Origin of the sequence: Streptomyces sp. NPDC101160 (genome assembly GCF_044768205.1) — a bacterium.
Taxonomy (GTDB): domain Bacteria; phylum Actinomycetota; class Actinomycetes; order Streptomycetales; family Streptomycetaceae; genus Streptomyces.
Map to the genome: position 1 here is coordinate 1 of NZ_JBIWPJ010000003.1, position 111397 is coordinate 111397.

Sequence of the window (111397 nt, forward strand, 5' to 3'; positions counted from 1 at the left end):
GCGACCAGCTTCGACGCGGTCGGCTCCGGAACCCAGGCGCCGTCGATGTCACCGGACTTGTAGGCGTCCGGCGTCACCTTGTTGTCGGTGCGCACCACCGAGACGTCGCCCTTGCCGGACTGCGAGTCGACCTTCCAGCCCTTGTCCGCGACCCAGTTGAGGAAGGCCACGTCCTGGGTGTTGCCGAGCTGCGGCGTGGCGATCCGCTTGCCCTTCACATCGTCCAGGGTCTTGACCTTCGCCGGATTGACCACCAGCTTCACACCGCCCGAGGCCGCGCCGGCGATGATGCGCAGGTTGCTGCCCTTGGACTTGGTGTAGCCGTTGATGGACGGCGAGGGACCGATGAAGCCGATGTCGATCGAACCGGCGTTCAACGCCTCGATCTCCGACGGGCCCGCGTTGAAAGTCGACACCTTCAGCGCCGTGCCACCCAGCTCCTTCTGGAAGATGCCCTCGTTGTCACCGACCAGCGCCGTGGCATGCGTCAGATTGGGGAAGTACCCGAGCCGCACCTCGCCGGCGGAGAGCTTCTTGCCATCGGCCGCGACCTTGGGCTGCTCGTCGTCGGCTGCCTGGGAGCCGTAGCCGCAGGCGGTGAGCAGGAAAGGAAGGGTCGCTATGGCGGCGATGGTGCGCAGAGAGGTGAGCGGTCTTGCGGCAGACACGGAGGTGTCCTTTCGGGCAAAGGGTTTCGGCAAGGAGCGGAGATACGTGACGAGATGCCCCCGGCAACCACTCGCGGCCTTCGTCGCCGGGTCGCGCCTCAAAGGGTTGACGCGGGTTCGGGCAGGGTGCGGCGGTGTTCTGCGGGTTGGGGGGTGGGAGAGCGGTCGGCTGAGCGGCCTCAGAAGGGCGGACAGATTGCGCTGGACACGAGGCCCAGGTCGACGTGCCGGCGGGAAGTGAGAAGGGGGAGCGAGTCGCCTGCCTGCTTCAGCGTGCGCACGGTTACCACCTTCCGGAATCCCCAGTTTTCCCACCTGGCTGATAGGCATAGTGGCAGAGGCGGGTTTCGGCCCCAAGAGGCATTTCGCATAATGGACGATCTCGTCTCGCTGTCCGAGACGTTGCAGGTCAGGGGCGTGTGATCGCCCGGGCGGTCGCCCGGCCCTGGCCGCTGAGGTAGTGGTCGCCGATGGCGCGAAGCCGGTGGGCGGCCGGGTGGTGAGCTGTCAGAGTGCGGGCGTTGCGCCAGAAGCGGTCCAGGCCGACGGCGTCCCCCAGCTCCAGGACTCGGGTCGTGATGTGAAGGGCCGCCCGCGCCGTGACGGTCTCGGCCGTGGCGACGAGGACGTCCACGGCCGCCGGGTCCTCGGGATCGAGCTCCGCTCCGGTGCTCAGGGCGAGCGCCATCGCGTCCGTCGCCCTCTCGACCACGGCGGCGGCCGTCTGCGTCGCCGAGGCGAGTTCGCCGTAGGTGAGGAGCAGGTCGGGGTCGTCGCCGGCCGGTCCGGCGAAGCGGGCGCTGCTGCCCAGGTCGCGGGCTTCGGCGAGAGCGCCCTCGGCGATGCCCAGGCCGACGTGACACAGGGCGAGGCGCAGTGCGGGCTCGGCGAGCGCGGTGAACGGCGCGGTCGACTCCTCGTCCTGCGGCCGGTGCCCCACGACCTGCCGGGAGGTGACGACGACGCCGTCCATGACGACAGCGCCCGCGCCCGCGACGCGCTGGCCGAGACGGTCGTCGGCCGGTTCGGCGATCACTCCCGGAGCGCCGGCAGGGATCCGTATGACGAGTACGTCACCTGTCACGGCGCATACGGCGTCCACCAGGAACTGGTCGGCGACGGTCACTGCGGTGTCCACGAGGCGGCGCCCGTTCAGCACGTAGCCCGTGTCGAGCGGCGTCAGGGTGAGGTCCGGTCCGCCGGCCTCGTGTGCCGGGCCGGGGGTGCGGACGGCCCCGGCCCACAGCCACTGCTCGCGCACCGTCGCCTCTTCGAGGTCGGACGCACCGTGGTGCCATGTGTAGAAGCGGCCGCTCCAGGTGAGCGTGTAGTGGCGGGCGAGGACCTCGCCGAGGGAGCTGTCCGCCGCGGCGACCTCCCGGATGACGGCGCACGCGGTGCGCCAGTCCGTCCCGCCGCCCGGCAGGGGCGGGGTGAGGGCGGCGAGCAGGCCGGCCTCGCGGAGCCGTGCCGCCTCGTCGACGGGCGGCCTGCCCGCCTGGTCGCGGACGATCGCGTCCGTGGCGAGGTCCTCCGCCACGTCGCGGGCGGTGCGCAGGAGCGTGCGCCGCCGTTCGTGAGTGGACACGGGGAGGGCTGTGGTCGGTGTCGTCGGCATGGTGCTCACCGGCGGGCCGAGGTGCGGGAGTGCGGCCCGGGGGCCGGTGGGGTGGCGGTGCTGTGGCGGTGGGCGGTGGTGGTCATATGCCCTGCTCCCGAAGCGTCTTGAGGGTGCCGGGTCGCTCATCGCGCCGCACCCGAGATCACATTCCTAGTATTCCCATCGAGTTAATAGGGATACTGTGCGGGGAGTGCCTGCCTGGCAAGAGGGTGACCGAACGGTGGACGGCTTCGTTTCAGGGATTGGTCCAGGCAGCCGGGTCCTGTGCCAGGGAGCGCACGGCGCCCGGGAGTTCGCCGGCGGCGATGTCCGCCAGTGAGACGCCTTCCAGGATCTGACGGACGTTCGCGCGCAGGGCGACCCACAGCGGCAGCAGCGCCTCTGCGGGGCCGGTGTATTCGAGCTCCGGCGGGCGCACGCCGCGCACGGAGACGAGTGGGCCCTCGACCGCCCGCACCACATCGGCGACGGAGATGTCCGTGGCGGCCTTGGCCAGTCGGTAGCCGCCGCCGGCCCCGCGCTGGCTGACCACCAGCCCGCCGCGGCGCATGTCGTTGAGGATGCCTTCGAGAAACTTGTGCGGGATCTCCTGCGCCTCGGCCATGGCCTCCGCCTTCAGGGGGCCGCCTTCGGGGGTGCCGGCGAGGAGGAGGGCGGCCCGTACCGCGTAGTCCGCCTTGGCTGAGATCCGCATGAGGGGATTATCCCGCACGCCCCTCACGCTGATCACTGCGAGGGGGCGGGGCGGGACCTGCCGGGATCAGTCACGGTGGGGCCCCGGTCCGGATCGCGGGCCGGGGCCGTCGGCCGGCGTGTGCGGGGCCGGTCAGGCCGCCACGGGCGTGTAATGGGCGGCGTCGTCGCCTTCGACGACGTAGCTGTGCGCGCCGTCGACCCCGACGGGGGCGTCCCCGGCGACCGTGACGCGGTGCAGCAGCCTCGGCTGGTCGCCGTAGTCGTCCGGGGCGTAGTGCTGGGTGATCCGGTTGTCGAACAGCACCAGGTCCCCGGCGTTCCAGGAGATCCGCACCAGGTTCTCGGGCCGGGTGACGTACGACTGGAGGAGCCCCAGCAGGGCCCGCGACTCCGCGGGACCGAACCCGACCAGGCTCTGTGCGAACCCGCCGATGAACAGCCCCCGCTCACCGCTCTCGGGATGGACGCGCACCACCGGGTGGGCGGTGCGGTAGCGACGTGAGACGAACTGCTTCCGGTGTTCGGCGGCCTTCTCGTTCTTCGGTTCGGCGTAGTCGTACGCGTTGGTGTGCACCGCCCACAGCCGGTCGGCGAGCTCACGCAGCGGCTCCGGCAGGTCCTGGTACGCGGCGGCCGCGTTGGCGATCAGAGTGTTGCCGCCGTACGCCGGTACGACGAGGGCGCGCAGTGTGGACGCCTTGGGCGGTGTACGGACGAAGGTGACGTCCGTGTGCCAGTGGTTGGCGCGGATGCCCTCGTCGCCGTCCACCGGCAGGATCTGCGGTCGTCCGTCGACGGCCGGCACGGTGGGGTGGGCACTCGTCAGCTCGCCGAAGAGGGAGGCGAAGCGGAGCTGCCCGTCGTCGTCGAGGTTCTGGTCGCGGAAGACGAGGGCCTTGTGCTCCAGCAGCGCGCCGCCCAGCGCCGCGACGGTCTCCGAGGTGAGATCGCCCGCCAGGTCCAGGCCGTGGATCTCGGCGCCGATACGGCCGCCGATCCGGCGGATCCCGAAGCCGGTGGTTCCGGTCGGTCCGGTCGGTCCGGTCGACGCGGTGGGCGCGGTGGGCGCGCCTGATGTGAGGGATGCGTTGGTCATGCCAGGTCGTCCTCTCGGAAGGTCTTGATCAGGGTCGTGAACGTCGGTGATGAGGTCGAGCGGTCTCCGGTCAGGCCGTCGGCCTCGGCAGCCCGTAGTGCTCGCGCAGGGTGCGGCCGGTGTACTCCGTACGGAACAGGCCACGCGCCTGGAGGATCGGGACCACCTGGTCGACGAAGTGGTCGAGCCCGCCCGGCAGGTACGGCGGCATGATGTTGAACCCGTCGGCCGCGCCCTGGGTGAACCACTCCTGGAGTTGGTCGGCGATCTGCTCGGCGGTGCCGGCGACGACCCGGTGGCCGCGTCCGCCGCCGAGCCGGGCGATCAGCTCACGCAGCGTGAGCCCGTCCCGCCGGGCGAGTTCGGCGACGAGCGTGAAGCGGCTCTTGTTGCCGTTGATGTCGTGCTCGGCCGGCAGCTCGGGGAGCGGGCCGTCCAACGGGTGGCCGGTCAGGTCGGTGCCGAGCATCCCGGAGAGCTGCGCCAGGCCGTACTCGGGCACCTGGAGGTCGGTGAGTTCCTGCTCCAGGGCCCGGGCCTCCGCCTCCGTCGAGCCGATGACCGGGCAGATGCCGGGCAGGATCCTCACCTCGTCCTCCGCGCGCCCCTGGCGGACCACCCTGCTCTTGAGGTCCTTGTAGAACGCCTGGGCGTCGGACAGGGTCTGCTGCGCGGTGAACACCGCCTCCGCGTACCGCGCCGCGAACTCCTTGCCGTCCTCAGACGAGCCCGCCTGCACCAGCAGCGGACGCCCCTGCGGCGAGCGGGGCACGTTCAGAGGGCCGCGCACCCGGAAGTGCGTCCCCCGGTGGTCGATGGGCCGGACCTTGTCGGTGTCCGCGTAGACGCCGCTCTCGCGGTCGAGGACGATGGCGTCGTCGGCCCAGCTGTCCCACAGCTTGATGGCGACGTCGACGAACTCCCGGGCCCGCTCGTAGCGCAGGCCGTGCTCCAGGTGTTCGTCCCGGCCGAAGTTGCGGGCCTCGTCGACGCTTCCGGAGGTCACGATGTTCCAGCCCGCGCGGCCGCCGCTGAGGTGGTCGAGGGAGGCGAACGCGCGGGCCGTGGTGAACGGTTCGTTGTAGGTGGTGGAGACGGTGGCGACGAGTCCGATGTGGCGCGTGGCGGTGGCCAGCGCCGACAGGAGGGTCAGCGGCTCGAAGCCGCCCAGTGCGTTGTACCGGGCGTTGCCCCACAGGGCGAGCCCGTCGGCGAGGAACACGGAGTCGAGCAGCCCGCGCTCTGCTGTCCGGGCCAGCTCCTGGAAGTACGTCGGATCGGTGACGCGCTCCGGCGTGGTCCGAGGATGCCGCCAGGCGGCGTCATGGTGGCCGGCGTTCATCAGGAAGGCGTTCAGGTGCAGCTGACGGCGGGGCGGTGGTGCGGCCATGGCGATGTCCTAGGTGGATGAGCGGGTACGGGGAGGGAACGGGGCGGCGGCGAGGCGTGGTTCAGCCGTTCGCGGGGACCCGCCAGGAGCTGAGCCGCCGCTCCAGAGCGACGAGCAGCTGGTTGAAGACCACGCCGACCGCCGAGATCGTGATGATCCCGGCGTACATCTGCGGGATGGCGAAGTTGTACTGCGAGGCATTGACCAGATAGCCGAGCCCCGCCTTGGCCCCGATCATCTCGGCGGCGACCAGGACCAGGATGGACATGGACCCCGCGAGCCGGACGCCCGTGAACACCGCCGGCACCGACGCCGGGAGGATGACCTTCTGGAACAGCCGTACGGCGGGCAGGTCGAGCGACCGGGCCAGCCGGAGCAGGGTGGGGTCCACGGTCCGTACGGCGCTGATGGTGCTGAGCAGGACCGGCCAGGCGCAGGCGTACACCACGATCGAGATCTTGGACGTCTCGCCGATGCCGAGCAGCAGCACGAACACGGGCAGCAGGGCGAGGGCGGCGGTGTTCCGGAAGACTTCGAGCAGCGGCCCGAGCAGATCCGCCACCGGCCGGTACCAGCCGATCAGCAGACCGAGGGGCACGGCGAGCGCCACCGCGATCCCGAAACCGCTGAGCGAGCGGGTGAGGCTGGCCCGCGCGTTGTCGGCGAGCTGCCCGTCGGCGGCGAGTTCCCACCACGCCCGGGCGACCTCGCTGAACGGGGGAAGGAACGTACGGTCGACGATGCCGAGCCGGGGTGCGGTCTCCCACAGCAGGAGCAGGGCCACGACGGCCGCCGACCCGGTGCCGGCCCTGACGAGCCCGTACGCCAGCCGACGCCCTGCCCTCAGGAACCGCCCGGGACGTGCCGGGGCGGCGGCGGTCTTCGGGGGTTCCCCGGGACGGGTGGCGAGGCCGGTACCGGCCTCGGTGGTGACGGTACTCATACGGTGGCTCCTTCCCTTTCCTCCTGCTGCGCCCTCGACACCTCGTCGCGGAGCAGGGACCAGATGTGGTGCCGGTGCCTCGCGAACTCCGGGCTGGAGCGCGGGTCGTCGCCGTCCGCCGGGACGGGCAGGTCGATCGGCACGACCTCCTTGATCCGGCCGGGCCGGGAGGTCATCACGGCCACCCGCTGCCCCAGGCGGACGGCCTCGTCGATGCCGTGCGTGATGAAGACGACCGTCTTGCCGGTGGTCTGCCAGATGCGCCGCAGTTCGTCCTGGAGCGACTCCCGCGTCTGGGCGTCCAGCGCCGCGAACGGTTCGTCCATCAGCAGCACGTCCGGGTCGTACGCCAGGCTGCGCGCGATGGCGACCCGCTGCCGCATCCCGCCCGACAGCTCGTGCGGATGCCGACCCTCGAAGCCGCCGAGTCCCACCAGGTGCAGGAACTCCCGTGCCCGCGCGGCCCGTTGGCGTCGCGGGACGCCGATGGCCTCAAGCCCGAACTCGACGTTTCCCTGGGCGGTGCGCCACGGCAGCAGCGCGTACTGCTGGAACACGATGCCCCGGTCGACGCCCGGCCCGGTCACGGGGGAGCCGTCCAGCAGGATGCGGCCCGACGTGGGCCGGGACAGGCCACCGAGGAGGTCGAGGAGGGACGACTTGCCGCAGCCGCTGGGCCCCACCACGACGAGGAACTCACCGGCGCCGACGGTCAGGTCGACACCGTCGAGCGCGGTGACGGCTGAGCGTGCGCCGTCCTTGCCCTTGACGGGGAACTCCTTGCGCACCCGGTCGAAGACGATCTTCGCGGTATGCGTGGTGGTCACGAGGTCACCTCCCGTTGCGGTTGAAGTCGTTGGTGTAGAGGGATTCGAGGTGGACCCGGCCGCGATCGACGTCCCCGCGCTCGGCCAGCCAGTCGATCCAGAGCTGGAGCTCCTTGTCCGTGATGCGCCCGCCGGGCTCCGCCACGCCGTACGACTTCCAGTAGCGCAGGGCGCCGACGTCCTCGTTCCGCTTCCGCTTGCCGACGATCTCCGTCATCCGGGCGACGACCTCGTGGCGCGGGGTGGCGCGCGACCAGTCGAGTGCCCGGCCGACGCCGGTGACGAAGGTCCGTACCGTGTCGGGGTTCTGCTTGATGAAGCGTTCGGTCATGACGTACGTCCCGGCGCTGAAGGAGCCCAGGAGATGGTGGTCGGTGAACAGCGGCCGCAGCCCTCCGTGGGCGAGGGCCTTGTCCCGCAGCACCCCGCTGAGCACGGCGACGTCGATCTGCTTCTGCCGCAGGGACTGTTCGGTGTTCACGGGAGGTACGACGAGGGGCTCGACCTTGTCGGCGTCCGCGGCGGACAGGCCGCCCCGCTGGAGGTAGATGTCGAGCATGGCCTCGGAGTGCGCGCCGAGGGTGTTCATGCCGACCTTCTTGCCGACGAGGTCGCGGGCGGAGCGAATGGGGCTGCCGGCGAGGACGTAGTAGCCGCTGTAGGAGTCCTTGTCGGAGCCGTAGTAGCTGATGACGGCCTTGATCGGCGCGCCGCTCGCGGCCAGCTTGACCACCGCGCCGTTGAACGCGCCGCCGAAGTCGGTCTGGCCGGTGGCCGCCGACTGGATGTCCTGCGGGCCGCTGATGGTGTTGCCGACCCATTCCAGCTTCACGTCCTCCAGATAGCCGAGGTCCTCGGCGAGTTCGGCGGGGGTGACCTGGCCGGTCCAGCCCTGGTAGCGGAGTGTCCTGGTGGCGCCCTTGGCGGAGCCGCCGCTGCCCGCGGCCGTGCCGCAGCCGACCGCGACGGCCGAGAGGCCGAGCAGGGTGAGGAACTGGCGTCGGTTCGTCGGGGACAACGTGCTCATCGGAACGTCCTGTTCAGAGGGGACGAGAGGCGGTGGCGAGCGCGCACGGACCCGTCCTCGGCGTGGCGGAATGCGACGGATTCGCGGCAGGGATGACGGCCGCCGAATTCCGGAGAATGAATTCCGGAGAATGTCAGAGACAGCGGAATGGGCGGCGAAAGGCGGGGGACGACGGGGGCAGCGGCCTGTGACGTGCCGCCGACGGTCCTCTAACAGGCGCAGCAGAACGCACAGAGTGCGCCGGAGTGCGGCCGGAGACCGAGGTGCAGCCGCGTGCTGGAGTTCGCTGACTGGCTCACGCCGACGAGGCTGGCAGCGGGAATCGGCCACGTCAATGCAAGAAACGGTCCCGTCTCATATTCCGAATTCTCGACATACGCTCGAAGCGTGCCGTTCATATCCGCCTCGCGCGGGGTGGCCGTTCGACAGGGGACGGGCGTCCACCATTCGCCGGGGCCGGGAGCGGCCCAACGCCGGTCCGGTGTCCGGGGCCTGGTTGACGAGCAGCACGTTGTCATGCTCAATTGGGCGCATGAACGCCGAGCAGCGCCTGGTCACGCGCGACCACATCGACTTCGGTCGGGTGTGGTCCGCGGCGTGTTGCGCCTGACGCCGCAGCGGGCCGTCTGACCGGCCCTTCCCTCCCTCGGTGACCCCGTCGCGGAACGAGTTCCTTCATCCGTGACGCCGTCCTGCGTGGCGCGCGCCCGGCACACGCCGACCTGCCCCTGCCTCTGCCCCGGCGTCGCCACACCTGCACACCTCCGATTCCCCACCCCTCAGGCGCCGTCGCACCGGCCGCGCCGAGGGCTGCCCTGCTCCGCCGTGCCCGGCTCGTGCCACCGCACCCCGGCGCGGACAAAGGACTTGAGGAAAGGCCATCTCCCATGCCCGTGGAGTTCCTTGGCATTGCCGCCACCAACGACGGTTCCGAAACCACCCCGCGCTCCGGCGCCGCCTTCGACAAGGAGTACACGCTCCGACTCGCCCGGGCGCACGAGGACCACGGCTGGGACCGGGTGCTGTTCGCCTACCACTCCGGAGCGCCCGACCCCGCCCCGGCCGCCGCCTACATCGCGAGCCGGCTGGAGAACCTCCAGATCCTGCTCGCCCACCGGCCCAACGTCTCGTACCCCACCTTCGCCGCGAAGACCTTCGCCACCCTTGACCAGATCAGCGAGGGCCGGCTGACCGTGCACTTCATCACCGGCGGCAGCGACCACGAGCAGGGCCGCGAGGGCGACACGCTCACCAAGGACGAGCGCTACGCCCGCACCCGCGAATACATCCGGATCGTCAAGAAGATCTGGACCACCCACGAGCCCTTCGATCACGAGGGCGAGCACTACCGCTTCCACGACTTCGTCAGCGACGTCTTCCCGGTCCAGCAGCCCCGCCCCGGCGTGTCGTTCGGCGGATCGTCCCCCGCCGCGTACGCCGCCGGCGGCGCCGAGGCCGACATCTACTGCCTGTGGGGCGAACCCCTGGCCAGGACCGCCGAGCAGATCGAGGCCGTGAAGGCCGCCGCGAAGGCGGCGGGCCGCACCGAGGCACCCCGCATCCAGGTGGCGTTCCGGCCGATCATCGCCCCGACCGAGGAGCTGGCCTGGGAGAAGGCCCACCGCACCCTCGGTGCCATCCGGGAGCAGGACGCGGCAAGGCTCAAGCGGCGCCACCGCACCGGCGCCCCGGAGAACGCCGGCTCGCAGCGACTGCTCGCCATCGCCGGGGCGGGGGAGCGCTACGACCGCGCGCTGTGGACCCCGACCGCGGCCGCCACCGGCGGGGCGGGCAACTCCAACGCCCTGGTCGGCACACCGGAGACCGTCGCCCAGGCGCTCCTCGACTACTACGACCTCGGCGTCGACATCCTCTCCGCCCGCGGCTACGACCTCCTGGGCGACGCCGTCGACTTCGGCCGGTACGTGATCCCGATCGTCCGCGAGGAGGTCGCCAAGCGCGACGCCGAGCGGGCGACGCGCGGCACCCTCGCGGCGGTGAGGTGATGACACGCGCCCCGGAACTGACGGTGATTCATGTTCCCGTCTCCGACCCCCGAGTGCGGCCTCTGCTGAGAGAACTCGGCGACGAGTACTCCCGGCGCTACGGCAGGGACGCACACGCCGAGATGTCCCGCTACTCCGACGAGGAGTTCACCGTCCCGCACGGCGGCGTCCTGCTCCTGCTCCTCGAACAAGGCGAGCCGGTCGCGGGCGGCGCCTTCCGCCGCTACGACGCGACCACAGCCGAACTGAAACGGATCTGGACGCACTCCGCCCACCGGCGGCGGGGCCTCGCCCGCCGCGTCGTCGCCGAACTGGAGCACGAGGCGAGTACCCGTGGCTACCGGCGGATCTACTTGACCACCGGCCCCCGCCAGCCCGAGGCCCGCGGCCTGTACCTGGCCACCGGCTACGCCCCGCTGTTCGACGTGGAGGCAGACCCGGAGACCATCGGCGCGCTGCCCTTCGAAAAACACCTGCCGGCAACCGCAACACCCCAAGGAAGGGCAGCACATCTGTGAGCGCCGGCGCAGCCCGGTGCCGCCGGCGAGGCCAGCCGGGTCATCGACGGCATCACGGTCTTCGGCAGCATCGGCGTCCCGAACGACGGCGGACGGGTCGCACAGCAGGGCGACAGCGGCGGCCCCGTGATCACCACCCCAACCCCGTGATATTCAAGTACGACTGACGGAAGATCACGAACGGGGCGAGCGATGCTTCACAAGACGCGCGGTGCGGTTGCGGGACTCACACTGGTGCTGGCGCTGGCCGGCTGTTCGGGCGGAAGCGGCGGCGAGGGCGGCGGCGGAAAGGACGGGGGCGGCGGCCTGGCCGACGCGCCGTTCAACCCGTCCCAGGTGGCCCAGGCCATCCCCAGCAAGCTTGCCGCCCCCAAGGGCTGGCTCGCCCAGGAGCCGCGCGTCCTCGACGGAAGCACCGCCCGGGAGCAGTGCGAGACGCAGGGCCAGTGGAGCTGTGCCGGGCTGACGGCTCAGGCGACGACCCGGCACTCCGACGAGAACACGAACGGAGACAAGGAGGTGAACGTTCAGTTCACGCTCCTCGCCTACGACTCCGTCGACAACGCCAAGGCGGCCATGAAGGCGGCGGTCGCCGAGAACCACAAGGACGAGAAGACCAAGCCGAAGCGGCTGACCATCGACACGGCCGCCGACGAGACCGACGCCTTCGCGGAGGAGGACCAGGGGGAGACGTACCAGACCGCGGAGCTGCGCGTCGGCTCCGTGGTGGCCGTGATGTTCGGCCGGAACCTGCCCAAGGACCACGAGCTGCCGTCCTTCGTGAAGATGCAGGTCGACCGCATCACCACCTCCGCCACGGGCAAGAACCCGGACGCGTAGGCGCGTCTCCGGCCCTGCCGCCAGTCGCGGGAGCTGCCGGCCATCTCCATGCGGCAATGAATGCGGTGCGTGGAACGCAAGGACGGGACAGCATGTCCTGACTTGCGATCAGGATCGGGGAGTGCTGGTCTGGAAGAGGTGGGGGACAAACGGCACTCACCCGCCTGAATACGTGGCGTCAGCAGGGCGAGGGGGCCGACGGTCTCGGCCGGACGCCGAAGCGAGGCCTCCGTCGAAGTCATCCGCAGATCCGGTCCGGTGCGATCACCGGTCGCCCCGTGCTGCCTCGCCACGGGGAGGTTCGCCATGTCACACGCCTCTGCTGTCGGCCGCCCCCTGCGCCAGATCATGGCGCTGCTCGTGACGGCCGCCCTGACGCTTTCTCTGGCGGCCGTGATCACGGTCACCTCGGCGAAAGACGCAGCCGCCCTGTGCGTTGCCAACCGGTTCGACGGAAAATGGCGCTCGTCCGACCCGAGGCTCAAGCGCATCGACGTATGGCAGGGAGAGGACTGTCACCTTTACGCCAGGGCCTGGTCCGTCTGCGACTACGACAAGACGCTCATCTGCAGTTGGGGAAACCGGAGGATGGGCGACAGCCCCGATCCCAACTTCCAGTTCTTCTCTTACAACTGGAGCAACGCCAACGAGGTGCTGCAGCTTCGGATGAAGGACGCGTCCCACATCTCGGTATGGGACCACACCGACTTCAACGACGGCACGAAGCAGACCATCTCGGTGACGATGTACAAGAGCGGCTGAGCACCTGGGTGAGCCGGCGGGAGGAGAGCGGGCGGGATGCCTGATCACTCCGCATGCCTGATCACTCCGCCGCGGGCTGGTCGGCGGCCTGGGCGAGGCTCTTGTACAGGGGCAGCGAGTCGCTCAGCCCCTTGGCCTCCAACAGGCGCGTGAACGAGGGCTTCCGGCTCACGAGCCGGAGCCCGCCGGACCGCTGCCCGGCCTGACGGTTCGCGGCGACGAGTACGGCGAGACCGGCGTCGTCACAGAATTCCAGGCCGTTCAGGTGGACGATCACATGCGCCGGGTTGTGGGTGCTGATGACCTTGTGCAGACGCTTTCCCAGTTGCTCACGGGTCTCGAAGTCGAGTTCGCCCGAGACCTCGATGACTGGAAAGGCGTCGTAGTGGTAGGAGGAGACAGAAAGGTAGTCCATGGGGCCCGCCTCCCTCTGCCCGCGGCCACCTTGCCGCTTTTCCGAGGGGGAAATCATGGTAGGTCCTCGACCGGGGCGCCGCCCGCTAGAAGCCGATGCGGACGGGCCCCACCTCGAGCCATGGATCACGGTGCTCCGGCGTCGACACCGGGCCGACAACAACGACGTACGCGGCCTGTGCGGACGGTCGTGCAGGGCGCCCGGTGTGCCGCACCGGCACCGCGGCCGCAGGCATCGCCGCTCCGTGGGGAAACCCGGCCGTGCGGTGCCTGTCGTACTCAGCCCGTTTCCGGGCGTCACGCAGCGTGGCGTAGGCGGTCATCACCTCGTCGAGCTCTTCCGGCTGAGCCCGCTGCTCCGGGTGGGCGTCCGGATGCAGAGCGCGGACCAGCGTGCGGTAGGCACTCGTGATCTGCTTGACCGAGGCGGTCGGATCGACGCCGAGCACCGCGTAAAAGTCCGGTCGCCTGGGTGCCGTCACATTTCTCACCTCCCTGCGAACCGGCCGAGGCCAGAGAGGCCTACAAGGCCTACAAGGCCTACAACACGTTCATAGGCCGCCGTCGGCGCAGATTCAAGAGGTACCGGGCCGTTGTTCCCGGCCCGCCTCCTTCCCGTAGAGCCATTCGAGGTCAGCCATGAACCTTTGCCGTGTTTTGTCGACATAATTGCTTGAAGGGGGAGAAGGTCGTGGCCCGTGTCGGACCGATCCGGGGAAAGAGGTGAGAGAGATGATCACCGAACTCGCACTCGAGCGGGTCCAGTTCTCCTGTGGGTACTGCTGGCGCGAGTGGAGCACCGATTACGACGTCCAGCAGTACCGGGACGATCAAGGTGGCGACTGGGAGTACTTCTCGCTCGACGGTGTGGCCGTGCCCTCGCCGTACACCCCTGCCGGTGCCGTCCCGTGCCCGAGGTGCGGTCGCAGGTGGGTGGGCCGCATCCTCGCCCGCAGGTCTATTCCGGCAGCCCCCGGCCCCGCTGACACGCCGCGCGAGAGCATCGTCGATGCGCCCGGCCACCGCCCCGAGCGGCATGGCGCTCCGCTGCTCGGCGCGTCCGCCCACAGCCAGCCGCAGCAGTTCGGGCCGCCCGTGGAGCGCGCCGGCGCGGCGGCGACCGGCTGAGCACACCGGCGTCGTACGTCGCCTCGATGTTCTCCGTGTCCAGCGTCTCCCCGAGGAACAGCCGGCGACTGAACGTGCCGGTGGGTCGCTCGGAGATCACCGTTTCCGCGCCTTCCTTGATCTCCGGCTTCCGCTCGGCCCGGACGGTCAGCACGTCCTTCTCGACGTCCAGGTCCAGGGACTCGGCGTCCACGCCGGGCCCTCCGGATCGCGCCGCCCGGCGGCGCCACCGCGGCGGCCGAGGACGCGGGGCCGGTGGTGTTGCATCCGGGGGCCCGGGCACCGGCCGGGCGCTGGCTCCTGGCCGTGAGCTTCTGCGGATCCTGACGGCCTCCCGCCCCCGCGGGCCCCGGCGATCGCCGGGACCCGCCAGGAGCGACTCCTGGGGTTCGGCTTCTAGGCGTCCGCGCTCGGCACCTCCAGCGGGCCCTCGGGCGCGTTGTGCCGCTCCTCGGCCATCCGCTCGCCCAGCGCGACCAGCTGCTTGCGGCCCATGGCCTTGCGCACCTCCGGGAACCAGTCGCGCTCCTCCTCCTCGACGTGGTGGCGGACGTTCTCCGTGAGCACCGTCATCTTGGCGTCGAAGCGCTCGTCGGCCGGGTCGAGCCCGGCGAGTTCCGACAGCATCCACAGCACGGCGTGGTGCTCCTCGACGCTCTCCAGGACGTGGTCCTTGGTGTCGGGCGCCGCCTTGCGCGCCGCCGGGTAGAACACCTGCTCCTCGATCCAGGCGTGCGCGGTGAGCTCGCGGATGACCTCGTCCACGATCTTCCGCTTGCGCTCCTGCGCGTCGTCGCCCGCCCGCTCGAACTCCTTGAACAGCTTCTCCACGGCCTTGTGGTCTTCGCGGAGCAGCACGATGCCGTCCATGAGGCACTCCTCCTCATCGGGTACGCGGCCGCCGTACGACGCCCGCCCGACGGCGTCCGGCCGCCGGTGCGCCCCGGCGAGTGCCCCGTCCGCGACCGCTCAGCCGTCGCCGTCCGGGCGCCGGTGCGAGAATGAAACCGCCCGGACCGGTCACACGCCTGGTCGCACGACAGGAGGCGCCGGGGTACGCGCCCGGCAGGCCGCCGGCCGGTCGTGCAGGAGGTGACCGTCATGACGACACCGCGCAACCCCGACCCCGATCCGCGCCGCGTCACGGGCCTCGAACCGGGCGGCCTCGTACCGCCGGGCGAGACACCGCCCGCCGAAGCCGGCACGGGCACGGAAACCGGGCCGCACCGCCCGCCGAAGCGGGGCTGGGCGACGGGTCCGCTCGCCGTCGTGCCGCTGACAGTGCTGCTCGTCGCCGCCTTCTTCCTCGTGTACGCGATCGTCCTGGCCGCGGGCTGACCGGCCGACGAGGCAGGGCGGGACGGGCGATGCGCACCACCGGAGTCGAGGAGGAGCTGCTGCTGGTCGACGCGCGCACGGGCGCACCGCTGGCCGTGTCCGCCGCGGTCATCGCCGCGGCCGCCCTCCGGGACACCGGAGCGGACGTCTTCACCAGGGAACTGAACCAGGAGCAGCTGGAGTTCGCCACCCGTCCGCTGCGGGACATGGCGGAGCTGCGGGAGGAGATCGTCCGGTGGCGCGGCGAGGCGCGCAGCCGCGCCGAGCCGGCCGGCGCCCTCGTCGCGGCTCTGGCGACCTCGCCGCTCCCGGTGGAGCCCTCGGTCAACGCGGGACCCCGCTACCGGTGGATGACCGAGCAGTACGCGCTCACCTCCCGGGAGCAGCTGACCTGCGGCTGCCACGTCCATGTGTCCGTGGAGTCCGACGCGGAGGGAGTCGGCGTCCTCGACCGGATCCGGCCCTGGCTGGCGCTCCTGAACGCGCTCAGCGGGAACTCGCCGTTCTGGCAGGGCCTGGACACCGGATACAGCAGCTACCGCAGCCAGGTGTGGAACCGCTGGCCGTCGGCCGGACCGTACGAGCCGTTCGGCGGCCCGGCGCAGTACCACCGGCGGGTCGAGGACATGCTGGCGACGGGCGTGCTGCGCGACCCGGGCATGGTCTACTTCGACGCCCGCCTCTCGCACAGCTACCCCACCGTCGAGATCAGGGTCGCCGACGTCTGCCTGGAGCCCGACACCACCGTGCTCGTCGCCACCCTCGCCCGCGCCCTGGTGGAGACCGCCGCCCGCGACTGGCATCACGGCGAGCCGACGCCCGAGGTCTCCACCGTGCTGCTGCGGCTCGCCTCCTGGCGCGGCGCACGCTCCGGGCTGCGCGGCCCGCTGATCGACCCGGTCTCGATGCGGCCCGCCTCGCCCGAGGCGGCGTTCGCCGCGCTGCTCCGGCACACCGAGGACGCGCTGCGGGCCTCGGGCGACCTCGAACGCGCCCGCCAGGGCGTCGCCGCGCACCTGGAGCGCGGCAACGGCGCGGACCGCCAGCGCGCCCTGCACGCCGAGGGGCGTTCCCTGGCCGAGGTCGTCCGCGCCTGCGCCCGCATCACGACGGCCGAGGCGGCCTAGGGCCGGTCCGGGCTCGGGCGAGCTCCGCTGCCGGGCCGCCGCGGCGGATCGGACGGATCGGGTGGCCCCCGGACCCGGACCGCTCGCGGGCCCGCGAGCGGTCCGGGTCCGCCCGGCGTCCGTTGGCGCGGTCGGAACCGGGCCGCCGCGGCCCCGCAGGGGCGCTCAGCTCCGCATGGCGTCCTTGGCGCGGTCGAGGAGTGCGGCGAAGGGGCCCACCGTCCACTGGGCGGCCGTCGAACCGGCGGCCGCGGGGTGCGGGTGGGTGGGGGCCATGCGCTCGGCGGCGCGGAGCCTGCGGCCCATCGAACGGCGCTCGTCGATGTCGCACGCCGCGCGGATCTGCGGGAACTCCTCCCGCTCCTCGTGCTGCGCGTGGTGCTCGACGGCCCGCTGGAACTGCGCCAGCTTCGCGTCGAACTCGGCGCTGTGCACGTCGAGGTCCTCCAGCGCGGCCAGCTCCTTGTTGGCCTGGGACTCCTCCTCGTTGCGGGCGTCCGCCTCGTACTTCCCGGCGACCCGCTTGGCCACGGGCCGCAGGATCATCTCCTCGGCGGTCTCGTGCACGGCGAGCAGTCCGCGCAGCTCGTCGAAGCACTGCTTCTTGGCCTCACCGTCGGATTCCATCGTCTCGGCGAAGAGCTGCCGGATCCGGTCGTGCTGCTCCAGCAGCTGTTCGAGAATGTCGTCCTCCTGCTCGGCCGCGTGCTGCGGGCCGGTCGTCATGCTGCTCATGACGTCTCCTCCGGATTGGGCGATGACGCGATTACGTACCGAGTGCGTACTCGTCTCCGTCTCCGCGTCTCGCCCACGACGGCGGCGCTAAACCCCCCGCCGCCCGTATTCCAGGACGCCACGAACGAAGGAGCGTGCCGTGCGCCGCACCTCACGTGGGTACGGCGGGGCCGAAGCCGAAGAGCTCGACCGAACCCGTGATCTCCAGCAGCCGCACCATCTGGTGGCTGGGGGCGGCGAGCGTGATCCCGTGGCCCGATTCCAGCGCCCGCTCTCTCGCGGCCAGCAGGACATTGAGACCGGTGGAGTCGCAGAACGAGGAATTCTGCAGGTCGAAGACTATTTCCGTGCCGCGCGGCGCCTCCGCGACCGCGGTGAGGAACGAGGACCGCAACGCGTCCGAGTGGTCCAGGTCCATGTTGCCGCTCACCCTCAGGACGTACGTGTCGGGGCCACGCCGCCCGGCCTCGTCGTGGGATGTGCGCTCCTCGTCGGATGTCATGACGCGCCTCCTCACCCCGGGGGCGGCTTCCCCCCGCGCCCCCTGCCAGCCTACGGCGCACCTCGCGCGGGCCGGCCAGGCCACGCCCGGCACCGGATCGCTCACAGGGTGCGCAGGGCCGGTAGCAGCGTGGTCTCGGCCCAGCGGAGGAAGGGGAGTTGGTGCTCGCCGCCGATCTGGACGAGGGCGAGATCTGTGAAGCCCGCCTTCGCGTACTCACGCACGGCTTCCACGACGGCGTCGACGTCGTCGCCGCAGGGGATCTCCCGGGCCACGTCCTCGGGCCGCAGCGAGGCGGACGCCTGCGCGAAGCCGGCCGGCAGCGGCAGTTCGGCGTTGACGTGCCAGCCACCGAGGGACCAGCGGAACTGTTCGTGGGCCCGGTCCACCGCCGCCGCCCGGTCGGTGTCGTAACTGACCGGAAGCTGTCCGATGCGCGGTTTTCCCGCTCCGCCGTGGGCGTCGAAGGCATCCAGCAGCTCACGCTCGGGCTCGGTGGCGATCAGCAGGTCCGCGTGGTGCCCCGCGACCTCGCAGGAGCGGGGGCCCGACACGGCGATCCCCACCGGCGGCGGCGTCTCCGGGACGTCCCACAGGCGCGCGTCGTCCACCTGGAAGTGGGTGCCGTGGTGCGTCACGTACGCGCCGGTGAACAGCGCGCGGATGATCCCCACGGCCTCCTCCAGCATGTCGAGGCGCACCCACGCCGAGGGCCAGCCCGTGCCGACGATGTGCTCGTTGAGGTTCTCCCCCGACCCGAGACCGAGCCGGAAGCGGCCCTCGGAGAGCAGCTGGAGGGTCGCCGCCTTCTGCGCGATCACGGCGGGGTGATAACGGAAGGTCGGGCAGGTCACGAACGTCATCAACGGGATCCGCGAAGTCGCCTGGGCGGCCGCTCCCAGCACGCTCCACGCGTACGGAGCGTGACCCTGCTCCTTCAGCCAGGGGAAGGAGTGGTCCGACATGACGGAGAAGTCGAAACCGATCCGCTCCGCCTCGACCACGTGATCGACCAGCTCACGCGGCCCCGCCTGTTCGGTCATCATCGTGTAGCCGATGTGCATCATGTGCGGCGGCTTGCCGCGAAGGCCGCTCCGTAAACGGGAGGGCACGGAGCTTACGGAGGTTACTGAGGTTACGGCGGGGAGTGCCGGGTAGCCGCCTGGCGAGCCGGGAGCGTCCGCCCCCTCGACGTTCCCGGGAAGCTTCGCGAGAACACGGCCAAGGAGCTGATTCGGGTGGCTGGAGGCAAGAGGATCCGCGGCAAGGCCCAGGAACAGATGGGCAAGGCCGAGCAGAAGGCCGGACGGGTGACGGGCAAGGACGATCTGCGCGTGAAGGGCGCCGCCGACCGGATGGAGGGCAAGGCCAAGCAAGCCGTCGGCGACGTGGAGAGGAAGACGAAGGGCACCGCGGAGGAGGCCAAGGGCAAGCTGCGCCGTCACACCTGACGGCGCGCGCCGATCAAGAGACCGGGGCCCGGGCGGCGATCACCGCCCGGGCCCCGGTCCGTCCCTCGACCGACACCGACACCCGGCGTCCGACGCCCCTCCCGACGGCCGTCAGCCGGCACACGCGTACGTGAAGGCGGCCTCGGCTTCGAGCGGGGTGGCGTGCGGGCGCAGGACCTCGAGGCGCGCGGTGCCGTGGAAGCGGCCCGGGCCGCGTACGGTCCAGCGGAGGTGCACCGTCACCTCGTGCTCGCCGCCCCGGGCCGTACGGGTCAGGAGGTCGGACCGCTGACCGTCGCTGCGCAGCCAGCGGTACGTGACCGGGCCCGCGTGGCCGTCCGTGGACACCACACCGGTCACCTCGGCCGTCCCGCCGCACGGCAGCTGCCGCGACGGGGCCGTGACCCGGACCGCCGTCACCGCCGGGCCTCCCGTCGGACGCAGCAGCAGCCACAGCACGACCGCCACCGCCGCGACCGCCGCCACCGCTGCGGTGGTGGCGAGCCGGCCGGCCGGCCGCCGCCGTCGGCGTACGGGCGTGGCCGCCGGTGCGGGGGTGGTGGCCCACAGCGCACGCAGGGCCTCCTCCTCGGAGCGCGGGACGCCCGGGCCGAAGCGCAGCACGATCTCGCCGTCGTCCTCGTCCCCGCCACCGCCGGGAGTAAGAGGAGTGGCGGGGATGCCCCGGTGGCGCTTGCCGAGAACGGTGTCCTGCTGCTCCGGAGGCCGGACCTGAGCGACGCCGGCAGCGGCGGACGCCGCCACCGACACCACCGAAGCCGCCGCCGACTCCGGTGCCGATTCCGCCGCCGGGGGCGCCGGAGCGGTCAGTTCCGCCAGGGCGGCGGCCGCCGCCGTCCGCAGCGCCGTCCTGTGCAGGAAGTCCCGGGGCAGCGCCGCGCGCCCCGAGGTGAGCGTCGTACGGGCGGCGGCGAGGCCGTCGGACTCGGCCGTGGCGGAGCAGCGGGCGAAGAGTGTGGCCGCCGGGGTGCCGGGCGCCGCCCAGGCGGTGCCGAGGGTACGGGCGAGGGTGGCCCACGCCGTGATGTCGGCGTCCTGGAGGGAGGCCGTGGACGCGGCGCTTTCGTCCTCGGCCAGGGCGGTGGCCAGCGACGTCTCCGTGAGCAGTGCGGTGCCGTCCGGGGCGAGGACCACGTGGTCGGCGGTGAGCGCACCGTGGGCGAGGCCGGCCGCGTGGAGGGCGAGCAGCGTCTGCGCGGTCTCGTTGAGCACGCTCGCCGCGCTGCCCTCGTCGAGCCCGGGTGCGCCGGCGGCGAGCAGGTCGGCGACGGTACGGGCCGGCGGGCGCGCGACGACCAGCCACACGTCCCCCGCCTCCTGGAGCAGGTCGACGGTGGCCGGTACGCCCGGCAGCCGCAGTTTCGCCACGGAGCGCACCGCGCCCGTGAGCCGCTCGCGCGCGCCGCTCGGCGCGAGCAGGGCGCGATGGATCCGCAGGACGCCGAGCGGCGGTTCGTCCGCGTCGCGGCTCTCGGCGGGCGCGAGCGCGTACCAGGTGCCGAACCGGCCGTTCCGCGACCAGTCCGCCAGGGCACGCCCGGCGACCGTGGCGGGTGCCGGGGGTGTCGGCGGCGTCAGCGGTGTCCTCATCCTGCCTGGTTCTCCTCGGTGGTGGCTCAGCACGGCGGTGCGTCGGCGGAGGCCGTCCGCGTTCCGTCGGGGGACTGCGGGCTGCTGCTGACGGCGACGGTCCAGGTGCCCCGGCACGGGTGGTTGGAGAAGTCGCCCACGAACGTCACGGAGTAGTGGGTGCCGCCCTCCAGCCGGCGCGACTGCGAGCCGTACGACTCCGCGGGCGAGTCCACGTAGTAGTCGGCGGTGAGCGTCAGGGGGCCGGTGCCGGTGGTGTCGACGGTCACGTCGGCGATCAGCGTGCTGCCCGCCCCACGGCGCAGGGGGCCGATGACGATCGTGACCGTGCCCGGCGTCGCCGGGGTCGTCGCCGTCGGGTCCGGGGTTGCGGCCGTGGTGCCCGGCCCGCCGGGTGCGGTCGTGGTGGGCGTGCCGTCGGCGGCCGGTGCCGTCGTCGTGTCGCTCGGCGTCGGTCCGGTCGAGGCGCTGCCGGACGGAGATCCGCTCGGCGTCGGAGAGTCCGAGGGCGGGAGGGACGACGAGGACGGGGCCGGGGCGCCGGATGCGGGGGTTCCGGAAGGGACGGAGCTCGCCACGGTCGTCGTCGTGTCGTCGGCCGCTCCGGCTGTCGCCACCGCCGCCGCACCGCCCGCGACCACGGCGAGCACGGCCGCCCCGACCAGCGTCCTTCCGAGGACGCCCTTGAGGCGGCCCAGGACCGTCAGCGCCGGTGTCGCCTCGTACACCGCTCCCGTCGTCGCGAACGGGAACAACAGCGCGAGCAGGGCGGCGAGCCGTCCGAGCCCGCGGCGTCCGCGTTCCTCCCAGTCGGCGCCGTAGCCGTCCGTGGCGGCGCGTTCGAGTCCGGCGAGGAAGGCGTCGATGCCGGGCCGGTCCGCCGGGTCCTTCGCCAGACCCGTCCGCACCAGGTCGCGCACCGGCTCGGGCACGTCGGCCACCTCGACGGGCGCCCGCATGTGCTGGAGCCGCAGCGCGATCAGGTCGTCGGTGACGAACGGCTGCCGGCCGGTGAGGCACTCGTAGAACACGGCCGTCGCCGCGTACACGTCGCCCGCCGGGCCCGCCCGCTCGCCGTCCCACTGCTCGGGCGCCATGTACGCGGGCGTGCCCGCGGCCTCCGCCTCGCGGCCCGCGCGCACGGCGATGCCGAAGTCGGCGAGGGCGCTCGAACCGTCGGCGCGGACCAGCACGTTCTCCGGCTTGTAGTCGCGGTGCACCACCCCGGCCGCATGGGCCGCGCCCAGCCCGAGCAGCGAGCCCTTGAGCAGCACGAGCGCCGCCTCCGGGCCGGTGGCCCCGTGTGCGCGCAGCAGTTCGCGCAGGGTGACCCCGTCGACCGCCTCCATGACGATCGCCGCGCCCCGCCGGGCCTCCACGTACTCGTACAGCCGCACCACGCACGGGTGCCGCAACTCGCCGAGCAGCCGCGCCTCGGCGCGGAACCGGGCCAGGAACTCGCGGTCGCGGTGCAGCCGTTCGCTCAGGTACTTGACGGCCACGGGGACTCCGGTCGCCTCGTGGCGTGCCAGGACGACCCGCCCGCCGGCGCCCCGGCCGAGCGTCCGTACCGCCGCGTAGCCGGGAACCTCCCAACCGGCATCCGTCCTGTGTGCGTCGCTCATGCCGTCCCCTCCAGGGTCGTGCCGTCCACGGCCGCCCCATCCGTCCCGTCCGCCGGGCGCGCCCGGTCCCTGGCCGCCCCGCCCGTCCCGTCCCCGGCCGCCGCCGCGCGACGCCGCTTGACCACCCGCACCAGCCACCGCACCGGCGCCGCCCAGACCGGGAAGGCCACCAGAGCCACGACCACGGCCACGAGCACCGTGTCCCACGGCGCGGGCACCCGCCCCTCCAGCCAGTCACCGAGCCGGGACCGCCAGGCCAGCAGGGCGAGGACCAGGAAGCCGTACGTCCCGACGACCACCGCGAGGCCGTACGCGGCCATGCCGGTCTGCCGCGCCCCCGGCCGGCGGCCCGCCCGCAGGTCCCGCCAGAGCCCCCTACGGAAGTACGCGCTCGCCTCCTCGCGCAGCCGCGGCACCCGCAGCGCATCCGTCAGCGCCTGATAACCGTCCAGCGGCATCAGCGGATTGAAGTTGTACAGGGTGTTCAGATACAGACCGAAGGCCAGGTGGAACAGCACGGCCGACACCGGCCCCACTGGCAGATACGCCGCGCCCACGGCGCACCAGCCCGCCAGCGCGGCCGTCGACACCGGCCCGGACAGCGCCACCACGACCCGCGACCAGCGGGTGCCGAACCACATGTCGCTCGTGTCCACGAACGCGAACGGCATCCCCATCATGAGCATGAAGCCGCCCCGCCTCACCTTGCGGCCGTACGACTTCACCGCCAGGGCGTGCGCGAGTTCGTGCACCACGAGCGCGGAGACGTAGCCGACGGCGAGCGCCACCGGGCCCCAGACGCCGGACCCGCCGAAGTCGAGGAGGTGCTGCCGGTCCTGCGCCACCGCGAAGAACACCACCATGCCGCCGAGCAGCGACAGCCAGACCAGCGCCACTCCGGTACGGGTGAAGAACCGCCAGCCGCCGCCGGCGTACAGCCGCGTCACCGCGCCGTCGAGGCCCGGCACGGACACCTCCAGCCTGAGCAGGGCCCGGTACACCGCCCGCCACAGCCGGCGTACTCCGGTGACGTCCTGCTTCTCCGGCTGCCCGGGCAGGCCGTGGAGGAGACCGGCGCCCGCGAACGTCGCGAGCGCGGCCTCGATCCGCGGCAGCGCCAGCTCGCCGAAGCGGTCCGCGTACGCGAAGAGCAGGTCCCGCACGGTGGCGTCGCCGTCGAGCGCGTTCCACAGGAACACCTCGCGCTCGTCGAGCCGGAGGTACCCGCCGGTCCGCGTGTTGCTCAGCACCCAGTGCGGCTCCGCGCGGCCGCTCGTCGGCACCTGCTTGAGCGCCCATCCGCCGCGGCGGCGCGGCCGCGCGGTGAGCGGGCCGTGCGCCTCCGGCGCCTCCGGCTCGGCGACGGTGCCGGCGGGCAGCTCGGTGAGCCGGGTGCCGACCATGACGGTCCGGGAGCCGATCCGCGCGTCACGCGGCTGCTCGAACACCATCCGCACGTCGCCGACGCACAGTTCGGCGCCGTCGTCCAGACGCGCCGAACCGCCGTGCAGGGGCGCCCCGCCGGCGACGGCCGTGCCGTTGAAGGAGTCCAGGTCCTCGACCCGGAAGCCCGACGCGTCACGGACGACGCGGGCATGGCGGCGCGACACGCTGCCGTCCGCGAGGACGACGTCGTTGTCCGCGCCGCGGCCCAGCGTGGTGACCTCGCCGGTCAGCGAGACGAGCAGGCCGGGGTCGTCGAGGCCGCGCAGCCGGGGCGCGGCGAACGACGTGGCTGCCGCGCCGCGGCGCAGGGTGCCGCAGCGCAGGCAGTACGGGAAGTCGCGCCGGACGTGCACGCGACAGGCATGGCAGAGCATTCCGATGGGCCCGACGCCTCAGGAACCGGTGACGAAGGAACCGCCGGCGGAGCCGCCGAGCGCGTCGTGGCCGGGCCCGGTGGTGCGCAGGTGGCTGTCGCCGAGCCGGTCGAGGCCGGGGCGGATGATCCCGCCTCCGCCGCTGGGCCGGCGTCCGTTCTCGCTGCTGCTTACCTCTCCGCCGCCGCCCTCGCCGCCGCCGGGGTCGCCTCCGCCGCCGGGCCGGCGCCCGTTCTCGCTGCTGCTGCCCTCGCCTCCGCCCCCGCCGTCGCCTCCGCCGTCACCGCCGCCGGGGCCGCCGGGGCCGCCGCCGGGTCGGCGTCCGTTCTCGCTGCTGCTGCCTTCGCCCCCGCCGCCGCCTTCGCCGCCTCCGCCTCCACCGTCACCGCCGCCGGGGCCGCCGCCGGGTCGGCGTCCGTTCTCGCTGCTGCTCCCGTCGCCTCCGCCCCCGCCGTCACCGCCGCCCCCGCCTTCACCACCGCCTCCGCCTTCGCCCCCGCCGGAGCCGCCGCCGGGCCGGCGTCCGTTCTCACTGCTGCTGCCCTCGCCGCCGCCCCCGCCGTCGCCGCCACCCTCACCGCCTCCGCCGCCTTCGCCTCCGCCGCCGGGCCGGCGTCCGTTCTCGCTGCTGCTCCCTTCGCCCCCGCCGCCTTCGCCTCCGCCGCCTTCGCCGCCGCCGTCCTCGCCGCGCTCGGAGATGCCGCCGTGGCCGAAGTCGCCGGCATGGCCGCCCTCCCCGCCGACGCCGCCGCCGAAGCCGTCGCCATGGCCACCGATTCCGCCGAAGCCGTCGCCATGGCCACCGATTCCGCCGAAGCCGTCGGCGCCGAACCCTCCGTCGAATCCGCCGTCCTCGCCGAAGCCGCCCGGCCCGCCACTCCCCAGGTCCCCGGACCCGTGACCGCCGAAGCCGTCGCCGCCGCCGTCCCCGAAGGAGCCGAAGTCACCGAAGCCGCCGGAGTCACCGAAATCGCCGAAACTGCCGAAATCGCCCGAGCTGCCCAGGTCTCCCGAGCCGCCCAGGTCTCCCGGGCCGCCGAGGTCACCCAGGAGGGACCCGCCGTCGTCGAAGGAGGCGTTGCCGAGCGAGTCGCCGAGGAGACCGGCTGCCTCGGTGGGCGCCACGTCGAGCTCGGCCGTCCCGGCGGCGGGCACCACGTCATGTGTCACGGCGTCATGGGCCACCGCGTCATGCGCCACGACGTCGTGCGACGGCGCGTCGAGCGGCACGTCGTGGTGGGCCAGGGCGTGCGCCGCGTTGCCGAAGAAAAGGGACGACTTGGACAGCCGTGCGTCGAGGGTGGTCGGCCCCTCGCTCGTACCGGAGTCCACCCGGAGTCGGCGCAGCTCGTCGACCTGTTCGGGCGTCAGGCCGAGTCTTCGGGCCACCTCGGCGGTGTCGCCGTCGAGTTCCGCGGCGAACGCGGGGTCGGTGGCCAGGCGGGTCATGGCATCGCGAAAGGCGTCGTTGTCGGTCATGGCCTCACGTTCTCCGTCGGTGTGCGTGCGCATGGTGCTTCCGGCGGGAAGTGGAGGGTCCCCCTGGTCGGCGGCATGGATGCCTTTCCGGCCATCCCAACCGATGCCTGCACCGACCCTTATAGAGGGTTTCGACCGCCCTGCGCAAGGGTGCAGGAGGGGGCGAACCGCCTGCCGGGCGGCGATCCGGCAGAAGGGTTTCGGCCAGCCCGGTCCGTCATGGCCTCCGCGGCGGCGGCACCCCCGGCCGTACGCAGATTTTGCCGTCCCGTGGTTGCCGCCCCCACGGCTCCGTCAGACGCTTGGTCACCATGCCCCCGGGCAGCTGGTTTCTGCTGGTCACGGGGGGTGCAGGAGACCCTCCGCCCTGAGCGGGGGACATACATGCACCTCGAGTTCCGGCACCTCCGGGTCCTGCTCACCGTCGCCGAGGCCGGCAGCATCCGCAAGGCCGCCGCGCGGCTGCAGCTCTCCCAGCCGGCCACCAGCGCCCAGCTTAAGCGGATCGAGCAGGAGTTGGGCGGTCCGCTCTTCGTCCGGAGCGCCGAGGGGGTGAAGCCGAACGAGAACGGGCAGTACGTGCTGCGCTGCGCACGCGACCTCGTGGTCGGCTTCGACCGGCTGCGCGAGCACGCGCGGTCGGCCGCCGAGGCGGACCGGGAGGCCGTCGCGCCGCTGCGGGCGGGCGGAACGGCCGGCCCGCTGGTGTCGCTGCTGATCTCCGCCCTCTTCGAACTCGACCCGGAACGCCGGCTCACCATCGACTCCCGCCGCTCCGTGCACACCCTCGTCAAGGCGCTGAGTCAGGCGAAATGCGACATAGCGGCGTTCGGTGAGTTCCCGGGCTTTCCGCTTCCCGTCGGCGATTCGGTCGCGACGCGCACCCTGCTGCGCGAGCCGGTCTTCGTCCTGCTCGCCGAGGACCATCCGCTGGCCCGCCAGGAGAAGGTCGGCCTCCATGAGCTGGCGGGCGAGGAGTGGGCCATGCCGGAGGCCGACGAGAGCGGTGTGCACGCGTACCTCCATCTCACCTGTCAGGCGGCGGGATTCACTCCGCGCATCGCCCATGTGACGCCGGATCTGTCCGTGGCGCAGATCCTGGTGGCCAGCCGCCGCGCCGTGTGCGGTGTCTGGCCGACGGCCGAGGTCCCCACCCAGGGCACCGTGCTGCGGCCGCTGGTGGACGTCCCGTTCCACCGGCGGCTGTTGCTGGCCTGGAACACGGAGTCGGTTCCGCCCGAGCTCGCCGACGCGGCGGCCGAGCGGGTGCTCGCCGCGTATCTGTCGCTGGTGCGGGAGCGGCCGCAGTACCTGGCCTGGTGGCAGGACGGCGGGGAGGAGTTCGCGCTCGGCGCGGAGACGTGACCGGCCGGGTCCGCATCCCGGGCGTGCGTCGCCCCGGCGACGCACCCCGCACCCCTATAGCGCCGCGGTTATATGCCACCTGGGATCACGTCAGGAACATGTCACCTGGTGAACACTTCGCGTCAACGTCCAAGGACGTCGTCACCCCCACGACGAGCGAAGGAACCACCCGTCATGGCCCGTCCCCTTCTTGCCCTTTCCACGATGGTCGCCGCCGGCGTCATCACCGCGGGTGCGATGACCGCACCGGCGTACTCGCAGCCCCTCGAGACGCAGCAGGCGACCTCCGCGCGCTCGGCGCGCGACACGGCCATATCCCGGGCCGAGGCGAACGTGGCCCGGCACGCCGACACCTTCGGCTTCGGCGCCGGCCAGGCGCTCCACGTCAAGGACGTCATCATCGACGCCGACGGCACCCAGCACGTCCGTTTCGAGCGGACCTACCGCGGTCTCCCGGTCGTCGGCGGCGACTTCGTCGTCCACCAGAAGGCCGACGGCTCGCTCAAGGGCTCCAGCAACGCCAAGGCCCACAAGGTGGCGCTCACGTCCGTCACCCCCTCCGCCGACGCCAAGGGCACCGCGGCCGGCGCCATGAAGCGCGCGCAGGGCGTGGTCAGCAACGCCAAGTCCACCCCCGAGCTGATCGTGTGGGCCGCCGACGGCACCCCTCGTCTGGCCTGGCGCACCACGGTCCAGGGTCTGGGCGACAAGGGCCAGCCGCACGGCGAGGTCTTCGTCACCGACGCCACCACCGGCGCCGCGATCGAGAACTACGACGTCGAGCACGAGGCGACCGGCACCGGCCACTCCGAGTACACCGGTGACATCGGCATCGACACCACCCTGCAGGCCAACGGCGCCTTCGCCCTGATCGACCCGGTGCGCGGCCACATCACCAAGGACGCGCACAACGTCTCGGCCTCGTCCCTGAACGCCTCCTCCGGCACGCTGTTCACCGACGCCGACAACATCTGGGGCGACGGGAAGAAGTTCTCCACCGACCGCGCCACCGCCGCCGTCGACGCGCACGCCAACACCGCGATGACGTACGACTACTACAAGGCGACGTTCGGCCGTAACGGCATCAAGAACGACGGCCGCGGCGCCACCGTCTTCGTCCACGTCGGCACCAACTGGGACAACGCCCAGTGGTCGGACTCCTGCTTCTGCATGATGACCGGCGACGGCGACGGCACCACCGACCCCGAGCAGGTCGACCTCGACACCATGGGCCACGAGATGACTCACGGCGTCACCTCGGCCACCGCCAACCTGCGCTACAGCGGTGAGTCCGGCGGCCTGAACGAGGCCACCAGCGACATCCTCGGCACCATGGTCGAGTGGTACGCCAACAACCCGATCGACACCCCCGACTACCTCTTCAGCGACCAGTCCACCCCGCCGTGGCTGCGTCGCTTCGACAAGCCGTCCCTGGACGGGCGCTCCGCCGACTACTGGTCGAAGACCGTGGGCCGGCTCGACGTGCACAACTCCTCGGGCGTCGGCAACCACTGGTTCTACCTCGCCAGCGAGGGCAGCGGCGCCAAGACCATCAACGGCGTCTCCTACAACAGCCCGACGTACAACGGCTCCACCGTCACCGGCATCGGCAACAAGAAGGCGTCCGCCATCTGGTACCGGGCCCTGACCGTCTACATGACCTCCACCACGGACTACAAGGGCGCCCGCACCGCGACCCTGAACGCGGCGAAGGACCTGTACGGCGCCACCAGCCCCGAGTACGCCACCGTGGCCGCCGCCTGGACCGCGGTCAACGTCCTCTGACGCACCCACGCACGGCGTGAGCCGTGACAGCCGGCCCGGACGACGCCGAGGAACCCCTCGGCCGTCGCCCGGGCCCCGGCGCGTTCACGCCCCGGCGGCGGGTGTTCCGGTGACGCGGGGCCGGGCGACGGTGACGAGATAGGCGGCGTACTCGTCGAGGGCGGCGAGCGCGAGGGCGTCGTCGCGGTCGATCAGCCAGGTGAGGGTGAGGCCGTCCAGGACGCCCAGGCCGTGCCGGGCGAGGACGGGCAGCGGGACGGTCCACTCGATGCCGGCCAGCCGGGCCATCGTCTCCAGGGAGGCGACGGTGACCTCCGCGTAGTGCGCGTACTGCCTGCGGGCGAGTTCGGCGAGGCCCGGCTGGCGCAGCGCGTACTGGGTGAGCTCGTACGTGAGGAGGTGCTCGTCCGGGCTGCGCCGGATGCCCTCCCAGTACGTGTGGAGGCCCGCCCGGATCGTCTCCTCGGCGGAGGCGCCCTCGGTGGCCGCCGCGACGGCGGGGGCCGAGGCGCGCACCATGATCCGCTCGATGACGCTCTGCAGCAGCTCCTCCTTGGAGCGGAAGCAGTAGTGGAACGCGCCGAGCGGCAGCCCGGCCTCGGCGACGACCGCGCGGGTGGTCGCCCTGGCCACCCCGTCGCGGATCATGACCCGGATCGCCGCCTCGATCAGCTCCTCGCGGCGCTCGTCGGCCGAACGTCGGGTCATGCGCGGCTCCAGGATGCGGTCGATGGCGTGCGGGTCAGCGGGCTCCGGGCACGCTACCCCACCGACTCGGATCTTCGCGCAGGGATGGAGGGAGGCCCCGGGCAGGGGTGGAGGGATCTGCCCGGGGCCCCACGAACCGGCCGGCCGGCGCCACGGGCGTACGCCGTCGGCCGCTCGTACGGTCGGTGTCGAGGACGCGACATCGTGGCGATTGTCGGCACCGACCGCAGCGGATGGCCCCCCGAACCCCCGGCGTGGGCGGAGCCGGTACGGCGTCGACGCGCCGGCCGGCCGCCCCGCCGGAGCTTCGGCGAGGACGAACAGGGCTGCCCCAACGAGCCGACGTGACGGATCTGGCCGTCCGGCTCGCAAATTGCCCTGCCGTGTTGCAGTGTGGCCGTCCCGCCCCGCTTCCCGGCAGGTCAGACGTCCACACCACCCAGCTTGTCCCGTCGGCCGGGCGATATCTACGCGCAGTTTTTATGAGGAATACCGGCGCCACTAATTCCCTCCCCGGCGGCGCCGGCAGCACCACGTAGGACACACGACGATGGCCTTGAACAAACCCGCGCTGAAGGCGCTGCTCACCGGACGCCGGGCGCTGATCTGCCCGGAGGAACACGGCCTCACCCGTCCGACCGGCCAGGGCCGCCGCGCCCACGGCCTGTCCCAGCAGCAGGTCGACGAGCTGACCGGGCGGGCGCTGCACACGTACAGCCGGCTGGAGACCGGCCGCTACCCCAACCCGCCGATCGGCTACCTCCGACAGATCGCCCGGCTCTTCGGACTGAACGAGCAGGAGTGGGACAGCCTCTGCCGGTACGCCGGCATCGGCGACCCGCCCGGCCCGCTCAGCACGGTCTCCGGACTCGAGGTGCACGGCGCGTGGCAGGAGGCCGTCGACGGGATCGCGCACATGGCGTACGTCACCGACGCCTCCTGGAACCTGCTCGCCTACAACGAGCCCCTGGCCGAGGCGTTTCCGGGCGGCCGGACCCCGGACAACATGATGGACTGGATGCTGCTCGACCCCGACGGCCGCGTCACCCTGATGGACTGGCGGACCGTCTGGGCGCCGCTGGTCCTGCCCCAGCTTCGGGCCGCGCTCGCGCTGCGCCCCGACGACGGGACGCTGCTGCGCATCGCCCGACGGGCGGTCGAGGACCCGGCGCTGCGGCCGCTGTGGGTGGCCGGCGGGGCGCAGGTCCATCCGGACGGCGACGAACGCCCGCTGCGCCATGCCCGCTACGGGCCCGGACACGTCACCATGTGCGCCGCGCAGCCGATGGCCGCCCCGGGCTCGCGGCTGATGATCCTGGTCTTCCACCCGGGCACCGCGAAGGCCCACGCGCGGCTTCCCGTGCTCCGCGCCCCCGTCGGCGCCTGACCCCTCGGCGCCGGACGCCGGACGGCCGCCGGCCCCGGGATGGGACCGGCGGCCGCCGGGTCGTCTCGATTCGCTCGGTTCAGTCCGTCTCAGGCGGCGTCCCGCACCGTCCCGGTGAACTCCGGGCCCTGGACGGGCTCCCACTTCTCGTCGTACGTGAACAGCCGGGCCCGCAGCGACTCGTTCGGCTCCCGGACCGTGTCCTTGGCCGTGGGCACGGTCACGTCGGTGGAGGTCCGGCCGGCCGGGACGGAGAAGCCCAGCGACGAGTCCGGCCCCATCAGCGCGGACAGCGGCACCGCCGGGTCCGGCACGTGGCCGAAGTTCTCCTCCAGCCAGCCCGGGTCGAGGTCCGCCGAGTTCAGCTCCGCGCCGCCGGTCACCGGCAGGAAGGTGATCCCGCCCACCACGTCGGCGTCGGCCGCCGTGGACAGCGTCACGCGCCAGGTCAGTTTGCCGCCCTCGGTGACGTCGGCCGCGACCGGCGTGATCCGGACCTTGGGCATGGGGTCGTCGTTCTTCGCGGTCACACCGCCGTGGTGGGCGCCGACCACCGCGCCGCGCACCGCCTTGACGAAGGCGTCCTGCGACACGTCGTACCCGAAGCGCGTGTTGCCGCGCACCTCGACCTCGACGTCGATGTCCTGGCGACCCGGGCGGACCGTGACCAGGCGCGAGGCGATCCCGTCGGTGCCGGGCTTCGGCACGAACAGCCGGACCTGGCCGCTGCCCTTGCCGGACACCCGCACCGGGACGCGGTACGTGCGCACGCCCGAGTCGCCCTCCTTGACCGTCAGACGGCCGATGTCGACGCGCGGCAGCTCCGCCGCGGCGACCGCCGGCAGACCGGGGCGCCAGCCCCAGGCGTCCATCAGCCAGGCCCGGCCCGACCCGGCGCGCGGGGTGAGTTCGAGCGTGCTGATCTTCTTCAGGTCCAGGCGGGCCCGGGTGGCGGCGGACAGCGGTACGCGGACCTCGCGGGCCCAGAGCGCGGTGTTCCGGTCGCTGCCGGGCAGTCCGTCGACGCGGACCCGGCCGAGCGCCGCGCGGTGGCCCGAGGCGTCGGTCACGGCCACGTCGAACTCGGTGCCGCCGGTGTTCGGCGGCACGAAGAGCCGCAGCGCGAGGGACTCGGCGCCGCCGAGCGCGACCGGGCGCGCGGAGCGCACGGTCACCGGGGTGCCCGGGCGGGTCCAGCGCAGGGCGATGGCGTCCCGTCCCGGCTCGCGCCCGGTCTCCCAGAACGCGAAGTGCGGCGACTGGCCGCCCTCGTCGGGCTTCAGGCAGGCCCGCGCCGGATCCGGGTCGATCTGCGCGCACAGCCGGCCGGCGCCCGACACGGTGACCGAGGAGCCCGGCAGGAAGGCGGGCGTGCGCCGCCCGCCGACCGCGTGGCTGAGCACCCGCGCCGGGCCGGCCGAGGGCGCCCGGCGCCCGGTGCCGTCGAGCAGCGGACGGACCTTGTCGTCGCCGTCGACGAACACCCGGGCCGCGGCCGCGATGTAGGTGTCGCCGGCGGCCTGCTGCCGCGCGGCGGTGAGCCGGGTCGCGGTGCCGGGGGAGCAGACCGGGTCGGTCGCGCCCGGCTCCGTCCCGAAGTCGTCGTTCGCGGGCGCCTTGGCCTGCCCCGGCGTCCATTCGCTGTTGAAGAAGTTGTGGTTGGCGCCGACCACGTAGACCGCGCTGTGCAGCGCCGCGCCCTTGCTGACGCCCCGGGTGCCGTCGACGTAGATCTGCCCCTGGAGGTCCGACACGTCGCCGTCGCAGCCCGGCAGGATCGTCATGGACGGCACGTCCGGGACCGGGTTCTGGCCGAAGATCGTGGGCCCGATCAGGACGTTGCCGCGGATCTTCCACCGCACGGGCCCTCGGTAGCCGTCCTGGTCGGCGGGCGGCGGGTAGAGGCTGTCGAGCGCGGCCCGGTTGACGCCCTCGCCGCCTCGCGAGTGGCCGACGAGCAGCACCTTGGAGAGGTCGGCGGGCGCGGTGCCCCGCACGGCGGCCGGGGCCGTCTCCGGGTGCGCGGCCCAGTCGGCCCAGCGGGCGAGGTGCAGCCGGACCAGCGACGAGCGGGCCTCGGCACCGCCGTCCTCGGCCAGGTGGTCCTGTCCGTTGATGCCGTTGGCGGAGATCGAAAGTGTCACGTAGCCCTGCGAGGCGAGCAGCTTCTGGGCCGTCAGATAGCCCTGGTGGCTCGGTATCGGCCTGGTCCCGGCCGGGCAGGGCCACTGGCCGGTCACCTCGTCGCGGCCCGGCGTGTAACAGGTGCCGTGCCGGCCGTGCAGGAAGAGCGCCACCGGGCGCTTCCCCGGCGCGTTCGCCGGGCCGACGACGGTGGCGCGCATCTCGACGGGCGCGGGGAAGCCGGGCAGCCTCACGGACCGCAGGTCGTACTCGCCGCGCACGGTGCGGTAGCGACCGGGCACGCCGGGGTCCACCGGGTTGGCCGGCAGCGGCGGCTCCTGCCCGGCGGACGGGGCGAGCGGGCGGCTGGGGGCGAGCCGGGGTGCCCGGGCGGCGCCGGACGCGGACGCGGGCACGTCGAGGCGGCGGCCGGCGGCGGTCACGCTCAGCCGTGCCCCCTGGTCGACGGAGGTCTCCCCGAGCGTCAACCGAAACGTTTTTCCATCGGGTTGGGCCACCGGATGTCCCAGCAGCCGGTCACCGTCCCGGAACTCGACCCGGGCATCGCCCATGGGTACGGGCTCCGGTGCCGTCCAGACCAGCTGCCGGCCGGCACCGGTGCCGGTGAGCCGCCAGCCCCCGGGCAGGCCGAGCCCGCCGTCCGGCGACGCCGTCGGCGGTGTGGCCGGCGGTGTGTGCGGCGCCGGCTGCGCGGACGCGATGCCCGGTGCCGCCGCCGTCAGAGCCAGTAACGCCACTGCGGTGGTCACGCCGCGTGTGACACGTATCAAAGCGGTCTTCCTCACGATCGGTTCTCGTGGGGAAACTCCTGGGACCCCCCGTCACCCGGTCTCCCGGGCATCACCGGCCCCTGGTTCCCCCCTCGCCCCGGGAGGACGGTGCAGCAGGTCCGCGGGTTGCCTCGGCACGCCCGATGCCTCATCCCGTAGGGTCGGAAAATGGCCAAGTACTTCGACGTGCACCCGATCTCGCCGCAGCCCCGCACCATCGGCACCGTGGTCGACAGCCTCCGGGCCGACGCCCTGATCGCCTATCCCACCGATTCCTGCTTCGCGCTCGGCTGCCGCGTCGACAACCACGAGGGACTGGACCGGATCCGCACGATCCGGCGTCTCGACGACCGTCACCACTTCACCCTGGTCTGCGAGAACTTCGCCCAACTCGGCCAGTTCGTGCGCTTCGACAACGACGTCTTCCGCGCCGTGAAGGCCGCGACCCCGGGCAGCTACACCTTCATCCTGCCCGCCACCAAGGAGGTCCCGCGCCGCCTCCAGCACCCCAAGAAGAAGACCGTCGGCGTCCGCATCCCCGACCACGCCGTCACGCTCTCGCTGCTCGCCGCCCTCGGCGAACCCCTGGTCTCCAGCACCCTGCTGCTCCCGGACGAGGACGAGCCGATGACCCAGGGCTGGGAGATCAAGGAGCGCCTCGACCACGTCCTCGACGCCGTGGTCGACTCCGGCGACTGCGGCACGGAACCCACCACCGTCGTCGACTTCTCCAGCGGCGAGGCCGAGATCGTACGGCGCGGAGCGGGTGACCCGAGCCGCTTCGAGTGACGCCCGCGGGCGGCGGAAACGGTCCGTCGACGGTCCGACCAGTGGACCCGACCTGCTGCGATGCCGGTGCGGCGGGTTAGTGTGCAGTATCGGCGCAAGCGGAAGAGCGAAGAACGGAGGCCGACCATGGGCAGGAACCGTGCCGGCCGGCCGCCGGGCACCCGGACCAACGACGACGGGCTGACCCAGCGGCAGCAGCAGATCCTCGACATCATCCGCTCCCACACCCAGGACCACGGCTTCCCGCCGTCGATGCGGGAGATCGCGTCCGCCGCCGGTCTGCTCAGCACGTCCAGCGTGTCCCACCAGATCCGGGCCCTGGAGAAGAAGGGCTTCCTGCGCCAGGACCCGCAGCGCCCGCGCGCCTATGTGGTCGCCGACGCCGGGTCCGCCGCCGGCCCGGACGGCAGCCTGGCCGAGCGGCAGGCCGTGACCGTGCCCCTGGTCGGCCGGATCGCGGCCGGTGTGCCCATCACCGCCGAGGAGCTGGTGGAGGACACCCTGGTGCTGCCCGCCCAGGTCGTCGGCGCGGGCCGGCTGTTCGCCGTGACCGTCGTGGGCGACTCGATGAGGGACGCGCACATCGAGGACGGCGACGTCGTGGTCGTCCGCGCCCAGGACACCGCCGACGACGGCGACATCGTCGCCGCCATGCTGGACGGCGAGGCCACCGTGAAGCGCCTCGCGCACGAGGGCCCGCACGTCTGGCTGATGCCGGCCAACCCGCGCTACGCGCCGATACCCGGCGACGACGCCGTGATCCTCGGCAAGGTCGTCTCGGTCTTCCGCACCCTCTGAGCCGCCCGCCGCCGGGCCGGAGCCCGGCCGTCCCGGCTCAGCTCAGCGCGGCCGCGGTCGGCACGACGATCCCGTACAGGTCGTCTCGGTCTTCCGCACCCTCTGAGCCGCCCTCCGCCGGGCCGGAGCCCGGCCGTCCCGGCTCAGCTCAGCGCGGCCGCGGTCGGCACAACGATCCCGTACAGGTCGTCGACGGTCGCGAGCGCGCTGTCGTGCAGCTGCCGCGCGGACACCTCGGCGCCCGCCGTCGCCAGCGGACGGGTCGCGCAGGCGTCGGCGACGACGGTCGGGCGGTTGCCGCGCAGGAAGGCGGCGGCCGTCGTGAACGCCACGCACATGTGCGTCATGAAGCCGGCGACGACGACGTCCTTGTGCCCGGCGGCGTCCAGGTGCTCGCCGAGCTCGGTGCCCACGAAGGCGTCCGGCACCGTCTTGACCACGACCCGCTCGCCCTCGACCGGGGCCACCCGGGGATGGATCTGCCCGATCTCGGCGCGGATGTCGTACGGGGTGCCCTCGCCGCCGTCGTTGATGACGTGGACGACGGTGGCGCCCGCCGCCCGGGCCCGGGCCAGCAGGTCGGCGGCGGCGTCCAGCGCGGCCTCCCAGCCGGTCAGCTCCATCACGCCGCGGGTGTAGGTGTTCTGGTAGTCGATCAGGATCAGCGTCGCGTCGGCCAGCGAGGCCGGGGTCTGGTCGAAGCCGCTGAGCGTGCGCAGGGTGGTGGAGGACATGACGCCCTTTCTCAGGTGATGGTTCGGGAAGGGAGCGCGGCCGCCGGTCCGGTTCCGGACCCCGGCCGACCGCGCCCTTCCACGCTACGAACCACCCCGTGATGGCGGCAATGTCATACGAGTTGCAGATCCGGACATCGCCCCAGGAGGCCCCGTCGCCGCCGGCGCGTCAGAGCTCCGCCCCGTCGCCCTGGGCGACTTCGACGTCCCGGTGCAGCAGGGTGAGGCCCGCGGCCGCGGATCCGGCGGCGGTGCCGCACAGCAGCGCCATGGCGAGCAGAGCGGGCGCGACGCGCCGGGTCGGCGCCCGGCCGAGCAGGGCCCTGACCCGCGCGGGGACGGGCCCGCCGACCGCCCGGGCCGCGAACGAGGGCCGGTCCGCGCGGCCCTGGGTGGCGGCGAGCGCCGCCCGGCCGACGGCCCGCGCGGTCAGCCCGCGGTCCCCGGAGTGCCGGGCCGCCGCCTCGTCCGCGGCGCGCTCCGCCGCGTACGACACCTGCGGCAGCACGCCACCGAGCGCGGGGTGGCACCAGCCGGCGAACCGGGCCGCGGCCAGGAAGAGATGGTGACGTCCGGCGAGATGGGCGCGCTCATGGGCGAGCAGGGCCTCGCGCTCGGGCGCGCTCAGGGCGCGCAGCATCCCGGAGGTCACGACGATCCGGTCCGGCCGGCACCTGGTCCCGGGCAGGGCGTACGCGTCGGCGCGCGGGTCGTCGACGACGCACAGGCCGCCGGCGTGCGGCAGCCCGGCCACGTCCTCGTGTGCGGCCCGGAACCGCCGCGCCTCCGGGATCGCCCTGCGGACCGCGACGGCGGAGGCGACGGCGAGCGCCCCGGCGGCGAGCACCGAGAGGCCGAGAACCAGGAAGCGCGGCCCGGTGTCCAGCGGCCGCACGAGCTCGGCGAGCCGCGCCAGCGGCGGTACGGCGAGGGCGAGCGGCAGCAGCAGGGCGCCCAGACAGGCGACGACGCCGAGGGCGAGGGCGGCGGCCGCGCCGGTGACCGTCCACAGCGCGATGTCGGGCCGCACCCGCTCGGCCGCCCGCCGGGCCAGCGGGGGCAGCGCCCACGGCAGGAGCAGCGGGAGCAGCAGCAGGGGGAGCGGTGCCAGGGCCGGCAGCGCCGGTACGGTCACGATCCGCCGCCCTCCAGGAGGCGCCGCAGCTCGGCCTCGTCCGTGGGGCTCAGCCCCTCGACGAAGCGCGCCAGGACCATGCCGCGGTCGGCGTCCTGGTCCAGCTCGCGGTGCATCCGGCGGGCGGTCAGCCCATGGGAGTCCTCGATCGGGTGATAGACGAAGCCGCGCCCGGCCGGGCTGCGGTCGATCGCGCCCTTCTCGTAGAGCCTGGCGAGGAGCGTCGCCACCGTGGTGCGGGCGAGCGGCTGCGGTATCGCGGACCTGACCTGCGCGGCCGTCTGCGGGCCGCCGGCCGCCCAGAGGGCCGCGAGCACACTGGCCTCCAGCTCGCCCGAGGGGCGTCGCTCGTTCTCCGTCTCCGCCATGGAACCTTCGTCTCCGGGTTTCGTCTACAGTGATGTAGACTGACTACTGTTCTGTAGACAGAGGATACGTGGTCGTCACCCCCCCGCCCGCCCGGGCATGCCCGGCCGCCGTACCGCCAGAACCAGAACGACCGGATCGATCAGAACGAAGGGCCGAGCCGATGCCCCTGCCGCTCCTCGCCGCAGCACCACCGCTCACCGCGCTCGCGGTGAATCCGCTGGACGCGCACTCCCTGCTGGCCACCTTCGGCACGCTCGGCATCGCGTTCGTCCTGTTCGCCGAGACCGGCCTGCTCATCGGCTTCTTCCTGCCGGGCGACTCGCTCCTCTTCACCGCGGGGCTGCTCTGCGCGGGCTCCGCCACCGCGCCCGGCCACCTCTCGCTGCCGTGGGTGCTGCTCGCCGCCGTCACGGGCGCGCTCGCCGGGGCCCAGACCGGCTATCTCCTGGGCCGCCGCGCCGGACCGGCCCTGCTGGCCCGGACCCGATCCCGCAAGATCGCCGAGGGGGCGGCCAGAGCCGGCGAGATCCTGGAGCGGTACGGCCACGCGAAGGCGATCGTCCTCGCCCGCTTCCTGCCGATCGTGCGCACGGTGCTCAACCCGCTCGCCGGCGTCCTCGACGTCCCCGCCCGCACCTTCGCGCTCTGGCAGGTGCTCGGCGGGCTGCTGTGGACCGTCGGCGTGACCCTCGCCGGATACGGGCTCGGCGCGTCCGTGCCGAGCATCGACCGCTATCTGCTGCCCATCATCGCCCTGGTCGTCGTGGTCTCGCTGATTCCCGTCGTCCTGGAAGTGCGCCGGGCCCGCCGCACCCGCCGCGTCGAAGGGGGAGTCTGACCGGTGCTCCTCGTCACCCCCACGACCCCCGCGATTCCCGTGCCGCTCCCGGCCCTCGCGCCCCTGGCGGCCCCCGCATCCGCGACCTCCCTCGACGGGAGCTCCTTCGACGGGGCCGGCATCGACGGGCCGGTGTACCTCGACGTCGTCCACGCGGCCCAGGCCGCACCCGGCTGGTTCGACCGGGCCGTCAGCGCCTACTCCGGCTACGGGCTCGCCGTCTTCGCCGCGCTCATGGTCTACGGCTGGTGGCGGGCGCGCGGCCGGGGCGACCAGGACTGGGCGGTGCGGGCGCTGGCCGCGCCCGTGCTCACGGTCCTGGCCTTCCTGGTGAGCGCCGCGCTGAAGCTGCAGGTGCGGGAGCTGCGGCCCTGTCAGTCGCTGCGCGTGGTCACCCTGGAGGCGTGCCCGGCGGCCGGCGACTGGTCGTTCCCGAGCAACCACGCCACCATCGCCGCCGCCGCGGCGGTCGCCCTGTGGTTCGTCTCGGCCCGGCTCGGGCTGGTCGCGAGCGTCTGCGCGCTCGCGATGGCCGCCTCACGCGTATGGGTGGGCGCCCACTACCCGCACGACGTCGCCGCCGGACTCGCCGTCGGCGCCGCGGTGGCGGTGTCGCTGGGGCTGCTCGTCCGGGGCTTCGCCCCGGCCCTGGCCGGTCTGATTCCGGGCCCGGTCAGGACGTTCGCTCTGGGCCCTGCCCGGGAGGCGTCGGCCTGACCTGGTAGGTGGCCCGGGGCTCGGCGTCCGCCGCGTCGTCCTTCATCGCCCGGGCCTCGCTCTTGAGGATGCGCGCCGACTTGCCCGCGCTGCGGGCGAGATCCGGCAGCTTCCTCGCGCCGAGCACCACGATGGCGATGATCAGCAGAATCGCCAGCTCGCTCAAACCGAACACGTCAGTCCTCCCACCCCTCGTCGCCCACGCCGAGTGAGCGCGCGCCGCGGTTTCTTCTACGGGACTGTAGAGCATCCCTGGTCCTCGCCGCCTTCCCCTGTCGTCGAACAGGTACGCTGCCGCGCGTAGCAGCGTAAACGGAGGGGACGATTCAGCTCATGCGGCGTCAGAAGAGCAGGTACATAACGGCATTGATCGCGGCGGCGCTGCTCGCCGTCACCGGATGCGCGGGACAGGGCGACGGCTCGCCGGGGCCGGACGCCAAGGGGAAGCCTTCCCGCACGGCCGGACCCGCACGTACGGGCGGCGCGACCCCCGGCGGCGAACCCACCGGCGCGCCCACCGGAGCTCCCGGCGGCGGTGCGTCGGCCGGCGACGGCAAGCTCCCCGGCATGCCGACCGCCGCGCGGGCCCGCACCCTGCTCGCCGGCCTGAAGGTGGCCCCGCAGGGCTCCATGACCGGCTACAGCCGTGACAGGTTCCCGCACTGGGCCGAGCAGGGCGACAGCTGCAACACCCGCGAGACCGTCCTCGCGCGCGACGGCAAGGACGTCAAGCGCGACGCCGAGTGCCGCGCCGTCTCCGGCACCTGGGTCAGCGCCTACGACGGCAAGACCTTCCGCAAGGCGTCCGGTCTGGACATCGACCACACCGTGCCGCTGGCCAACGCCTGGCGCTCCGGCGCGAGCGGCTGGACCACGGAGAAGCGCAGGGCGTTCGCCAACGACCTCACCCACCCCCAGCTCCTGTCCGTCTCGGCGGTGTCCAACCGGTCCAAGGGCGACCAGGGGCCCGACGCATGGCAGCCGCCGCTGAAGTCGGACTGGTGCGCCTACGGCCGGGCCTGGACCTCGGTGAAGTCCACCTACGGCCTGACGGTGACCGCCGCCGAGAAGACGATGCTCGGAAAGATGCTGGACAGCTGCGGCTCCTGACCGCATGGACCGGATCCGGCTGACCGGAATCGGCCCGTTCAAACACCACCATTCGCGCCGCCCCCGGGGACCTCTTTCCTGGGGGCGGCCGCCGCGCATTATGGGGGCTGATCTCCCATGTGCGAGTGGATCGCGCCGAGTTGACTGGCGTATGCCGAACGGCGGGCCACACCGGCAGGCCGGCCGGCACCGATATCCACTCGTATCGAAAGGAGATGACTCATGAGCAGCGTTCTGAAGCTCCAGAGCATCGAGGCGACCGCCTCCACCAACAGCGCGGCTGTCGTCAGCCTCACCAGCTCCGGCAGCCGTTGCTGCGGCGCCGACGAGGAGAAGCCGCCGTCGGGCCAGTAACCACCGACGGTGATCCGCGCGGGGGCGTTCACGGACGCCCCCGCGCGGATCCCGTGCGTCCGCGCCGACCACAAAGGCTGTCGCGTGCCGAACGGCAGGCCCGACCGGCGGGCCGACCGGCACCGTTTTCCACTCGCATCCGAAGGAGACGGCTCATGAGCAGCGTCCTGAAGCTCCAGAACATCGAGGCGACTGTCTCCACCATCGCCGGCGTCACCAGCTGCACCAGCTCCGCCAGCAGCTGCTGCAACAGGGACGACAGCGAGCCGCAGCCGGAGTAGTAACCCGGCGGAGATCCGCGCGGGGGCGCACACCGGCGCCGCCGCGCGGATCCCGGGCGTCCACACCGACCACAAGGGCTGAACAGAGGCTGAGATGCGCAACGAACGATGGGTCAACCGCTTCCTCTTCGCGTGGAACAACACGCTGTCCTTCGACCCGCTCGACGTCCACTACGTCCCGCGGGAGGACAACTTCCTCGCCGGGCTGGACGAGCGGATCCGGGCGCGGTTCACGCGCAGCGGCATCTGGTGGAGCCACCGGCTCGACCCGGAGCTGCCGGCGCAGGGCTGGAAGATCCACGTGTCCGCGACCCATCGCACCGTGCGCGAGACCGCCGCGACCGTCATCGGCTATCTCACCGAGCACGAGATCGACTTCAAGATCGCCCTCGACCTCAACATCTTCGAGATGCTCAACTCCAAGGGCATGCACCGGGGAAGCGGCGGCAAGCTCGTCACGATCTACCCGCGCGACGAGGACCGCTTCAGGACGGTCCTCGCCGACCTCGCCCGGCTCCTGGAGGGCGCGGAGGGCGCGTACGTCCTCTCCGACCTGCGCTACCGCGACAGCAAGGCGCTGTACTTCCGCTACGGCCAGTTCCTCTCCACCCACACCGTCGACGCCCTCGGCCGGCGCGTCCCGCACATCACCGGCCCCGACGGCGCGCCCGTCCCCGACAGCCGGCGGCCCGGCCAGGCCCACCCGGACTGGGTGGCGTGGCCGTTCGACGACTGGAAGCCCGAGGACTACGACGACGAGGACGGCGACGGGCTGCTCGGCGGGCGCTTCCGGGTGACCGGGGCCATCCAGTTCTCCAACGCCGGCGGCGTCTACACCGCCGAGGACACCGCCGACGGCGACCGCAAGGTGGTCCTCAAGGAGGCCCGCCCGCACACCAACCCCAACCCGCGCCAGGACCACGACGCCCTCGACATCCTCGACCGCGAGTGGACCTTCCTGAAGCGGCTCGACGGCACCGGCCGCTTCCCCGTCCCGATCAAGAAGTTCCAGCACTGGGAACACCACTTCATCGCCGAGGAGTTCATCGACGGCACCGACATCCGCTCGGTGCTCCTGGAGCGCAACCCGCTGGCCCGGCCCGGCTTCGACGTCGAGAAGTCCAAGGAGTTCCTGCGGATCTACCTCGCCGTCTTCCGCAGCCTCGCCCGCGCCGTGCGGGCCGCCCACGAGCGCGATGTCATCCTCGGCGACCTCACCGCCGCCAACCTGCTCATCGACGCCGACACCTACGAGGTGACGGTTGTCGACCTGGAGGCCTGCCGGCTCGCCGACACCTCCGCCGAGCGTGGCGAGGAGGGCCTGGACCGGCCCGTCGAGCTCTTCACCCCCGGATTCAGCCTGTCCAAGCACACCTACCGGGTCCACGGCTTCGAGGGCGACTTCTACGCGCTCGCCACCACCATGGCCTACTTCGTCTTCCCCATCGCCGCCATGTCGTACCTGCGCGAGAACGTCCTCGACACCTACCGCCTCTACTTCGACGGTCTCGGCTGGCCGCCCCGCGTCCACGAGCTGATCACCGACCTCGCCGCCGCCCGCATCACCCCGACCGATGTCATCGAGGCACTGGCGGACGACCAGTCCCTCATCGACCAGGTACGGACCCCGAGCCCCCGGACCGTCGACCCCGCCGCGCTGGTACGGGCCGAGGCCGGCGTCGCGGCCTTCGCCGCCGCCGTCGCCGACACCTCACGCGCCACGCTCTTCCCCGTCGACCCGTTCGCGCACGTCACCAACCCGCTCAGTCTCGGCTTCGGCGCGAGCGGCGTGCTGTGGTCGCTGCACGCCTCCGGCCGGCCCGTACGCCCCGAGTGGCGCGAGTGGCTGCGCGAGCGGCTGGCCGGAATCGATCTGGGCGCCTACCCGGACGGCCTGATGAGCGGACTCGCCGGCATCGCCTGGGCCGCCGACACCCTCGGCCTGCGCGCCGAGGCCAGGGAGCTGCTCGCGCACGCCAACCGGCGTGCCCACGCGCCCGGCGCGAAGCCCGACCACACCCTCTACTACGGGCTCGCCGGGCTCGGCATGACCAATCTCCGCTTCCACCTCCACGGCGGCCGGGACTCCGACGGCGTCGACCACCTCGCCGCGGCCCGGGCGTGCGCGCAGGTGCTGTGCGACACCGCGCGGCGCGAGGACGGGCACGCCTACTGGCTCAACTCCTTCTCGCCGGAACGGCCGCTGACCGGCCTCGGCTTCGGGCAGGCCGGCGTGGCGCTGTTCCTGCTGCGGATGAGTCAGATCACCGGCGAGAAGCGGTACCGGCGGCTCGGCCGCGAGGCGCTCGCCTGGGAGATGGACCACGCCAGGCCCATCGACGACGAGGGCGGGCCGATCATGTTCGATCACGAGGGCACCATGGAGCCCTACGTCGAGGTCGGCTCGGCGGGCGTCGCGCAGGTCCTGCTGCGCTACGGCGACCTGGACGCCGCCCGGGAGGTGCTGCGCGGCCTGGACGTGGGCCACTCCGTGCTGCCCGGCTACTGCTTCGGCATGAGCGGCATCGCCGACGCCCTGATGGACGCCGCCGAGTTCACCGGCGACCCCGGTTATCGCGACACCGCCCTGCGCCAGCTCGACTACGTCCGCCGGGTCTTCCTCTTCGAGCCCGCCGAGCGCTTCCGCGTGCCCGTCGGCGAGGGTCCCACCCCGCTCGGCGTGCCCGGCGAGGGCCTGCTGCGCTGCTCCACCGACTACCTCACCGGCTCGGCGGGCGTGCTGCGGGTGCTGAACCGCGCCAACCACGGCGGACGGCCCGACTTCTTCCTCGACGAGCTCGGCTGGGCCGACGGGGCTGACGGGGCCGACCGCGCCGACCGGGTCCGCGGGGTGGCCCGGTGAACCAGCTCTGGCGCACCCTGCACGGCCACCGCGCCCCGTACATCGCCATCGTCGCGGCCGGGGCCGCCAGCGCCGGCATCGAGGCCCTGGTCCACCCGTTGCTGCTCAAGGCCCTGTTCGACCAGGCGATCATGACCGCCGACTTCCGCCGGTTCGCCTTCCTCGGCGGCTGCTACCTGGCGCTCGGGCTCGCCCTCAACCTCACCGGCTACGCGATCGCCTGCTGGCGCAAACGCTTCGAGAACGGCGTCGTCCTCGCCCTGGAGACCGAACTCCTCGCCCGCACCCTCGGCCTCGACGGGCGCCGGCACGCCGAGACCGGCCACGCCTCCTACGTCAGCCGCATCCACAACGATGTCCGCGAGGGCGTCCTGCCGGCGATCGACGTGGCCGTCCGCATCGCCCGCCAGGCCGTCTCCTCCACCGTGTTCCTCGGCGTGCTGCTCTACCTGTCCTGGCAGGCCAGCCTGATCCTGCTGGTGATCGTGCCGCCGCTGGTGCTCGTCAGCAACCGGCTCGCCAAGCGCATCGCCAAGAACACCGAGGCCGAGCGCGAGGCCGAGGCACGCTACGTCAACACCCTCACCCGTACCCTCGAAGCCTTCCACGCCCTGCGCGGCCTGTCCGCGCTGCTGCCCGGCACCCGCGCCGCCAACCGGGAGGCCCTCGGCGGCTTCCTCGGCATCACCTTCGCCAACTACCGCCTGGGACAGCGGCAGCGCACCCTCAGCGACCTCGTGATGAACCTGTCCGACACGGCGTCCATGGTGATCGGCGCGTTCTTCGTCTTCTCCGGGCGGATGTCCTTCGGCAGCTTCCTCGCCTTCGTCAACTCCCTGTGGCGGGCCGTCACCGGTCTGTTCGACCTGGTCAACATGATCCCGCAGACCCGCCGCAGCACCGCCGTCCTGCAGCGCATCGAGTCCCTGCGCGCCGCGCACCCGGCCCCGTACCACGAGGAGGGCGCGCTGGTACGGGTCCGCGGCGCGCGCATCCGGTACGGCTCCGCCGACGAGGCGGACGGCGCCGCGGGCGACGGCGGCGCGACCGTCGCGCTGCCCGACTTCGAGCTGCGGCCCCGCGAACACGCCCTGCTGCGCGGCCCCAACGGCTGTGGCAAGACCACCCTGCTGCACGTCGTCGCGGGCACCCTCGCCCCCGACACCGGCACGGTCACCCTGCCACCGCGCGTCGCCGCCCTCACCACCCCGGTCGACCTGCCGCCGCTGCCGGTACGCGAACTGGTCACCGACCCGGCGCTGCGCACCGCCCTCGACCTCGACGCCCTCGCCGGCCACCTGCCCTCCGACCTGTCCTCGGGCCAGCGCCAGCGCGTCGGCATCGGCGCCCTGCTCGCCGAGGACGCCGACGTCTACCTCGCCGACGAACCCTTCGCCAACCTCGACGACACCGGCCGCGCCCTGGTCCTGCGCCTGCTGCGCGAACGCACCGCGGGCCGCGCCCTGCTGGTCGTGCACCACGGCGACGAGGACCTCGACGCCGCCTTCGACCGGGTGGTGCACCTCGCTCCGCTCAGGGCGGCCGGGGCGGTCAGCGCGTCACGGGGCTGAATCCGCCACCAGCTCGCGGGCGGCCGAGGCGAACGCCTGCCGGTTGGGGTGGCCGGTCTTCTGCAGAAGGCTCGCCACGTGCTTCTCGACCGTGCGCGGCGAGATGTGCAGCCGGCCCGCGATGTCCTGGTTGCCGAACCGCTCCGCGAGCAGCCGTGCCACCTCGAACTCGCGCACCGTGATCCCGTGCCGCCGCAGCACCGCCGGCACCCGCTCGGTGCCCGAACGCCGCTGCCGCACCGACGCCCCCATACCGCGCAGCAGCGCCCGGCAGGCGCCCGCGACCGCCGCCAGGCCCGCGCCGTGGAAGTGCTCCTCGGCCTCGCGCAGCCAGTCGACCGGGGCGCCCCAGCCGTCCTCGTACGCCGCCCGCGCCACGAGCCGCAGCCCCAGATGCCGCGCCACGGGATACGGTTCCGCCGCGTCGAGCGCCGCCCGCGCGGCGCCCGTCGCCTCGTCCGGCCGGCCCTCCCGGCCGAGCAGCACCGCATGCGCGAGCCCGGTGAACGTCCGGTTCCAGTGCGCCCGGGCCGCGCCCGCCGCCACCGCGCCGTGCAGGGCCCGCCCTTCGGATCCCGCGGGGCTCGCGGCTCCTGGCGCGCCCTCCTCCGTAGCCCTTCGGGCACGGGAGGTGCCCCCCTGATCCGGCCCGGTCCAGAAGACGGGCCCCAGGTGCGGCCGCCCCATCCGCCCCGCGAGCACCCCGAGCAGCAGCGCCGGTCCGAACCGGCCGTGGTCGCCGGTCGTCGGGTTCTCCGTGTCGTACGCGACGGCCTGCGCGAACTCCCGTTCCGCGGCCTCGTGGTCCTCCTCCAGGAGCGAGCAGAACGCCCGCGCGAGCCCGTACTCGCGTGCGCGCACCCCGGGCGCCGCGTCGACCAGCGGCGCGAGGCGCGTCAGGGCCTCGCCCAGCTCGGGCCGCCGGCCCTGATGGGCCCAGCGCACGGCCTCCGTGAGCCGCCACAGCGCCTCGGCCCGGCCCAGGCCGTGCCGGGACGCCTCGGCGACGCCGTCGCGGATCAGCTCACCGGCCGCCGTGAAGTCCCCGCGTCTGATCCGGTCGAGCGCCAGGACGTGTCCCGTCTCGTGCACGACCGGCAGCAGCCCCGCCCCGGCCGCCTCCCGGCGGGCCTGCTCGACGGCGGCCGTCAGCCCGTCGGACCGCAGGGCGAGCCGGGCCAGACAGGCGTCGGCGGCGATGCGGAGCGGGCCGAGGCCGTGGGCGACGGCGAGGTCCCGGGCGCGTACGAACGCGTCCGCCGCGGCCTGTCCGTCCCGGTCCACGGTGAGCCGGCCGAGCGCGAGCAGCGCGCGCCCGGCGGCCTCGGGGAGTCCGGCGCCCAGCGCCGCTTCTGCCGCGCGGCGCGCGGACCCGGCGGCGGTCCGCAGCCGTTCGGGCGCGACCCGCCCCGGCTCCACGTGCGCGGCGGCCAGTTCCACGACGGCCGTGCGGTCGTCGGCGGCGCCGTCCCCGAGGAGCCAGCGCGCGACGTCCAGCTCCCGCACGGCTTGGGACGGGCGTCCGGCGAGCGCGTGCAGCTCGGCGAGCCGGGCGTGCAGGGTGGCGCGGAGCGGCTCCGGCAACGGAAGGGGAGCGGGCGGCGGGGCGGCCGGGCCGGTCGGGCGGGTCTCCGGGACGCTCGCCGGGGAGGCGCCCCCGGGGCCGGCCTGCTCGACGGCGAGCCGGTCCGCCACGCAGGCGGGGAGGACGTCGAGCCGGCCCGTCTGGAGCGCGGTGTCCAGGAGCCGGCCGAGGACGAGGGCGTGCGGCCCGGGCGCCGTGACCGGGTCGAGCAGATCATGGGCCCGGCGCAGCAGTTCCAGGGCGCGGCCGGGCCGGTTCTCGGCCGTCGCCCGGTCGGCGGCCTCGGCGTAGTGGTCGGCGGCCCGTTCCGGCTCGCCCGCCCGCTCGTGGAGTTCGGCGGCGTGCACGCACCACGCCCCGGGCAGCCCCGGGCGCAGTTCGGCGAGGGCCCGCGCCGCCCGCCGCGCGAGGCCGGTCCGCTCGCCCGGCGCGAGGCCCTCGCGGACGGCCCGGGCGGCCAGCGGCGGGTGGAAGGCGTACCACTCGGGCTCCGCCGGGTCCGGCACGAGCAGCGAGGCGTCGACCGCGGCACCGAGCACCGCCGCGATCTCGCCGTCCGCGCGGCCGGTCGCATGCGCTAAGACGGTCACGGGGAACCGCTCCCCGAACAGGGCGGCAAGGCCCAGGACTTCGCCGCCGAGCGCGCCGAGCCGGGCGGCCCGGCCGCGTACGCACTCCGCCACGGCGGCGGGCAGGGCGCCCTTCGGGGCCCGCGCCAGTTCCCGTGCGAAGAAGGGGATTCCGGCGCTGTCATGGAGCACCCGCCGCGCGGCGGCCGGGTCGTCTCCCGGCATCAGGTGCCGCACGTCATCCAGGGCCAGCGGAGTGGGTTCGATCGTGACGGCGGTCCCGTTCCGCCGCGCCCGGGTCACGAGCGCGGCGGCCGGCCCCGCCCGCTTCCCCGTGGTGAGCAGCAGCGCCACGGGCAGCGGGCCGAGGTGGTCCAGGAGGTACTCGACGACCGCGAGCGTGCCGGTGTCGGCCGCGTCCAGGTCGTGCAGGACGAGCAGGGACCCTCGTCCCCGGCCCGCGACGGCGAGCAGTCGAAGCACCGCCTCGGCGGCCACCAGTGGAGAGACGGCGGCGGCCCCGGTCCCCGCCGTGCCGTCCATCAGCCGGGCGAGCACCGGCCCGTACCGCCCCAACTCGGCCGGATCCGGGTCCTCTTCGTCCCGGCCCAGGGTCAACAGCGCCTCGGTCAGCGGGCGGTACGGCAGGCCGGACGCCGTTACCGTCGCGGCCCGGCCCCGGGCCGTCACCATGCCCGCCGTAGCGGCCGAGGCGAGCGCCTCGGCGGCGAGTCGGGTCTTGCCGCTGCCCGGCTCGCCGGTGACGACGAGCGCTCCGCCGCGCCCCGCGCGGGCGGCCGTGAGGAGGGCGGCGACGTGCCCCGACTCGGAACCCCGGCCCACGAGTTCCTCCCGCCCCCCGACGGGAGGGGGCACGCGGACCGGGGTGGTACAGGCGTACGGCTGGGTCATCTGCCTCTCCAGTGGTGGGGGAAGAGGAGGAGCCGGGCGGGCGGCGTCGAAGATGGTGGCGCCGCGCGGGGAGGCTGGGGGTGCCGCCGCGCGGTCGCCGTGGACGACGATACGAAGCGGGCCCCTGCCCCCTGCAGCCGTCCGTTTGGGGGGCTTGCGTGCCGGCCGGCCGGTGTCAGCCCCCGTCGAGGCTGTCCTCGCGCACCCGGCAGGCCAGGTCGATCTTGGTGTAGGCGGGGCGTCCGGCCTGCTGGTACTTGGCCTTGACCCGGTCGAGGTAGTCCTTCGCGGTGTGCACGGTGATGCCGGCCCGGCGGGCGGCGGACTTGAGGGTCATGCCGGACGCGTAGTCGAGCAGGATCTCCCGTTCGCGCGGCGAGAGCCGGGGCCGGGCCGGGCTGGTGTCGTGTGCGCAGGCGAAGGCGAGTTCGGGGGAGTGGGCGCCGCGCCCGGCCGCGATGTCCTTGACGGCGGCGACCAGTGTCGGCAGGTCGTTGTCCTTCGTCAGATAGCCGTCCGCGCCCGCCCGCAGCGCCTCGATGACCCGGGTCCGGTCGGGCACGGTGCTGATCACCAGGACCCGGCTGCCCGCGCGCAGCAGCCGCCGGATGTTGTCGGCCGGCTCGGAACCGTCCCGCAGGAGCAGGTCGAGCAGCACGATGCCGGGCGGCGCGGTGCCGGTCAGGTCGAGGAGTCCGCTGACGCTCGCGGCGGTCGCCACGAGCCGCAGTTCGGGCACCTGGCCGAGCCAGGACCGCATGCCGTCCAGGAGCATCCGGTCGTCGTCGACGACGGCGACGTCGATCACGCGGGCCACCTCAGCTCCACCCGTACGCCCTCGCCGGGAGCCGTGTCGACGACGGCCCGGCCGCCGACCTCGGCCATCCGGGAGTGCACCGAGCCGCGCAGGCCGAAGCCCGGCACGTAGTCCTCGGGGTCGAAGCCGGGGCCCCGGTCCACCACGGTGACGAGCAGTCCGCGGTCGCCGCTGCCGGCCGCGGTGAGATAGGCGTGGCCGGTGCCCGCGTGGCGCCGTACGTTGTTGAGCGCCTCGCGCGCGGCGTCGGCGAACGCCGCGGCCACCTCGGGCGGCACCGGGGGCAGTTCGTGGTACTGGGCGGTGACCCGCAGCCGCAGGCTCTCCGCGGAGCGGACGGCGTCCTCCAGGGCGGCGCCCAGCTCCGGGTGGTGGACCTCGTCGGCGGTCTGCTGGATGAGCCGGCGCAGATAGGCGGCCTCGCGGCCGCAGCGTTCCCTGACCTCGGGCGCGTTGGCGTCGATGCCGCCGCCGGCGAGCGTGGTCAGGGTGGCGAGCACGGTGTCGTGCAGCGCCCGGTGGTGGTCCAGGCGTTCGGCGTACCGCGCCTTCTGGTGCTCCGCGGCGAGGGCTCGCGCGTTGGCCTCGTCGAGCAGCCGCCCCTGGCGGCGCAGGTACCACCACATGATCGCGGTGATCGCCGCCGACGAGAGCAGCGAGTTGAGGTGTCCGCCGAGGACCGCGCGGCTCGCGCCCACCAGGTGGTAGCCCAGCAGATGGGTGACGACGAGCAGCGCGATCGCGGTGAGGGCCTGCCGCCGGGCGAGGACGATGGCGGCGAGGCCGCTCGCCGAGCCGCCGAGCAGCATCGCCCAGCCGATCGTCGGGGTCTCCCGGACCCCGCCCCACCCGTACAGGACGTACGGCAGCGCGCATCCGGTGACCAGCACGTCGGCCCACACGAGCCGCGGCTCGAACCAGCCGCGCCGCAGCGCCGTCCCGTACACGAGCAGGCTGAGCGCGAGCGCCGCCGCGAGGCACAGGTACTGCGCGGGGTGGCCGTCGCGGCGCTGCGCGACGGCGAGGACGCCGACCGTGAGATGACTGGCCCGGTAGAGGAGGGTGGTCAGGATCATGAAGGACTGCGCGCGCTGGAGGCCCGAGCCGACCCCCTTCCTCGGACGCAGCGCGCTCAGCCGCTGTATGGCCCCGCTCAGCCGTCGTGTCGACCCGCTCACCTTGTGCACCGTTCCCCCAGGAGTTTCCGCCGTCACGCATTGTGCCTCAGCGGGCACCCGCCGACAGGGCCGCTACCAGCCGTTTTGCGGACGGTGTGAAGGCGGTGTGCGGAAGCTGTGCCCGTGGGGCCGGCCGGGATGCGGGAGGGGCGCGGGAGGGGCGCGCCAAAGTCTTGCCGGTGTGACATGTCCATGGTTACCTCGGGTAAGCCCTCGTCAGGAGCCGGAAGAAGGAATCCCCATGCCCTCTCCCCGCCTGCGCCTCGGCGCAGCCCTCGCCGCCGGAATCGCCCTCGTCGCCGCGCTCGGCGGAACGCCGGCCACCGCCCGGCCGTTCGCCCGGCCCGTCACCACGGACGCCGACGGCGGACTGCGCGAGGTGATGTTCGTCGGCAACAACTGGGACGGCACCGCCGATGTCATCGAATCCCGGGGCAACTTCGGCCGCATCGGCCGGGTGAACGTGATCCCCGACCGGGAGGAGCGGCTCCGCGAGATCTACCTCGACCCGATCCGGCTGGGCTTCTTCCTCGGCGTCCGCAACGGACCGGGCGAGGGCCACGACCAGTTCGTCGACGACATGTACGCCACGCCCGACGGCACCGCCATGGTCGTGTCCCGGCCGAGCTTCGCCGACGTCGTCTCGATCGACCTGCGCACCGGCCGTATCAACTGGCGTTTCCCCGTGGCCGGTTACCGCTCCGACCACATGGCCGTCTCGCCCGACGGCACCCGCGTCGCCGTCTCCGCCTCCACCGCCGACACGGTGCACGTGCTCGACATCGTCACCGGCCGCCAGCTCGGCTCCTTCAAGACCGGCGCCAAGCCCCACGAGAACGTCTTCACCTCCGACGGCCTGCTGTGGAACATGTCCATCGGCGAGGTCACCACCGCCCTCGACGCGCCCTGGCTCGACTGGACCAAGGGCGACCGGAAGATCACCGTCGTCGACGCGGCCACCTTCCGGACCGTACGGGTCATCGACATGCGCGAGCGGCTCGACGCCTTCGGGCGCGGCGACCTCTCCGATGCCGTACGGCCCCTCGTCTTCACCCCCGACGAGAAGAAGATCTACTTCCAGGTCTCCTTCTTCAACGGATTCCTCGAGTACGACATCGCCACCGACCGCATCACCCGCCTGAAGACCCTCCCCGGCAACCCGGCCACCAACCCCGACCGCACCACCTGGGTCAACGACTCGCGCCACCACGGGCTCTCCATCAGCCCGGACGGCGGCAAGCTGTGCGTGGCCGGGACGATGGACGACTACGCGACCGTCGTCGACCGGGCCACCCTCCAGGAGGGCCCGCTGGTCGAGGCGAACAAGCCGTACTGGGCGACGGTCAGCGGCGACGGCAAGGACTGCGTCATCTCCGAGAGCGGCGCCGACCGGGTGACCGCGATCGACTTCGCCACCGGACGGCGGGTGGCCACCGTGGACGTCGGCGACCATCCGCAGCGGGTCCGCCTGGCCCGCGTGCCGGCCGACTGGACCGGCCCGGCGGCCGGCTGACCGCCTCCCCGCACCCGTATCCGCCCGCACACGACGAAGGGGCCTGCCGGACCGGCGTCCGGCAGGCCTCTCTCCGTGCGCGCGCTCAGCGGATCAGGAGCGGGTGACCTTCACCTCGTACAGCGAATAGCCCCAGCCGGTGCCCCGCCGCTCGCCGTGGATGCGGACGTAGCGGGCCGGCTGCGAGGCGAACTCGGCCGTGTCGTAGCCGCCGTCGCCGGAGTCGGTGGACCAAGCGGTCCGCCAGTTCGCGCCGTCGTCCGACAGCTCGATCCGGTACGCCCGCCCGTACGCCGTCTCCCAGTCCAGGGTGACCCGGCCGACCCGGCGCTCCGTGCCCAGGTCCACCTGCCACCACTGGTCGTCGTTCCACTCGCTGGCCCAGCGGGAGCCGGTGTCGCCGTCCACGGCGCGGCCGGGGGAGTAGTTCACGAACGGGTTCCACCACTCGCTCGTGGAGGCCGAAGTCGGCTGTCCCGACGCGAGGTCGACGCCCATCTCGTGCTTCTCGGTCTTCTTCCAGGTGGTCAGGTACGACTCGGCGCCCCGGGACAGCTCGTCCACGACGCCCGGGCCGCCCGGGGTGAGCCGGATCTGCTCGATCCAGTCCGGGACGAGCCCGTTGTGCGCACCGCCGTCGGTGTTGAAGTCCCAGGTGCGCTCACCGGTGACCTGACGGTCCAGGACCGATCCGCCGTCGAAGCTGCGGAAGGGGTACTTCACGGCGTTCGGGGCGTCCGCGCCGACCGGTGCCGGCCAGCCGCCGACCCCGTTCATGTCGGTGCCGTAGCCGAGCCCGACGCCGTACTTCCTGCGCAGGTCGGCCTTCTGGGCGGCCTCGCCGATGAAGCCCTGCGCGCCGGACATGTACTGGGCGACGAACCCGCCGAGCCCGTACACCCGGTCCGTCCAGTCCCGGTCCATCCAGCTGTGGCTGGAGATGACGCCCGGGTACTCCTCGGCCTCCAGCATGTCCAGGGCGCGGCTCGCGGCCTTGACGCTCATGTGGTCGAGCTCCAGCATCATGCCGCGCTGCATCATGCCCTTCACGGCGTACTCGCCGAGCCTGGTCAGCCCCCGCTTGTTGCACTGGGCGTCGGAGGCGTACGACGGGACGGTCACCCCGGCCGGCAGCTTCTCCGCCAGCGCGGGCAGGACGGTGGCCAGGCCGATCGGGTTGTCGTGCTGCGGGCCCGCGCACTTCTCGGTGGCCCAGAAGGTGCCGGTCGACAGGAACTGGCCGATGTTCACGGCGACACCGGTCGTGCCGCTGTCGAAGCGGACACCGCACAGCGCGTTGTCGAACTTGTGGCACAGGAACATGCTGCGCACGCCGAGCCCGTACAGCTCGTCCAGGCCCTTGTCGATGTCGGCCTGCGAGCACTGGGGGACGTCCAGGATCATCTTGCAGCCGAACGGCTCGGAGGTCTCCACGCCCAGGACCACCGCGAGCTTGCCCTGCTCGATCACCGAGCGGGCCTGCGCCGAGTCGGTGACGATGCGGAACCAGCCCTTGCCCGGGCCGCCGTACATCCTGTCGACGTAGTCCTGCAGCTCGTAGCTCTTGCGGGCCTCGACCCGGATGGCGTCCATCTCGTCACAGCCGCGGTCGCGCGGCAGGAGCGAGCAGATCAGGCCGTTGGTCACCAGGTCGTTGACCAGGACCCGCTGACCGCCGCGCCAGGCCCGCTCGACCCACGCGTAGTAGTTCTGCTGGTGGCTCAGCGACTTGTAGGCCGGCCAGTCCTTGAAGGTGGGCCAGCCGACCGGGTCGTGGTGGCCGTTGTCGCCGCCGGTCAGATGCTCGAAGAGCGCGCCGGAGCCGTCCGGGTAGTGCTCCGGGCAGTCCTTGAGCGCGTCGGCCGCGCCGGCCTCGGAGAAGGTCTGGCCGCAGATCATGCGGCCGCCGAAGCCCTCGTTGGACATCAGGTGGTTGTGCGCGTCGATGAAGCCGCGCACCTTGCCCTGGGCGTCGGTCCCCTTGAACGGGGCGCCCGTGACGTTGATCTGCGAGTCGGGGGCCGGCCGGGCGGTCGGCTCCCACCAGTTGCCACCGGTGTCGGCGGCGGGGACCGGCCCCGCGCCGAAGACGACGGTGGCCAGGGCGATGAAGAGGGACACCAGGGCGAACCGGCCGCCCGCCCCGCGTCGTGATGGTCGAATCATGGTCAGCGATGCCTTCGGTCGGGGGATACCGGGCTGCGAGCCGCCTGTGGTGTTTCTGTGGGTAACAGGCGGCTCGGGCCGAGGATCGCGGCGATCGCCTAGTGAGTCAAGAGTCCGGGTCAAATGACCTGTTGATGGAGCGTCAGGGTCCGGATCAGCCCTCGGTGCCCTCGATGAGGGCGACGAACTGGTCGGCGGTCGTGTCGAGCAGCGCCTCGGCCGCCCGCTCGTCGCCGAGCACCAGGTACTGCAGCGTCAGCCCGTCGATCACCGCCGCGAGCAGCCGCGCGAGCAGCTCCACCGGCGCCTTCGGCACCACCCCGCGCGCCGCGCACACCTGCTCCACCAGCGTCGTCGCGGACGCCACGTACTGCGCGTACTGCGCCCGCGCCAGATGCTCGAACCCGTCCTCACGCAGCGCGTACTGGGTGAGCTCGTACGTCAGCATGTGCTCGGCCGGGTGCGCCGTCACGTGCTCCCAGTACGACCCGAGCGCCGCCCGCACCGTGTCCCGCAGTGTCCCCTTCGGCTCGACCGCGGACATCACCCGGGCCACGTAGCTCCCGGTGATCGACTCGATCGCCGCCTCCAGAAGCGCCTGCTTGGAGTCGAAGCAGTAGTGGAACACGCTCAGCGACACCCCGGCCTCGGCGCAGATCGCGCGCGTCGTGGCGCGCCCCACCCCGTCCCTGGCCATGACCCGGACGGCGGCCTCGACCAGCTGACGGCGTCGTTCGGCCGACGGCATCCGCGCCATGCTCTCTCCTCGGGTCGCGATCAGGCGCGGTCAGGTTAACCGTCCGCGGGCGAACCGACCCCTCGCCGGACGGCCCGCCACCACGGCTCGCGTAACTGATCGGTGCACAACCCTTGTCAGTGCAATTTCACATTACTATTTTACTCCTCACGCGCTGACGGCTCACAAACCGTCAACTCCCGTGAGAGCCAAGGGAGTCGACCGCGCGCAATCCCCCACGAGGAGCTCAGAACCGTGCGTAGATCCCTGCTCGCCACCGCCATAGCGGCGACCCTCGTCGCCTCCGCCGCGCAGGTCACGGCCCAGGCCGCCGAGCGTCCCGCCCCCACCCGGGTCCAGGCGCCCGCCACGTTCGCGCCGATGGCGCCGACCGGCACCAACCCCTTCGACGAGGTCGACCGGCTCGCCACCGCGACCCCCGCCAAGCCCGCCCCGGCCCCCGCCCCCGGCGGCACGAACGCCAAGCCCCGCGTCCCCGGACCCGTCAAGGCGCAGGCCGCGACGGCCAAGCGGAGCACCGCACCGGCCCCCTCGACGCTCGCCACCGGCGTCCCCTGCACCCTCGACGGCATCACGGCCCTCACGCCCGAGCAGTTCGCGGACTTCCTGGCCGACCCCGCCGTCACCGCCGACGGCTGCCTCCGCACGCTCATCTGGACCTGGGACGCCCGCCTCGCACCCGTCATGTCCGACGCCCACGTGCAGGCCGTGTCCCACCGCATATCCGCGCTCGCCGCGAGCCACGACGGCCGCAACACCACCCACCTGGAGGAGATGTTCACCTACCTCCACGCGGTCGCCTACCACGACTACTCGCGCTCCGAGATCGACATCACCGACGCGCCGACCGTCGACGCCATGCGCCGCGCCATCGCCGACTTCGCCGGCGCGGCCCACACCTTCGACGTCACCGCCAGCAACGCCCGCACCCTGCGCGAGGCCCTCTACGCCGCCAGCGCCCCCGGCCTGCGCCAGTACCAGCTCGGCACCGTCGTCAAGGTGCTCGCCACCATGGACGCCGCGCACACCGCCACCAACCGGGACGCCGCCTGGGGCGGCGCCGCCCTCGCCGCGCTCTCGGTCAACTACCTGGGCGTCTACCCGGGCAACCAGGACGCCGCCTTCCAGGCCGCGGCCAAGGCCGACCCCGCCTACCGGGCCACGTTCAAGGCCTTCGCCGGCTACACCCACCTCAAGGGCACGGCCAACGCCTGGGTGGTGCGCGACGCGCTCTCCGAGTACGGCCGCTTCGGCCAGATCGACGGACTCAAGGACGGCATCGCCGCGGACCTCGGCGGCCTCCTCGGCACCGTCGAGTCGAACTTCGGTTACGGCAGCGAGCCGTGGGCCAAGGTCGTCACCTGGCTCGACTTCTACGGCGCCTGCGCGCCGTACAACGTCTGCAAGGCCGACATCGAGAAGCGCCTCTTCCCCAACACGTACACGTACGACAACGGCGGCATCAAGGTCCGCACCGCCCTCGACCGGGCCACCGTCGACCAGCTCTACTACGCGAGCAAGCAGGTCAAGGCGCAGTTCCACCGGGTGCTCGGCACCGACCAGCCGCTGGCCGGCGACCCCAACAGCACCCTCAACATCGTGCTCTACGCCTCCCGCGCCGACTACGAGGTCTATCACCCGCTGCTCACCGGCTACTCCACCAACAACGGCGGCATCTACATCGAGAACGGCGCCACCTTCTACACGTACCAGCGGCGCGTCCCGCAGGACTCCAGCCTCACCCTCGAAGAGCTGTTCCGGCACGAGTACACCCACTACCTCAACGGCCGCTGGGCGGTCCCGGGCTTCTTCGGCGAGGGCCCCTGGTACCAGGGCGACCGCACCACGGCCATGGACGAGGGCACGGCCGAGTTCTTCGACGGCGCCACCCGCGACAACGGCATCGCCGTCCGCAAGTCGCTGGTCCGCGGCATCATCAACGACACGGCTGGCGGCGGCCCGCGGATGAACGTGCGCCAGCTGCTGCACGCCACCTACGACGGCGACGGCTTCCGCTTCTACAACTACGCGGGCACGTTCTTCGAGTTCCTGTGGACCGAACGCCCGGGCCTGCTGCGCGAGATGTACACCCACATCCGCGCGAACGACGTCGCCGGGTTCGACGCCTGGCGCGACCGCCTCGGCGCCGACGCGGGCCTCCAGGCCGCCTACGACCGCTTCCTGGACGCGCAGATCGCCCAGGTCGACCGCCTGTACGTGCCGAACACCACGTTCACGCCCAACGACCAGCTCACGTACTCCACCGTGGCGGGGGTGCGGACCGCCTTCGCCGGGGCCACGTACAGCAACCCGGACTGCGTCGAGAACGGCGACACCGGCAAGCGGCGCTTCATCTGCACCGGACGCATCACGGCCAACCTGACGAACTGGAGCAGCGACGACCAGAACTTCAAGGACATGTCCGAGACGGTCGACTACTTCATCCTCGACCGCGCCGCGGAGTCCCGCCTGAACAACCTGGCCGACATGAACTGCAGCTTCGGACCGGTCGACATCTGGTCCAACCACGCCGCCGGCACGTCGAGCTACCGCTGCGAGGGCCCGCTCCGCAGCTGACCGCCCCTCAGGTTCCTGCCCAGGCCCGTGAGGGCCTGGGCACCGTCAAAAGAATGTGACATATTACTGCCGTGCCCAAGAGACACTCCCTGGACGCCGTGATCATCGGTGCCGGCGTCGTCGGAGCCGCCTGCGCGTACTACGCGGCCCGCTCCGGCCTCTCCGTCGCCGTCGTCGACCGCGGTCCCGTCGCGGGCGGCACCACGGGTGCCGGGGAAGGAAACCTGCTCGTCTCCGACAAGGAGGCGGGCCCCGAGCTCGACCTCGCGCTGCTGTCCACGAGACTCTGGCGCGAACTGTCCGACGCACTCCCGCCGGACATCGAGTACGAGCCGAAGGGTGGTCTCGTCGTGGCGCCCGACGAGACCACCCTGAAGGCGCTGCGCGCCTTCGCGGAGGGCCAGCGGACCGCGGGCGTCACCGCGACCGAGATCGAGCCGCAGCAACTCACCACCCTCGAACCGAACCTGGCCAGGGACCAGGCGGGAGCCTTCCTCTACCCGCAGGACGCCCAGGTCCAGCCGGCGAAGGCGGCGGCCCGACTGCTTGCCGCGGCCCGGATCCCCACGTATCTCGGCGAGGAGGTCACGCAGATCCTCCGCGACCCCTCCGGGGCCGTCCGGGGCGTCCGCACCCCGCGCCGCGAACTGCTCGCGCCCGCCGTCGTCAACGCGGCCGGCACCTGGGGCGGCGAGATCGCCCGCCTCGCGGGCACCCACCTCCCGGTCCTGCCCCGACGGGGCTTCGTCCTCGTGACGGAGCCGCTTCCCCGCGTCGTACGGCACAAGGTGTACGCGGCGGACTACATCGCCGACGTCGCCAGCGGGTCGGCGTCGCTGCAGTCCTCCGCGGTGGTCGAGGGAACGCCCGCCGGCCCGGTCCTGATCGGCGCGACCCGCGAACGCGTGGGCTTCGACCGCACGCTGTCCCGCGAGGCCCTGCGCCGCCTCGCCGCCCAGGCGGCCGCGCTCTTCCCGGTCCTGGCGGACGTCGACGTGATCCGGACCTACCACGGCTTCCGCCCGTACCTCCCGGACCACCTCCCGGCGATCGGCGCGGACCCCAGGGTCCCCGGCCTGCACCACGCGTGCGGCCACGAGGGCGCGGGCATCGGTCTGGCGCCGGCGACGGGAGCGCTGGTCGCGGCCGGGCTCGCGGGGGCGGAGCCACCCCTGGACACGACCCCGTTCCGCCCGGACCGCGCGTTCGAGACCCATGAAGGAGCCTCCCAGTGACGACCCCACGCGACCTCGTGGGCGGCGCCCCGCACCGCACGTACACACTCAGCTTCGACGATCGTGAACTCCCCGTCGCCGAGGGGCAGTCCATCGCCGCCGTGCTCTGGTCGGCCGGCATCGTCTCCTGGCGCACCACCCGCACCACCGGCGCGCCGCGCGGCGCGTTCTGCGGGATCGGCCAGTGCTACGACTGCCTCGTCACCGTCAACGGCCGTGCCAACCAGCGTGCCTGCCTCGTCCCGGCCCGCCCGGGCGACTCCGTCACCACCCAGGAGGGAACCGGCCGTGCCGCACTCGGCTGCTGAAACCGGGGCTGACCCCGCCGTCGATCCCGGCGCAGACCCCGTCGTCGATCCCGCCGTCGACCTCGCCGTCGTCGGCGCGGGCCCGGCTGGCCTGGCCGCCGCCGTGACGGCCGCCGACCTCGGCCTGCGGGTCGCCCTGCTGGACGCGGGCGCCCGCCCCGGGGGCCAGTTCTACCGGCACCCCGCGCCGGAACTGGGCGCGGCGCGCCCGCAGGCGCTGCACCACGAGTGGCGGGCCTTCACCTCCCGCGTACGGCGCCTCGACGCGCACCGGAAGGCGAAGCGCGTCACCTACCGTCCGTCCCACCAGGTGTGGGCCGTCACGCCCGAATCCAGCGGCGCCCTGACCGTCCACGCGCGCACGGACGAGGACGCCGCGACGGCCGTCACCGCCCGCGCCGTCCTCCTCGCCACCGGCGCCTACGAACGTCAACTCCCCTTTCCCGGATGGACGTTGCCCGGCGTGGTCGGCGCCGGGGGAGCGCAGGCCATGCTCAAGAGCGGCCTCGCGCTCCCGGGGCGCCGGATCGTCGTGGCCGGCAGCGGCCCGCTGCTGCTCGCGGTCGCCGCGTCCCTCGCGAGCGCGGGCGCGCGCGTCCCGGCCGTGGCCGAGGCGTCGGCGTACGGCGGCTACGCGCGCCACACCGGCACCCTGCTGCGCAACCCGGCCAAGCTCCTCGAAGGCGCCCGCTACGGCTCCGCGCTCGTGCGCCACCACACCCGCCTCCTCACCCGTCACGCCGTCGTCGAGGCGCACGGCTCCGACCGGGTCGAGGCCGTCACGGTCGCCCGGCTCGACCGGGAGTGGCGGCCGGTCCCGGGGACGGGGCGCCGCATCCCGTGCGACGCGGTGGCGGTGGGCCACGGACTGGTCCCGGAGCTGTCCCTCGCGACGGCGCTCGGCTGCGCGACCCGCACGGCCCCGGACGGCACGATCGCCCTGGAGCTCACCGAAGACCTGCGCACGTCGGTGCCGGGCGTCTGGTCGGCCGGCGAGACGGGCGGCATCGGTGGCGCGCAACTCGCCCTTGTCGAAGGCGAGTTGGCGGCGCACTCCATCGCCGGGCACACCGAGGTGTCCGACGCCCTGCGCCACCACCGTACGCGCCTGCGCGCCTTCGCCGACGCGATGGCCGCCGCGCACCGGCCCGGCGCGGGCTGGACGGACTGGGTGAGCGCCTCGACGGACGTGTGCCGGTGCGAGGAGGTGCCGGCGGCCCGTATCCGGGAGGCGGTCGACGAGCTGGGCGCACACGACGCACGCACCGTCAAACTGCTCACCCGCGCCGGCATGGGCTGGTGCCAGGGCCGGATGTGCGGCCCGGCGGTGGCGGCTCTCTCGGGCGACGGCCCGGCGCCCGACCGCAGGCCGTTCGCCTGCCCGGTACCGCTCCGCCACCTCGCGGACCTCCCGTAACCCACCCCGTTCGCGGTCTTGTGGCCGCCGTACGCCTGTCAGTAAAATGTCACACACTACAAAGGAGTTGTTGATGAGCGTCCCCACCTGGAGCACCACCCGTCCCTGGCGCGGCATCATGGTCGCCACCGCCCTCCCGCTGCGCGAGGACCTGTCCGTCGACTACGACGCCTACGCCGAGCACGTCCGCTGGCTGATCGACAACGGTTGCGACGGCGTCGTGCCCAACGGCTCCCTGGGCGAGTACCAGACCCTCACCGACGAGGAGCGCGCCCGCGTGGTCCGCACGGCCGTGGAGGCGGCCGGTGACGGGGCCCGGGTGATGCCCGGCGTCGCCGCCTACGGCAGCGCCGAATCCCGGCGCTGGGCCGAGCAGGCCGCCGAGGCGGGCGCGGGCTCGGTGCTGCTGCTGCCGCCGAACGCCTTCCGGGCCGACGAGAGCGCCGTGCTCGCGCACTACGCGGAGGTCGCCGGGGCCGGCCTGCCGGTCGTCGCGTACAACAACCCGATCGACACCAAGGTCGACCTCACCCCGGCCCTCCTCGCCCGGCTGCACTCCGCGGGCCACATCGTCGCCGTGAAGGAGTTCAGCGGCGACGTCCGCCGGGCCTACGAGATCGCCGAACTCGCCCCGGAGCTCGACCTGTTGATCGGCGCCGACGACGTCCTCCTGGAGCTGGCCCTCGCCGGGGCGGTGGGCTGGATCGCCGGTTACCCCAACGCCCTGCCCGCCTCCTGCGCCGAGCTGTACCGCGCCGCCGTCGCCGGGGACCTGGGCACCGCACTGCCGCTCTACAAGTCGCTCCACCCGCTGCTGCGTTGGGACTCCAAGACGGAGTTCGTGCAGGCGATCAAGTTGTCGATGGACATCGCCGGCCGCCCCGGCGGCGTCACCCGCCCGCCCCGCCATCCGCTGACCGGCGCGGCCGGGACCGCCGTGCGCTCGGCGACCGAGAAGGCCCTGGCCGACGGCCACCACTGACCGACCGGCCGGCCGACCCCACCGACCCCACCGGTCGGCCGGCCGACCCACCGACCGACCCAAGCCAACCCAACCGACCCGACACCGACCCGACCGACGCGACCGGGGGAGACCCATGCGTACCCGTCACATCTTCCACGCGGTGGACTCGCACACCGAGGGCATGCCGACCCGGGTGATCACCGGGGGAGTCGGGGTGATCCCCGGCGCCACGATGGCCGAGCGGCGGCTCCACTTCATCGAGCACCTGGACCACCTCCGTACCCTCCTCATGTACGAGCCGCGCGGCCACGCCGCCATGAGCGGTGCCATCCTCCAGCCGCCGACCCGCCCCGACGCCGACTACGGCGTGCTGTTCATCGAGGTGTCGGGCCTCCTGCCCATGTGCGGCCACGGCACGATCGGCGTCGCGACCGTCCTCGTGGAGACCGGCATGGTGCCCGTCACCGAGCCCGTCACCACGGTCCGGCTCGACACCCCGGCCGGCCTGGTCAGCGTGGACGTGCGGGTCGAGGACGGCGCCGCGACGGCGGTCACGCTCACCAACGTGCCCGCCTTCAGCGTCGGGCTCGACCTCAAGGCCGAGGTCCCCGGCTTCGGCACCGTCACCTACGACCTCGCGTACGGCGGCAACTTCTACGCCTTCGTCGACCTCGACTCCCTGGGCCTGCCCTTCGACCGGGCGCGCAAGCAGGAGCTGCTGGCCGCCGGTCTCGCGCTCATGGACGTCGTCAACGCGGGCCCGGACCGCCCGGTGCACCCGGAGGACCCGGCCGTCGCCGGACTGAAGCACGTGTACCTGGCCGCCCCCGGCTCCGACGCGCGCCGCTCGCGGCACGCGATGGCCATCCACCCCGGATGGTTCGACCGCTCCCCGTGCGGTACGGGCACCAGCGCGCGGATGGCCCAGCTGCACGCCCGGGGGGAGCTCCCGCTGCACACCGACTTCGTCAACGAGAGCTTCATCGGCACCGAGTTCACCGGCCGGCTCGTCGACGAGACGACGGTCGGCGGCCGGCCCGCCGTCGTGCCGACCGTCACCGGCCGGGCCTGGCTCACCGGCACCGCCCAGTACTTCCTGGACCCGACCGACCCGTTCCCCGGAGGCTTCCTGCTGTGAGCACCGTGCACCCCCCGGAGGTGCGGACCACCGACTACCACACCGCTGGCGAACCCTTCCGGATCGTCGACCTCACCGCCGCCGACGCGCCACTCCCGTGCCCGCCCGGCGACACCGTCGCCGAACGGCGCGCCAACCTGCTCGTCCCCGGCGGCGACGGCACCGCCCCGCGTCCCGGCCTCCCGCACGAGGAGCTGCGGCTGCTCCTCGCGCGGGAGCCGCGCGGCCACTCCGGCATGTACGGCGGCCTCGTCGTGCCACCGGACGACGACGGCGCCCACTTCGGCGTGGTGTTCTGGCACAAGGACGGCTACTCGACGGCCTGCGGCCACGGCACCCTCGCCCTCGGCGCCTGGGCGGTCGACTCGGGCCGGGTCGCGGCGCCGGACGACGGGGACGCCCAGGTCCGCATCGACGTGCCGTCCGGCCGGGTCACCGCCACGGTGCACCGGGCCGGCGGCCGCACCACCGGCATCACCTTCCGCAACGTCCCGGCCCGCGTCACCGGCCGCGGGGTGAAGGCCGACACGAGCCTCGGCCGCGCCGAGGTGGACCTCGCCCACGCCGGCGCCTGCTACGCCTCGCTCCCGGCCCGCTCCCTCGGCCTGACCGTGGACCGGGCCGCGCTGCCCGAACTCGTCCGCGCGGCGGGGGAGATCAGGGCCGCCCTCGCCGGCCACCCCGCGACCCTGCATCCCGACGGTCCGCTGCTCTCGGGGGTGTACGGGGTGACCCTGTACGAGGAGCTGCCGGACACCCCGGCCGGGCCGCGCCAGCGCAACGTCACCGTCTTCGCCGACGGCCAGATCGACCGTTCGCCCTGCGGCTCGGGCACCTCCGCCCGGCTCGCCCTCCTCGCCGAGGACGGAGTCCTGGCGGAAGGCCGGGAACTCACCCACGAGTCCGTCGTCGGCACGGTCTTCACCGGCCGGATCGTCCCCGGTGCGGCCGGCTCGGCGGACGGCCTCGTCACCGAGGTCACCGGCAGCTCCCACCGCACCGGTGAGCACCGCTTCACGCTCGACCCGGAGGACACCCTCGGCACGGGATTCCGCCTGTGACCGCCGGCCTTCTCCACCTCGACGCCCCGGCCGTACGACGGCTGCTGTCCCCGGCCGGGGCGGTCGACGCACTCGCCGAGGCGCTCCGCGCCGGCCTCGACCCGGAGGCCGGACCGCAGCGGACCGTCCTGCCGGTGCCCGCCGGCGAACTGCTCCTCATGCCCGCGGCCTCCGGGTCGTGGGCCGGGGTGAAGATCGTCGGCGTGGCGCCGGACAACCCGGCCGCCTTCGGGCTGCCCCGCATCACCGGCAGCTTCCTCCTCCTCGACGGCCCGACCCTGCGTCCGGTCGCCCTGCTCGACGGCGCCGCCCTCACCACCCTGCGCACCCCGGCGGTATCGGCCCTGGCGATCCGTCATCTCGCCTCGCCGGAGAGCGAGTTGAAGCTCGTGCTCTTCGGCTCCGGCCCGCAGGCCCACGCTCATCTCGAAGCCGTCCTCGCGGTACGGGAGGTGGCGGAGGCGGTCGTCGTCGCCCGCGACCCGGAGCGCGCCCACCGCGGCGCCGAGCGGCTCGTCGCGCACGCCCGCGACCTCGGCGTGCCGAAGGCCCGTACCGGCACGGCCGAGGACGTGGCCGGCGCGGACCTCGTGCTGTGCTGCACCACCGCCCGTACGCCGCTGTTCGACGGGCGGCTGGTGACGCCCGGCGCGACGGTCGTCGCCGTCGGCTCGCACGAGCCGGACGCCCGCGAGACCGACACGGCGCTCGTGCGCCGCTCCGCCGTGTACGTCGAGTCGCGCGCGGCGGCCCGGCGCGAGGCCGGGGATCTGCTGATTCCCGAGGCCGAGGGAGCGATCGGCCCGGACCACATCGCCGGCACCCTCGCCGATCTGGTCGCCGGCCGGGCGGCTCAGCCGGATCCGAAGGCGCCGCGCCTGTTCAAGAGCGTGGGCATGGCCTGGGAGGATCTCGCGGTGGCCGTCGCCGTGTACCGCGCGGCGACCCGGGTCCGTGCGGCGGCGGGCGGCGACAGCGAAACGTGACATTGTACGCTGTGCCTCTGCGAGTTATCGGAGGATCAGCGTGGGTGACCTGAAGCAGCACAGTCTCATCAAGGCCCAGGAGCGGCTGCGCGACCAGGTCGGTCACGCCCTGCGGGCGGCCCTGATAGCGGGTGAACTCCGGCCGGGCAGCGTCTACTCGGCACCCGGGCTCGCCGCCGAGCTCGGGGTGTCGGCCACCCCCGTGCGCGAGGCGATGCTCGACCTGGCGCGCGAGGGCCTGGTCGAGCCCGTCCGCAACAAGGGCTTCCGGATCACGGAGGTGAGCGAGCGCGAGCTCGACCAGTGCACCGAGCTGCGCATGCTCATCGAGGTGCCCACGGTCGGCCGGGTCACCGAACTCGCGAGCCGCGAACAGTTGGAGGAGCTGCGCCCGCTCGCCGACGAGATCGTCACGAAGGCGCGCGAGCACGACCTCATCGGCTATCTGGAGGCGGACCGGCGCTTCCATCTCACCCTGCTCGGACTGGCCGGAAACGACCGGCTCGTCGAGACGGTGAGCGATCTGCGCAAGCGGTCCCGGCTCTACGGGCTCACCGGACTCGACGAGGCCGGCAAGCTGGTCTCCTCGGCGGAGGAGCACCGCGAGCTGCTGGAGCTGATGATCGCCGGCGACCGCGCGGCCGCCGAAGCGTGCATGATGCGCCACCTCGGCCATGTGCGTTCGCTGTGGGCCGAGGCCCGCGACGAACCGGTCGAGCGCCCGGCCGGCCGCCTCGGCCCGGTCCGCAAGGGCTGAGCCGCCGCTCGAAGGGACCCCAGGAGGCCTCAGGAGACCCGAGAGGCTCGGGGGACCTCAGCGGATGCGCTGCCCGTAGACCCGGTCGACCGTCATCCGCATCAGGACGCGCCGGTCGGCGACCATAGCCGCCCGGTACTCGTCCCAGTCCGGGTGCTCGCCGGCGGCCAGCCGGTAGTAGTCCACCAGGGCCTCCACCTCCGGCCCGTGCGGGTCGGTCCCGGGCCCGGTCAGGGTCACCGTGCCCTCGGCGGTGGCCCAGGACCAGCCGTCCGGGGCGGTCACCTCCAGGGCCGCCCGCGGGTCGCGCCGCAGGTTCACCGTCTTGGCGCGGCCCTCGGTCATCGACACGTACAGGGTGTCGGTCTTCTCGTCGAAGTACGGCATCACGGGCGAGAGCTGCGGGCGCCCGTCGGCCTTGAGGGTCGCGAGGACGCCGAGCCGGCTCTCGGCGAGCAGCGTGCGGGGATCGAACGATGCGGAAGTCATGTCCGCCTCCAAGCCTGTACGGCATCGATCTGTTCCCCCTCGGTCCAGGAAACGTCAGGATCCGGCCACCGCCATGGGAAACGCGACCTGCCCCGCCACGTCCGTCGGAATCCGTGGTCCGGCGTCACGCCTTCTTCACGACGCCGGACTTGAGCTGCATGGGGCCGAAGCCGTCGACCTTGCAGTCGATGTCGTGACCGTCGACGCCGTCGACCAGGCGGATGTTGCGGACCTTGGTGCCGGCCTTGATGCCGGTGGGGCTGCCCTTGACCTTGAGGGTCTTGACCACGGTCACGGTGTCGCCGTCGGCGAGCACATTGCCCACCGAGTCCTTGACGACCTTGGGGCCGCCCGCGGCACCGGACTCGGCGCCGGACGCGCCCGCGGCGTCGGCGGACCACTCGTGGCCGCACTCGGGGCAGACGAGCAGGGCACCCATCTCATAGGTGAAGGTGCTGGAGCATTCGGGGCAGGGGGGAAGGTTCTCGTTCACCTCCCGATGGTAAGCGCCGCGGCCCTCACCTGCGCAGACGGGCGAGCGGCCGGTCACCCCACGGCGCCGCGTCGACGACCGCCAGGGCGACGGCCGCGCTCGCGAGGCCGACGACCGCGCCGGCGGCGACGTCGCCGGGATAGTGCACGCCGGTGTGCACGCGCGAGTAGCCCACGGCCCAGGCCAGCATGCCGAGCGGGAGCGCCGCCGCCGGCAGCTCCATCCCCACGGCCGAGGCGAAGGCGACGGCCGAGGCCGTGTGCCCGGACGGGAACGACGCCGACGTCGGCATCCGCACCTGCCGGTCCACCGACACCCGCGCCGCCTCCCGGTCCGGCCGGGCCCGCCGTACCAGCCGTTTGCCCAGCAGGTTCGTGGTCGCCGAGGCCAGCGCCACGGCGCCGAGACCGACGGCCGCGGCACGGCGCGGCCGGCGGCCGGCGAGGGCGAGGGCCGCGGCGACGGTCAGGGAGATCTTGGAGTGGTCGGCCGCGTTCGACAGCCGGCGCAGCCCGCGGTCCAGGGCCGGGGTGGGCGTCGCGGCGACCGCCGCGTACACGGCGCCGTCCATGGCGCGCAGATCGGAGAGCACCGCCCGCAACGCGGACGTCTCCTCGGGGGCGCCGGCCGGTACGGGCGGCGCGGGTGACTCAGTCACGGGACTCTCCTTCGCCGACAGCGCCTCCGGTGGCTTCTCGTCGGTAGCGGTTGAAGGCCAGGGCGGCCACCCGGCGCCAGGACAGGGGCTCGGTCGCCGGCATCGAGCCGGGCCGGTCACGGGGCACGAGGACGCGCAGCGCGCGCGGGCGCAGGGTGCAGACGACGGGCGTCGGCATCGTCAGGGCCTCGCCGTCCACCGCCACCGGCATGGTCCCGGCGTCGGCGGTGACCTCCACCCGCCGGGCCGTCAGCACGTTCAGACCGGCGGACTGCGTGCCGCGGACCGCGAGCGCGGCCGCCTGGGCCGCGCCGTCCACCCGGATGCCGATCACACCGAGCGTGCCGGAGTCCAGGCGGGGCCGGAAGCCGCCGCCGAGCGGGTCGGGGGCGTCGTACGGATTGTTGCTGACCAGCAGCGCCTGCTGGCCGGGCAGCCGCGCATGGTCGGCCGCCGCGTCCAGGCGGCGGCCCGCGCCGCCCGCGAGCAGGTCGGGCAGCAGGTTCAGCGCGGTCTCCGCCTTGGCCGCCCGGTACTCGGGGCGCTGCACGACATCCGCGTACACCCCGAACGAGACCGTGTTGACGAACGGCCGGCCCGCCACGTCGCCCAGGTCGACCCGCAGCTCCTCGCCGTCGGTCAGCGCGTCGAGACAGCGCGCCGGGTCCGTGCGGTCGAGCCCGAGGTCCATCGCGAAGTGGTTGCGGGTGCCGGCGCTGATCACCAGGAACGGCAGATCGTGCTCGGCGGCCACCGCCGCCACCAGCGCCTGGGTGCCGTCGCCGCCCGCCACCCCGAGGAGGTCGGCGCCCTCGGTGACGGCCGTACGGGCCAGCTCGGCCACGTCCATGAACTCCCCGTCGGGGCCCGGGCTGAGCACGACCACCTTGGCGCCGAGCCGCTCCGCCTTCTCGACGAGCCCGAACCGTTCGACCTTGCCGTCGCCCGACTTCGGGTTCATCAGGAGCACGGGCCGCCGGGGTCGCGGCGCGGGCACCGGCCGGCGCGCGCGCTCGGAACGCCGCAAGGCCATCCGGGCGCAGCCGAGGGCCACGGCCCACAGCGCCAGCGCGACCATGGCGGTCGACCACAGACCGCCGTGGATGTAGAGGTAGAGCAGGGCCGCCGGCGCGGCGATCGCCAGCAGGGCGCCGAGGAGCCGGGTCAGGCCGCGGTGCGCCAGGAACCACCACACGCCGGCGGCACCCAGGCACAGAGCGGCGAGGCCGCTGACGAGGATCACCAGCCCGGCGCCGCCGAACGGCACGAACAGACCCACGATCGACGCCACGGCGGCGAGCAGCGCGCACCGCGCGAAGAACCGCGCCCGCGCTTCCGCCCGAACGCCCGCCCGTGCCCCACCACCGTTCACAGTCCGCCGCCTTCCCGTGCCGGCCGCCCCGTATTCCTCACGACACCGCAACGTTCACGGCCCCAGCCTGGTGCCTCTGGCCGGGGCGCACCGCTCGCATCGGGCCGACCGGGTGACGGCGTGCTCTCGCCAACGTCGGCGTGTCCGACCGGATACCGATTGTGGCAGGGGCCGATTGACGACAAGATCGCTGGGATGCGTGATGAAGTGAAGCTCTGTGACGGCGTCGTCGTCCTGTCGCTCGTGGACCCCGCGCCGGCCCGGACCGGCGAACCGCCCGCGCGCTGGCGCACGCACGGCCCCGCGCTGACCTTCGCCATCCGGGCCGGACGGCCGGTCGGCACCGTCGAACTGCGCCCGGCCACCACCGGCTTCGCGGGCGGCGACGTCGACCTGGCCTTCGCCCTCCACCCGGACGCCCGCGGCCGCGGTTTCGCCAGCCGGGCCGTGCAGCTGGTCTGCGACCACGCCCGTACGCTGGGCGCCCGCCGGGCCGTGATCCTCGTGCCCGCCGGACACACCGACGCGGCCGCCGTGGCCCGCCGGGCCGGTTTCGCCCGCCGGGGCCAGATCAGCCACGCGGACGGCACCCTGTCCGACTGGTACGTGCGCGCACTCGTACGGCCCTGAGGCCGGCCGCGGTTCCACCGACCGGTCGCGCCCGCGGTGCCGGAGCCGTACGGCCTCACTAGCGTCGGCACCATGACCCGCACCCCCCTCGCCCCCGGCGCCCGGGCCCAGGTCCTGCGCCGTCTCGCGCCGCCCGCCGCCGCGCTGGCCGCGGCCGCCGGGCTGCTCGCCGGCGCCTCCGCCCCCGCCCACGCGGAGCAGGTGGTGGTGGACCACTTCGACGAGACCCACACCGAGACCTACGACGCACCGCTCGAAGGCTGCCTGCCCGCCGGCCTCGTCGGCTCCGTCACCCTCACCGAGCACTCCGTCGGCAAGGTCGTCCGGGCCGGCCGCGCCCTGGTCGTGACCGGCCTCGCCAAGGTCGACTTCCGCATGACGCTGCCCGACGGGCGGACCGTGCGGAGCAACGTCGACCACGACCGCTTCAACGTCGTCCTCACCGCGCCGCACCACACCGTCGAGAGCACCGACACCCTGGACGAGCGCACCGTCTACGCCGCCGACGGCACCCCCGCCGGCACGCTCACCATCAAGGAGCGCCGGCGGATCGTCTACGAGGACGCCGACCTCGACGGCATGCCCGGCCCCGGCGAGGTGACCGTCGACCACAGCGGCTTCCGCCTCACCTGCGGCTGAGCGGCGGTCCGCCGAGCCGGGCTCAGGCCATGATCCCGCTCCCGTGCGGCGCGTACAGGTCGAGCAGCCGCACCCGCGTCACATGGAGGCGGTGGGCGAGGATCTGGCCCACCCAGAACATCACGGAGGCGCCGAACTCAGGATCCGTGCGGCACATCGACCGCACGGCCGTGGCGTCGAACTCGTACGCCCGCACCGGCGTCATCGCCTCCGCGCCCGACTGGCACAGATACGGCGGGAACAGCCACGACAGGCCGACCAGTTCGCCGTGCCGCAGCGTCTCGATCACCGGCCGGCCCCGTCCCGGCACCTTGGCGTCCAGGGTCACCGCGCCCGTCTTGACGATCCAGAACCGGTCGGCGTGGTCCTGCTCCTCGAAGAGCCGGTCGCCGGACTCGAAGTACACGTCCTCCGCATAGGCCATGAGGCGTTCCCGGTGCTCGGCCGGCAGGGTGCTGACCTTGGGTGCGGCGGTGGTCATGGCGGGCCTCCTCGGACCGGTCGGATGCGACGCGCCCCCTCCGCCTCCAGTGTCCGCCCGCCCCGGTCCGTACGCAGTCAGCCGGCGCCGTACGGGGCACGGCCGGCGGACGGACTCACACGGAAGCCGTACGGGCGCGACGGACGGTGGCGGACCGGTCACCCTCCGTCTAGCGTGAGCCACGACCCCCACCACGCCCCGCACGAAGGGTGCCCCGCATGGCAGACAAGCCCGCCATCGTCCTCGTCCACGGATTCTGGGGCGGCGCCGCCCACTGGTCCAAGGTGATCATCGAGCTGTACAAGCGCGGTTACGACAGGCTGCACGCCGTCGAGAACCCGCTCACCTCGCTCGCCGACGACGCCGAGCGCACCCGCAAGATGATCCGGCAGACCGACGGCCCCGTCGTCCTCGTCGGCCACTCCTACGGCGGCGCGGTCATCACCGAGGCCGGCGACCTGCCGAACGTCGCCGCCCTCGTCTACATCGCCGCCTTCGCGCCGGCCGAGGGCGAGAGCCCCGGCCAGATCAGCCAGGAAGTGCCGCCGGCGGGCCTCAGCAGCATCGTCCCCGACTCGGACGGCTACCTCTGGATCAAGCAGGACGAGTTCCACCAGACCTTCTGTCAGGACCTCACCCCCGAGGAGGCCCTGGTCATGGCCGTCACCCAGAAGGCCCCGGTCGGCTCCACCTTCGGCGACGCCGTCACCACGGCCGCCTGGCGCACCAAGCCGTGCTGGTACCAGGTCTCGACCCAGGACCGTGCGATCCACCCGGACATGGAGCGCCGAATGGCCCGGCGGACGAACGCCCGCCAGATCATCGAGCTGGACGCCGGCCACGCCTCCCTCGCCTCCCGCCCGGCCGAGGTCTGCGACCTGATCGAGGCGGCGGCCCGCGAGACCGGGGGGTGACCGCGCCCCGGCCACCCTCCGGGCGCGGTCGGCCCACTCCGGCGTGCGCCTTGCCGGTACAGGGCGGAGCATGAACCTCAGAAACAGCGGCCAGCGGGGGAGGGAACCCAGGAGGGAGCCATGTCCGTCCCGGACGGCGGGGACGAACTCGTCGTACTGAAAGACGTCGACAAGCACTTCGGCCCGCTCCACGTGCTCCAGTCCATCGAGCTCACCGTGCACCGCGGAGAGGTCGTGGTGGTCATCGGGCCCTCGGGGTCCGGCAAGTCCACGCTGTGCCGCGCCATCAACCGCCTGGAGACGATCGACTCCGGCACCATCACCGTCGACGGGAAGCCGCTGCCGGCCGAGGGCCGCGCACTGGCCGCGCTCCGTGCCGACGTCGGCATGGTGTTCCAGTCCTTCAACCTCTTCGCGCACAAGACCGTGCTCGACAACGTCACCCTCGGCCAGATCAAGGTCCGCAAGACGGACCGCAAGAAGGCCGAGCAGCGCGCCCGCGCGCTCCTGCAGCGGGTGGGCGTCGAGACGCAGGCGGACAAGTACCCGGCACAGCTCTCCGGCGGCCAGCAGCAGCGCGTGGCGATCGCCCGCGCGCTCGCCATGGAACCGAAGGTGATGCTCTTCGACGAGCCGACCTCGGCCCTGGACCCGGAGATGATCAACGAGGTCCTGGAGGTGATGCAGCAGTTGGCCAGGGAGGGCATGACGATGGTCGTCGTGACGCACGAGATGGGTTTCGCGCGTTCGGCGGCCAACCGCGTGGTGTTCATGGCGGACGGCCGGATCGTCGAACAGGCCACCCCGGACGAGTTCTTCAGCAATCCGCGCAGCGAGCGCGCCAAGGACTTCCTGTCGAAGATCCTCAAACACTGATCGGTAGGACCATGAACCCGATGAACACCCCACGCGCCACCCGAAGGCTGACCCTGGCCCTGGCCGCCGCCGTCGTGCTCTCCTTCACCGGCGCCGCGTGCAGCAGCGACAACGGCAACAGCGGCGGGGGCGGCAGCGAGAACAAGAAGATCACCATCGGCATCAAGTTCGACCAGCCGGGCATCGGACTCAAGACCCCGAGCGGCGCCTACACCGGCTTCGACGTCGACGTCGCCACGTACGTCGCCAAGCAGCTCGGCTACAGCCCCAAGGACATCGAGTGGAAGGAGGCGAAGAGCGCCGACCGCGAGACGCTGCTGCAGCGCGGCGACGTGGACTACATCGTCGCCTCGTACTCGATCACTCCGAAGCGTCAGGAGAAGGTCGACTTCGCCGGTCCCTATCTCCTCGCCCACCAGGACGTCCTCCTCCGGGCGAACGACAACTCCATCACCAAGCCGTCCGATCTGAACAACAAGAAGCTGTGCTCGGTCACCGGCTCGACCTCCGCGCAGAACGTCAAGACGAAGATCGCGCCCAAGGCCCAGCTCCAGGAGTACGGCGGCTACTCCGAATGCCTGACCGGCCTCGAGAACGGGGTCGTCGACGCCCTCACCACCGACGACTCGATCCTCGCCGGCTACGCGGCACAGCCGCAGTTCAAGGGCAAGTTCAAGCTCGCCGGCTTCAAGCTGAGCAACGAGAACTACGGCATCGGCGTCCAGAAGGGCGACACCGAACTCAAGGACAAGATCAACAAGGCCCTGGAGAAGATGGTCGCCGACGGCTCCTGGCAGGCCGCCGTGAACAAGAACTTCGGCCCGGCCGGCTACAAGAACGAGCCCGCGCCGAAGATCGGCGTGGTCGTCACCTGAGCGGGCCGTCGTGTTCGACTTCCTCCAAGGCTACGACCTGCTGGGAGCCTTCTGGACCACGATCCGGCTGACCTTCTACTCAGCGATCGGTTCCCTGGTGTGGGGGACGCTGCTGGCCGCCATGCGCGTCAGCCCCGTCCCCCTCATGCGGGGCTTCGGCACCGCGTACATCAACATCGTCCGCAACATCCCGCTCACCGTCATCATCGTCTTCACCTCGCTCGGCCTCTTCCAGACCCTCGGCGTCAGCCTCGGCGCCACGGACTTCGACGTCATCAACTTCCGGCTCGCCGTCCTCGGACTCATCGCCTACACCTCGGCGTTCGTCTGCGAGGCGCTGCGCTCCGGCATCAACACCGTGCCCCTCGGACAGGTCGAGGCCGCCCGCGCGATCGGCCTGAACTTCACCCAGACCCTGCGGCTGATCGTGCTGCCCCAGGCGTTCCGGTCCGTCGTCGGCCCGCTCACCAACGTCCTCATCGCGCTCACCAAGAACACCACCGTCGCCGCCGCCATCGGCGTCGCCGAAGCCGCCCTGCTGATGCGGGAGATGATCGAGAACGAGGCCCAGATCATCCTCATCTCCGTCATCTTCGCGTTCGGGTTCATCTGCCTGACGCTGCCGACGGGGCTCATCCTCGGCTGGGTCGCCAAGAAGGTCGCGGTGAAACGATGAAGCACGGGGCCACCGTCCTCTACGACGTGCCCGGGCCGAGCGCCCGGCGCCGCAACCTCCTGTTCACGCTGGTCTTCCTGGTCGCCCTCGCCGCCGTCCTCTGGTGGGTGGGGGCGAGCCTGGCCGACAAGAACCAGCTCGACTGGGCCAAGTGGTCGCCGTTCTTCACCGACTCGCAGACCTGGACCACCTTCCTCCTGCCCGCCCTGAAGAACACGGTCATCGCGGCCGCCCTCTCCATGGTCCTCGCCCTGCCGCTCGGCGCCCTCTTCGGCATCGCCCGGCTCTCCGACCACCGCTGGGTGCGGTGGGTGGCGGGCGTGATCGTGGAGTTCTTCCGCGCCATCCCGGTCCTCATCCTGATGCTGTTCGCCAACGCCGCGTACGCCCAGTTCACCGACGTCAGCCCGGACAACCGGCCGCTGTACGCCGTCGTCACCGGCCTCGTGCTCTACAACTCGTCGGTCCTCGCCGAGGTGGTCCGGGCCGGCATCCTCGCGCTGCCGGCCGGGCAGACCGACGCGGCCAAGGCCATCGGCATGCGCAAGGGCCAGACCATGACATACGTGCTGCTGCCGCAGTCCGTGACCGCGATGCTGCCCGCGCTCGTCAGCCAGCTCGTCGTCATCGTCAAGGACACCGCACTCGGCGGCGCGATGCTCGGCTTCTCCGAACTCCTCGCCTCCGTACGCCCGATGAGCGCCAACTACGGCGCCAACACCATCGCCTCCTTCACCGTCGTCGCCGTCGTCTTCATCATCCTCAACTTCGCCCTCACCACCTTCGCCTCCTGGCTGGAGGGCCGGCTGCGGCGCGGCCGCAAGTCGACGGGCGCGGTCGTCGGCGCGGAGGCCGTGGAGGAACTGGCGGCACCGGGCGAACACCCGCCGGCGGGCGACGGCGGCCACACCTGAGCGCAATGCCCGCTTCCACCACCTCCTCCGCCGAGAATCAGGCACATGACCGCCACGCCCCCGGCCCGCCCCACCCCTCCCACCCCTCCCACGCCCCCCGCGCCCGCCCCGCGCCGCACCCTCGCGGACCGACTGCTCGCCGCGCTCGGCGGCCTCGCCGCCGGATACGGCGGGCTCGCCGTCGCCGCGCTCGTCGCCGTCCTCGTCCGGCCCGAGGCCGGGCCGATCGCCGCCGTCGGCGACTGGGTCGTCGACCGCAGCCCCACCGGCGTCAAGGAATGGGCCATCCGCACCTTCGGCGAGAACGACAAGACGGTCCTGGAGGCCGGCATCATGGTGCTGCTCGCCGTGCTCGCCGCCCTCATCGGCCTGCTCGCCCTGCGCAGCCTGCCCGCCGCCGCCCTCGTGGTGGCCGCCCTCGGCGTGGTCGGCATGCTCGCCGCCGTGACCCGCCCCGACTCCACGTCCGCCGCCGACGCGCTGCCCTCGCTCGCCGGCGCGGCCGCCTGCGCCGCCGTCCTGTACGTGCTCACCCGGCGGCTCACCGTCCCGCGCCCCGCCGCCACGGCCCCGGACCGGCGCGGCTTCCTGCTCACCGGCGCCGGCGCCGTGGCCGGCGCCACCGGAACCCTCTTCCTGGCCCGCAGCGTGGGCGCCACCCGCTCGGAGAACGCCGGCGCGTCCCGCGACGCGCTGCGGCTGCCCCGGCCCGCGTCGCCCGCGCCCGCCGTACCGCCCGGCGCGCAGCTCCCCGTCGACGGCATCAGCCCCTTCGTCACCCCCAACGGCGACTTCTACCGGGTCGACACCGCCCTCGTCGTCCCGCGCCTCGACGCCACGAGCTGGCGGCTGCGCGTCCACGGCACGGGCGTGCCCCGCGAACGCGTCTTCACGCTGCCCGAGCTGATGCGCCGCGAGGTCGTCGAACGCGACGTCACCCTCGCCTGCGTCTCCAACGAGGTCGGCGGCTCCCTCGTCGGCAACGCCCGCTGGCTCGGCGTCCGCCTCGCCGACCTGCTGCGCGAATGCGGGGTCCGCCCGCCGTCCCGGGGCGGCCCGGCCGACCAGATCGTCGCCCGCTCCGCCGACGGCATGACGATCGGCAGCCCCGTCGAGACCGTCATGGACGGCCGGGACGCCCTGCTCGCCTTCGGCATGAACGGCGAACCGCTGCCCTTCGCGCACGGATTCCCCGTCCGCATGGTCGTCCCCGGCCTGTACGGCTACGTCTCCGCCTGCAAGTGGATCACCTCCATCGAGCTGACCACCTTCGCCGCCTACGACGCCTACTGGGTACCGCGCGGCTGGGCCGCACAGGCCCCGGTCAAGACCGAGTCCCGCATCGACACCCCGAAGGCCTTCTCCAAGGTCACCGCCGGCCCCGCCCCGGTCGCCGTCGCCGGCGTCGCCTGGGCCCAGCACCGGGGGATCTCCCGGGTACAGCTACGGGTCGACGACGGCCCCTGGCAGGACGCCGAACTCGGCACCGAGGACAGCCGCGACACCTGGCGCCAGTGGGTCTACCGCTGGCACCCCACCCCCGGCAAGCACACCCTCACCGTCCGGGCCACCGACGGCACCGGCACCGTCCAGACCGAACAACGCGCCGACACGATGCCGGACGGGGCGACGGGCTGGCACTCGATCGAGGTCACGGCCCACTGAGCGGCCGGCCGGGGCGCTTCCACCGACGGCCCGGCGCCGGCACGGCAACCGACCGGCCGCCCCGCGCGGCCCGGCCCGCCCCCGGCGCTCCGCCGGATGCCGCCCCGTCTCGCACGGCGCACCATGAAGACATGGACGGCACTCCCGGACTCGGCGACGTCAGCGCCCCCGGGCGCCTCGCCGGGGCCGGTGAGGGCGTCAGTACCGCCGAGCTGGCGCTCGCCGCCCGTAACCACGGGCTGCCCCTGGAAGCGCTGCGCTACGACACCACACCGCCCGGTCTGCACTACGTCCTGGTCCACTACGACATCCCCTGCGTCGACCCCGCCGAGGCCGACGGCTGGCGGCTGAGCGTCGGCGGGCGGGTGGACCGGCCGCTCAGCCTCGACGCGGCCGCGCTCCGCGCGCGGCCGGCCGTGACCCACCGGGTCACCATGGAGTGCGCGGGCAACGGCCGGGCCCGGCTCGACCCGCGCCCGGTGAGCCAGCCCTGGCTCGTCGAGGCCGTCGGCACCGCCGACTGGACCGGTGTCCCGCTGGCCGGGCTGCTCGCCGAGGCGGGCGTCGGGGACGGCGCCGTCGAGGCGGTGTTCACCGGCGCCGACCACGGGGTCGAACGCGGCACAGAACAGGACTACCGGCGCAGCCTGCCGCTGGACGTGGCCGCCGACCCGGCGCGGGGCGTGCTCGTCGCGTACGCCATGAACGGCGCCCCGCTGCCGCCCCAGCACGGCCGGCCGCTGCGCCTTGTCGTGCCCGGCTGGTACGGCATGGCGTCGGTGAAGTGGCTGCGCGACATCACCGTCACCGACACCCCCTTCACCGGCTTCCAGCAGACCGTCGCCTACCGCTACCGGCAGCGCCCGGACGACCCCGGCGAGCCCGTCGACGTCATCGCGCCCCGCGCCCTGATGATCCCGCCCGGCTTCCCCGACTTCATGTCCCGCACCCGCGTCGTCCGTCCCGGCCCCGTCCCGCTCACCGGCCGCGCCTGGTCCGGCCACGCCCCGGTGACCCGGGTCGAGCTCAGCGCCGACGGCGAGCGGAGCTGGACCGACGCCGAGGTCACCGCCGACCCGGCCGGCCCCTGGGCCTGGGCCGCCTGGCACACCACCTGGACCGCGCGCCCCGGCCCGTACGTCCTCACCGTCCGCGCCACCGACGCCGCCGGCCACACCCAGCCGCTCACCGCCCCCTGGAACCGCGGCGGCTTCGGCAACAACCTGGTCCAGCGGGTCGAGGTGGTCTGCCTCACCTGAGGGCCGGACCGACGGTCAGGCCGGATAGAGTCGACGGTGGCCCGCCCGTACCCGAGGGCCCAAGCACCGCACGACCGAGGAGCATGCGTGACCGACGCGGAGTCCACCGCCCTGCAGCAGCAGATCGCCCGGGATCTCGAGGTCTCCGAGACCTTCGACCCGCGCGAGGAGATCGAGCGCCGAGTCGTCTTCCTCACCGAGCACCTCACCGGCAGCGGCCTGCGCAGCCTCGTCCTCGGCATCAGCGGCGGCGTCGACTCCACCACCGCCGGCCGGCTCTGCCAGCTCGCCGTCGAGCGGGCCCGCGCCGCCGGCCACGACGCCACCTTCTACGCGATGCGGCTGCCCTACGGCGTCCAGGCCGACGAGCACGACGCCCAGCTCGCCCTCGGCTTCATCCAGGCCGACCACGTCCTCACCGTGGACGTGAAGCCCGCGAGCGACGCTGCCCTGGACGCCGCCCGCGCCGCCGGCGTCACCTTCCGCGACGCCCACCACCAGGACTTCGTGCACGGCAACATCAAGGCCCGGCAGCGGATGATCGCCCAGTACGCGGTCGCCGGCGCCCACGACGGCCTCGTCGTCGGCACCGACCACGCCGCCGAGGCGGTCTCCGGCTTCTTCACCAAGTACGGCGACGGCGCCGCCGACCTCGTGCCGCTGACCGGCCTCACCAAGCGCCGGGTCCGCGCCGTCGCCGCCGAGCTGGGCGCCGCCGCCGAGCTGGTGTGGAAGACGCCGACGGCCGACCTGGAGACCCTCGACCCGGGCAAGCCCGACGAGGACGCGCTCGGCGTGACGTACGACGAGATCGACGACTTCCTGGAGGGCAAGCCGGTCGGCGAGGGCGCCTTCGCGTCGATCGTGCGCCGCTACCGGATGACCGACCACAAGCGCCGCCTCCCGATCGCTCCCTGAGCACCGGCGCGCCCTTCACCCCCGGGTGACAGCCGCACGACCATCCGGCCGTGTCCGCGTGGCGGGCGCGGCCGGGTGAGCGGAGCGTGGTGTGCCCTGAGAGGACGTCAGCGGACAACAGCGGACGTTCCGGCGAAGGGAGAACCGCACGTGTTCGGCAGCACCACCGCGTTCAGCAGCTTCTCGGTCGACGACCTCGACTCCGCCCGCCTCTTCTACGGCGGGACCCTGGGCCTCCAGGTGACCGAGGAATCGGACCACGACATGCAGGTCCTCTTCCTCACCCTGGCCGGCGGGGCGAGGATCTTCGTCTACCCGAAGGGTGACGAGCACACCCCGGCCAGCTTCACGGTCCTCAACTTCCAGGTCGATGACATCGAGGCGGCCGTCGACGCGCTGACCGCCAAGGGCGTCGAGTTCCAGCGCTACCCCGGCTTCGAGTTCGACGACAAGGGCATCGTCCGGGACCCCCGGGGTCCTGAGGCCGTCGCCTGGTTCACCGACCCGGCGCAGAACGTCCTGGCTCTCATGCAGCGCTGAGCCCCTGCCGACCGGTGCGCCCCCGCCATATGATCCACTGTCCCGGCGGGGGCGTCACGAACAGGAGCAGTCAGCGTGTCCAGCGAGTCCAGCGTGTCCACCTACCGTCAGCCCGGGCTCGTCCTCACGGACCACCGCTTCACCGTCCCCCTCGACCACGCGCGCCCCGACGGCGAGACCATCGAGCTGTACGGGCGCGAGGTCGTCGCGGGCGAGAAGGCGGCGCACCGGGCGGGCCTGCCGTGGCTGCTGTACCTGGAGGGCGGCCCCGGCTTCGGAGCCCGCCGCTTCGTCGGGCCCCAGGCATGGCTCGGCCGGGCCGTCCGCGAGTTCCGGGTCCTCCTCCTCGACCAGCGCGGCACCGGCCGCTCCACCCCCGCCAACCGGCAGACCCTGCCGCTGCGCGGCACCCCGCGCGAACAGGCCGCCTACCTGGCCCACTTCCGCGCCGACTCCATCGTCAAGGACTGCGAGCTGGTCCGCCGCGAGCTGACCGGCGGCGCCCCCTGGACCGTCCTCGGCCAGAGCTTCGGCGGCTTCTGCGCCACGAACTACCTCTCCACCGCCCCCGAGGGCCTCGCCGCCGTCCTCGTCACCGGCGGCCTGCCCTCGCTCCACGCGAGCGCCGACGAGGTGTACCGGGCCGCCTACCCCCGTATCCAGCGCAAGAACGCGGCCCACTACGCCCGCTACCCCGACGACGTCGAGCGGGTCCGGCGGATCGCCGCCCACCTCCACGAGCACGAGGTCACCCTGCCCGGCGGCGGCCGGCTCACCCCCGAGGCGTTCCAGTCGCTCGGCATCCTCCTCGGCTCCGGATCCGGCACCCACCAGCTCCACCTGCTCCTGGAGGACGCCTTCGTCCCCACCCCGGCCGGACCGGCTCTCTCCGACGCCTTCCTCGAAGGCGTCCGCGCCGAGCTCTCCTACGCCGGGCACCCGCTCTACGCCATCCTCCACGAGGCCATCTACGCCCAGGGCACCACCCGCGGCCACGGCCCCACCGACTGGGCGGCCGAGCGGGTACGGGCCGAGTTCCCCGAGTTCGACGCGGCGAAGGCGCTCGACGGCGCCGGGCCGGTCCTGCTCACCGGCGAGACCGTCCACCCCTGGCACTTCGCCACCGACCCGGCCCTGCGCCCGCTGCGCGAGACCGCCGAGCATCTCGCGGCGCGCACCGACTGGACCCCGCTCTACGACCCGGCGCGGCTCGCCGCCAACGAGGTGCCGGTCGCCGCCGCCGTGTACCACGACGACATGTACGTGGACACCGCCCACTCGCTGGAGACCGCGCGGGCGATCCGGGGACTGCGCACCTGGGTCACGGACGAGTTCGAGCACGACGGCGTACGGGCCGGCGGGCCGCGGGTCCTGGACCGGCTGCTCGCACTCGTGCGCGACGAGGTCTGAGCTCACCCGTACGGGGAGAGGCCGAGGGCCTCTCGGAGGGCGACGCCTCCCCGCCGCACCAGGTGCAGCTGCGGCCCCGCCTCGTGGTCCGCGCCCGCTGCGGCGCGCGGCCTCCGGCCCGGCCGGGGGCGGCGGCGCGCACAAAAGTCCAAGCGGTGCTCACTGATTGCTCATGGTCCGCTTCCTCCGCGCGGGATAGAAATCCGTCCGAGCCCCCTGCGCGACCGGGGACGGCTCACCGCGCCGAGAGAGGACGGACATGACCACCCACGTCGACACCGAGATCGCCAGCCAGCCCGACTGCTGGCGGCGCGCCGCCGAACTGGCCGTCGAGCGGGACGGGCTGCTGCCCCGTTCGGGCGAGCGGATCGCCGTCGTCGGCTGCGGCACCTCGTACTTCATCGCCCGCGCCTACGCCGCCCTGCGCGAGTCCCTGGGCGGCGGCGAGACCGACGCCTTCCCGGCCTCCGACCCGACCCCGCTCGGCCGCGGCTACGACCGGATCGTCGCGCTCACCCGCTCCGGCACCACCACCGAGGTCGCCGAGCTGCTCGCCCGGGCCTCGGGCCGGATCCCGACCCTCGCCCTCACCGGCGTCCCGGACAGCCCGGCCGGGCACCACGCCGACGCCGTCCTCGACCTGTCCTTCGCCGACGAACGCTCCGTCGTCCAGACCCGGTTCGCCACCACCGCGCTGCAGCTCCTGCGCGCCGCGCTCGGCGTGGACCTCGGCCCGTCGATCGCGGACGCCGAACTCGCCCTGTACGAACCGCTGCCCGCCGCGTGGGAGCGGCAGGGCCAGTTCACCTTCCTCGGCACCGGCTGGACCGTCGGCCTCGCCGACGAGGCCGCGCTCAAGCTCCGCGAGGCGGCCCGCGCCTGGACGGAGTCGTACCCGGCGATGGAGTACCGGCACGGGCCCATCAGCATCAGCGACCCCGGCAGCCTGGTGTGGTGCTTCGGCCCCGTCCCGCCCGGTCTCACCGACGAGGTCAACGCCACCGGCGCCCAGTTCGTCGCCGACGCCGTCGACCCGGTCGCCGCGCTCGTCCGCGCCCAGCGCCTCGCGGTCGCCCTCGCCGGCCGCCGCGGACTCAACCCCGACCGCCCGCGCAACCTCACCCGCTCGGTGATCCTCGCCGGCGCGCGCTGAACCCGGGCGCACCGAACCCGGATGCGCTGAACCCGGTGCGCGCTGAACCCGGTGCGCGATGAACGGGTCTGCGGCGCAGGGAGGTTGGGCACCGCCCCGTATCCTGCGCGCATGAACGACACGCAACTCGCAGAGATGCCCACCGACTGGCAGCGCGCCCTCGCCGTCGTCGCCCACCCCGACGACCTGGAGTACGGCTGCGCCGCCGCCGTCGCGGGCTGGACGGACGCCGGCAAGGAGGTCGGCTACGTCCTCGCCACCCGCGGCGAGGCGGGCATCGACTCCCTCGCCCCGGCGGCCTGCCGCCAGGTGCGCGAGCGGGAGCAGCAGGACAGCGCGGCCGTGGTGGGCGTGACGACCGTGGAGTTCCTCGACCACGAGGACGGCATGATCGAGTACGGGCTCGGGCTGCGCCGCGACATCGCCGCCGCGATCCGCCGCCACCGGCCCGAACTCGTCATCACCCTCAACCACCGCGACACCTGGGGCCCGGGCCCCGGCGGCTTCTGGAACACCCCCGACCACCGCGCCGTCGGCCGTGCCACCCTCGACGCGGCGGCGGACGCGGGCAACCGCTGGATCTTCCCCGAACTCGTCGAGCAGGGCCTCGAACCCTGGAACGGCGTCCGCTGGGTCGCCGTCGCCGGCTCCACCACCCCCACCCACGCCGTCGACGCCCGCCCCGGACTCGACCGCGCCGTCCGCTCCCTGCTCGCCCACCGCGCCTACATCGAGGCCCTCACCGACCAGTCCCCGGAGGAGTACGTCCGCGCCTTCGTCACCGAGTCCACCTCGCGCGCCGCCGCCCGCTTCGGCGACCGCCCGGCGGTGGCCTTCGAGGTCTTCCCCCGCCAGGGCTAGGACCGCCGCGAGGGCGGGTCCCGGTCGTCACGAGCAGCGGAATCAGTTCCGCTGATGCGCGGTGCAGCAAACCTCGTTGGACGTGATCGCGGCAGCCGCTTCAGGATGGCCGCATGACCATCTCCTCTGCGATCGCCTCCTTCGCCGTGGTGGCGGGCATGATGACGATCATGCCGGGCCTCGACACCGCTCTGGTGCTGCGCTCCGCCATCACCCTGGGCCGGCGCCGGGCCTTCGCCACGGCGCTGGGGATCCTCAGCGGCGTGCTCGTGTGGGGCGTGGCCGCCGCGGTCGGTGCCTCGGCGGTGCTCACCGCGTCCCATCTGCTGTACGACGTGCTGCGCGTGGCCGGCGCCGGGTACCTGGCGTGGCTGGGGTTCGGCATGATCCGCCGGACGCTCCGGGAGCGCGGCCGGGCCGTGCCGGGGGAGGCGGCCGACGCGCCGGGACAGACCGCGGAGGCGACATGGGCGCGGTCCTGGGCGCGCGGGCTCGGCACCAGCCTGCTGAACCCGAAGAACGGCGTCTTCTACATGGCGATGCTGCCGCAGTTCATCCCCAGTGGCGCCCCGCACCTGCTGATGGGGATCGTCCTCGCGGCCGTGCACGACCTGGAGGGGCTGGTCTGGTTCAGCGCGCTGATCTTCGGCACGCAGCTCGTCCGCCGGTGGCTGAACCGCGGCTCGGTGCGGCGGGCCATCGACGCGGTCACCGGCACGGTACTCGTCGGCTTCGGCGTCAGGCTGGCACTCGGGGGCGAGTGACCGCCGGGACCGGACGACGAAGGGCAGCGGGGAGGTGCGCCGGCGCACCTCCCCGCTCCGTCCTGTCGTCGGCTCACATGTCGGGGGAGGGCTTCAGGACCGCGAAGGGTGCCCCGAACGGGTCCGCGAACCAGCCGATGCGGCCGACGTTCGGCACGTCCGCGGGCGCCATCAGGACCGAGCCGCCGTTCTCCTGCACCGTCGCCGAGGTCGCGTCCGCGTCCTCCACCATGAAGTACGGGATCCAGCGCGACTTGTCCGCGCCTGGCTGCAGCGGGGCCGCGCCGCCGAACGAGGTGTCCTTCAGGTCGCCCTCGGCCGTCGAGATCACCCGGTACGTCATGCCGGGCGCCTCCATCTCCTCCCAGCGCCAGCCGAACAGCCCCTGGTAGAAGCCGAGCGTGGCCTCCGGGTCCGGCACGTGCAGCTCGGCCCAGAGCAGGGTGTTGGGCGAGGAGGTGCGCTCCAGGCCCTTCACCGTGCCGGGCTGCCAGACGGCGAACTCGGCACCGGCCGGGTCGGTCAGCGCCGCCATCCGCCCGGCGTCCATCACGTCCATGGCGGCCATCCTGACCGTGCCGCCGCCCTGCTCCGTCGCCCGGGCGGTCGCCTCGGCGTCCGGGGTCTCGAAGTAGACGGTCCAGGCGCTGCTCGCGCCCTCACCGAGCGGCCCGAGGGCGGCGACCGTCTTGCCGTCCTGCTGGAAGAAGCCGTAGCCGCCCGCGTCGGGGCCGGCCGAGGCGAAGTTCCAGCCGAAGACGCGGCCGTAGAACTCGGCGGCGGCGTTGATGTCGGGGCTGCCGAGGTCCAGCCAGTCGGGTGAGCCCTTGGTGAAGTCCGTACCGAGCATGGGGTGTGTCCCGTCCTTCCGGGTGGGGAGGCCGTGTCGTGACGGCGGATGGCCGGGTTCCGGCCACCATGGCCGATCCTCGCCCTCACCCGCGCCCCGCGCAGCCCTGGCGCCCCGGTTTCATCCGCACGGCCCAGCCCACCGCCCGTCAGACGCCCGTGCCGGCCGCCGCCCGCACCTTGCGGGAGGCGGCTCGGTTGACAAAGAAAGTTGCCGTTTCTGCAATAGGGAAGGTGACTGATGAAGACCGCGAAGCCCGTGACGACCGCATCGACGGCGTGCTCAGCGAGGTCGGCCCCCGGCTCCGCCGGATCCGCCGCGAGCGCGGCGCGACCCTGGCCGAGCTCTCCGCCTCCACCGGCATTTCGGTGAGCACCCTCTCCCGTCTGGAGTCCGGGCGGCGCAAGCCCAGTCTGGAGCTGCTGCTGCCGATCGCCCGGGCCCACCAGGTCCCGCTCGACGAGCTGGTGGGGGCGCCGCCGGTGGGCGATCCGCGGGTGCGGGCGAAGCCGATCGTCCGGGCCGGCCGCACCCTGTACCCGCTCACCCGGCAGCCCGGCGGCCTCCAGGCGTACAAGATGGTCCAGGAGCCCGGGGCCGAGGTGCCCGACCCCCGGGTGCACGAGGGATACGAGTGGCTGTACGTGCTCTCCGGGCGGCTGCGGCTCGTTCTCGGCGAGCACGACGTGGTGCTCGGGCCCGGCGAGGCGGCCGAGTTCGACACCCGCGTCCCGCACTGGTTCGGGCCGGCGGGGGAGCGGCGGGTGGAGTTCCTGAGCCTGTTCGGGCCGCAGGGCGAGCGCATGCACGTACGGGCGCGCCCCAGGAGCCGTCAGAGCTCCCAGGGGTCCCAGGGCTCACGGAGTCCCAAGAAGTCCTGAGCGCCTGGTTCCGTTGAGCCAAGCGACCGCTTAGTATGCGCTCACCGCCGCGGCACCGACCGCGCGGTACGGAACGGATCACGAAGGCAGCTGGAGGCGTCCGCATGCAGGCATGGCGAGTGCACGAGAACGGCGAGCCCGGCGAGGTGATGCAGCGCGACGACACCGACCGGCCCGTGCCCGGTCCCGGCCAGGTGCTCCTGAAGGTCCGCGCCACCGGCCTCAACTTCCCCGACGCGCTGCTCTGCCGCGGGCAGTACCAGGTGCGGCCCCCGCTGCCCTTCACCCCCGGCGTCGAGATCTGCGCCGAGACCGAGGACGGGCGCCGGGTCATCGCCACCCCGGCCCTCCCCCACGGCGGCCTCGCCGAGTACGCCGTCGCCGACGAGGCGGCGCTGCTCCCGGCTCCCGAGGCGCTCGACGACGCCGAGGCCGCCGCCCTCCACATCGGCTACCAGACCGGCTGGTTCGGCCTGCACCGCAGGGCCGCCCTGAAGGAGGGCGAGACGCTGCTCGTGCACGCCGCCGCGGGCGGGGTCGGCAGCGCCGCCGTCCAGCTCGGCAAGGCGGCCGGCGCCACCGTCATCGGTGTCGTCGGCGGCGCGGACAAGGCCGCCGTCGCCCGCGAACTCGGCTGCGACACGGTCGTCGACCGGCACGCCGAGGACGTCGTCGCCGCCGTCAAGGAGGCCACCGGCGGCCGCGGCGCCGACGTGATCTACGACCCGGTGGGCGGCGCCGCCTACCAGCAGTCCGCCAAGCTCGTCGCCTTCGAGGGCCGGATCGTGGTCGTCGGCTTCGCCAGCGGCACCATCCCCGCCCCCGCCCTCAACCACGCCCTCGTGAAGAACTACTCGATCGTGGGCCTCCACTGGGGCCTCTACAACCTCAAGGACCCGGCCGCCGTACTGCGCTGCCACGAGACCCTCACCGCACTCGCCGCCAAGGGCCTGATCAAGCCGTACGTGAGCGAGCGCGTCCCCTTCGCGGCCGCCGCCGACGCGGTGCAGCGGCTCGCCGAGGGCCGCACCACCGGCCGGCTCGTCGTCCTCCCGGAAGGAACCCGCGCATGACGGCACACCGCCCCGACGCCGCCGAACTCCGCGAACGCACCCGCCGGTTGCTCGCCGAGCACCCGCCGGCCACCACCGACCGCACCGACTTCCTGCGCGCCCGCTTCGACGCCGGACTCGCCTGGGTGCACTACCCGGCCGGCCTCGGCGGACTCGACGCCCCGCGCGCCCTGCAGGCCGTCGTCGACGCCGAACTCGCCGCCGTCGGCGCCCCCGACAACGACCCCCGCCGGATCGGCATCGGCCTCGGCATGGCCGCCCCTACCCTCCTCGCGTACGGCTCCGACGAGGTCAAGGAGCGCTTCCTGAAGCCGCTGTGGGTCGGCGAGGAGGTGTGGTGCCAGCTCTTCAGCGAGCCCGGCGCCGGCTCCGACCTCGCGGCCCTCGGCACCCGCGCCGTGCGCGACGGCGACACGTGGGTGGTCAACGGGCAGAAGGTGTGGACCTCCAGCGCCCATGTGGCCCGCTGGGCCATCCTCATCGCCCGCACCGACCCCGAGCTGCCCAAGCACCGCGGCATCACCTACTTCGTGTGCGACATGACCGACCCGGGCGTCGAGGTCAGGCCGCTGCGCCAGATCACCGGCGAGGCCGAGTTCAACGAGGTCTTCCTCACCGACGTCCGCATCCCCGACGCCCACCGTCTCGGTGACGTCGGCGACGGCTGGCGGGTCGCCCAGACCACCCTCATGAACGAGCGCGTCTCCATCGGCGGCGCCTGTATCCCGCGCGAGGGCGGCATGATCGGCAAGGCCGCCGGCACCTGGCGCGCCCGCCCCGAGCTGCGCACTCACGACCTGCACCGCCGGCTGCTCGACCTGTGGGTCGACGCCGAGGTCGCCCGGCTCACCGGCGAGCGGCTGCGCCAGCAGCTCGTCGCCGGCCAGCCCGGACCCGAGGGCAGCGCCATGAAGCTCGGCTTCGCCCGGCTGAACCAGGCCATCAGCGCACTCGAGGTCGAACTCCTCGGCGACGAGGGCCTGTTGTACGGCGAGTGGGCGATGGTCCGGCCCGACCTGGTCGACTTCACCGGCCGTGACGCCGGCTACCGCTATCTGCGCGCCAAGGGCAACTCGATCGAGGGCGGCACGACCGAGGTGCTGCTCAACATCGTGGCCGAGCGGGTCCTCGGCCTGCCCCCGGAGCCGCGCAACGACAAGGACGTCGCCTGGAAGGACCTCGCCCGATGACCGAGACACCCGAGACGCCCGAGACGATCCGGCCGGCCTCCGCCGAGCCGGACCTGCTCTACTCCGAGGCGGAGGAGGACCTGCGCGCCGCCGTCCGCTCGCTGCTCGCCGACCGGGCCGACGCGCAGACGCTGCTCGGCCGCGTCGAGCAGCCGAGCCCGTACCTCCCCGGCCTGTGGGACGCCCTCGCGGGCGGCATCGGCGCCGCCGGGCTGCTCGTTCCCGAGAAGCTGGGCGGTCAGGGCGCGAGCCACCGCGAGGCCGCCGTGGTCCTGGAGGAGCTGGGCCGGGCGGTGACCCCGGCCCCGTACCTCACCAGCGCCGTCGTGGCGACCGAGACCCTGCTCGCGCTGGGCGCCGAGTCGGGTGCGGGGACCGGCCCCGTCGCCGAGCTGCTCGGCGCGCTCGCCGGCGGAGAGACGGTCGCGGTCCTCGCCGTGCCGCTCTCCACCGCGCCGGGCGCCGACCCGGTGACCGACGGGCCCGTGCCCGCCGTCGCGGACGCGGCCGCCGCCGACGTCCTCCTCGTGCCGCGCGCCGACGGCCTGTACGCCGTCCCGGCGGCGGACGCGCGGATCACCCCGCAGGTCCCGCTGGACCTCACCCGGCCGCTCGCCGTCGTCGACGCGCGGGGCGCCGGGGGCACCCGGCTCGCCGCCGCGGACTCCGCCCGCGCGGCCGTGCGGCGCGGCCTGCTCGCGGGCGCCGGACTGCTCGCCTCCGAGCAGCTCGGGATCGCCGAGTGGTGTCTGGAGGAGACCGTCCGGCACACGAAGGAGCGCCACCAGTTCAACCGCCCGATCGGTTCCTTCCAGGCCCTCAAGCACCGGATGGCCCAGCTCTGGCTGGAACTCGTCGGCGCCAGGGCGGCGGCCCGCGCCGCCGCCGACGCGCTCGCGACCGGCGCCGCCGACGCCGAACTGACCGTGGCCGTCGCCCAGGCGTACTGCTCCAAGGTCGCCGTGCACGCCGCCGAGGAGTGCGTCCAGCTGCACGGCGGCATCGGGATGACCTGGGAGCACCCCGCGCACCTGGCCCTCAAGCGCGCCAAGTCGGACCGGACGGCGCTGGGTTCGGCCGGCCGGCACCAGGACGTGATCGCGGAGCTGATGGACCTGCCCGCACCGCGGTAAGGGGCCACCTACGTCCGCACTCCTCTACATGCTGTTTAATTGCAAGCTGTTTGCAATAACAGTTGATCTTCAAGAGGGGTGTGGACGTCTTGGCCGCCCGTACGATCCGCCGCGCGACCGCCGCGATACTGACCGGGGCCGTGGCCCTCACCGCGGCGGCCTGCTCGACCCCGGGCGGTGGCGCCGCGGGCGCCGCCGGACCCAAGGACTCCGCGGTCGTCGGCATCGCCTACGAACCCGAGACCCTCAGTCCGCTCCTCGGCTACGGCAAGGACGGCAACTCCAAGATCTTCGACGGGCTGCTCGCCTTCGACGCGGACATGAAGCTCAAGCCCGCCCTCGCCGCCGCGCTGCCGACGATCAGCGCCGACGGCCTCACGTACACCTACCGGCTCCGCGAGGGCGTGCGGTTCAGCGACGGCCGGCCCTTCACCGCGAAGGACGTCGTCTTCACGTACACGACGATCCTCGACCCGAAGACCAACAACCCCTCCCGCACCGAGCTCGACGCCCTGCGGAGCGTCCGGGCCGTCGGCGACGACACCGTCGTCTTCACCCTCAAGTACCCCTATGCGCCCTTCGCCGAGCGCACCGTCCTCGCCATCGCCCCCGAGCACATCGCGGGCCGGCAGGACGTCAACACCGGCCCGTTCACCACCAGGCCCGTCGGCACCGGCCCGTACGTCCTCACCGGCTGGTCCAGGGGCGAGAAGCTCACCTTCACCGCCAACGAGCACTACTGGGGCGGCGCGCCGGCCGTGAAGCGGTTCACCATGGCCGTCGTCAAGGACGACGACGTCCGCGCCACCCGGCTGCGCGCCGGCGACCTCGACGCCGCCATCCTGCCGCCCGCCCTCGCCGCCGGGTTCAAGGGCGACAAGGCCCGGCGGACGTACACGGCGACGACGTACGACTACCGCACCGTCACCCTGCCCAGCCACAACCGGGTCGCCGGCGATCCCGCGATCCGGCGCGCCCTCGACCTCGCCGTCGACCGGCAGGCCATGGTCGACCGGATCCTCGACGGCGCCGGCAAGCCCGCCTACGGCCCCGTCCCCACCGACAGCCCCTGGTTCGCCAAGGGCACCGAACGCCGCCACGACCTCGCCGGCGCCCGGAAGATCCTCGACAAGGCCGGCTGGAAGCCCGGCCCCGACGGCGTCCGTGTGAAGAACGGAGTCCGCGCCGCCTTCCCGCTCTGGTACCTCTCCGGCGACAAGCTCCGTCAGGACCACGCCCTCGCCTACGCCTCCGACGCCAAGAAGGCCGGCATCGCCCTCACCACCCAGGCCGGCACCTGGGAGGTCATCGAACCCCGCATGAGGACCGACGCCGTCCTCGCCGGCGGAGGCTCGCCCGGCGACCCCGACTTCGACCAGTACCTGCTGCTCAAGTCCTCCGTGGCCGGCGACGGTTTCAACAACATGGCCTCGTACGCCAGTCCGGTCGTCGACCGCGCCCTGGAGGACGGCCGCCGCACCGACGACCCCGCCGAGCGCCGCGCCGCGTACGACACCATCCAGCGCGAACTGGTCAAGAACCCCGGCTACACCTTCCTCACCCACGTCGACCACGTCTACGTCGTCGCCGACCGCTGGGACGGGCTCTCCACCCAGGTCGAGCCGCACGAGCACGGCCTCGGCTCCGGGCCCTGGTGGAACGTCGAGGACTGGAAGCCGAAGAAGTGAGCCCTGCCCATCCTCGCCGCGCCCTTCCGCTCCGTGACCTTCCGCTCCGGGCCATGGCCCGGATGACGGGACGGCGCGCCCTCGCCGCCGTCCCCGTCCTCCTCGCCGTCACCCTCGCGGTCTTCGCCGTCGCCGCCGCCTCGCCCTTCGACCCCGTCAAGGCCTACGCCGGCACCGCCGGACTCACCGCCTCGCAGGCCGACCTCGACCGGCTCCGCGCCAACCTCGGCGCCGACCGGCCCTGGTTCACCCGCTGGTGGGACTGGGTCGGCCACGCGATACGCGGCGATCTCGGCGACTCCACCGTCATGCGGCAGCCCGTCGCCGACGTCGTCGCCGAACGCCTCGGCTGGTCCGTGCTGCTCGCCGCCACCGCCTTCCTCCTCGCCGTCACCCTCGGCACCGCCCTCGGCGTCCTCGCCGGCCGCCGCCGCGGCGGCCCGATCGACCGGGCCGTCAGCTCCGCCGCGTACACCCTCGAAGCCGCCCCCGCCTTCTGGCTCGGCCTGCTCGCCGTCTGGTTCTTCGCCCTCCGGCTCGGCGTGCTCCCGGCCGGCGGACTCACCGACACCGCCAGCGACACCGTCACCGCCGGCCAGGTCGCCACCCACCTGGTGCTGCCCGCACTCGTCCTCGGCGCCTCCCAACTGCCCTGGTTCTTCCTGTACGTGAGACAGGGCGTCGGCGACGCCCTGGCAGAGGACCCGGTGCGCGGCGCCCGCGCCCGCGGCCTCGCCGAACGCACCGTCCTCACCGGCCACGCCCTGCGCTCCGGCCTGCTCCCGGTGCTCACCCTCGTCGGCTCCCGCGTGCCCGAACTGATCACCGGAGCCCTTCTCGTGGAGACCGTCTTCAGCTGGCCCGGCATCGCCGCCGCCACGGTCCAGGCCGCCGTCTCCGTCGACTTCCCGCTGCTCGCCGCGCTCACCGTGCTCGCCACCGCCGCCGTGCTGCTCGGCAACCTCCTCTCCGACCTGCTGTACGGGCTCGCCGACCCCCGGGTGGGCTTCGATGGCTGACCCGCGCACCCGCCGCCTCCGGCTGTGGACCTCCGCCCTGACCACCGGCGGCCTCGCCCTCGCCGTCCTCCTCGTGCCGCCGCTCGTCCCGCTCGACGAACAGGCCGTCGACCTGGGGCGAAAGCTCCTGCCACCCTCCGGGGAGCACCCCTTCGGCACCGACGACCTCGGCCGCGACCTGCTGCTCCGATGCGTCTACGGGCTGCGCGTCTCGCTGCTCGTCGGCCTGGTCGCCGCCCTCGCCGCCACCGTCGTCGGCACCACGGTGGGCGCGGCGGCCTGCGCGCTCGGCGGCCGCACCGACCGGCTCGTCATGCGGGTCGTCGACGGCTTCTCGTCCGTGCCGCACCTGCTGCTCGGCATCTTCGTCGTCGCCATGTTCCGGCCCGGAGTCTGGCCGGTCATCGCCTCCGTGGCGCTCACCCACTGGCTGTCCACCGCCCGGATCGTCCGCTCCGAACTCCTCTCGCTGCGCTCCCGGCCCTTCGTCGACGCCGCGATCTCCGGCGGCGCGTCCAGGTGGCGGATCGCCGTCCGGCACCTGCTGCCCGCCGTGCTGCCGCAGGCCGGACTCGCCGCCGTACTGATGGTCCCGCACGCGATGTGGCACGAGTCCGCCCTCTCCTTCCTCGGCCTCGGCCTCCCCAGCCACCAGGCCAGCCTCGGCAACCTGGTCCAGAACGCCCGCTCCTCCCTCCTCGCCGGCGCCTGGTGGCCCACCCTCTTCCCCGGCCTCCTCCTGATCGTCCCGACCCTCGCCCTGGCCGGCCTCGCCGGTGCCTGGCGCGACCGGCTCAACCCGCGCCGCCGCTCGGAGCTGATGCTGTGAACGAGCAGATCCTGCGCGCCCTGGACTCCGTCACCGCCGAGCGCGCCCACGACGCCGTCCTCGGCGTCCGCGACCTCACCGTCCGCTTCCGTCTCCGCGGCGGCCGCACCGTCGCCGCCGTGACCGACGCAGCCTTCGACCTCGCACCGGGCGAGTGCCTCGCCCTCGTCGGTGAAAGCGGCTGCGGCAAGTCGGTCCTGGCCTCGGCCCTGCTCGGCCTGCTGCCGCGCAACGCGGAGACGGAGGGCACGGCGTGGCTGGCGGGCGAGACACCCCCCGGGGACGGAAGAGGCGCCCTCGACCTGCTCGCCGCCGACGAGCGCACCCTCGCCCGCGTCGTACGCGGACGCCGCATCGGACTCGTACCGCAGAGCCCCGCCGCGCACCTCACGCCCGTACGGACCGTGCGCGCGCACCTGGCGGAGACCGTCCGGACGCTGACCGGCACCCCGCGGCGGGCGCGGCGGGCGGCGGCCGAGGCGGCGGCCGAGCGGGCCGCGTTTCCCGTGGGGCACCTCGACCGGTATCCGCACGAGCTGTCCGGCGGGCTCGCGCAGCGCGCGGCGACCGCGCTCGCGCTCATCGGCGACGCGCCGGTGCTGCTCGCCGACGAGCCGACCACCGGCCTCGACCGGGAACTGGTCGACCGGACCGCCGACGAACTGCGCCGGCACGTCGACACCGGCAAGGCGCTGCTGCTCATCACGCACGATCTGGCGGCGGCCCGGCGGGTGGCCGACCGGGTGGCCGTGATGTACGCGGGGCGGATCGTCGAGATCGCCCCGGCCGCGCGCTTCTTCGGCCGGCCCGGCCCCCGGCACCCGTACGCCCGCGGTCTCCTGAACGCCCTGCCCGAGCGGGAGTTCACCCCGATACCCGGGCTGCCGCCCGAACTGTCGAGGCTGCCCGAGGGCTGCGCCTTCGCCCCGCGCTGCGCCCGCGCGACCGGCGCGTGCGAAGTCCGCCCGGACCTCCGCGCCGGCGTCGCCTGCCACCACCCCCACCAGGACGCGGAAGGAGCCGACCGTGCTTGAACTGCACGCCGTGACCGCCGGATACGCCCGCCGCACCCCGGTGTTCCGCTCCGCCGGGCTCACCGTCGCGCCCGGCGAGGCCGTCGGACTGCTCGGCCCCAGCGGCTGCGGCAAGTCCACCCTGGCCCGGGTCGCCGCGCTGCTGCACCGGCCCGACGCGGGCCGGGTGGTGCTCGACGGCACCGAGGTACGCGCCTGGCGGCACCGCGCCCCGCGCGAGCTGCGCACCGCCGTCGGGGTCGTCTTCCAGCAGCCGCGGCTCGCCGCCGACCCGCGCCTGCGGCTCGCCGACCTGATCGCCGAACCACTGCGCGCGACCGGTCGCCGCGCCGCGGTCCCCGAACGCCTCGCCGCCCTCGCGCCCGCCGTCGGCCTCACCGACGACCTGCTCAACCGCCGCCCCCACGAGGTCAGCGACGGCCAGCTCCAGCGCGCCTGCCTGGCCCGCGCCCTGGTGCTGCGGCCGCGCTGGCTGATCTGCGACGAGATGACGGCGATGCTCGACGCCTCGACCACGGCCGCCCTGGTCGCCGCCGTCGAGACCTACCGGGCCGACACCGGCGCGGGTCTGCTCGCCGTCGGCCACGACCGGGTGCTCCTGGAGCGCTGGTGCGACCGTACGGTCGAGTGGGCCGCCTGCCTGGACCCTGGTGAACGGGGGACGGCCGGGAGACAATCGCGCCATGACCAGCCCCTGGACGCCCCTGCCCGACGCCCATCCCCTCGGTGGCATGCGCCCCTTCCTGGAGGCGGGGGAGTCGATTCTCGGCCATGAGCCGGCCGGCGGGTACGAGGACCGGTGCTGGGTGCTGCACACGATCCACGACGGAGCGCGGCGCGTGCGCTGGCGCGAGGTCCTGGCGGGCGCGGGCCGACGCCTGGAGGACTGGCCGCACACGCCCTCGTACCTCGTCCTCGCCGGCATCGACGGCCGCGAGGACCACGAAGGACCGTCGGCCGGGGAGATCGACCGCGACTGCCTCGCGCGCCTCGTGACACTCCTCGCCCGGCACAGCGCCGAAGGGCCGGACACCCCGTGCTACGCGGCGCAGGCCGCCATCGAGGACGCCGGCGCGCCCGTCCCGGCCCGGCACGGGCGTCTCGGCGACGCCCTCGCGCACCACGACTTCTGCTCCGGCCGGGGCGGCGGATGGGGGCAGTTCCCGGCCAACTGGTGGGCCGCCGACGGCTCCTGGTTCGTGCTGACCGACTGGGACCTGAGCGCCACCGAGGTCTTCGGCGGTGCCGCGCTCGTCGCCGCGCTGCTGGCCGACGACGAACTGGAGGCCGTCCGCATGCCGAGCATCGCGGAGGCCCTGGCCCGGGCCTGAGGAACGGCCGGGTCCGGAACTTCACCCGGATGGCCGCCCCGCCATACCGCCGTCCGGATCGTCCCTTCCGTCACACTGTCCGCCGAACGCCGCAATTCCGGTGCGGCGCAAGGAGGGTGAGCGCGATGGCCATTTCCGTTTCCGTGGTGCTGCTTCTGCTGATCCTGGCGGTGATCTTTCTCCGCAACGGCGGCCTGAAGTTCTCCCACGCCCTGGTCTGCGCGCTGCTCGGCTTCTTCCTGGCCGGCACCAACATGGCCCCCACCATCCAGAACGGGGTCGCGGCCACGGCGAACGTGGTGTCCAGCTTCCGGCCGTGAGCAGGTCGTGAGCCGGCTGTGGAACCCGCCGTCCACGGAAACGTTTCATGATCGTGAAGTGCCCGTGAAACAGGCGGCGTTGCCATGCACTTCTCACGCACTCGGGCCCAGCGTCGGCCGCCGGCGCGACCTTCGAACGGACCGAGGACCGCATTGACCACCCGCCCCCCCCCAGGCGGACGGCCCGCGCACTCGCGCTGACCGCCGCGCTGGGCGCGACCCTGCTCGCGCTCGCCGGACCGGTCGCCCACGCCGGCGAGACACCGCTCGCCCCCGGGCCCCGGCTGGTGGCGCAGTACGACGGCGCGCCCGCCACCGCGCGGCCCGTGCAAACGGGCGGGCCGAAGTGATCCTGGGGGGTGCGGCGGCACTGGACGGCGTCGCGTGTTCGTCGATGGGCTTGCCGGTGGCTTTGTTGGTCGCCGTGTAGCGGGCGAGGACGACGACGTTCGTGTAGACCGTCGCCTCGGCGACGCCGAGGCCTGGGGCTGGTCATCGTGAGGTGGATCTTGGCTTCGGAGCGTGGGGGCAGGGTTTCGTAGTCGCGGATGTCTCCTCGGGCTTTCGGGGGTGTTCTGGTTGTTCAACAGGGGTTCGGGGTGGGTCAGCCGCGGGCGTTCCACACCAGCGGCGCGCTGCGGATCCAGGTCTCCTCGTCGACGGCGTCGAGGAGGAAGCGAGCGAGGTCGGCCCGGTTGATCCAGCGCCCGGGGGCGGTGGTGCCGGGGTCGGCGGCGCGCAGGGGTCCGGTGGCGGGCTTGTCGGTGAGGGCGACGGCGCGGGCGAGGGTCCAGTCGGTGTCGGAGGCGCGCACGACCTGGTCGACGCCGGTGTGGTCGGTGAAGCCGACCTTGATGTTCGACAGGTTGATGAACGCCTTCACCAGCGGGTTGAGGCGGGTCCAGTCGTCGCCGGCGCCCTGTGAGGAGGTCAGGACGATCCGGCGGATGCCCTGTTCGGCCATGACGGTCAGGGTGTTGCGGGTAGCGTCGGTCATGAACATCGGCGGGCTGACCGGCTTGGCCCAGGGGTTGTCGGAGGCGCGGGCGTTGTTCAACACGCTGATCACCGCCTGGGTGCCCTGGGCGGCCCGGCGGATGTCGTCGATGTTCGCGGGCGTGCCCTGGATCAGCTCGATGCCGGCCGGGGCGTGGACGGCGGAGGGATCGCGGACGAGGGCGCGGACACGGTGGCCGCGTTCGGCGGCCTGCGCCAGGACGTGGATGCCGGTGCGGCCACTGCCGCCGAGGACGAGCAGGTCGGTCATGGGAAGTCATCGCCTTTCATGGGCAAAGGGCCGGGCGGCGGGAGCCGGCCGGAGATGGATTCGGAAGGATCAGAAGGAGTACGGGCCGAAGCGGCCCCAGGCCACCACGACGACCAGGGCCAGCAGCACGGCGTTCATACCGATCGCGCTGTACTCCCGGCGGCGGAGGTGGAAGGTGCCGGCGAGCGCCATCACCACCGCGAGGCCGACGGCGGCGAGCGGGGTGAGGACCACCGCGATGCCGGTGGCGGCGGGCAGGACGAGGCCGAGTGCGGCGGCCAGTTCGACCGCCCCGATCAGCCGCACCGTGCCCGGGGCGAGGTCCTTGGTGTAGGGAAGAGTGCCGGCGAGCTTGTGGATCGGCTGGGTCGTCTTCATGGCGCCGGCCATCGCGAACACGGCGGCCAGCAGCCCCTGCAGTACCCACAGCAGGACGTTCATCGGACTCCTCGGTTCTGGATCACGGGGGCTATGGGGGGATTCAGCCGTGCGGGGACGGCGCAGCCGTCCGGGCCGCAGGCCGGGGCGTCACCGCCACCGGCGACGGGGGTGAGGGGGTGGGTGTCGTCCCAAGCGGTGCGGAGCAGGTCGAGCAGGGTGTCGCTGTCCTGGGCGCCGGGGACGCCGTAGCGGCCGTCGACGACGATGAACGGGGCACCGGTCGCGCCGAGGCGCTGAGCGCGGGTCGCGTCGTCGCGGACCTGTTCGCGGTAGCGGCGCTGGGCGAGGGCCTGTCGGGTCTGCTCGAGGTCCAGGCCCAGGGTGTCGGCGAGGGCGAGCAGGTCGTCCGGGGAGAAGACGGGCTCGGCCTTGCCGAAGTAGGTGTCGAAGATCGCGTCCCACGCTTCGCGGTTCTTGCCCTGGGCGGAGGCGTGGGCGAGGAACTCGTGGGCCAGGTCGGTGTTGCCGACCTGGTTGTCCAGCACCCGGTAGGGGCTCAGTCCCTCGGCCGCGGCCAGTGCCTCGATCCGCCGGGTCGACGCCTCGGCCTGACCGCCGCCCACACCGTGCCGTCGCAGCAGAGCCTCGCGGACGGAGAAGGTGCGGTCCTCGGGGAAGCTGCTGCTGAGCGGGAACGAGTGGTGGACCACCTCCACCTCGCCCGCGTGCTCGAACCGCTCCACGGCCTGCTGCAGGCGGTGATGGCCCAGCCCGCACCAGGGGCACGTCACCTCGGACCAGATGTCCACCTTCACCGCGCGCCTCCAATTCTTACGACTTGTTCGTAACGCCATGGTGGACCAGTATGGAAGGCGGTACAAAAGGCACATCCGTGTGCGTGCCGGAGAGGAATGTGCGTCATGGAACAGACCCGCGAAGCGAAGGCGGCCGGCGGGACGGAGGTGGTCGGGGCGGCGGCGATCGGGCCGTGCGCGGCGATCCCCGCCGAGCACATGACCTTCATCCGCGAGGTCCTGGACCGCGTCGGCGACAAGTGGAGCCTGCTGCTGATCGCCGTCCTGGAGCCGGGCCCGCTGCGCTACACCGACCTGCAACGCCAAGTCCCCGGGATCTCCCAGCGCATGCTCACTCTCACCCTGCGCCAACTCCAGCAGGACGGCCTGATCTCCCGCACCGCCTACGCCGAAGTGCCCCCGCGCGTCGAGTACACCCTGACCCCGCTCGGCCGTGGCCTCCACGAGATCGCCACGTCCCTGGTCGGCTGGGCCGCCGCCCACCACGACGAGATCCGTGAGAACCGGGCCCGCGCGACCTCAGCGCAGCCGAGTACGACCGCACGCGCCTGAGCGACCAGAGACCGTCACCGACGGTAGCGAAACACGCGGCCACCCGACTCCCCATCGGTGGCCGGGGTTGGAGGGTTCCCTCCGAAGAAGGGATCCCGGCGGGGGAAGCGCGTGGTGACAGCCGTAGGCACGGCTACGCAACGTAGGGCAGGGCCCGGCCCGCCGTCATCGGCTGGAAGACGACGCGGAGGGCGGGTCAGCGCCTCGGAGCGGGCTCCGGGGACACGAGGACGCAGCGGGTTCCGCTGTAGATGGTGGGCATGCAGCGGTTGCAGTGGATGCAGAGGGACGTGCTGCTGGTTCCGGCCTTGTAGCGGTTGACCAGGTCGGGCTCGCGCAGCAGGGCACGGCCCATGGCCACGAAGTCGAAGCCCTCGGCCATGGCCCGCCGTGCGGTGGCGAGTTCGGCGATGCCGCCGAGCAGGATCAGTGGCAGGTCCAGTGCGGCGCGGAACTGGCGGGCCGAGTCCAGCAGGTACGCCTCCTGGTAGGGGTACTCGATCAAGAAGCGTCCGCCCAGCGCCCGTACGCCGAGGCGCTGGGGCCGCGGAAAGGTGGCCGCGAACTCCCGGAGCGGTGCCTCGCCGCGGAAGAGGTACATCGGGTTGAGCAGGGAGCTGCCGGCGGTGAGCTCCAGCGCGTCGACCGTGCCGTCGTCCTGGAGCCATCGGGCGAGTTGCAGGCTCTCGTCCAGCCAGATGCCTCCGGGTACGCCGTCGTCCATGTTCAGCTTGGCGGTGACGGCGATGCTGTCGCCGACCGCGTCGCGCACCGCGCGGGCGGCCTCACGAGCGACTGCGGCACGGTTGGCAAGGCTGCCGCCGTACCGGTCCCGGCGCCGGTTCAGCCTGGGGCTGAGGAACGCGCTGGCGAAGTAATTGTGCCCGAGGTGGATCTCCACGGCGTCGAAGCCGGACGCGACGGCCAGCTTCGCGGCCTCGCCGTGCGCCTGGACGATCCGGGTGATGTCCGCCTCGGTGGCCGCCCTGGTCGTTCTCATTCCGAGTGGGCTGAAACGGCGGGAGGGGGCGAGCGCCGGGCTGCGGTTGGAAGCGGCGTTCGCCACCGGTCCCGCGTGGCCGATCTGGGCCGACACCGCGGCGCCTTCGGCGTGTACGGCGTCTGTCAGGCGGCGCAGGCCTGGTACGGCTTCGGGGCGCATCCAGATCTGGCGACGCTCCGTGCGGCCCTCGGGGGCCACTGCCAGATAGGCGACGGTGGTCATGCCCACCCCGCCGGCCGCGGGTCTGCGGTGGTACTCGATCAGCTGATCCGTTACCAGCGCGTCCGGGGTGGCGCCTTCGAAGGTCGCTGCCTTGACGATGCGGTTGCGCAGCGTCAGGGGGCCGAGCTTCGCCGGAGCGAGGACGTCGGGGACGTCGTGAGGCACCGATGTGGCCATGAGACATCCTTTCTGGCGCGCAGGCGGCGGAGTGGATCCCGCACCGAGCGTGCCGTGCCGGGCAGTCGTGTCGTGCAGGAGAGCACAGTCCTCCTGCACTTTCAATCACGCGTGAAAAAAGCGTACTTGGCCTCCCTTGTGAACGCGTCTCGCTCTCGGAAATGACTTATCCATCGCACTTCCCTTGTTAACGCAGTTGCGTTAGCTTCCGATTCATGGACAGCCAGAGCGTGTCGACCAAGCTCTCCCTGATCGCGACCGCCGAGCGCCTCTTCGCGGAGCACGGGATCAACGCGGTCTCCCTGCGGAAGATCGCCGTGGATGCCGGCCAGCGCAACGACAACGCGGTCACCTACCACTTCGGCTCCAAGCAGGGCCTGGTGGACGCGATCCTCGAGCATCGGCAGGTGCCGATCGACGCGCGCCGCCTGGCCCTGATCGGCGCATTCGACCGCGAAGGGCGCGGTGACGAGCCGTACGCGATCGCCGAGGCGTTCGCTCGGCCCCTGGTCGAACTTCTGGTCGGCGCGCCAACGGGCAGCTGGTACCTGCGGTTCTGTGTGCAGGCTGCCTACACCGCGCACTCCGATGTCGCCACGCTGACGCTGAGGGACCTGGAAGCACGTCCGGGGACGCACGGTCTGGCGGTGCTGCGCGAGCGCGCCTGTCGGGTGCTGTGCGACCTCTTGCCGGAGCCGCTGGTCGCCCAGCGGTGGTGGCATTTCACAGGCTTCGTCGCCCACGCGCTCGCCGATCTCGAAGGCCGCCGATCCACCGGCGAGTCCCGTGACCTGGGCTCCACGGAGCTGTTCGTCGCCGGTCTGCTCGACTCGGCCGCCGCAGTCCTCACGGCACCGTGCCGCCCCTCGACCGCGCGACTGGCGTGGGCCGAGGCCGGCTCGGCCGTCAGCGGAGGCTGAATCCGCGCGGACCGCGTTCCCCGGCCCGGAGTCTCCTGCCCCGTGCCCACATCCGTCACAGGAAGGAACCGCCATGAGCCACCCCGTGTCCGCAACCGAACGCCCCGTCTTCGACAACGGCGTATCGGCCGTGCCCGTCCGCGAACTCAGCCCCACCGGGGACTTCAGTCCCAGCGCACCGTACGAGCTGTTCGCGCTCGCTCCCTGCAGTCCGACCATCGGCGCCGAGATCTCCGGCGTCGACCTGACCCGCCCCCTCACGCCGGAGCTGCACCAGGAGCTGCACCGTGCACTCCTCGAGTGGAAGGTGCTCTTCTTCCGCGACCAGCACCTGACGTCGCACCAGCACCTCGACTTCGCGCGCTGGTGGGGCACCCCGGAGATCCATCCGTTCCTGCCCAAGGCCGACCTGCCCGAGGTGGTCCGGCTCTCCCGCGGTGCCGACTCCCCGGCCGTGGAGAACGTGTGGCACTCCGACGTCTCCTTCGACACCGCGCCGCCCATGGGGTCCGTCCTGCGCGCCGTGCAGGTGCCCGAGGTGGGAGGCGACACGCTGTGGGCGGACATGGCCGCCGCCTACGACGGCCTGCCCGACGCGACCAAGGCGCGGCTGGACGGGCTGCGTGCCGTTCACGACTTCAGCCAGTCGTTCGGCAAGCAGCTCAGCGCCGAGGACCTCGCACGCGCGCAGCAGAAGTACCCGCCGGTGGTACACCCCGTGGTTCGGACCCTTCCCGAGTCCGGCCGCAAGCTCATCTACGTCAACCGGATCTTCACCAGCCACATCGAGGGACTGGCACCGGCGGAGAGCCGCGAGCTCCTGGACCTCCTCTTCGACCAGGCCCGCCACCCCGAGTACCAGTGCCGCCTGCGCTGGCGCCCGGGCACCATCGCCTTCTGGGACAACCGCGCCACCCAGCACTACGCCAACGGCGACTACTACCCCCGCACCCGCGTCATGGAGCGGGTGACCATCATCGGAGACCGCCCCGAGTGATCCGCTCGGAACAACGGCGCCGACATGATCGCGGAATCCATGTGATCTTCTGGCTCGCCGGTCTCTACTTCGGCTGGCGTTGGGCGCATGCATCCGGTGCGGCGTGGCAGCACGCCCTGCAACTGCTGTGCATCATGCTCGCTGCCATGAGCGCGATGCGCCTCATACAAAGGTGGCGCATTCGATCCGGCAAGGGCGAGGGCGCCTTCGGGAGACTCCCTCTGTACGCCCTCGCCCTCGCCAAGCTCGCCCTCGTCGCTTCGGCGCTCGCCGTCGAGTACCTGTTGCAGCGCTGGATTTCCCCGGAGGTGGCGAGGACCCTCGCCGGTGTCGGGCTGGGGGTGGCCTTCGCCGTCGTCGGACTTGTCCTGCACCGGCGTCACAACGGTCCGTGACCCGGCGGAACTCGCCACGGACGCAAACCTATGCCGACAGGTCGCCGATGAGGTCCTCGGTGTGTTCGCCGAGGGCGGGGGCCGGGCGGCGGAAGGTCTCGTGGCCGGCTCCGAAGACGACGGGGAAGCGAGCCTGGGGAGTGCCTCCTTCCTGGGAGTAGAAGAGGTTGCGGGCGGAGACGTGAGGGTCGGTCAGGAGGTCGGTGGGACGGGTGAGGACCGGAGCCCAGGGGGCGTCGATCTCCGTGAGGCGCTGGTGCCACCAGTCGTAGTCGCGGGCCGCGAAGACGCGCACCAGAAGTGCGTGGACCTGTTCCTTGGCCGCCGTGCGGTCGGTCCGGCGGTCGTAGGCGGGCGTGTCCAGTTCGGGGAATTCCACGGCGAGTTCGGACCTCAAGCCGTGCCAGAACTTGTCCTCGAAGGTCGCCAGGGACAGCAGGCGGCCGTCGGCCGTGGTGAAGACGTCGTTGTCGCCCTGGACGAGTCCCGCGGCCAGGGGGTCCTCGAACCCGAGGAGGGGGAGGGCGAAGAGTGAGCACCAGGCCGTGACCGACTCGGTAAGGGAGACGTCGATGTGCTGCCCCTCGCCGTCCCCGGTCAGGGCTGCGGTCAGGGCGAGGGCGGCGTGCAGGGCGCCGGCCAGGTCGCCGACGCGGACGCCTGGCCGGACGATGTTGCCGTCGAGGCGGCCGGGGACGGCGAAGAAGCCGGAGAGGCCGAGGAAGTTGAGTTCGTGGCCGGGCTTCGCGGCGTACGGGCCGGTCTGGCCGTAGCCGGTGAGGGAGCACAGGACGAGCCGCGGGTTCGTCTCGTGCAGGGTGTCGAAGCCGAGGCCGAGACGGTCGATGGCTCCGGGGCGAAAGCTCTCGACCACGGCGTCGGCGGTGCGGGCGAGCCGCAGGAAGGCATCCCGGCCCCGGCCGGTGCGCAGGTCCAGTGCCACGGAGCGCTTGTTGCGGTTGAGCGCCTCGAACAGGGGCGGTGCGAAGCGCAGTGGGTCGCCGCCGGCCGGGTCCTCGACCTTGATGACGTCCGCGCCGAGGTCGGCCAGCATCGACGTCGCGTACGGGCCGGGCAGGAGTCGGGAGGTCGAGGACGCGCTTGCCCGTGAGGGCCGACCAGGGCGGGGATGCGGCGGTCATGGTGGAGGACGCCTTCTGGACGGTGTGGATCAGTGGTTGAAGGCCAGGAGCTTGGCGATGCTGTTGCGCTGGATCTCGGAGGTGCCGGTGAGGACACGGAACATGCGGATCTTGCGGAACAGGTACTCGATCTCGTTGCCCTGCGTGAGCCCTTCCTTGCCGTGGATCTGCACGGCCTCGTCGAGGATGCGGAAGGCGGACTCGGCGACGAACAGCTTGCACATGAACGCCTCGGCGTGGACCTCACGGCCCTCGTCCAGCGCCGCCAGCGCGTTGTACGTCATGGAGCGCGCGGCGTACAGCTCGGTGGCCATGTCGGCGACCTTGTGCTGGATGGCCTGGAGCATGAGCAGTGGCTGACCGGCGACCTGCCGGGTCCGGGTGCGGTCCAATGTCAGTTTGACGGCGCGGCGGGTGGCGCCGAGCACGGTGGGGCAGTGCAGGAGGCGGTTGGTGGTCACCCGGCCGAGCGCGATGCGCATGCCCTTGCCCTCCTCGCCGAGGAGGTTGGCGGCGGGGACGAAGCAGTCGTCCAGGACGATGTCGCTCTCGATGTGCTCGCCGGACATCGGGGTCGCCCCGTCCTCGACACGGCAGCCGGGGCTGTCGAGGTCGACGAGGAACGCGGAGAACAGCGGCTTGTCGCCCTCCTCCTCACCGGTACCCGCCATGCGGGCGACCACGATCGCGAAGTCGGCGAAGGGGCCGGCCGAGGAGAACACCTTGTGTCCGGTGAGGCGGTAGCCGTCCCGCTCGTCGTCGCGGACGGCGACGGTGCGCATGGAGCGGACGTCGGAGCCGGCGTCGGTCTCGGTGAGGGAGAAGCAGCAGGCCCGCTCGCCGCGGATCAGCGGCAGCAGGTACGTCTTCAGCTGGTGCTCGGTGGCGTGCTTGAGGATGTCGCCCGCGCGGAGCGGTCCGCCCATGTCACCCAGGACGCTGTGGGACAGGACGCGCCCGCTCGCGCCCACCTCCTCCTTCAGGGCGGCGAGCTGGGTGTACGTGAGGTTCTGACCGCCGTACTCCTCGGGCAGGTGGATCCCGTAGAAGCCGAGTTCGCGGCTGCGGCGCCAGACCGGTTCGAGGTCGGCGCGGGTGAGGCGGCTGGCGGGCGTGATGCCGCGCTCGCGTTCGTAGTCGGCGAGCTCGCCTCCGAGGTAGTCGCGCAGGCGGTCGACGAGTTCGGCGGTGCGCGGGTCGTCGTAGGTGGGAAGGAGGGAGAAGGTCATCAGGGACTCCGTGGTGCGGTGGGTCAGTTGACGCGGCGGGCTGCGTTCGCCCAGTACGGTTCGCGGACGGCCTTGCGGTCGAGCTTGCCGTTGCGGTTGTGGGGGAGTTCGGTCACGAAGTCGACGGAGCGGGGCTTCTTGAGGCGGTCGAGGCGGTCCGCGCAGAAGGCGATCAACTCGTCGGACGTGGCAGTCGCCTGGGGATGGAGAACGACGACGGCCTTGACGGCCTCGCCCCACTGCTCGTCGGGCACGCCGACGACGCACGCCTCCTGGACGGCCGGATGCTCGTACAGGGCGGCCTCGACCTCGGTGCAGTAGATGTTGAAGCCGCCCGAGATGATCATGTCCTTCTTGCGGTCGACCAGGAACAGGTAGCCGTCCTCCCGCATCCACGCCAGGTCACCGGTGTGCACCCAGCCGTCGCGGAACGTCTCGGCCGACAGCTCCGGTTCCTTCCAGTACTCCCGTACGCAGTCGGGACCGCGCACGATGACCTCGCCGACCTCGCGCGGGGCGAGCTCGCGGCCCGCCTCGTCCACGACCCGTATCTCGGTGTCGTACGTGGGCCGCCCGCACGACTGGAGCAGTTCGTCGTCCTCCTTGACCGCGTGGGCGATCTCCTCGGAGCTCAGTCCCGCGACCACGCTGGTGGTCTCGCCGAGGCCGTAGCCCTGGGCGACGACGGGACCGAAGAACGCGACCGCGTCGCGCAGGCGCTGCGGCGAGATGGGCGCGCCGCCGATCCGCACACTCGTCAGGGAGGAGAGGTCGTACCGTCCGGCCTCCGGGTGGGCGAGGACCATGTTCACCATGGCCGGCACCAGGAAGGTGGTGGTGATGCGCTCCTTCTCCACGGTCTCCAGGAAGCTCTGCGGGCTCCAGGTGGGCAGAACGTACGTGGTGGAGCCGCCGAACACGCCGGCCAGCAGGCCCATTCCGGTGGCGTGGGTGATGGGCCCGCAGGCCAGGTAGCGGGTCCCGGGGCGGGGCCGGGACTCGTCGGCCATCAGCAGCTTGCGCATGTTCGCGAGGCGGTTGCCGACCGTCTGGACCGCCGCCTTCAGGGCCCCGGTGGAGCCGGAGGTGAAGTTCAGGACGCACGGCTCCGACTCGTCGACCTCGACAAGGAACCGTGCCTCGTCGCCCTCGGCGAGCAGCGCTTCGTAGGACACCTCACCCGGAGCGGCCTCGTGCGGGGCATCGATCGGGACGGGCAGACAGTCGGTGCCGGCGGCGGCGATCGCGGCAAGCGCGTCCTCGCGGTGCGCCGCGTCGAAGACCAGGGCCCGTACGGGGGCGTAGCGCAGGATGTGCTCGATCTCGCCGCGCCCGAGCCGGGCGTTGATCGGGGCGCGCGTCAGACCGGCCTTGTACAGGGCGAATTCGACCTCCACGAGCTCGCCGCGGTTCCACGCGAGTGAGGCGACGGCGTCGCCGGGGCGCAGTCCCCGGGCGGCCAGGGCGGAGGCCAGGCGGTCGGTCGCGCCGTCGAGTTCGGAGAAGTTCCAGGAGCGGTCGCCGCACACGAGGGCGGGGGCCTGGGGCCAGTAGCGGGCGCTGCGTGACAGGTAGGTGCCGAGGTTCATCAAGTGACCTGCTTCCGAGCGGAAGGTGGGAACGCCGGGGTGGCGTGGCGGCCGACCCCGCAGAGAAACTGAATTCATCGTTCAGTTACATACAGCTTGTTCAGTAACGTGTGAGGTGTCAAGAGTCCTTAGACTGGGCACGCACGCGGAGCGACGATCGAGGAGGGGCCCGATGGCCGAGGACAGAAGGACGAGACGGTCACGCCGCGCCCTGGGGGCTGCCCTGGTCGAGCTGGTCCTGGAGCGCGGCTTCACCGCGCTGACCGTGGAGGACATCACCGAGCGGGCGGACGTGGCGCGCGCCACCTTCTACGCCCACTTCCGGGACAAGGAGGACCTGTTCGCCCGGGTGACGGCCGACCTCCTGGAGGAGCTCGGCGAGCGGCTCGCCCCCGCCGTGGCGGACAGTGCGATCGGCTTCACGGGCAAGCCGGTCCTGGAGATGCTGCGGCACGCGCGCGAGGAGCGCGACCTGTACCGGATCGTGCTGCGCGGCGACGGCGACGGCAAACCGCTGCAGATGTTCACGGACGCCTGCGCGAAGGCGACCGCGGACGAGTTCCGTGCCCGTGCGGAACGCAACGCCGTCCAGCCGCGCATCGACCCCGATCTGCTCGCCCGGGTGTGGGTGGGCGAGCAGATCGCAGTGCTGCGCTGGTGGGTCGAGCAGGAATCGCCGTCCCTGCCCGCCGAGGAGGTCGTGCGCATGCTCCTCGACCTGGCGCTGCACGGGCGGTACTGGGCCAGCGGCTTCGAACAGCCGGCCTGAGCCGTACGGCGGGCGGCGTGCGGTCGCCCGCCGATCTGACCGCTTACCTCATCGCACGGGATCAGCTGCGGCGGTCCCAGTCAGTCGCCGTGCGTCATGCTCCGGCCGGAGGGCGACCAGCGCCACGAGCCCGCAGGTCGCCATGACGACGGCGGACAGAAGAAACGACTGGGTGTAGCCGGCGCTCTGCGAGGAAGCGGAGTCCAGGAGATGCCCGGTCAGGTACGGGGCGATCACCCCGGGCAGGGTGCCCATCGCCGCGACGATGCCGAAGACCGCCCCCCGCTGCTGCGGAGGCGTCACGGCGGAGGCCGTCATGTAGTGCAGGGGGAAGACGATGGCGTGACCGCCGAACGCCAGGGCGAGCAGCACCAGCCGGCTCGCGCCGCCGACGAACGGGAAGGCGGCCATGGCCAGCGCCGCGACCGTGACGGCGATGCCCTGCGGGGCGCCGCTCGACCACCGGCGCGAGAGGCCGCGCCGGTGCAGGAGATCGAGGAGCGGGGGCACCGACAGCAGCAGGACGAGGCTGAACGCGGAGACGACGCTGATCAGCGTGGCCGCCGCGCCGGGCGTCATGTCGAGCTGCGTACGCAGGTAGACGGGCAGCCAGGCGTGGCTCAGCGCCATCGCCCACGAGGCGCCGAAGGCACTGGCGATGCTCCCGAGCACCGTGCCGTTCAGCAGCAGACGCCGGTACGGCAGTCGCTGTCCGACGGGATACGCGTGCGCGGTGCCGGCGGGCGGGCGTCCACCGCGGGTGTGTTCCTCGCCGTACGGGCCGTCGTGCCCCTGCCGCCACCACACCAGGCTCCAGGCCAGGCTGGCCGCCGCGAGTGCCGCGAACGCGGAGCGCCAGCCGAATCCGGTGATCAGCCACGTCAGGACCGGCGCCGCGATCAGCATGCCCAGCGCGGCACCGCTGATCTGCAGGGCTGAGGGAAGGCCGCGCCGGTCCTCCGGGAACCACTTGTACAGGGCGTGCATCGACATCGACGCTGCCGGCCCTTCGGCTGCGCCGAGCAGCATGCGCCCCGCGATCAGGGCCGGCACCGACGCCACGAACAGCACCGGCAGCTGGGCCACCGCCCACAGGGCGGCCATCGCGAAGAGCAGAAGCCTGCTGGAGACCCGTGCGGAGACGAAGCCGACGATCAGCCCGGACAGGCTGAACAGCACCGCGAACGAGCTGGAGATCAACCCGTACGAGCTGTTGCTGATGCCCAGCTCGTCCATGATCGGCACGGCCGCGAGTCCCAGGACGGCCTTGTCCGCGTAGTTGATGAGCATGAACGTCACGATCAGCGCGGCGATCAGCCAGGCCCGCCGCCGGTCGAACTCAGGCTGCGGTGGTGCTCCGGCGGGCTCGCGGGGCGGTGCGGACGGGGGCGGTTCGGCCATGGGGAACTCCTGCGGCTCGGCGGGGAAGGGCGCGGAGGCGGTGCGAACGGGCCGATCCGGTGGGGCGGTCGACGGTTCACGCGGAAACGCGCATGGCAGGCGTACGGCGATCGACGTCGAGGTCTGTCGCCTGCTGCTGAACAGGTTGTACGTTAACGGCGTACTTGTTCAAGACCTCTGCTGTACGGAGTACGCACATGACCGACCTGATCCGACTCGGTGATCTCTCGTGGACCCGCGGCTACACGGACCCCGCCTGGATCCGCCGCTTCACGTCCGCGGGCCGCGAGCTCACCCCCAGCCGCCGCGTGTGGCGCGGCTCTGAGCCCGCCCGGCCCCTGCCCGAGCGGCCCGCCGATCTCGACGCACTCGACATCGAGCTCGGCGGCTCCACGTTCAAGCTGGAGGACCTGTTCGCGGCGGCCCAGACGGACGCGTTCCTCGTGATGCACCGCGGCGCCGTCGTCCACGAGACGTACCGGCACGGCACCGAGGCGCACACGCCGCACTTCAACGCCTCGGCGGCCAAGTCGTACATCGGCCTGATGGCGGCGACCCTGGCGCACCAGGGCCAGCTGGACCGATCGGCTACGGCATCGGCCCACGTTCCCGAACTCGCCGGTACGGCGTTCGGCGACGCCACGATCGAGGACCTGCTGCACATGGGCACCCAGGTCAGCTACGCCGGCCGGCCCTTCGACAAGGCGATCGAGGCACAGCGGTACTTCGCCGTCATCGCCCCGCAGCTGCGGCCCTACGGCTACAACGGCCCCACGACCATCCGCGAACACCTCCTGACCGCCCGCGCCACCGGCCGCCCGGGCACCGAGTTCCGCTACGAGAACGGCAACGTCGAGACGCTGGCCGAGGTCCTGCGCCGGGTCACCGGCCTCACCACCTCCGCGCTGCTCAGCGAGATGATCTGGTCGAAGATCGGCGCCGAGGAGGACGCCTACTACATCCTCGACGGCGACGGCGCCGAGGCGGCGTGCGGCGGCTTCAGCGCCACGGCACGCGACGTCGCCCGGCTCGGCGAGATGCTCCGCTGCGGCGGGGCGGTCGGCGACCGGCAGGTCGTACCCGAGGAAGTGGCGACGACGATCACCAGTGGCGTCCCCGACGGCTATCCCCGGCGCGTACGGTTCCCCGCCGCACCGCCCGACTCGCCGGCCACGCTCTCGTACCACGACCTGTGGTGGATCCCGAACGACCCGTACGGCTCCTACCTGGCCAGCGGCATCCACGGCCAGCGGCTCTTCGTCTCACCCGGCCTCGACCTCGTCGCCGTCCACTTCGGCTCGCAGGTCATCTCCCCGGACGTGCCGGTCGCCCCGCTCGTCCAGGCGTTCCTGCGGATCGGGACCCACCTCGAATCGACTCGGTGAACTTCCTGTGAATCAGGCCGCGGTGACAGCGGTCCTGCCGTGGATCCGGGCGTCGGCCCCTGCTGTGGCGCCCGGATCTCTCAGGAAGTTCCCAGAATCTCTCCGGAGGTGATCAGGGCGGGCTGACAGCGTCACAACCTGTTCCGATACGCCTCGACCGACGTGGAGCGTTCGCTGTGGCCACATTCCTTTCCCGGCTGGGCCGGTTCTCCTTCCGGAGGCGCTGGCTGGTCGCGTTGCTGTGGGTGGTACTGCTCGTGGGAACGGGGGTGATGGCCGGGAGGGCCCCCGCCCCGCCGCCCAACGACTTCTCGATGCCCGGCACGGAGGCGCAGCAGGCCTACGACCTCCTGGACAAGAACTTCCCCGAGCTGAACGCCGACGGCGCGACGGCCCGGGTCGTGTTCCGGGCGGAGGACGGCAAGATCACCGACCCGGAGGCGAAGAAGGCCGTCCAGGAGACGGTCCGGGAACTCGGCGGTGACCCGCAGGTCACGCGGGTCACCGACCCGTACGCCACCCGGTCGGTGAGCGCTGACGGCTCCACCGCCTACGCCCAGGTCTCCTACGAGGTGCCCGCCTCGAAGCTGGAGGAGGGCTCGCGCACCGCGCTGCAGGAGACGGTGGAAAAGGCGGGCTCGACGGAACTGCAGGTCGAGGTCGGCGGCAACGCCGTCAACGCGGTCGCCGGCGGTCATTCCTCCGAGGCCCTGGGCCTGGCGGTGGCCGCCGTGGTGCTCGTCATCACCTTCGGCTCACTGCTCGCCGCCGGGCTTCCGCTGCTCACCGCCGTCCTCGGCGTGGGCATCGGCGGACTGGCCATCAAGGTGCTCGCCGAACCGCTCGGGCTCGGATCGACCACGAGCGGTCTCGCCACCATGATCGGCCTCGCGGTCGGCATCGACTACGCCCTGTTCGTCGTCTCCCGCTACCGCGCCGAGCTCGCCCGCGGCCGCAGCCGTGAGGAGGCGGCCGGGCACGCGGTCGGCACCGCCGGATCGGCGGTCGTGTTCGCGGGCCTGACCGTGGTCATCGCCCTCGCCGGGTTGGCGGTGGTCGGCATTCCGCTGCTCACGCAGATGGGCCTGGCCGCGGCCGGCACGGTCGTCATCGCGGTGCTCATCGCCGTCACGCTGATCCCCGCGCTGCTCGGGATCTGCGGCCGCAAGATCGGCCCGCCCCGCGCCAAGCGGCGCCGCGGCGGGGACGACAGCCCGAAGCCCGCCATGGGTGTGCGCTGGGCCCGGTTCGTCGTCCGGCGACCGGTCGCCGTCCTCCTGGGCGGCATCGCCCTGCTCGGCGCGATCGCCGTGCCGGCGGCGTCACTGCAGATGGGCCTGCCGGGCGACGAGAGCAAGCCCGCCTCGACGACGCAGCGCCGCGCGTACGATCTGCTCGCCGACGGCTTCGGCCCCGGCTACAACGGCCCGCTCACCGTCGTCGTCCAGGCGGAGGGAGGCGGCAGCGCCAAGGCCACCGCACAAAGCGTGGCCGAGGACATCCGCGACAGGAAGGACGTCGCCGCCGTCGGACAGCCGAGGCTGAGCAAGTCCGGCGACACCGCCGTCCTCAACGTCATCCCGGCGACCGCGCCGTCGAGCACCGAGACGGCCGACCTCGTGCACGCGCTGCGCGACCCGGCACTCGCGAACGACAGCGACGCCCACGTCCTGGTCGCCGGATCGACCGCGATGAACGTGGACGTCTCGCAGAAACTGTCCGACGCGCTGCTCCCTTACCTGGGACTCGTGGTCGGCCTGGCGTTCCTGCTGCTCATCGCCGTCTTCCGCTCCCTCCTCGTCCCGCTCAAGGCAGCCCTCGGCTTCCTGCTCTCCGTCCTCGCCGGCCTCGGCGCGGTCGTCGCGGTGTTCCAGTGGGGCTGGCTGTCCTCGCTGTTCGGCGTCGCGGTACCGGGACCGGTGATGTCGATGATGCCGATCTTCATGGTGGGCGTCGTCTTCGGACTCGCCATGGACTACGAGGTGTTCCTCGTGACCCGCATGCGCGAGGCATACGTCCACGGGCAGTCGCCGAAGGAGTCCGTGGTCAGCGGATTCGAGCACAGCGCACGCGTGGTGACCGCGGCGGCCGTGATCATGATCTCGGTGTTCGCGTCCTTCATGGGCAGCGACGAACAGATGCTCAAGACCATCGGCTTCGGTCTCGCCGCCGCCGTCCTCTTCGACGCCTTCGTCGTCCGCATGGCGATCGTCCCGGCGGTCCTGGCTCTGCTCGGCCGGCGTGCATGGCGGCTGCCCCGCTGGCTGGACCGGCTCGTGCCCGACCTGGACGTCGAGGGCGAGCGGCTTGAGCGGGACCAGAGTGACGCCACGACCGGCACCGCGGAGACGCCGTCCCAAGGTCCCGACAGGGTCGCCGAATCCGCGGGAACCGGCACCGGCAACTGAGCCCGTGCCCGTGACCGGGTCCCGTGAGCCCCGGTCCCGCGCCCGAGTCCACGGGGCGGCGACCCCCTCCCGCTGCCCCGTACCTCTCTCCCGTACCCCGTCATGTCGTACACAGGAGCCTGCCCCATGTCCTCTGCCCCGCCGTCCCCCCGTCCCCCCGGCTCGCCCTGGCGCCACGCTCTTGAAGGAGCCCTCTCTGTCGCGACCGCCGTTTTGGCGATGACAGCTGCCGCATGGGCGGCGCTCACAGTCCTCGGCGCCGGAGCGATCGCCCCCGTCTCCCGCCTGGTGCCGACGATGGTGAGCATGGCCGTGGGCGGCGGCGTCACCTTGGAGTCGGCGCCCTCCGCCGAGTCCGCCGACGGCGGCGGACTCGGCGGAGGGCTGGGCGGCGGTCTCGGCGGGCTGCTCGGGGGACTGGGCGGCGGCGGTGGAGGCCTGAGCCTCGGCCTGGCCGGTGAGGCGGCGATGACGCCCCTGATGCTGACGTTCCTCGGCACGGCCGTCCTGGCGATCGGCTTCTTCCG

Annotated in this window: 107 protein-coding genes and 1 pseudogene (1 of these 108 cut by a window edge); 64 read left to right on the forward strand and 44 right to left on the reverse strand. The window is 72.9% G+C overall.

Translation table 11 applies throughout. From position 1 onward, the window contains the following. The 8 genes from ACIRSU_RS09445 to ACIRSU_RS09480 all read right to left on the reverse strand — a co-directional run. Positions 1-668: ABC transporter substrate-binding protein (locus ACIRSU_RS09445; protein ID WP_403790244.1), on the reverse strand; the 668-nt coding region annotated here is incomplete at its 3' end. A gap of 409 nt (positions 669-1077) precedes the next feature. Further along, a complete protein-coding gene (locus ACIRSU_RS09450) occupies positions 1078-2256 on the reverse strand; it encodes an acyl-CoA dehydrogenase family protein (protein ID WP_403790245.1) in 1179 nt (392 codons plus the stop codon). A 268-nt stretch (positions 2257-2524) separates the two neighbouring features. Further along, the gene (locus ACIRSU_RS09455; protein WP_403790247.1) at positions 2525-2983 is read right to left on the reverse strand and encodes an RrF2 family transcriptional regulator; all 459 of its coding nucleotides are present in this window, start codon (positions 2981-2983) and stop codon (positions 2525-2527) included. A 132-nt stretch (positions 2984-3115) separates the two neighbouring features. Beyond that, entirely contained in the window at positions 3116-4081 is a 966-nt protein-coding gene (locus tag ACIRSU_RS09460) for a TauD/TfdA dioxygenase family protein (RefSeq protein ID WP_403790249.1), read from the reverse strand. Between the two features lie 70 nt (positions 4082-4151). Continuing rightward, a complete protein-coding gene (locus ACIRSU_RS09465; RefSeq protein WP_403790251.1) occupies positions 4152-5471 on the reverse strand; it encodes an LLM class flavin-dependent oxidoreductase in 1320 nt (439 codons plus the stop codon). Between the two features lie 61 nt (positions 5472-5532). Next, entirely contained in the window at positions 5533-6414 is an 882-nt protein-coding gene (locus ACIRSU_RS09470) for an ABC transporter permease (RefSeq protein WP_403790252.1), read from the reverse strand. Then, complete coding sequence (locus tag ACIRSU_RS09475) at positions 6411-7241, reverse strand: ABC transporter ATP-binding protein (protein ID WP_403790254.1); 831 nt, start codon at positions 7239-7241, stop codon at positions 6411-6413. Before ACIRSU_RS09475 ends, ACIRSU_RS09470 begins: the two co-directional genes overlap by 4 nt. Positions 7242-7245: 4 nt before the next feature. Further along, entirely contained in the window at positions 7246-8268 is a 1023-nt protein-coding gene (locus ACIRSU_RS09480; protein ID WP_403790256.1) for an ABC transporter substrate-binding protein, read from the reverse strand. 887 nt (positions 8269-9155) lie between these two features. Between ACIRSU_RS09480 and ACIRSU_RS09485 the strand changes: the two genes are divergently transcribed. From ACIRSU_RS09485 to ACIRSU_RS09500, 4 genes are all read left to right on the forward strand, one after another. Further along, positions 9156-10274 (forward strand): LLM class flavin-dependent oxidoreductase, encoded by a 1119-nt coding sequence (locus tag ACIRSU_RS09485; RefSeq protein ID WP_403790258.1) that lies wholly within the window; start codon positions 9156-9158, stop codon positions 10272-10274. Further along, positions 10274-10792: a GNAT family N-acetyltransferase gene (locus tag ACIRSU_RS09490; protein WP_403790260.1), complete on the forward strand. Its 519-nt coding sequence runs from the start codon at positions 10274-10276 to the stop codon at positions 10790-10792. Before ACIRSU_RS09485 ends, ACIRSU_RS09490 begins: the two co-directional genes overlap by 1 nt. Before the next feature lie 192 nt (positions 10793-10984). Then, a complete protein-coding gene (locus tag ACIRSU_RS09495; RefSeq protein WP_403790262.1) occupies positions 10985-11632 on the forward strand; it encodes a hypothetical protein in 648 nt (215 codons plus the stop codon). Positions 11633-11938: 306 nt separating this feature from the next. Further along, a complete protein-coding gene (locus tag ACIRSU_RS09500) occupies positions 11939-12394 on the forward strand; it encodes a hypothetical protein (RefSeq protein ID WP_403790264.1) in 456 nt (151 codons plus the stop codon). 61 nt (positions 12395-12455) lie between these two features. Here ACIRSU_RS09500 and ACIRSU_RS09505 read toward each other — a convergent pair whose 3' ends face one another. Together ACIRSU_RS09505 and ACIRSU_RS09510 are read right to left on the reverse strand one after the other, a co-directional pair. Further along, a complete protein-coding gene (locus tag ACIRSU_RS09505; protein WP_403790266.1) occupies positions 12456-12809 on the reverse strand; it encodes an anti-sigma factor antagonist in 354 nt (117 codons plus the stop codon). A gap of 85 nt (positions 12810-12894) precedes the next feature. Continuing rightward, entirely contained in the window at positions 12895-13290 is a 396-nt protein-coding gene (locus ACIRSU_RS09510) for a J domain-containing protein (protein ID WP_403790267.1), read from the reverse strand. A gap of 250 nt (positions 13291-13540) precedes the next feature. Between ACIRSU_RS09510 and ACIRSU_RS09515 the strand changes: the two genes are divergently transcribed. Next, complete coding sequence (locus ACIRSU_RS09515) at positions 13541-13936, forward strand: hypothetical protein (RefSeq protein WP_403790269.1); 396 nt, start codon at positions 13541-13543, stop codon at positions 13934-13936. 31 nt (positions 13937-13967) lie between these two features. Here the strand turns inward: ACIRSU_RS09515 and ACIRSU_RS09520 are convergent. Then, positions 13968-14219: pseudogene (locus ACIRSU_RS09520) on the reverse strand (Hsp20/alpha crystallin family protein); the annotation flags it as partial. A gap of 113 nt (positions 14220-14332) precedes the next feature. Next, complete coding sequence (locus tag ACIRSU_RS09525; RefSeq protein ID WP_403790271.1) at positions 14333-14806, reverse strand: hemerythrin domain-containing protein; 474 nt, start codon at positions 14804-14806, stop codon at positions 14333-14335. A gap of 231 nt (positions 14807-15037) precedes the next feature. Between ACIRSU_RS09525 and ACIRSU_RS09530 the strand changes: the two genes are divergently transcribed. Both ACIRSU_RS09530 and ACIRSU_RS09535 read left to right on the forward strand, forming a co-directional pair. Beyond that, a complete protein-coding gene (locus ACIRSU_RS09530) occupies positions 15038-15274 on the forward strand; it encodes a DUF6480 family protein (RefSeq protein ID WP_403790273.1) in 237 nt (78 codons plus the stop codon). A 29-nt stretch (positions 15275-15303) separates the two neighbouring features. Continuing rightward, on the forward strand, positions 15304-16401 hold the full coding sequence (locus ACIRSU_RS09535) for a glutamate--cysteine ligase (protein ID WP_403790274.1): 1098 nt from the start codon (positions 15304-15306) through the stop codon (positions 16399-16401). 165 nt (positions 16402-16566) lie between these two features. Here the strand turns inward: ACIRSU_RS09535 and ACIRSU_RS09540 are convergent, their stop codons facing one another. The 3 genes from ACIRSU_RS09540 to ACIRSU_RS09550 all read right to left on the reverse strand — a co-directional run bounded on the left by ACIRSU_RS09540 (position 16567) and on the right by ACIRSU_RS09550 (position 18705). Then, on the reverse strand, positions 16567-17136 hold the full coding sequence (locus tag ACIRSU_RS09540; protein WP_403790276.1) for a hemerythrin domain-containing protein: 570 nt from the start codon (positions 17134-17136) through the stop codon (positions 16567-16569). Positions 17137-17287: 151 nt separating this feature from the next. Then, positions 17288-17638: an STAS domain-containing protein gene (locus ACIRSU_RS09545; protein WP_403790278.1), complete on the reverse strand. Its 351-nt coding sequence runs from the start codon at positions 17636-17638 to the stop codon at positions 17288-17290. Between the two features lie 101 nt (positions 17639-17739). Continuing rightward, entirely contained in the window at positions 17740-18705 is a 966-nt protein-coding gene (locus tag ACIRSU_RS09550) for an LLM class F420-dependent oxidoreductase (RefSeq protein WP_403791454.1), read from the reverse strand. 171 nt (positions 18706-18876) lie between these two features. Between ACIRSU_RS09550 and ACIRSU_RS09555 the strand changes: the two genes are divergently transcribed. After that, positions 18877-19089 (forward strand): CsbD family protein, encoded by a 213-nt coding sequence (locus ACIRSU_RS09555; protein WP_403790280.1) that lies wholly within the window; start codon positions 18877-18879, stop codon positions 19087-19089. Between the two features lie 111 nt (positions 19090-19200). On the opposite strand, the gene ACIRSU_RS09560 is transcribed toward ACIRSU_RS09555, so the two are convergent. The 4 genes from ACIRSU_RS09560 to ACIRSU_RS09575 are packed head-to-tail and all read right to left on the reverse strand — an operon-like array spanning position 19201 to position 25624. Continuing rightward, positions 19201-20700 carry a hypothetical protein gene (locus tag ACIRSU_RS09560; protein WP_403790282.1) on the reverse strand — a complete coding sequence of 500 codons (1500 nt, stop codon included), beginning with the start codon at positions 20698-20700 and terminating at the stop codon, positions 19201-19203. A 26-nt stretch (positions 20701-20726) separates the two neighbouring features. Beyond that, on the reverse strand, positions 20727-22325 hold the full coding sequence (locus tag ACIRSU_RS09565; protein WP_403790284.1) for a serine/threonine-protein kinase: 1599 nt from the start codon (positions 22323-22325) through the stop codon (positions 20727-20729). Continuing rightward, positions 22322-24124, reverse strand: a complete 1803-nt coding sequence (locus ACIRSU_RS09570) for an FHA domain-containing protein (protein WP_403790286.1) — start codon at positions 24122-24124, stop codon at positions 22322-22324. Before ACIRSU_RS09570 ends, ACIRSU_RS09565 begins: the two co-directional genes overlap by 4 nt. A 39-nt stretch (positions 24125-24163) precedes the next feature. Then, on the reverse strand, positions 24164-25624 hold the full coding sequence (locus ACIRSU_RS09575) for a hypothetical protein (protein WP_403790289.1): 1461 nt from the start codon (positions 25622-25624) through the stop codon (positions 24164-24166). A gap of 384 nt (positions 25625-26008) precedes the next feature. Here ACIRSU_RS09575 and ACIRSU_RS09580 point away from each other — a divergent pair, with 384 nt between their 5' ends. Both ACIRSU_RS09580 and ACIRSU_RS09585 read left to right on the forward strand, forming a co-directional pair. Further along, on the forward strand, positions 26009-26989 hold the full coding sequence (locus tag ACIRSU_RS09580) for a LysR family transcriptional regulator (RefSeq protein ID WP_403790291.1): 981 nt from the start codon (positions 26009-26011) through the stop codon (positions 26987-26989). Positions 26990-27163: 174 nt separating this feature from the next. Further along, a complete protein-coding gene (locus tag ACIRSU_RS09585) occupies positions 27164-28774 on the forward strand; it encodes a M4 family metallopeptidase (RefSeq protein WP_403790293.1) in 1611 nt (536 codons plus the stop codon). Positions 28775-28858: 84 nt separating this feature from the next. On the opposite strand, the gene ACIRSU_RS09590 is transcribed toward ACIRSU_RS09585, so the two are convergent. Continuing rightward, positions 28859-29482, reverse strand: coding sequence for a TetR/AcrR family transcriptional regulator (locus ACIRSU_RS09590; protein ID WP_403790295.1), 624 nt, complete (start codon positions 29480-29482; stop codon positions 28859-28861). Positions 29483-30032: 550 nt separating this feature from the next. Here ACIRSU_RS09590 and ACIRSU_RS09595 point away from each other — a divergent pair. Beyond that, the gene (locus ACIRSU_RS09595; RefSeq protein ID WP_403790297.1) at positions 30033-30869 is read left to right on the forward strand and encodes a helix-turn-helix domain-containing protein; all 837 of its coding nucleotides are present in this window, start codon (positions 30033-30035) and stop codon (positions 30867-30869) included. Positions 30870-30958: 89 nt separating this feature from the next. Here ACIRSU_RS09595 and ACIRSU_RS09600 read toward each other — a convergent pair whose 3' ends face one another. Further along, on the reverse strand, positions 30959-33784 hold the full coding sequence (locus tag ACIRSU_RS09600; RefSeq protein ID WP_403790299.1) for a hypothetical protein: 2826 nt from the start codon (positions 33782-33784) through the stop codon (positions 30959-30961). A gap of 168 nt (positions 33785-33952) precedes the next feature. On the opposite strand from ACIRSU_RS09600, the gene ACIRSU_RS09605 reads away from it, so the two are divergent. Together ACIRSU_RS09605 and lexA are read left to right on the forward strand one after the other, a co-directional pair. Next, entirely contained in the window at positions 33953-34573 is a 621-nt protein-coding gene (locus ACIRSU_RS09605) for an L-threonylcarbamoyladenylate synthase (protein ID WP_403790301.1), read from the forward strand. Between the two features lie 126 nt (positions 34574-34699). Next, positions 34700-35371 (forward strand): transcriptional repressor LexA, encoded by a 672-nt coding sequence (gene lexA / locus ACIRSU_RS09610; RefSeq protein WP_403790303.1) that lies wholly within the window; start codon positions 34700-34702, stop codon positions 35369-35371. A 143-nt stretch (positions 35372-35514) separates the two neighbouring features. Here the strand turns inward: lexA and ACIRSU_RS09615 are convergent, their stop codons facing one another. From ACIRSU_RS09615 to ACIRSU_RS09625, 3 genes are all read right to left on the reverse strand, one after another. Then, positions 35515-36105: an isochorismatase family protein gene (locus tag ACIRSU_RS09615; protein ID WP_403790305.1), complete on the reverse strand. Its 591-nt coding sequence runs from the start codon at positions 36103-36105 to the stop codon at positions 35515-35517. A gap of 169 nt (positions 36106-36274) precedes the next feature. Then, positions 36275-37240, reverse strand: a complete 966-nt coding sequence (locus ACIRSU_RS09620; protein WP_403790307.1) for a M48 family metalloprotease — start codon at positions 37238-37240, stop codon at positions 36275-36277. Next, a complete protein-coding gene (locus tag ACIRSU_RS09625) occupies positions 37237-37608 on the reverse strand; it encodes a BlaI/MecI/CopY family transcriptional regulator (protein WP_403790309.1) in 372 nt (123 codons plus the stop codon). Before ACIRSU_RS09625 ends, ACIRSU_RS09620 begins: the two co-directional genes overlap by 4 nt. 161 nt (positions 37609-37769) lie before the next feature. Between ACIRSU_RS09625 and ACIRSU_RS09630 the strand changes: the two genes are divergently transcribed. Then, positions 37770-38447 carry a DedA family protein gene (locus ACIRSU_RS09630; protein ID WP_403790311.1) on the forward strand — a complete coding sequence of 226 codons (678 nt, stop codon included), beginning with the start codon at positions 37770-37772 and terminating at the stop codon, positions 38445-38447. Between the two features lie 63 nt (positions 38448-38510). Next, the gene (locus tag ACIRSU_RS09635) at positions 38511-39164 is read left to right on the forward strand and encodes a phosphatase PAP2 family protein (RefSeq protein WP_403791456.1); all 654 of its coding nucleotides are present in this window, start codon (positions 38511-38513) and stop codon (positions 39162-39164) included. Here the strand turns inward: ACIRSU_RS09635 and ACIRSU_RS09640 are convergent. Continuing rightward, on the reverse strand, positions 39121-39339 hold the full coding sequence (locus ACIRSU_RS09640) for a twin-arginine translocase TatA/TatE family subunit (protein ID WP_403790313.1): 219 nt from the start codon (positions 39337-39339) through the stop codon (positions 39121-39123). The two genes, ACIRSU_RS09635 and ACIRSU_RS09640, sit on opposite strands and share 44 nt — an antisense overlap. A 158-nt stretch (positions 39340-39497) precedes the next feature. Between ACIRSU_RS09640 and ACIRSU_RS09645 the strand changes: the two genes are divergently transcribed. The 5 genes from ACIRSU_RS09645 (at position 39498) to ACIRSU_RS09665 (ending at position 45343) form a co-directional block, all read left to right on the forward strand. Further along, complete coding sequence (locus ACIRSU_RS09645) at positions 39498-40274, forward strand: HNH endonuclease family protein (RefSeq protein WP_403790315.1); 777 nt, start codon at positions 39498-39500, stop codon at positions 40272-40274. A gap of 222 nt (positions 40275-40496) precedes the next feature. Then, complete coding sequence (locus ACIRSU_RS09650; RefSeq protein ID WP_403790317.1) at positions 40497-40628, forward strand: class III lanthipeptide; 132 nt, start codon at positions 40497-40499, stop codon at positions 40626-40628. A gap of 155 nt (positions 40629-40783) precedes the next feature. After that, complete coding sequence (locus tag ACIRSU_RS09655; protein WP_403790319.1) at positions 40784-40909, forward strand: class III lanthipeptide; 126 nt, start codon at positions 40784-40786, stop codon at positions 40907-40909. A 94-nt stretch (positions 40910-41003) separates the two neighbouring features. Continuing rightward, positions 41004-43772 carry a class III lanthionine synthetase LanKC gene (gene lanKC / locus ACIRSU_RS09660; protein ID WP_403790320.1) on the forward strand — a complete coding sequence of 923 codons (2769 nt, stop codon included), beginning with the start codon at positions 41004-41006 and terminating at the stop codon, positions 43770-43772. Then, positions 43769-45343, forward strand: coding sequence for an ATP-binding cassette domain-containing protein (locus ACIRSU_RS09665; protein ID WP_403790322.1), 1575 nt, complete (start codon positions 43769-43771; stop codon positions 45341-45343). Before lanKC ends, ACIRSU_RS09665 begins: the two co-directional genes overlap by 4 nt. On the opposite strand, the gene ACIRSU_RS09670 is transcribed toward ACIRSU_RS09665, so the two are convergent. The 3 genes from ACIRSU_RS09670 to ACIRSU_RS09680 form a co-directional block, all read right to left on the reverse strand. Next, positions 45332-48340: an AAA family ATPase gene (locus ACIRSU_RS09670; protein ID WP_403790324.1), complete on the reverse strand. Its 3009-nt coding sequence runs from the start codon at positions 48338-48340 to the stop codon at positions 45332-45334. The two genes, ACIRSU_RS09665 and ACIRSU_RS09670, sit on opposite strands and share 12 nt — an antisense overlap. A gap of 244 nt (positions 48341-48584) precedes the next feature. Continuing rightward, on the reverse strand, positions 48585-49217 hold the full coding sequence (locus tag ACIRSU_RS09675; protein WP_403790326.1) for a response regulator: 633 nt from the start codon (positions 49215-49217) through the stop codon (positions 48585-48587). After that, positions 49214-50404 (reverse strand): ATP-binding protein, encoded by a 1191-nt coding sequence (locus ACIRSU_RS09680; RefSeq protein ID WP_403790328.1) that lies wholly within the window; start codon positions 50402-50404, stop codon positions 49214-49216. The genes ACIRSU_RS09675 and ACIRSU_RS09680 overlap by 4 nt, the downstream gene beginning before the upstream one ends. Before the next feature lie 241 nt (positions 50405-50645). Here ACIRSU_RS09680 and ACIRSU_RS09685 point away from each other — a divergent pair, with 241 nt between their 5' ends. Then, complete coding sequence (locus ACIRSU_RS09685) at positions 50646-51917, forward strand: YncE family protein (RefSeq protein WP_403790330.1); 1272 nt, start codon at positions 50646-50648, stop codon at positions 51915-51917. Positions 51918-52010: 93 nt separating this feature from the next. On the opposite strand, the gene ACIRSU_RS09690 is transcribed toward ACIRSU_RS09685, so the two are convergent. Together ACIRSU_RS09690 and ACIRSU_RS09695 are read right to left on the reverse strand one after the other, a co-directional pair. Continuing rightward, the gene (locus tag ACIRSU_RS09690; protein WP_403790332.1) at positions 52011-54083 is read right to left on the reverse strand and encodes a discoidin domain-containing protein; all 2073 of its coding nucleotides are present in this window, start codon (positions 54081-54083) and stop codon (positions 52011-52013) included. Between the two features lie 154 nt (positions 54084-54237). Next, a complete protein-coding gene (locus tag ACIRSU_RS09695; protein ID WP_403790334.1) occupies positions 54238-54840 on the reverse strand; it encodes a TetR/AcrR family transcriptional regulator in 603 nt (200 codons plus the stop codon). 234 nt (positions 54841-55074) lie between these two features. Here ACIRSU_RS09695 and ACIRSU_RS09700 point away from each other — a divergent pair, with 234 nt between their 5' ends. From ACIRSU_RS09700 to ACIRSU_RS09740, 9 genes are all read left to right on the forward strand, one after another. Then, a complete protein-coding gene (locus tag ACIRSU_RS09700) occupies positions 55075-57417 on the forward strand; it encodes a collagenase (protein WP_403790336.1) in 2343 nt (780 codons plus the stop codon). A 71-nt stretch (positions 57418-57488) separates the two neighbouring features. After that, on the forward strand, positions 57489-58652 hold the full coding sequence (locus ACIRSU_RS09705) for an NAD(P)/FAD-dependent oxidoreductase (protein ID WP_403790337.1): 1164 nt from the start codon (positions 57489-57491) through the stop codon (positions 58650-58652). Next, positions 58649-58960: a (2Fe-2S)-binding protein gene (locus tag ACIRSU_RS09710; RefSeq protein WP_403790339.1), complete on the forward strand. Its 312-nt coding sequence runs from the start codon at positions 58649-58651 to the stop codon at positions 58958-58960. The genes ACIRSU_RS09705 and ACIRSU_RS09710 overlap by 4 nt, the downstream gene beginning before the upstream one ends. After that, positions 58941-60377: an NAD(P)/FAD-dependent oxidoreductase gene (locus tag ACIRSU_RS09715; protein WP_403790340.1), complete on the forward strand. Its 1437-nt coding sequence runs from the start codon at positions 58941-58943 to the stop codon at positions 60375-60377. The genes ACIRSU_RS09710 and ACIRSU_RS09715 overlap by 20 nt, the downstream gene beginning before the upstream one ends. A gap of 73 nt (positions 60378-60450) precedes the next feature. After that, on the forward strand, positions 60451-61359 hold the full coding sequence (locus ACIRSU_RS09720; protein ID WP_403790342.1) for a dihydrodipicolinate synthase family protein: 909 nt from the start codon (positions 60451-60453) through the stop codon (positions 61357-61359). A 115-nt stretch (positions 61360-61474) separates the two neighbouring features. Further along, the gene (locus ACIRSU_RS09725; protein ID WP_403790344.1) at positions 61475-62479 is read left to right on the forward strand and encodes a proline racemase family protein; all 1005 of its coding nucleotides are present in this window, start codon (positions 61475-61477) and stop codon (positions 62477-62479) included. Then, entirely contained in the window at positions 62476-63540 is a 1065-nt protein-coding gene (locus ACIRSU_RS09730) for a proline racemase family protein (RefSeq protein ID WP_403790346.1), read from the forward strand. Before ACIRSU_RS09725 ends, ACIRSU_RS09730 begins: the two co-directional genes overlap by 4 nt. Next, positions 63537-64526 (forward strand): ornithine cyclodeaminase family protein, encoded by a 990-nt coding sequence (locus tag ACIRSU_RS09735; RefSeq protein WP_403790348.1) that lies wholly within the window; start codon positions 63537-63539, stop codon positions 64524-64526. Before ACIRSU_RS09730 ends, ACIRSU_RS09735 begins: the two co-directional genes overlap by 4 nt. 40 nt (positions 64527-64566) lie before the next feature. Then, entirely contained in the window at positions 64567-65283 is a 717-nt protein-coding gene (locus ACIRSU_RS09740) for a GntR family transcriptional regulator (RefSeq protein WP_403790350.1), read from the forward strand. Between the two features lie 57 nt (positions 65284-65340). Here ACIRSU_RS09740 and ACIRSU_RS09745 read toward each other — a convergent pair whose 3' ends face one another. From ACIRSU_RS09745 to ACIRSU_RS09760, 4 genes are all read right to left on the reverse strand, one after another. After that, on the reverse strand, positions 65341-65772 hold the full coding sequence (locus ACIRSU_RS09745; protein WP_403790352.1) for a PPOX class F420-dependent oxidoreductase: 432 nt from the start codon (positions 65770-65772) through the stop codon (positions 65341-65343). Between the two features lie 124 nt (positions 65773-65896). Further along, complete coding sequence (locus ACIRSU_RS09750) at positions 65897-66265, reverse strand: zinc ribbon domain-containing protein YjdM (protein WP_403790354.1); 369 nt, start codon at positions 66263-66265, stop codon at positions 65897-65899. 25 nt (positions 66266-66290) lie between these two features. Further along, positions 66291-66836: a phosphatase PAP2 family protein gene (locus ACIRSU_RS09755; protein ID WP_403791458.1), complete on the reverse strand. Its 546-nt coding sequence runs from the start codon at positions 66834-66836 to the stop codon at positions 66291-66293. 79 nt (positions 66837-66915) lie between these two features. Further along, positions 66916-68214: a diacylglycerol/lipid kinase family protein gene (locus ACIRSU_RS09760; RefSeq protein ID WP_403790356.1), complete on the reverse strand. Its 1299-nt coding sequence runs from the start codon at positions 68212-68214 to the stop codon at positions 66916-66918. Positions 68215-68490: 276 nt separating this feature from the next. On the opposite strand from ACIRSU_RS09760, the gene ACIRSU_RS09765 reads away from it, so the two are divergent. Further along, entirely contained in the window at positions 68491-68925 is a 435-nt protein-coding gene (locus ACIRSU_RS09765; RefSeq protein WP_403790358.1) for a GNAT family N-acetyltransferase, read from the forward strand. Positions 68926-68997: 72 nt separating this feature from the next. Further along, complete coding sequence (locus ACIRSU_RS09770; RefSeq protein ID WP_403790359.1) at positions 68998-69564, forward strand: hypothetical protein; 567 nt, start codon at positions 68998-69000, stop codon at positions 69562-69564. Positions 69565-69586: 22 nt separating this feature from the next. On the opposite strand, the gene ACIRSU_RS09775 is transcribed toward ACIRSU_RS09770, so the two are convergent. Further along, positions 69587-70045 carry a Crp/Fnr family transcriptional regulator gene (locus ACIRSU_RS09775; protein ID WP_403790361.1) on the reverse strand — a complete coding sequence of 153 codons (459 nt, stop codon included), beginning with the start codon at positions 70043-70045 and terminating at the stop codon, positions 69587-69589. A 218-nt stretch (positions 70046-70263) separates the two neighbouring features. Between ACIRSU_RS09775 and ACIRSU_RS09780 the strand changes: the two genes are divergently transcribed. From ACIRSU_RS09780 to ACIRSU_RS09840, 13 genes are all read left to right on the forward strand, one after another. Then, positions 70264-70959 carry an alpha/beta hydrolase gene (locus ACIRSU_RS09780; RefSeq protein WP_403790363.1) on the forward strand — a complete coding sequence of 232 codons (696 nt, stop codon included), beginning with the start codon at positions 70264-70266 and terminating at the stop codon, positions 70957-70959. A gap of 120 nt (positions 70960-71079) precedes the next feature. After that, positions 71080-71835: an amino acid ABC transporter ATP-binding protein gene (locus tag ACIRSU_RS09785; protein ID WP_403790364.1), complete on the forward strand. Its 756-nt coding sequence runs from the start codon at positions 71080-71082 to the stop codon at positions 71833-71835. A gap of 20 nt (positions 71836-71855) precedes the next feature. Next, on the forward strand, positions 71856-72710 hold the full coding sequence (locus tag ACIRSU_RS09790; RefSeq protein ID WP_403790366.1) for a glutamate ABC transporter substrate-binding protein: 855 nt from the start codon (positions 71856-71858) through the stop codon (positions 72708-72710). A gap of 10 nt (positions 72711-72720) precedes the next feature. Next, entirely contained in the window at positions 72721-73386 is a 666-nt protein-coding gene (locus ACIRSU_RS09795) for an amino acid ABC transporter permease (RefSeq protein WP_403790368.1), read from the forward strand. Then, positions 73383-74300 (forward strand): amino acid ABC transporter permease, encoded by a 918-nt coding sequence (locus tag ACIRSU_RS09800; protein ID WP_403790370.1) that lies wholly within the window; start codon positions 73383-73385, stop codon positions 74298-74300. The genes ACIRSU_RS09795 and ACIRSU_RS09800 overlap by 4 nt, the downstream gene beginning before the upstream one ends. A gap of 45 nt (positions 74301-74345) precedes the next feature. Further along, positions 74346-75965, forward strand: coding sequence for a molybdopterin-dependent oxidoreductase (locus tag ACIRSU_RS09805; protein WP_403790372.1), 1620 nt, complete (start codon positions 74346-74348; stop codon positions 75963-75965). 131 nt (positions 75966-76096) lie between these two features. After that, complete coding sequence (locus tag ACIRSU_RS09810; protein ID WP_403790374.1) at positions 76097-77224, forward strand: sulfite oxidase; 1128 nt, start codon at positions 76097-76099, stop codon at positions 77222-77224. A gap of 87 nt (positions 77225-77311) precedes the next feature. Beyond that, positions 77312-78142: an ammonia-dependent NAD(+) synthetase gene (gene nadE / locus ACIRSU_RS09815; protein ID WP_403790376.1), complete on the forward strand. Its 831-nt coding sequence runs from the start codon at positions 77312-77314 to the stop codon at positions 78140-78142. A 150-nt stretch (positions 78143-78292) separates the two neighbouring features. Beyond that, a complete protein-coding gene (locus ACIRSU_RS09820) occupies positions 78293-78682 on the forward strand; it encodes a VOC family protein (RefSeq protein WP_403790378.1) in 390 nt (129 codons plus the stop codon). A 93-nt stretch (positions 78683-78775) separates the two neighbouring features. Then, entirely contained in the window at positions 78776-80092 is a 1317-nt protein-coding gene (locus ACIRSU_RS09825; RefSeq protein ID WP_403791459.1) for an alpha/beta fold hydrolase, read from the forward strand. A 259-nt stretch (positions 80093-80351) separates the two neighbouring features. Further along, positions 80352-81245: an SIS domain-containing protein gene (locus ACIRSU_RS09830; RefSeq protein WP_403790379.1), complete on the forward strand. Its 894-nt coding sequence runs from the start codon at positions 80352-80354 to the stop codon at positions 81243-81245. Between the two features lie 111 nt (positions 81246-81356). Continuing rightward, positions 81357-82106 (forward strand): PIG-L deacetylase family protein, encoded by a 750-nt coding sequence (locus ACIRSU_RS09835; RefSeq protein WP_403790381.1) that lies wholly within the window; start codon positions 81357-81359, stop codon positions 82104-82106. 113 nt (positions 82107-82219) lie between these two features. Further along, complete coding sequence (locus tag ACIRSU_RS09840) at positions 82220-82870, forward strand: LysE family translocator (protein WP_403790383.1); 651 nt, start codon at positions 82220-82222, stop codon at positions 82868-82870. Between the two features lie 73 nt (positions 82871-82943). On the opposite strand, the gene ACIRSU_RS09845 is transcribed toward ACIRSU_RS09840, so the two are convergent. After that, positions 82944-83720, reverse strand: a complete 777-nt coding sequence (locus ACIRSU_RS09845) for a VOC family protein (protein ID WP_403790385.1) — start codon at positions 83718-83720, stop codon at positions 82944-82946. Positions 83721-83953: 233 nt separating this feature from the next. Between ACIRSU_RS09845 and ACIRSU_RS09850 the strand changes: the two genes are divergently transcribed. From ACIRSU_RS09850 to ACIRSU_RS09900, 11 genes are all read left to right on the forward strand, one after another. After that, entirely contained in the window at positions 83954-84601 is a 648-nt protein-coding gene (locus tag ACIRSU_RS09850; RefSeq protein WP_403790387.1) for a helix-turn-helix domain-containing protein, read from the forward strand. A 104-nt stretch (positions 84602-84705) separates the two neighbouring features. Next, a complete protein-coding gene (locus ACIRSU_RS09855) occupies positions 84706-85674 on the forward strand; it encodes an NADPH:quinone oxidoreductase family protein (RefSeq protein ID WP_403790389.1) in 969 nt (322 codons plus the stop codon). Next, positions 85671-86864 carry an acyl-CoA dehydrogenase family protein gene (locus tag ACIRSU_RS09860; protein WP_403790391.1) on the forward strand — a complete coding sequence of 398 codons (1194 nt, stop codon included), beginning with the start codon at positions 85671-85673 and terminating at the stop codon, positions 86862-86864. The genes ACIRSU_RS09855 and ACIRSU_RS09860 overlap by 4 nt, the downstream gene beginning before the upstream one ends. Beyond that, positions 86861-87997, forward strand: a complete 1137-nt coding sequence (locus ACIRSU_RS09865; protein WP_403790393.1) for an acyl-CoA dehydrogenase family protein — start codon at positions 86861-86863, stop codon at positions 87995-87997. Before ACIRSU_RS09860 ends, ACIRSU_RS09865 begins: the two co-directional genes overlap by 4 nt. A gap of 89 nt (positions 87998-88086) precedes the next feature. After that, positions 88087-89685: an ABC transporter substrate-binding protein gene (locus ACIRSU_RS09870; RefSeq protein ID WP_403790395.1), complete on the forward strand. Its 1599-nt coding sequence runs from the start codon at positions 88087-88089 to the stop codon at positions 89683-89685. Positions 89686-89738: 53 nt separating this feature from the next. Then, the gene (locus ACIRSU_RS09875; RefSeq protein ID WP_403790397.1) at positions 89739-90704 is read left to right on the forward strand and encodes an ABC transporter permease; all 966 of its coding nucleotides are present in this window, start codon (positions 89739-89741) and stop codon (positions 90702-90704) included. Then, on the forward strand, positions 90697-91533 hold the full coding sequence (locus ACIRSU_RS09880) for an ABC transporter permease (RefSeq protein WP_403790399.1): 837 nt from the start codon (positions 90697-90699) through the stop codon (positions 91531-91533). Before ACIRSU_RS09875 ends, ACIRSU_RS09880 begins: the two co-directional genes overlap by 8 nt. Continuing rightward, positions 91530-92567, forward strand: a complete 1038-nt coding sequence (locus ACIRSU_RS09885) for an ABC transporter ATP-binding protein (protein ID WP_403790401.1) — start codon at positions 91530-91532, stop codon at positions 92565-92567. The genes ACIRSU_RS09880 and ACIRSU_RS09885 overlap by 4 nt, the downstream gene beginning before the upstream one ends. Continuing rightward, on the forward strand, positions 92560-93342 hold the full coding sequence (locus ACIRSU_RS09890; protein ID WP_403790403.1) for an ABC transporter ATP-binding protein: 783 nt from the start codon (positions 92560-92562) through the stop codon (positions 93340-93342). Before ACIRSU_RS09885 ends, ACIRSU_RS09890 begins: the two co-directional genes overlap by 8 nt. Further along, a complete protein-coding gene (locus ACIRSU_RS09895) occupies positions 93299-93898 on the forward strand; it encodes a hypothetical protein (protein WP_403790405.1) in 600 nt (199 codons plus the stop codon). The genes ACIRSU_RS09890 and ACIRSU_RS09895 overlap by 44 nt, the downstream gene beginning before the upstream one ends. A gap of 125 nt (positions 93899-94023) precedes the next feature. Then, the gene (locus ACIRSU_RS09900) at positions 94024-94218 is read left to right on the forward strand and encodes a hypothetical protein (RefSeq protein WP_403790407.1); all 195 of its coding nucleotides are present in this window, start codon (positions 94024-94026) and stop codon (positions 94216-94218) included. Positions 94219-94822: 604 nt separating this feature from the next. Here the strand turns inward: ACIRSU_RS09900 and ACIRSU_RS09905 are convergent. From ACIRSU_RS09905 to ACIRSU_RS09915, 3 genes are all read right to left on the reverse strand, one after another. Further along, on the reverse strand, positions 94823-95485 hold the full coding sequence (locus ACIRSU_RS09905) for an NAD(P)-dependent oxidoreductase (protein ID WP_403790409.1): 663 nt from the start codon (positions 95483-95485) through the stop codon (positions 94823-94825). 69 nt (positions 95486-95554) lie between these two features. Beyond that, positions 95555-95926, reverse strand: a complete 372-nt coding sequence (locus ACIRSU_RS09910; RefSeq protein WP_403790411.1) for a DoxX family protein — start codon at positions 95924-95926, stop codon at positions 95555-95557. Then, positions 95923-96681, reverse strand: a complete 759-nt coding sequence (locus ACIRSU_RS09915) for a DsbA family protein (RefSeq protein ID WP_403790413.1) — start codon at positions 96679-96681, stop codon at positions 95923-95925. Before ACIRSU_RS09915 ends, ACIRSU_RS09910 begins: the two co-directional genes overlap by 4 nt. Before the next feature lie 105 nt (positions 96682-96786). On the opposite strand from ACIRSU_RS09915, the gene ACIRSU_RS09920 reads away from it, so the two are divergent. After that, the gene (locus ACIRSU_RS09920) at positions 96787-97233 is read left to right on the forward strand and encodes a winged helix-turn-helix transcriptional regulator (protein WP_403790415.1); all 447 of its coding nucleotides are present in this window, start codon (positions 96787-96789) and stop codon (positions 97231-97233) included. Positions 97234-97429: 196 nt separating this feature from the next. Here the strand turns inward: ACIRSU_RS09920 and ACIRSU_RS09925 are convergent, their stop codons facing one another. Beyond that, a complete protein-coding gene (locus tag ACIRSU_RS09925) occupies positions 97430-98635 on the reverse strand; it encodes an NADH:flavin oxidoreductase (RefSeq protein WP_403790417.1) in 1206 nt (401 codons plus the stop codon). 215 nt (positions 98636-98850) lie between these two features. On the opposite strand from ACIRSU_RS09925, the gene ACIRSU_RS09930 reads away from it, so the two are divergent. From ACIRSU_RS09930 to ACIRSU_RS09940, 3 genes are all read left to right on the forward strand, one after another. Further along, positions 98851-99555, forward strand: a complete 705-nt coding sequence (locus ACIRSU_RS09930; protein ID WP_403790419.1) for a helix-turn-helix domain-containing protein — start codon at positions 98851-98853, stop codon at positions 99553-99555. 73 nt (positions 99556-99628) lie between these two features. Continuing rightward, the gene (locus ACIRSU_RS09935) at positions 99629-100552 is read left to right on the forward strand and encodes a TauD/TfdA dioxygenase family protein (protein ID WP_403790421.1); all 924 of its coding nucleotides are present in this window, start codon (positions 99629-99631) and stop codon (positions 100550-100552) included. 41 nt (positions 100553-100593) lie between these two features. Next, positions 100594-100947 (forward strand): hypothetical protein, encoded by a 354-nt coding sequence (locus ACIRSU_RS09940; protein WP_403790423.1) that lies wholly within the window; start codon positions 100594-100596, stop codon positions 100945-100947. Between the two features lie 28 nt (positions 100948-100975). Here ACIRSU_RS09940 and ACIRSU_RS09945 read toward each other — a convergent pair whose 3' ends face one another. The 3 genes from ACIRSU_RS09945 to ACIRSU_RS09955 form a co-directional block, all read right to left on the reverse strand. Then, positions 100976-102025, reverse strand: a complete 1050-nt coding sequence (locus tag ACIRSU_RS09945) for a CaiB/BaiF CoA transferase family protein (RefSeq protein ID WP_403791461.1) — start codon at positions 102023-102025, stop codon at positions 100976-100978. A 93-nt stretch (positions 102026-102118) separates the two neighbouring features. Then, positions 102119-103318 carry an acyl-CoA dehydrogenase family protein gene (locus ACIRSU_RS09950; RefSeq protein ID WP_403790424.1) on the reverse strand — a complete coding sequence of 400 codons (1200 nt, stop codon included), beginning with the start codon at positions 103316-103318 and terminating at the stop codon, positions 102119-102121. Between the two features lie 23 nt (positions 103319-103341). Then, on the reverse strand, positions 103342-104907 hold the full coding sequence (locus ACIRSU_RS09955) for a class I adenylate-forming enzyme family protein (RefSeq protein ID WP_403790426.1): 1566 nt from the start codon (positions 104905-104907) through the stop codon (positions 103342-103344). A gap of 172 nt (positions 104908-105079) precedes the next feature. Between ACIRSU_RS09955 and ACIRSU_RS09960 the strand changes: the two genes are divergently transcribed. Further along, positions 105080-105676 carry a TetR/AcrR family transcriptional regulator gene (locus tag ACIRSU_RS09960; protein WP_403790428.1) on the forward strand — a complete coding sequence of 199 codons (597 nt, stop codon included), beginning with the start codon at positions 105080-105082 and terminating at the stop codon, positions 105674-105676. Between the two features lie 48 nt (positions 105677-105724). On the opposite strand, the gene ACIRSU_RS09965 is transcribed toward ACIRSU_RS09960, so the two are convergent. Further along, positions 105725-107077 carry an MFS transporter gene (locus ACIRSU_RS09965; RefSeq protein WP_403790429.1) on the reverse strand — a complete coding sequence of 451 codons (1353 nt, stop codon included), beginning with the start codon at positions 107075-107077 and terminating at the stop codon, positions 105725-105727. Positions 107078-107274: 197 nt separating this feature from the next. Here ACIRSU_RS09965 and ACIRSU_RS09970 point away from each other — a divergent pair, with 197 nt between their 5' ends. The 3 genes from ACIRSU_RS09970 to ACIRSU_RS09980 form a co-directional block, all read left to right on the forward strand. Continuing rightward, positions 107275-108462 carry a serine hydrolase domain-containing protein gene (locus ACIRSU_RS09970; RefSeq protein ID WP_403790431.1) on the forward strand — a complete coding sequence of 396 codons (1188 nt, stop codon included), beginning with the start codon at positions 107275-107277 and terminating at the stop codon, positions 108460-108462. Positions 108463-108638: 176 nt separating this feature from the next. Continuing rightward, positions 108639-110870 (forward strand): MMPL family transporter, encoded by a 2232-nt coding sequence (locus ACIRSU_RS09975; RefSeq protein WP_403790433.1) that lies wholly within the window; start codon positions 108639-108641, stop codon positions 110868-110870. 126 nt (positions 110871-110996) lie between these two features. Beyond that, positions 110997-111397 carry the 5' portion of a streptophobe family protein gene (locus ACIRSU_RS09980; RefSeq protein WP_403790435.1) on the forward strand. 1132 nt of this gene lie beyond the right edge of the window, so only the first 401 of its 1533 coding nucleotides appear in the window; it begins with the start codon at positions 110997-110999; its stop codon lies beyond the right edge, outside the window.

Bases quoted from the DNA above. Each gene is read 5' to 3' on its own strand.
- ACIRSU_RS09455 (WP_403790247.1), bottom strand. From the start codon at position 2,983: ATGCGGATCTCAGCCAAGGCGGACTACGCGGTACGGGCCGCCCTCCTC.
- ACIRSU_RS09460 (WP_403790249.1), bottom strand. From the start codon at position 4,081: ATGACCAACGCATCCCTCACATCAGGCGCGCCCACCGCGCCCACCGCG.
- ACIRSU_RS09465 (WP_403790251.1), bottom strand. From the start codon at position 5,471: ATGGCCGCACCACCGCCCCGCCGTCAGCTGCACCTGAACGCCTTCCTG.
- ACIRSU_RS09470 (WP_403790252.1), bottom strand. From the start codon at position 6,414: ATGAGTACCGTCACCACCGAGGCCGGTACCGGCCTCGCCACCCGTCCC.
- ACIRSU_RS09480 (WP_403790256.1), bottom strand. From the start codon at position 8,268: ATGAGCACGTTGTCCCCGACGAACCGACGCCAGTTCCTCACCCTGCTC.
- ACIRSU_RS09485 (WP_403790258.1), top strand. From the start codon at position 9,156: ATGCCCGTGGAGTTCCTTGGCATTGCCGCCACCAACGACGGTTCCGAA.
- ACIRSU_RS09490 (WP_403790260.1), top strand. From the start codon at position 10,274: ATGACACGCGCCCCGGAACTGACGGTGATTCATGTTCCCGTCTCCGAC.
- ACIRSU_RS09495 (WP_403790262.1), top strand. From the start codon at position 10,985: ATGCTTCACAAGACGCGCGGTGCGGTTGCGGGACTCACACTGGTGCTG.
- ACIRSU_RS09500 (WP_403790264.1), top strand. From the start codon at position 11,939: ATGTCACACGCCTCTGCTGTCGGCCGCCCCCTGCGCCAGATCATGGCG.
- ACIRSU_RS09505 (WP_403790266.1), bottom strand. From the start codon at position 12,809: ATGGACTACCTTTCTGTCTCCTCCTACCACTACGACGCCTTTCCAGTC.
- ACIRSU_RS09515 (WP_403790269.1), top strand. From the start codon at position 13,541: ATGATCACCGAACTCGCACTCGAGCGGGTCCAGTTCTCCTGTGGGTAC.
- ACIRSU_RS09525 (WP_403790271.1), bottom strand. From the start codon at position 14,806: ATGGACGGCATCGTGCTGCTCCGCGAAGACCACAAGGCCGTGGAGAAG.
- ACIRSU_RS09530 (WP_403790273.1), top strand. From the start codon at position 15,038: ATGACGACACCGCGCAACCCCGACCCCGATCCGCGCCGCGTCACGGGC.
- ACIRSU_RS09535 (WP_403790274.1), top strand. From the start codon at position 15,304: ATGCGCACCACCGGAGTCGAGGAGGAGCTGCTGCTGGTCGACGCGCGC.
- ACIRSU_RS09540 (WP_403790276.1), bottom strand. From the start codon at position 17,136: ATGAGCAGCATGACGACCGGCCCGCAGCACGCGGCCGAGCAGGAGGAC.
- ACIRSU_RS09545 (WP_403790278.1), bottom strand. From the start codon at position 17,638: ATGACATCCGACGAGGAGCGCACATCCCACGACGAGGCCGGGCGGCGT.
- ACIRSU_RS09550 (WP_403791454.1), bottom strand. From the start codon at position 18,705: ATGATGCACATCGGCTACACGATGATGACCGAACAGGCGGGGCCGCGT.
- ACIRSU_RS09560 (WP_403790282.1), bottom strand. From the start codon at position 20,700: ATGAGGACACCGCTGACGCCGCCGACACCCCCGGCACCCGCCACGGTC.
- ACIRSU_RS09565 (WP_403790284.1), bottom strand. From the start codon at position 22,325: ATGAGCGACGCACACAGGACGGATGCCGGTTGGGAGGTTCCCGGCTAC.
- ACIRSU_RS09575 (WP_403790289.1), bottom strand. From the start codon at position 25,624: ATGACCGACAACGACGCCTTTCGCGATGCCATGACCCGCCTGGCCACC.
- ACIRSU_RS09580 (WP_403790291.1), top strand. From the start codon at position 26,009: ATGCACCTCGAGTTCCGGCACCTCCGGGTCCTGCTCACCGTCGCCGAG.
- ACIRSU_RS09585 (WP_403790293.1), top strand. From the start codon at position 27,164: ATGGCCCGTCCCCTTCTTGCCCTTTCCACGATGGTCGCCGCCGGCGTC.
- ACIRSU_RS09590 (WP_403790295.1), bottom strand. From the start codon at position 29,482: ATGACCCGACGTTCGGCCGACGAGCGCCGCGAGGAGCTGATCGAGGCG.
- ACIRSU_RS09595 (WP_403790297.1), top strand. From the start codon at position 30,033: ATGGCCTTGAACAAACCCGCGCTGAAGGCGCTGCTCACCGGACGCCGG.
- ACIRSU_RS09605 (WP_403790301.1), top strand. From the start codon at position 33,953: ATGGCCAAGTACTTCGACGTGCACCCGATCTCGCCGCAGCCCCGCACC.
- lexA (WP_403790303.1), top strand. From the start codon at position 34,700: ATGGGCAGGAACCGTGCCGGCCGGCCGCCGGGCACCCGGACCAACGAC.
- ACIRSU_RS09615 (WP_403790305.1), bottom strand. From the start codon at position 36,105: ATGTCCTCCACCACCCTGCGCACGCTCAGCGGCTTCGACCAGACCCCG.
- ACIRSU_RS09625 (WP_403790309.1), bottom strand. From the start codon at position 37,608: ATGGCGGAGACGGAGAACGAGCGACGCCCCTCGGGCGAGCTGGAGGCC.
- ACIRSU_RS09630 (WP_403790311.1), top strand. From the start codon at position 37,770: ATGCCCCTGCCGCTCCTCGCCGCAGCACCACCGCTCACCGCGCTCGCG.
- ACIRSU_RS09645 (WP_403790315.1), top strand. From the start codon at position 39,498: ATGCGGCGTCAGAAGAGCAGGTACATAACGGCATTGATCGCGGCGGCG.
- ACIRSU_RS09650 (WP_403790317.1), top strand. From the start codon at position 40,497: ATGAGCAGCGTTCTGAAGCTCCAGAGCATCGAGGCGACCGCCTCCACC.
- ACIRSU_RS09655 (WP_403790319.1), top strand. From the start codon at position 40,784: ATGAGCAGCGTCCTGAAGCTCCAGAACATCGAGGCGACTGTCTCCACC.
- lanKC (WP_403790320.1), top strand. From the start codon at position 41,004: ATGCGCAACGAACGATGGGTCAACCGCTTCCTCTTCGCGTGGAACAAC.
- ACIRSU_RS09685 (WP_403790330.1), top strand. From the start codon at position 50,646: ATGCCCTCTCCCCGCCTGCGCCTCGGCGCAGCCCTCGCCGCCGGAATC.
- ACIRSU_RS09690 (WP_403790332.1), bottom strand. From the start codon at position 54,083: ATGATTCGACCATCACGACGCGGGGCGGGCGGCCGGTTCGCCCTGGTG.
- ACIRSU_RS09695 (WP_403790334.1), bottom strand. From the start codon at position 54,840: ATGGCGCGGATGCCGTCGGCCGAACGACGCCGTCAGCTGGTCGAGGCC.
- ACIRSU_RS09720 (WP_403790342.1), top strand. From the start codon at position 60,451: ATGAGCGTCCCCACCTGGAGCACCACCCGTCCCTGGCGCGGCATCATG.
- ACIRSU_RS09725 (WP_403790344.1), top strand. From the start codon at position 61,475: ATGCGTACCCGTCACATCTTCCACGCGGTGGACTCGCACACCGAGGGC.
- ACIRSU_RS09745 (WP_403790352.1), bottom strand. From the start codon at position 65,772: ATGACTTCCGCATCGTTCGATCCCCGCACGCTGCTCGCCGAGAGCCGG.
- ACIRSU_RS09755 (WP_403791458.1), bottom strand. From the start codon at position 66,836: ATGGACGGCGCCGTGTACGCGGCGGTCGCCGCGACGCCCACCCCGGCC.
- ACIRSU_RS09765 (WP_403790358.1), top strand. From the start codon at position 68,491: ATGCGTGATGAAGTGAAGCTCTGTGACGGCGTCGTCGTCCTGTCGCTC.
- ACIRSU_RS09770 (WP_403790359.1), top strand. From the start codon at position 68,998: ATGACCCGCACCCCCCTCGCCCCCGGCGCCCGGGCCCAGGTCCTGCGC.
- ACIRSU_RS09775 (WP_403790361.1), bottom strand. From the start codon at position 70,045: ATGACCACCGCCGCACCCAAGGTCAGCACCCTGCCGGCCGAGCACCGG.
- ACIRSU_RS09780 (WP_403790363.1), top strand. From the start codon at position 70,264: ATGGCAGACAAGCCCGCCATCGTCCTCGTCCACGGATTCTGGGGCGGC.
- ACIRSU_RS09785 (WP_403790364.1), top strand. From the start codon at position 71,080: ATGTCCGTCCCGGACGGCGGGGACGAACTCGTCGTACTGAAAGACGTC.
- ACIRSU_RS09790 (WP_403790366.1), top strand. From the start codon at position 71,856: ATGAACACCCCACGCGCCACCCGAAGGCTGACCCTGGCCCTGGCCGCC.
- ACIRSU_RS09800 (WP_403790370.1), top strand. From the start codon at position 73,383: ATGAAGCACGGGGCCACCGTCCTCTACGACGTGCCCGGGCCGAGCGCC.
- ACIRSU_RS09805 (WP_403790372.1), top strand. From the start codon at position 74,346: ATGACCGCCACGCCCCCGGCCCGCCCCACCCCTCCCACCCCTCCCACG.
- ACIRSU_RS09810 (WP_403790374.1), top strand. From the start codon at position 76,097: ATGGACGGCACTCCCGGACTCGGCGACGTCAGCGCCCCCGGGCGCCTC.
- ACIRSU_RS09830 (WP_403790379.1), top strand. From the start codon at position 80,352: ATGACCACCCACGTCGACACCGAGATCGCCAGCCAGCCCGACTGCTGG.
- ACIRSU_RS09835 (WP_403790381.1), top strand. From the start codon at position 81,357: ATGAACGACACGCAACTCGCAGAGATGCCCACCGACTGGCAGCGCGCC.
- ACIRSU_RS09840 (WP_403790383.1), top strand. From the start codon at position 82,220: ATGACCATCTCCTCTGCGATCGCCTCCTTCGCCGTGGTGGCGGGCATG.
- ACIRSU_RS09845 (WP_403790385.1), bottom strand. From the start codon at position 83,720: ATGCTCGGTACGGACTTCACCAAGGGCTCACCCGACTGGCTGGACCTC.
- ACIRSU_RS09855 (WP_403790389.1), top strand. From the start codon at position 84,706: ATGCAGGCATGGCGAGTGCACGAGAACGGCGAGCCCGGCGAGGTGATG.
- ACIRSU_RS09860 (WP_403790391.1), top strand. From the start codon at position 85,671: ATGACGGCACACCGCCCCGACGCCGCCGAACTCCGCGAACGCACCCGC.
- ACIRSU_RS09865 (WP_403790393.1), top strand. From the start codon at position 86,861: ATGACCGAGACACCCGAGACGCCCGAGACGATCCGGCCGGCCTCCGCC.
- ACIRSU_RS09875 (WP_403790397.1), top strand. From the start codon at position 89,739: ATGGCCCGGATGACGGGACGGCGCGCCCTCGCCGCCGTCCCCGTCCTC.
- ACIRSU_RS09880 (WP_403790399.1), top strand. From the start codon at position 90,697: ATGGCTGACCCGCGCACCCGCCGCCTCCGGCTGTGGACCTCCGCCCTG.
- ACIRSU_RS09895 (WP_403790405.1), top strand. From the start codon at position 93,299: ATGCGCCCCTTCCTGGAGGCGGGGGAGTCGATTCTCGGCCATGAGCCG.
- ACIRSU_RS09900 (WP_403790407.1), top strand. From the start codon at position 94,024: ATGGCCATTTCCGTTTCCGTGGTGCTGCTTCTGCTGATCCTGGCGGTG.
- ACIRSU_RS09905 (WP_403790409.1), bottom strand. From the start codon at position 95,485: ATGACCGACCTGCTCGTCCTCGGCGGCAGTGGCCGCACCGGCATCCAC.
- ACIRSU_RS09910 (WP_403790411.1), bottom strand. From the start codon at position 95,926: ATGAACGTCCTGCTGTGGGTACTGCAGGGGCTGCTGGCCGCCGTGTTC.
- ACIRSU_RS09920 (WP_403790415.1), top strand. From the start codon at position 96,787: ATGGAACAGACCCGCGAAGCGAAGGCGGCCGGCGGGACGGAGGTGGTC.
- ACIRSU_RS09925 (WP_403790417.1), bottom strand. From the start codon at position 98,635: ATGGCCACATCGGTGCCTCACGACGTCCCCGACGTCCTCGCTCCGGCG.
- ACIRSU_RS09930 (WP_403790419.1), top strand. From the start codon at position 98,851: ATGGACAGCCAGAGCGTGTCGACCAAGCTCTCCCTGATCGCGACCGCC.
- ACIRSU_RS09935 (WP_403790421.1), top strand. From the start codon at position 99,629: ATGAGCCACCCCGTGTCCGCAACCGAACGCCCCGTCTTCGACAACGGC.
- ACIRSU_RS09950 (WP_403790424.1), bottom strand. From the start codon at position 103,318: ATGACCTTCTCCCTCCTTCCCACCTACGACGACCCGCGCACCGCCGAA.
- ACIRSU_RS09955 (WP_403790426.1), bottom strand. From the start codon at position 104,907: ATGAACCTCGGCACCTACCTGTCACGCAGCGCCCGCTACTGGCCCCAG.
- ACIRSU_RS09960 (WP_403790428.1), top strand. From the start codon at position 105,080: ATGGCCGAGGACAGAAGGACGAGACGGTCACGCCGCGCCCTGGGGGCT.
- ACIRSU_RS09965 (WP_403790429.1), bottom strand. From the start codon at position 107,077: ATGGCCGAACCGCCCCCGTCCGCACCGCCCCGCGAGCCCGCCGGAGCA.
- ACIRSU_RS09970 (WP_403790431.1), top strand. From the start codon at position 107,275: ATGACCGACCTGATCCGACTCGGTGATCTCTCGTGGACCCGCGGCTAC.